The following is a 101,608-nucleotide window of genomic DNA, read 5'->3' as shown; positions in this document are numbered from 1 at the left end:
ATCTTTGGCCTTTTATATAGTTTCTGTTCGTCAGGTCAAGAGTTTGCCTACTGCTTCCTTCAGATTCCACCTCGCGATGGACACCCTTGCATTCAACTAACACTTCCCACTGTAAAGGCGTGTTCGGGACTTACACCCTAGAGTTATCGCCCATGCTGGGCACACAACAAAAAAGCCGCAATCTTCAAACTGAAAATTGCGACTGAATACTGTAAACTAATTATTCTCCGGTATAAATAATTTTATCTGCTTTTTTCAGCACATAACCTTTCCAGGGAATCAATTGATAATCGTCTTTAAGCCAGGAATCACCTTCTGATTTTCTTTCTAAAAGAATGGGCTCTTTTTGAGTATCAAGGAAAAGCTCGGCTTTATTCCCGTCAAAAATTACGTAGGCAACTGTCGAATATTTTTTTCCATCTTCAGCATGAGCTAATTTGGTACCCACTTCAAAAAGACGTACACATTCATTTTTGAGCGTTGACCATGTATAACCTGCAGAAGCTTTGCAACCATGAGCATCTGAATCTCCACCAACTACTACAGCTGGTTTTGGTTCTTGTTCTTTTGGCGTTTTACTTTCTTCTGAAACTTTCTTAGCGCAAGAAAATGAAAGACCAATAATAATCGAAAATAAAAATATCTTTTTCATAAACTCTATTTTTTAAAAGTGGTGATAAAAAATAGCCTTCTAAATACTATTTCTGATACAACCAGGTTTGATTTACTTCAAAAGTAATCTTATCATCGTTATCAACAAAATACTTTAATAAGACTTCTCCCCATAATTCACCATTGCTATAATCAGCTATAATCCATCTGTGGTTTAAAATCTTTACTTTATTAATGATAAACTTGTTTGGGCCTATTTTATCCTGACCTGTATAAGGGTTTCCGTTTGGGTTCGCATTCAAATCCAATAACTTTTCTGTTACCACGGGAATCAATTTTTCGTATAAAATTACTTTTCCTCCTGAAGCGGTATTATCAAAATAATTTTGTGCATTTTCATTGTGTTCCAGAGAAAAATAATTAGCATCAGCCAACTGCGTTGTTACTAAATTAATACTGTCTCTTAGTTTCTTAGTCGTTTTATCATATCTTTCCTGCCCAAATTTTACTTCTCTGCTGTAAAACATATAAGTAAAGACATTCATAAGTATCGCAAGGATAAAAAGATAAAGCATTAAGGATTTTTTCATTTTTATGGTATAATTAAATTGTAATTTCTAAGTTATCGTAAGCCAGGAATACGTTTTTAGGTAATTGTTTTTGTACTTCTTCATGAAAGCCTAAAACGTGGCTAATGTGGGTTAAATAAGCTTTTTCAGGTTTTACTAAATTGATAAAATCCAGTGCTTCCTGCAAATTAAAGTGTGTATCGTGTGGCTCTACACGCAAAGCATTTACCACTAAAACTTTAAGATTTTTTAGTTTTTCGACTTCCGTTTCGTGAATGGTTTTAACATCGGTGAGATAAGCGAAATCATCAATACGATAACCAAAAACCTGTAAATCGCCGTGCATTACATTGACCGGAATAGCTATTTTATCGCCAACGGCAAAAGGTTGGTTATTTGTTACCTCTATCGTTTTAACGCTTGGAGCGCCCGGATATTTGTTTACGGTTTCGAAAACATAATCAAAACGTCGTTTTAGATTATCGATCACTCGCTGATGTGCATAAACGGGAATTTCGCCTTGCCTGAAATTAAACGGGCGAATATCGTCTAAACCTGCCGTGTGATCTGCATGTTCGTGTGTAAACAGGATTGCATCAAGATGTCTGCAGCCACACGAAAGCATTTGCTGCCTGAAATCGGGTCCACAATCTATTACATACGAATGTTCGCCCCACGTAATCCAGATGGATACGCGAAGCCTTTTGTCCTTAGCATCAGTGCTTTTGCAAACAGGATGATCGACTCCGATGATCGGAATGCCTTGGGAAGTACCTGTACCTAAAAAATATACCTTCAATTGAACTTATTTTTTTTACAAAAATAGGATTATTTCTCTTTCATTAGAAGCCTAATTTGCTAACTTTGTAACAAATCTATTTAAAATAAAATGGGTACAGAAATAAAACTCAAAGGTGACAAGGTCATCGAACAGATTCCTTCCATAAAAGACAAAGCGTTACGCATTAATTTAAACGAGAATATTTACGGAACATTTGCTGAAATTGGCGCCGGACAAGAGACGGTCAGGCATTTTTTCAGATCCGGAGGTTCATCGGGAACAATTGCAAAAGCAATGTCTGCCTATGACAAAGATTTCAGTGATGCCGTTTATGGAGTTGAAAGTGATGGCCGCTATGTAACGGAAGAGCGATTAAAAAAAATGCTGACTCTTGAAGGTCAAATAATCGAAGAACGATTAAGCAGAGAAAAACATCCTACCAAACTCTTCTTTAGTTATGCCAATACTGTTGCAACTATAGATTTTGCCAAACAATTTAAAGGCCACGGTTGGGTTGGAATCAGATACCAAATTGAACCTGATGAAGCTTACAACGAAATTATTCTACACATTCGTTTTAAAGAAACTGACGCCAGACTACAACAAGAAACACTGGGGATCTTAGGAGTAAACCTTATTTACGGTGCTTTTTACAAATACAACGATCCTAAACGATTACTTCGCTACCTATACGATCACTTAGACAAAGACCAACTCGAAATTGACACTATTAACTTCTCAGGACCTCGTTTTGCAGATGTTGACAATCGTTTGGTTAGTTTGCAATTGGTCAAAAACGGAATGACTGATGCGGTAATGTTCAATCCTGAAGGAAAAAACATTCTGCCGGCTTCTATCTTATACAAAAAGAACCTTCTTGCTCTTAGAGGAAGTTTTCGTCCGGTTACAAAAGTAAACATGGACATGTACGAGAAATCGCTTAAAATGTTTCTTGAGGAAAATAAGGTTGAGAAAGATAATACACTGGTTATTTTTGAAATTACACTTTCGAATTTACGTTCTGATGGTGAAATTGATGAACGTGATTTTATGGACAGGGCCGAATTGCTTTGTTCACTAGGCCAGACTGTAATGATCTCAAACTTTCAGGAATATTATAAAGTGGTTGAATACTTTGCTAATTATACTAAGGCCAGAATGGGATTGGCAATGGGTGTAAACAATTTAGTTGATATTTTTGATGAGAAGTACTACCGTCATTTAAGCGGTGGAATCCTGGAAGCCTTTGGAAAACTTTTCTATAGAGATATGAAAGTTTTCTTATATCCGATGTTAGATGACAATGGCGTTTTGATGGACTCTAACAACTTAAAGGTACATCCTAGAATGAAAGAATTGTATAAATTCTTTAAATTCAACGGAAAAGTGGTTGATATTGCTGATTATGATCCGCACAATTTAGAAGTTTTCTCCCGCGAGGTTTTAAAAATGATCAATCAGGGAAAACCAGGTTGGGAACCGATGCTTCCGTCTGGTATTGCCGAAATTATAAAAGAACATCATCTTTTTGGATATCATCCGCAGAAAGAATTAGAACAAAATACTTAAAGAAAAAAGTCCCTTATTTAGGGACTTTTTTTGTTTAAGGCTCTGAATGAATAAAAATTTTACCGCAAAGCACGCTAAATTTTGTATGCGTAAGTTTAAAAAAAAAGTAAAGTTCGCAAAGCTTTTTCAACACAAAGCTTTGCGAACTTTACTTTTCATAAAACTAGGAACAAAAAAACTTAGAGTACTTTGCGGTAAAACCATACCAAAATTACACGTCAAAATTGCAACCTGAAACCTGAAACAAAAATTTCTACTTCAAAATCTGGGCTGCGTGTTCTTTTGTTTTTACTTTTTCGATAACCTCATCAATAATTCCGTTTTCGTCTATTACGAAGGTTGTTCTGTGGATTCCGTCATATTCTTTTCCCATGAATTTTTTAGGTCCCCAAACTCCGAATGCGTTGATTACAGTTTTATCTTCATCTGCTAATAGAGGAAAAGGAAATTCATATTTGTCTTTGAATTTTAGCTGTGCTTTCTGACTGTCAGCACTTACTCCCAGAAGTTCGTAATTATTGGCTTTAAAACGTTCGAAATTATCTCTTAAGTCACATGCTTCTGCTGTACATCCTGGCGTACTTGCTTTTGGATAAAAGAAAACTACCACTTTTTTTCCGGCGTAATCTGCCAGTTTATGTGTTTTTCCGTCCTGATCTACTCCTGAAAAATCGGGAGCTTTATCACCTGCTTTTAATGTTGTCATTTATTTAGATTATTAGATTGTTAGATTTTTTAGATTTTAGAAAAAAGAATGTAGAACATAGATTTTAAATAAGTAGACTAGAGATTTAATTTAGTCAATACCTTTCAACCTTTAACTTTTTACTTATAACTTTTTTTCATGCCCCAGATTGCAGTGAAAACCCCGGAGTTGCGGTAATTTACATTTTTTGTATTGGCAAAGCGACCAACGGAAGCTCTTGCGAATGCTTAAAAATGTTATTGCCACAACGAGGAGTTGCAACGAAAAACTGGATTAGGCACATCATTAAAATTATACTATTTTTACGAGATTAAAAATACGGAAATGAATAAAGAAGCTCGCGTACAATTTGTTATAAATACGTTAAAAGAACTCTACCCCACTATACCCATTCCATTAGATCATAAAGATCCTTATACACTGTTGATTGCGGTTCTACTTTCGGCTCAATGTACGGATGTACGTGTGAACCAGATTACGCCTATACTTTTTGCAAAGGCTGATAATCCGTATGATATGATTAAAATGTCTGTCGAAGAAATAAAGGAAATTATTCGTCCTTGTGGTTTGTCGCCTATGAAATCGAAAGGAATTCACGGTTTATCGCATATTTTGATTGACAAACATGATGGAAAGGTTCCGCAGAGTTTTGAAGCTCTTGAAGAATTACCTGCTGTAGGACACAAAACTGCCAGTGTGGTGATGTCTCAGGCTTTTGGTGTTCCTGCTTTTCCGGTTGATACGCATATTCACAGGCTGATGTTAAGATGGAATCTATCGAATGGCAAAAACGTGGTGCAGACTGAGAAAGATGCTAAAAGATTATTTCCTAGAGAATTATGGAATGATTTACATTTACAAATTATCTGGTACGGACGTGAGTATTCGCCTGCAAGAGGATGGAGTTTAGAGAAAGATATTATTACGAGAACTGTTGGGAAAAAATCGTTGATCGAAGAAGCAACTAAAAAGGAAGAAGCTACTAAAAAGATTGTTAAGTAGCTTCTATTTCGTTTTTACATACTGCTTTTAAGTGTATTGTATTCGCTGGTCATATTGAGCGATCTATAGATACCGAGTAGTGATTTTGTAGCATTTTCGTTTTTTGGCTCGATGGTTAGTGCCTTTTTAAGATACGGAATGGCGCTCTTTACAATATCATCTTTTTGGGCATCTAACTTATCATATTGCTGCATTTCTTTAGGGCTGTTTCCTAAGGTGCCCATCAAATCAAGTAATTCTTTTTTGAACTCTATTTTTATATAAGCCAGATTAATATAACAGGTTATGCAATTTTGATTGACTTGTAAGCCATCTTCAAAATATTTTTCAGCACTGCAATAATCATTAGTTTCCATATATGAGAAGGCTAAAGAAGTCATAATTTCCTCCTTTTTTGAGGGTGGATTTACATTTCTTGGTTTTTCATATAATCCTTCCTGAATACCAGCTTCCCGGGCGCTCATTGAAACAAAAGCTTCTTCTGTTTTTGTTTTTTTATTGGTTGCGTAAAAAAGAACTCCTTCACCGGTATAATTTAGCTTTCTAAGTTCCTCGAAATATTTAATGGCTGATTTATAATCTTTAGCTGATAAAGAAGCTGAGGCTGCATTAAATAAATTTCTGACATCTTTTTTGTCGAACAGGTAAACTTCATAACTTTTGTCTGCACTTTCTTTGAATTTCTCCGCTTTAAAATCGTTGTAAGCGCCATCTACCAATTTAGATTTCATCTCTTTTAGTGCCACACTTGCCTTGAAGGCATATTTATAAATCTGAGAATCGTTCTCGTATAATAATACATCCTGATAAGCTCCTACTGCTAAAGCAAAATTAGTTGCAGCATCTATATTTTTAGTTGCTAAGTCTTTGTAAACATTTCCTTTTGTAAAGTAGAAGTCTGACTTTACCTCAACGGGCGCATTGATGACGAGATATTCTATTTTTTTTAAAATAGCTACTGCTTCCTGAGTTTTTCCTTTGGCTAAATAGGATTGTGCTTCTTTAATTTCTTCTTTTTGAGCATGTGCTCCGGTATTTAGCAATAGTAGCACTAATAAGGTTTTAAGGCTCTTTTTCATTTTCTGATAGGTTTGGTTGTTAAATAGATTAAGGGTACTACTTATGGAGTGCTTATTATAAACATGGATTTAAAAGGTTGAAAATTTTCACCTTTACTACTTGTCAATATTTAATAAACACTCTCTTTTCTAATATTCTTTACGAAATATTAAAATAGACAACAAACAAAACAGGGTTAGGGTAGTTTTTGGTCATAGATGATTTGGTTTTGGTTAAACTATTATTTTTATTAGAACAATTTAGTTTTATACATATTGAAAGTTTTTTAATACATAAACTGTACTTATACATCAATTTAATTGAATAAAAAATCGTTTTTTAACTAAAATAAAGCTAAATATAAAATAAATATTTGATATTAGATAAAAATATTAAACTTTAACAAAACACTCTTCACAAACCTATATACCAATTCATTGTTAAATTGATGTAATGGTTTTATAAACTATTAAAAAGTAAAGGGATGCCTTAAGCGCATAAAAAAACTCACTATCTGTATTTGCATACAAATAGTGAGCTTTTTAACCAAAACGACCATTTGGTTTTTCTTTCGAAATAAACATCCGACAAATATAGTGGGCTGTTTAATTAGCTATAATTTCAAAACTCTTATTCTCAATTTTCACAACTGTTAATGCTTGTGAATAATTAAGTAAAAAAGAAACAACTTCTTTTTTAGGTTTTAAATCTTTAGAAGCTAATGCCTTTTTAGAGTAAATTTTTGCCATACTATCAAAATGTTTTTATTATAGTATAACGGGCTATTACTTAAAATAGTATTAGTTGGTTAAAATAATTTGATGTTTATCAATTATTTTTCTTAAATTCATTAGTGCATAACGCATTCTTCCTAATGCTGTATTAATGCTAACACCCGTAATTTCAGATATTTCCTTAAAACTCATATCCTGATACATACGCATTACCAAAACTTCTTTTTGATCTGACGGGAGCTCTTCAATTATCTTTTTCAGGTCTACTTCGACCTGATCGAATATCATTTTGTTCTCGATAGTCAAAGAATCGTCAGACATTACAGAAAAAATCGAAAATTCTTCGGTTTCTCTGTACATTGGCATTTTTTTGGTTTTACGAAAATGATCTACGATTAAGTTGTGGGAAATACGCATTACCCAAGGCAGGAATTTACCTTCTTCGTTATAGGAATTACTTTTTAAGGTTTTAATGACCTTAATAAAAGTATCTTGAAAAATATCATTTGAAATATCTCTATCAGCAATCTTCGAATATATAAATCCATATATCTTAGACTCGTGTCTTTTAATTAATGTCGAAAGGGCGTTTTCGTTGCCATCGACATAATTTTTCACTAATAGAGCGTCTGGAATATGCAGATCAGCCATAGTACTACTTTTTTAGTTTTCTGTTTAAAATTTGGAGTAATTTTCTAAAAAGTAGTTTTATAAAATAGGCGTCTCTTTTGGGTTTATGTGGTTATGTTAATATTCTGACCAAATTTAACAAATTATTATTTTAAAAAGCAAACAAGTGGAACAATAATTAACAATAAAACGTTAATTTTTGTTGTACAAACATGATTTCAGACCTCATATTGCTAAAAAAGCTTCATTCACCTTCTTTTTTTAATACAAAAAAAACAGATATAAACACCTAATAATAAAACAATTAAGACGTTCATATCTGATTTAATTACAGTTTTTCAGTCGAACATTCTTTTATTGATAAACACGAACATAATCGACATAGTATTTTTGAGGCAGTACAGTATCATCTACTTCCGGACCTCCAAAATTTCCTCCTATCGCTAAATTGACTATAATATAAAATGGTTTATCAAATGGCCAGGTGTCTTCGTTTTTTACTTCGGGATTAAAGGTGTAAACGAGTGTAGTATCTACAAAAAAATCAATTTTATCTTTTGTCCATTCAATTGCGTATACATGATATCCTTCTTCTATATTAGGAAAAGGAGTTCTTTTTGTATTAATGGTATTACCATGGCTGTCTTGGGTATGCAAAGTGGTGTACACCATATGCGGATCTCTGCCTATATATTCTAAAATGTCTATTTCTCCGGTTTTTGGCCATTTTACCTGATCAATATTAGCGCCTAACATCCAGAATGCAGGCCATAGACCATGACCAACAGGCAGTTTTGCCTTGGCTTCGATTCGGCCATATCTAAATTCTTTTTTGCCTTTAGTTGTTATTTTAGTCGATGTATATTTGCTGCCTTCTTTTCTGGCTTCGATAATTAAATTTCCATCTTTGATTTCGTGATTTGTTTTGGTATAAATCTGTCTTTCATTATTGCCATAACCACATAGGTCCGGACAACCATCACCAACTTCGAAATTCCAAAAAGCTTCGTTAACTTCTTTTTTATTAAAATTCTCTTCCCAAACTAATTTCCTTTTTACTTCTTGTGCAAAACAAAAACTGGAAATCATTAATAGTGTAATTACTTTTTTCATTGTCTTCTTTTAAAATTTCGAAAAAAAAATAAGAAGGCCAGCCTTAACTGACCTTCTCACTTCATTCTTACTAATTAATCTAAATTATTGATATACTCTCACATAATCAACCTCCATAGAAGATTGTGTAAAGGCAGGATCAATAATACCACCCAGATTGCCTCCCATAGCAACATTCAGGATTAAGAAAAAGTCGCTGTTAAAAGGCAAAGTGCCGTCATTAGGAACGGAATGAATTAGAACATCATCTGCAAACGTTTGTACGGATGCAGGACTCCAAACTGTTTTATAAACATGAAATTCTGTCGAAACATTTGGTATTGTTTTAGAACCTGTATTACCGTCTCCTCCTGAATGTCCAGGATAATGAAGTGTACTTAGAATAACATTCTGATTTTTTCCAACATGTTCCATTATATCGATCTCACCACAGGCTGGCCAGGGTTTTGTCGCATAGTTTGATCCCAACATCCAAATTGCCGGCCATGTTCCTACACCAATTGGAAGTTTAGCTTTTATCTCGACTTTACCGTAAGTAAATTTAAATTTACCATCAGTTTTTAATCTTGCCGACGAATAATCAGCTCCGCCAGAAGCTTCTTTTTTAGCTGTAATTTTTAAACTTCCGCCCTGAACAATCACATTTGTTGCTGAGTTGGTATAATTTTGTTTCTCATTATTTCCCCAACCGCTGTCACCTTTACCCAAATCATAAGTCCATTTAGCAGGATCCGGAGCACCGTCTGTGTTAAACTCATCAAACCATACTAATTTTGTATATTCTGCAGGAGGTGCCTGACTAGGTTTTACAGTAGTAAAGATATGATACCAGGCTAATGAAGGATCACCGCCCATAACTGCTCTTACGACCATTCTATTGGCTGTAATAGACAGGATCTCATAGGAATTCTGACCAATATAGTAACCCATAAATCCGCCATCAGAGAAACTCATTGTTGTACCTCTGGTTTGTGTTGCGTGATTTGGATTTGCCATTACAACTGACTCTGAAGGGCTTAATGAAACTGTTTTTTTACCAGTCGCATTATATGCCAGACAAATATCACTTGGCGAGCTTCCTCCTGCTACACTCGCAAAAGCAGCATTAAAGAATGTTGAACCACCATTATCTAACTCAAATTTTAATGCGTCACCATCCTTAGAGAATGTCAATACATTATCGTACAAACAGCTGCTTGCCGGCGATGCTGCTTTTTCCCAAACTCCTGCTGAATAATAATTTGGAAAATAATTTTTGGTAGCATCTCCATTATTTTGACCTACTCCCAAATGTCCCGGCTCAGAAGCTGACCAATACCATTTTTTAGAAGTTCCGTCAGTTAAAAGCTGAACGGCTTCATCATCTCTAAAGTTACTCAATACTTCGACTTCTGTCGTTATATTGGTGGCTACACCACCTCTTCCTGAAGCGATTACGGTAACTGTATATTTATTTAATCCTGTTTTTGTAAAACGTTTTGTAAATATACCGCTTGGAGAATTCTCTGATGTACCATCGCTAAAGGCATATTTATACGAAACGGTATTGTCTCCTTTTGCAGTAAACTTTACCATTCCTGATCCGTCTCCGTTGGGAGCAGCGGCAGTTTTCCCTATGATTTCAGCCGTAATCTTCAGATTCGCTGGTGCTGACAAATCTCCAAAAGAATGATCGTCATTTTGACAACTTATTGCTAACACCAGTGCAAAAAGTAATACGATATTTATAATTATTTTTTTGCTCATGATTTTTTATTTTAATTGGATTGTTTTATATCATCAAAGTAATAAGTATCTCCTGTTCCTGCTTTTCCAAAGTCCGGAAATAAAATTACTCTGTCGTATTTATTATTAGCACTAAAATCAGCCGCACTCGTAAGATCAAATGTCAAAACATTCCAGGCATTGGCAACTGTTGTTGTTGCATGTACTTCTATAAATACTGTTGGATTACCATTCCCGTCTTTTGGCGAGGTCGAAACTTCCATTTTGTACAATATATCAACTCCTGCTTTTGGCGACCAAACGTTTACTTTTATTTTTGTTCCTTTACTAAAATCAGGCGTACTTTCAAGATTTAAACTTGCTCCTCCCCAGGTTTCTGCTTGTGATTTTTTATCTATCTTAACTACTTTATCAGATACATTCGTTCCGGTTTTATTAGGATTTGTTACTACAGAAGCATCTACATTACCAAATCCGCCCCAGCCAAAAGTTAAATCAGCAGATTCAAAATCAAGAGGTAATGATACAGATTGAGCTGGCAGTTTATAAAAATAAATATTGTCTATAAATACATTTTTACCTGCAGGAGTTCCAACTAGTTTTAGTTGAAAAATATCAGCCACCGTTAATCCCTGACTTGTAAAAGCCGAAATCGGAATATCAACACTTGTCCATTGATTCGCTGTTAGATTTTTACTAACCGCTTTTTCTCCATTCGTTTTACTAATTAAAAATATATCCAGTTTCTCTAAATCTGCTGTCCAAATATCCATATGAATATAATCCATTGCTGAAACATCAACTGTCACACCTTTTAGTTCAATTCCCTGATAATTTAGGTTGGTATAATTCAGCATTTTATCACCCGCCAATTCAAATTCTGACAAAGTCCCTGATTGTCCCCAATTTGGATTAAAATCAGTTCCTTCTACATCTTTATATTTCGAACTGTAGATAGAAATTACATTGGCATCCAGTCTATTTGGAGGAGTTGGAGCTGAAGCAGTTGGATTAACTATTAATATTGCTGTAATCTGCTCTGTATGTTCAACGGTTTTAATGGCAGCACTTTTTGAAACTATACGAACTGTGTATGTTCCGGCTTCTTTATACGTAAATGAAACTGACTCGCCATTGTTGACTGAAACTGGAGTTGTTGTGCCCGGTTCTCCAAAATAAACATCATAAAACAAAGCGAAATCGGCCGTTGCTTTAACAGTTATTTTTTTAGAAACTGATACATCATTTGTAATTACTACAACAAGATTTTCAGGAGATTTAAACGAAACAATAACATCTTTATTGATTTCGGTTGTTTTTCCTGTAACTCCCATTGCTATAATCTTAGATTTATAAACGCCTTCTTTATAGGTATGGGTTGTAGTTGCTCCTGTCGAAAAATAATCTGAATCAGGAGATCCGTCTCCGTAGTTTATTTTGTATTGGGTAACTCCTTCTCCGGTTGGCGTAAAAGTTACCTTACCTGAATTATCCTGAGTTACAGTAGTCAAAACAGCTATGTTTGTTGGTGCACTTAACCCCTCTAAATCAAGATTGCTGTCGTCGCTTGAACAACTCAGAAGAATTGTAAAAACGAAAATGCTTATAATAAAATGTAATTTTTTCATAATAGTGTTTTTTTAGTATCCAGGATTTTGCTGCCAGTTTCCGCTTGCAAATTGAATTTCTTCGATTGGCAATGGGAATAATTCGTTTTTGTTCGCTTTAAAACCCGGTATTTTCCCAACTGCTTTTCCGGTTCTTACTAAATCAAAGAAACGATGTCCTTCGCCAAAAAGCTCTACTCTTCTTTCGGCTAAAATAAAATCTGTAAGTGCTGCTCCTGAAGCTGAGATATCGTGATTAAGATCTCCAAAAGCACGGCGTCTTACCTGATTTAGGTAATTTTTTGCTTTTGTATCATCAATTCCACCGCGGTTATAGGCTTCTGCTGCCATTAATAACACATCGGCATAACGGATTGCTCTGTAGTTGTTTGGATTTGTCAGATTTAAATCTCCTTGTGCTTCTGCACTTCTTTTTCTAGGCAAATACTTTCTGTTAAAATAACCGGTGTCTTCATTTCCTTTTCCAAATGTTACTCCTTTTCCATTATCATAAGCTGTATTTGCTGCTGCCCATGCTGCGATATCCAATATCGTAACATCTTTACGTTTGTCGCCCGCTTCAAAAGCATCAGCGCCTTCCTGGGTTGGAATATTAAAACTAAATCCGGAAGAAAATAATGGGCCGGAATAATTTCTGATTCCGCTAAAACCTACTGCAACATTCCCTTCGCTACATTGCAAACAAGTAAAAGCTGCTCCTTCTACATCTGTATACTGTACTTCAAAAACAGACTCCGGTCCGTTTTCTCCGGCTAATTCAAACATGGCATCAAAATCTGTTTGTAATGCATACTTTCCTGAACCTATAACGGCATCAAGAGATGCTGCGGCTTGTACATATTTATTTTGATACAAATATGCTTTTCCTAGTAATGCCTGAGCAGCACCTTTTGTAACTCTCCCTTTTTGAGATGCTGTTGGAGATAAATTAGCCGACGCAAAAATTAAATCAGCTTCGATTGAGGCATAAACTTCAGCAATTGATGAGCGCGGTGTTGTTTTTTCATCTCCAACTTTAAATCTGGCATCTGCTTTCATCGGGATTCCACCAAACCATTTCACTAACTCAAACTGGTAATATGCTCTTAGAAAACGAGTTTCTGCAAGCAGTTGGTTTTTTCCCTCAAAATCTGTTTTATCTTTAAATTCAAGAATATAATTCGCTCTTTGAACTCCTGCAAACATCCAATTCCAGATGTCTCTTACATTGCTGTTTATCGGTGTATGAATCATATCGTCTACTTGCTGCCAGCCAATTACGTCTGTTGGGCTTTCTCCTCCGGCCAATGTATTGTCTGAAGCAATTTCTCCTAAAATAACATTTGCATAAGTAGATTGCAACAAGTCATAAGCTGCAATTAGTGCCTGCTCATAATCTTCTTTAGAATTGAAATAGTTTTCAGAATCTATAGAATATTTCGGTTTTGGATCAACAAACTCATCTGAACAAGAAATACTTATTGTCGAGAACAGAGTTAGCGTTATAATGGTTGTAAATAAATATTTTTTCATTTTAATTGAAATTAAAAATTAATGTTTAGACCTAATAAATAGGTTCTTGGAACAGGATAAAACCCGTAATCGATTCCGGCACCTATTGGCGACTGAGAAACTCCATCCTGGTTTGTAGGTCCAAATGAAGCACCCGGATCGAAACCTTTATATTTGGTAAAAGTGTACAGGTTGTTTACTCCCGTATAAAGTCTTAGTTTCGTAATCCCTGCTTTTTGAGTCACCTTTGGGTTAATTGTATATCCCACTTGTATGTTTTGAATTCTAAAATAAGAAGCGTCTTCAACATAATAATCTGAAAGAACATTATTTGCTGTTGCTCCTGTGGTTACTCTTGGCACAGAATTACTTGTTCCCTCACCTGTCCATCTGTCTAAAACATAATCGAGTCGATTGGCATCAGAAAGGACTCTTTCGTAATTACGTACCATATCGTTTCCTATTGAGGCAAAACTATAAAGTGCAAAATCAAGGTTTTTATAATTCAGCTGTATATTGAATCCCATTGTGGCATTAGGAATCGGATCTCCAATATTGGTCCTGTCCTTAGTGTCGATTACGCCATCGCCATTTACATCTACATAACGAATATCGCCGGGTGAGCCATTTGCTCCCAAAGCTAATTGCGATGGATGAGCGTCAACTTCTGCCTGATTCTGAAAAATACCATCTGTTTTATATCCGTAAAAATATCCTATTGGTTTTCCGGCTTCCATTCTTGAAGCTGCCGGTTGTCCTACTCCAAAACCACCTTGCTCAATAAATCCAGTTCCGTTATTTACTTCCAGCACTTCGTTTTTAAGAAAGGTTACATTATAACCAACGCTCATAGAAAAAGAATCTGAAAATTTCTCTTTGTAATCTATTGCAAATTCTAATCCTGAGTTTCTAACTGTTCCCGCATTCATTGTTGGGGCACTTGCTCCAGGAGCACCAATTCCTACAATTCCTGAAACCGGTATACCTGGTATTAATAAATCTTTTCGTGTATCAATAAAATAATCTGCTACAATCGAAACTTTATCGTTGATTAATCTTAAATCTAAACCAACATCAAACTTTCTGGCTTCTTCCCATTTCAAATCCGGGTTAGGAATTTGTCCTGTCGCCATTCCATTTACTAAAACCCCGTCAAAAACATAAGTAGCTTCTCCGTCCAGAATACTTAAAAAACCATTATTTTTAATCTGATCATTTCCTAATGTACCATAACTGGCTCTTAATTTTAAGAAATTAAATGTTTTTGATTCTCCAAAGAAGCCTTCATCAGAAACTACCCAACCTCCGGTAAAAGAAGGGAAATATCCCACTTTATTGCCTGGGCCAAATTTTGTCGAAGAATCACGTCTGATCATTGCTGAAAAAAGATACTTTCCTTTATAATCATATTGTGCTCTTCCAAAATAAGAAAGTCTTCTTTGATCGTAAACATAACCTCCGGTATTAAGAGCTGTCGAGATTCCTTTTGTTAAAGAAAGATCTGCATAATCCCAGGAATTATTAGGAACATCAAAACCTGTTGCAACTGCTGAATTTCCCCATTGTTTATAAATGGTATTTCCTACTGTCGCCGTAATATTATGATTTTCTGCTATTTTTGCAGTATAAGTTCCGTAAAGGTCAAAAGAATAATCATTGTCATTTACTGTTCTTTGAGTTACAAAACTTCTCTGTACATCAAACACTTTTCCGCCATAACTTATTTGTGGGCTAAAGTTTTTACCTTCGCTATTGGCAGTATTAAAACCAATTGAACTTGTTAATACAAATCCTTTGAAAATTTTATAATCAAGTCCAAAATTTCCATTTAGTTTTTTATAATTGTAATCGTTGTACGTATTCGCAACTTGTGCTAACGGATTGATTATTTCTGTTCCTAATCCTGTTGTGCTTGGCACTAATGTAAAATTGCCATTTGCATCATAAGGTGTAAGAGTTGCAGGTATATTTAAAGCATTAAATAAAACAGATCCTAATCCATTTTCGTTAATTGTTTTTCTATTGAAATAAGTATAGATAACATTTGTTTTTACTTTAAACTTATCGCTCAAGTCAGCTCCTAATGCTAGTCTGGCAGTATTTCTTAAATAACCCGATTTACCTTCGCCTACAATACCTTCCTGATCTAAATGGGAACCACTGATTGAATAGGTAATTTTATCAGAACCTCCTGAAATAGTCAGATCACTATTTAATATTGGAACACCTTTGCCTAAAACTTCTTTCTGCCAGTCCGTTCCCTTGCCCAAACCGCTTACGTTTGGATAAGGAAGTGCTTTCCCGCCATTGGCATAACTTTCATTTAGTAACAAAGCATATTCAGTAGCATCTAGCATTGGTAACTTTCTTGAAGCTTCCTGAAATCCGGTATAACTATTAAAAGATATTTTTGTTTTCGAATTTTTTTTACCCATTTTAGTGGTAATCAAAATGATTCCGTTTGCACCAATAGTACCATAAATAGCCGCTTGCGCATCTTTTAATACAGTAATCGTTTCGATATCATTTGGATTCAGTATACTTAAATCTCCCACATAACCATCGATAATAGCAGTGGGTCCGTTTTGACCATTTGTAGCTATACCACGAATACGAACATCCAGAGCTGCGCCCGGCGATCCTGATTGTGTCGTAACATTTACACCTGAAATTGTTCCTTGCAGTGCTTGCTCGATTCTTGCTGGTTTCAGGATATCAAGCGTTTTGCTGTCTACTACAGAAACAGCTCCGGTTACTTCTCTTTTCTTTTGAGTTCCGTAACCTATAACTACGACTTCATCAAGAGATCTTGCATCGTCGCTCATTTTTACTGTTATCTTGGTTCCTGAAACCACAACTTCTTGTGTTCTGAAACCTATATAACTGAAAACAATTGTTGTTCCTTTTGGAACATCTAATAATTTAAAAGATCCGTCGAAGTCTGTGGTTGTACTTTGCGAAGAACTCTTAACTTTTACATTTACGCCAGGAAGTGATAATCCTGAGCCATCTAGTACTGTTCCGCTTACATCAAGGGACTGCGAAAACGCATAAGATGTAAACAGAATTAGTACGGTTAGTAATAATTTGGATTTCATAATTAGTTAGTTTTTATTGAAAGATAAATTTATCATAACTCTTTAGGAAAACAACAAAATTAACCACAACAAAAAACATACATCATAAAAAAAGCCTGTGTACATTTAACATTTCTTAAAAAATACCCTTATTTAACTATAAATCATGAATGTTAATTTATTTAACATATTTGTAGTGAATTCACAACAAATAGTTAATGTTGAGGTAATGTATAGTTTTTTTGAGTCGTTTGTTGATGTACTATACAGCCAGAATGTATTCGACTAAACCGATTTCGTGCTGTAAATCCATTTTTTTACGCAAACGATACCTTTTTATCTCTACGCTTCGAACTGAAATATTAAACAATGGAGCAATTTCTTTAGATGAAAGGTTCAATCTCAGGTACGCACAAAGTCGCAGGTCATTTGGGGTTAATACGGGATGAAGTTGTTTGATTCTTTTAAGGAAATCTTTATCGGCGTTATCAAATGCTTCCTTAAAAACATTCCACGAATCTTCCTCGGTAATATTTTTGTTAATGGTGCTTATTACAGATTTTATGTTATTACTGTCGTTTTGATTTGTTTTCTTTAAATCCTCTTTTATAAACGCAAGCAATTCATTTTTGCTGTTTAAACTCATTGTCGAAACTGCCAGTTCCCTATTTTTATTATCAACATCCTGAGACAGCTGCTCATTGCGAAGTTTCATTAATTGCTGCTCGTTTTCTAGTTCTTTAATTTCCAATAAAAGGTTATTTTCTTCAATTAACTTCTTTTCTTGTTTCTGATAATAACTTCTGTATGATTTATTGATAAAATAAGCCAGTACACACATTAAAAGAAAATAAATAAACCAGGCCAGATTTGTCAGATACCAGGGTTTTAAAATAACAAAGGTATAAGTGGCTGTATTTTGCAAGATAGTATTGGCATATTTTGCCCTTACTTTAAATGTATATTTTCCCGGAGAAAGATTTTTAAAATTCACAGTCGCCTTTGTACTCCATTCGCTCCATTCGTTCTGGAAACCCTCGAGACAATATTGATATTCTGAGTTGATGTACTTATTATATTCCGGAACTGTATAGTTTAATGTGATATTATTTTCATTGGCATGAAAACTTCCTTCACTGCTGATTGCTACATTTTTTAAAATTTCATTTTGTTTATTAATGCTGATATCCGTTATAAAAACAGTATAATTTTTAAAACTCAGATCTTCAATATTCAATGTATAATAGCCATCAGTAGTACCTATTAAGTAAGTCGTTTTTGAGATTTGAGTAATGTTCTCAAAACCCAGCATCGAATTGGTTAACGATGACGGAATTGGGATTATATTCTGTTTTAATTGATTGCTCAATTTACTGGCAGAAAAATAATGAATGTAATTTTTAGAGAATAACCAGATTTTATTAGAATTATCAACAATTAATTTACCGGATGTATATTCGTCTTTCTCAAAAATAGAACTGAGCAGATTGTCTTTCTCAAACTGTTTTGTTTTTGGATTTAATTTAAAAATACCGCCTTTATAAGCATAATAAATTTGATTATTAAATTTGGTCAAACTTGCATTTTTTCCTTTATTGGGAGATTTATAAGCATAGAAACCTTGAGTTTTCAACAACGACTGATCTAATTTTAATCTAAAAACTCCTTTGTACTCGTGACTTAGATAAACATCATAATTATCCGTGATTTCAAAATAACGGGAAGAATAATCAAACCCCTGAATTTTGTTTCTGAATCTCCATTGATTGTTTACCTTTTCTAAAACCGAAATTCCGTAATAATTTCCCTGAAGCAATTGGGTCTTCGAATTTGGAACCTGTTCAAATTTCCAGGTTCCCGATCCTGAAAATATACTTCTGGCGGAATCATTTGTCACAATAAAAGTTCCCGAATCATGCCCGCAAAAAAGCGTGTTGTCAAATATAAAAAGAGACCAAACCTGACCTTTTGTTCCATTGATGAATTTAAACTCAGAGTTACTTTGAATGTTTTTACAAAATAATCCCTGATTTGTTCCCACATACAACAAACCATTAAAAGTGGCCGAAGCATAAACTGTTCCTAAAACCCCGGTATCATCTGTAAAACTATGTACCGGCGAATTGATATTGATACAATTGATGCCATTATCAAGTCCAGCCCACAAATTCTGATCCTTATCTTCAAAAAGTGATAAAGCAGTATTGTTGCTCAACCCTTTACTTTGCGAAATATGATATTTCAATTTTCCGTTATCAGATAAAATAAAGATTCCGTTAGAAACCGTTCCCAATGCAAAACTTCCGTCCTGCAAAAGCTGGCTGCTGTAAACAAAACTCGATTTTAATTCCGCATCAACATCCGTAGTAAAACGTGTCAAAGTTTTTCCTGCCAATTTATAAATCCCGTCTAATTGTGTTTGAATCTGCAAACCATCTTCTGTCGTAAACATATTAACGATCGTAAACCTTTTAAGAATCGGATCATCAGAAACCAATTTAGCTATTCCGCTTTCGATCTCAAAAAGCCCTTCATTAAGCGTTTGAAAATAAATGGCATTTTTAGATGCAAACGACTTTACCACACCATTTTTAGGTGCAATTATTTTAAATTTTCCGTTTTTTGTATCATAGATATAAATTCGGTTTAAGGATTGAAACAAAATCCAATGATCATACTTAAGAATGTTCCAGAATTGCTCGTCATCTAAAATTTTATTTTTGATAGTATCACTAAGCGAAGTATATTTTAATTTGCCATTTGCTTGTCTTGTCCAATACCCAAAATTCATGTAACAGCCTGTATAAATTTTGTTCCCAATTACTTTTACAGATCGCATAATAGTTTCGTTGGCTGTAGGATATAACTGCCAATTTGTACCATTGTATTCTAAAAGCCCGTCATTATTAGCAAAATACATATAGTTTTGATCGTCCTGAGCAATCATCCAACTCTGATTTCCGGCGCCATAAACAGCTGATGAATACTTGACAATGGGCGGAAATTCCTGAGAAAACAAGAGAAAACTCATTAAAAAAAGCAGCATAGTAAATTTAGTCTTCAATTTTAGCCGTGGTATTAATTTATTACAAAAACAGTTCTAAAATAGCTTATTTTATAATGAACCAACAAGTTTTTAGTAAAAAAAATATCAATCCTAAAACCATTTTCCTTCAATGTAAATCTGTTAAAATTTGTAACAATCTCATTAACAAAACTCAATTCAAAATTGATTACTTTTGTAAAAATTGACTTTTTTTATGCAAATTGATCTTTCTACACTCGACCCAAAACATAATATTATAATTAAAGGAGCGCAGGTACATAATTTAAAAAATGTAGATGTTGCGATTCCAAGAAATAAACTTGTCGTTATTACAGGTCTTTCAGGATCAGGTAAATCAAGTTTGGCTTTTGACACTTTGTATGCCGAAGGACAACGCCGCTATGTTGAAAGTTTATCATCATACGCGCGTCAGTTTTTAGGGCGTTTAGACAAACCAAAAGTAGAATACATAAAAGGTATTGCACCTGCAATTGCCATTGAGCAAAAAGTAAATACAACGAATGCACGTTCGACTGTTGGAACTTCGACTGAAATATACGATTACGTTAAACTTTTATTCGCAAGAATTGGACGTACTTATTCGCCAATTTCAGGATTGGAAGTTAAAAAAAACACGGTTACTGATGTTGTTGCCGATGTAAAAACATTGGAATTAGACAGCAAATGGATGTTGCTTGCTCCTATTCATTTAGAAGAAGGAAGACAATTAGAAGATAAACTAAAAGTTTTGCTGCAACAAGGTTTTGCCCGTATTTTGGTCAATAACGAAATGGTGCGTCTGGATGATTTTACGCCTACAGATTTACACAAATTAGACAATAAAGATATTTTACTAATCATTGACAGGATTGTTGTCAAAGACGAAGAAGAGTTTTATAATCGATTGGCAGATGCTGTACAAACTGCTTTTTTTGAAGGAAAAGGAATTTGCTACCTACAGGAGTTAAACTCAGATAAAAGATTTACGTATTCGAATAATTTTGAATTGGATGGAATCACATTCCTGGAGCCAAATGTTCATTTGTTCAGTTTTAATAATCCTTACGGAGCTTGCCCAGTTTGCGAAGGTTACGGAAATATTATTGGTATTGATGCTGATTTGGTTGTTCCTAATACTTCTTTATCTGTTTTCGAAAATGCAATATACCCGTGGAGAGGTGACAGCATGAGTTGGTACAAGGATGAATTGGTCAAACATGCTTACAAATTTGATTTCCCTATTCATAAACCTTACTTTGAACTTTCTGAAGAGCAAAAGGATTTAATATGGAAAGGGAATGGCTATTTTCAGGGTCTGAACGGTTTCTTTAAAGAACTGGAAGAAAAAAATTATAAGATTCAAAATCGTGTGATGCTGTCCCGTTATCGCGGAAAAACAAAATGCCACGCTTGTCGCGGAAAACGTTTACGTGAAGAGGCTTCGTACGTAAAAATAAATGGTAAAACGGTTTCTGATTTAGTTGATTTACCGATTAAACATTTGGTTACTTTTTTCAAAAACATCGATCTTAATGTTTACGAACAGCAAATTGCCAAACGTTTAATGGTCGAAATCAATAATCGTTTGTCTTTCCTGACAGAAGTTGGTCTGGATTACCTTACTTTAAATCGAAATTCGGCAACCCTTTCCGGAGGAGAATCGCAACGTATTAACCTTGCTACATCATTAGGAAGCAGTTTGGTGGGTTCTATGTATATTCTCGATGAGCCAAGTATTGGTTTGCACCCAAAAGATTCAGAGCGATTAATTAAGGTTTTGCTTTCGCTTCGTGATTTAGGAAATACAGTGATTGTTGTTGAGCATGATGAAGATATCATGAAAGCTGCCGATATGATTATAGATATTGGTCCTGAAGCAGGAACTTTTGGTGGTCATTTAGTCGCTCAGGGAACTTATGAAGAAATATTAAAATCAGATTCATTAACAGCAAAATACCTCAATGGCGATTTAGAAATTTCAGTTCCTAAAAAGAGACGAAAATTCAAAAATCATATTGATATTGTTGGTGCCAGAGAAAATAACTTAAAAAATATTAATGTTACGTTTCCTTTAGACGTTTTAACTGTAATTACGGGAGTTTCGGGAAGTGGGAAAAGTACATTGATTAAGAAAATCCTATTTCCGGCGATGCAGAAAAAGCTGGAAAATGCATCTGAAAAAGCAGGTCAGTTTAGCGAAATAAAAGGTTCTTTTTCGCAGATCAAACATATCGAATATGTTGATCAAAACCCAATTGGAAGAAGTTCAAGATCAAATCCGGTAACTTATATCAAGGCTTACGATGAAATTCGTGATCTGTATGCCAAAGAAAAATTATCAAAAATAAGAGGATATCAGGCGAAACACTTCTCTTTTAATGTTGATGGAGGCCGTTGTGAAACTTGTAAAGGAGAAGGCTCTATAAATGTCGAAATGGTCTTTATGGCCGATGTATCATTGCCTTGTGAAACTTGTGGAGGAAAACGATTCAAAAAAGAAGTTTTAGAGATTACTTTTGACAATAAAAATATCAACGATATTCTAACTATGACTATCGATGATGCAATTGCTTTTTTTAATAAAAACAAACAAACAAAAATTACTCAAAAATTACAGCCGCTTCAGGATGTAGGTTTGGGTTATGTACAATTAGGACAATCTTCATCGACACTTTCCGGTGGTGAAGCACAACGTATCAAATTAGCCTCGTTTTTAGTAAAAGGCGCCACGAAAGACAAAGCTTTATTTGTATTTGATGAACCTACAACAGGTTTACACTTTCATGACATCAAAAAACTATTAGCTTCTTTTGATGCTTTGATAGAAAAGGGACATTCGATAATTGTAATCGAACACAATCTTGACCTGATAAAATGTGCAGATTGGATTATTGATTTAGGTCCTGAAGGTGGAGAAAACGGTGGGCATTTATTAGCCGTGGGAACGCCGGAAGATATTGTAAAAGAGAAAAAATCAATTACAGGGATTTATTTGAAAGATAAATTGTAAAAAAAGCTACTAAGTCTCTAAGGTTGTTCTAAGTTTTTCAGACTGAACTTACTGTGATACTATTACCCTGAGGTATAATTTTATTCTAAAAAAAATAATATAAAATAACATTTACCGCAAAGTGGTCGAAGGGCATCACGTAAAGCTTCGACTTCGCTTAGCCGGACAGACAAATAAAAATAATTAAGCCATAAATTACAATAATTATTTACTGTAATTTATGGCTTTTCTGTTTAAAAATTTAAATCGTTAAGCTACTAAACATCTTTCCTCAAAGGGAAATCCATCTTCATCAATGGCAACTAATACTTTTTTTTGCTTTGAGGCCTCAATGGTTAGATAAAGCCATGCAAATGACCACAATCCTAAAGTCAGGCAAAAAATAATGAAATTCAAACCATGATTTACCACTTTTCCGCCTTTGGAAAGAACTGCAAAAAGAAATTCGTCATTTCTCTCTTCTAATGTAAATCCATTATGAACTTTGTTTGATATCATATTAGAAAATACTTGTAAGCTTTGCTCCTGACTGAGTTCATTCTTTTTCATAATCATTCATTAATAAATTAATCCAAATACTACTACAATTACTTTGTATATTTTAATTTTGTAACAATTGTTACAATCCTAAAAACAGCACAACCTTCACTTTTATTGCCTTAAGTCAGATATTTTTTATCTCAAAAAGCGAAGTGTTGCCAAATTCTCACATAAAATTATATTTTATAAAATTAACTGCAAAACAAACCACTGTTAATTTTTTTAAGTTTTATCAGATTATCGATATTTTAGTCTTTCTTTTTAATATTAAAAGAAGGCGCTTCATAATCCTTTTTCAAATAATTTTCAGGAATAGTAGTATTGTTTCCGTCACGTACTGCATTATAGTGCGGCGACATAATCTCGATTCCTGCAGCATTAAACGAATCCTGAATATTTTGATGAAGCGACGAATAAATTAATGGCTGTTTTGTGGGTTGTTTGGTATAAACATTAATCTGGTACGAAACGTAAAAATCATCTAAACTGGTTTGCAAAACAAAAGGCTGTGGGGTTTTCTCTATCATTTCTGTTTTTAATGCAGCTTCTATCAAAGCTTTATGAATTGCTGCCCAGGGTACATCATAACCTATTGAGACTGTGGTATGAATTAGCAAACCATTGTTGACCTGCTTTGTATTCGAAGAATAATTTGTAGATGTACTTGACAAAACCGTAGCATTTGGTATAGTAATATCTTCAAATTTTGGCGTTCTGATACGGGTAACCAAAGCTGTTTTTTCGATAACTTCACCACTTACATCTCCTATTTTTATAAAATCTCCTATCTTAAACGGACGCATATAAGTAATCACCAATCCTGCAACCATATTTGCAATCGCATTAGAAGAACCTAGTGAGAATAAAATACCTACGAACACTGAAACTCCTTTGAAAATTGGAGAATCTGATCCTGGCAAATAGGGAAAAATAATAACGACCATAAAAGCCAGCAATAGAAATCGTATAATATTAAATGTTGGCATTGCCCAGTCACTATAAAAGCCATCAATTTTTATATTTTCTTTTTTAATTTCATCAAAAAAGAATCGGATTACTCTTATGGTGTATTTAAAAATAAAGACGATTACTACGATTGTAACCAAACTTGGCAGGAAATCGACAAATCCCATCACAGCTAATTTTGCAGGAGTAAGGATCCATCGCAATAAAGTTGTTGTATAAGCTTCTGTAGCCGGAAAAATACTAAACAGTATAGGCAATGACAAATAAACAATTAAAATGAGCGTAATACCTTTTACAAAACTGTACAAACGCATTAAAAGAAATTGCTGCTTTTGCGGTGACAGGATTTTTATATTATTATAGGTAAATCCTTTAAAATATTTATCGCTGTTTTTTAGGATATGTAGCTTTATGCGATTAAAAGCTTTGCCTACAAAATACAAAACTATACCTATAATTAAAATTAACAAAGCTGTATATCCTAACCTTTTAGGAAGCATTGAATAGTTTTCATTTTGATAAATGATTGCTTTTTTAATCAAACCTAAATTTCGTTTGGCGATATAAGCGGCTGTTTGATTTTCGGCCATTGCATCGATATCTAAAATAGACATGATCACAAAATCGTTCTTATACATAATATCCTGAGATATGTCTGAAGGCACGACTGAAATAGAATCTTCCTGAAAAAAAGAATCTTCGTAAAGTTTTCTGATTTTTTCGGTAATAGCATTTGCCCTGCTTTCGGCAGAGAAAGAACCTACTTTATTGTAGACATAAAAAAGTGTGTCTTTAAAAGGAGCAACAGGATATTTTTTTTGCTTTAATTCAGGAATCGCCGTTTTTGATGTTTGTATACTATCTTTTTGGGCAAAAACCAATGTAGAAAACAAAGTAATGAAGAACACTAAAAAACAAAGTATTTTCTTTTTCATATCTGCCGGCAATTAATTGATTATCCCTGCAACAAATATAAAAACAAAATAGGTCCAAATCTAAATTACTTTGCTTTTCCCAATAAAATCGTACTAAATTTTAATTCCTATTTTTCGAAAAAGCATATCGATCACTTTATTAATATCAGGAGAGATATTAAACTTGTAATTCAGGTAAACATATAAAATCGTTACTAAAACTGATTTTAAGGCAATTCCAATTAATGGATAAACAGGAAACTCCCAAAAATAAAACATCAAAAACAAAGCGCCTGTAACGGCCAGTGAATGGAGATTTTGCTTTGTAAACGGATATAAGTCAAGCTTCTTAACCACAAACAGCAGCTTGGCTAAACTGTATAGGGTTATGGACAATAATGTCGCAAATGCAGATCCTATAATACCCATAATTGGTATGAAAATTATATTTAAAACAAAGGTCGCAACAACTAAAGCCAATCCCAAAAACAATACCGTACGATAGTATTTTGTATTGAAGATGATCGCATTATTATTACCTAAGATAAGATCAAAATACTTTGATAAACCAATCATAAAAACTACAGGAATACCGCCTCTGTAATCTTCGGGAACAATTTCGTACAGCTGATCGATATTAACAAAAATACACAACATTACAAATCCTCCCACAATCTGAAGATTTATTGAGGTTTTTTTATACAAACTATTTAGTTCATCATGTTTGTTTTCGTGCATTAATCTGGCGGTAATTGGATATACAATCTGATGCATCGCACGACTTGGAACCGAAATAACTAAAGCAATATACGTAGCTACTGAATAATAAGCAATATTCTCAATCTTCATATATTGATTCAGGATCAGCTTATCACCATCTAAAAGTAAATTGGCTACACTTCCTGAGAGAATTATAAAAAAAGTATATTCCATTACACTTTTTACATTCACAGGAATACTGATTTGAAACTTAGGCTTTTTGATATAAAAGGCATAAAACATCGTAATCAAAAATGCTACAAAATAAATAGCTGCCGTAAAATACACAAACTGAACTAGGCTCATCCAATTAAAATATAATCCTACCAAAGCGATAGTAGAAACCAAACGCAAACCTACTTCCTTTATAAAATTTCCAAAAACAGAATGCATATGAACTCTTGCCCAGGCATAGAAAATCTCAAAATAGGCCATACAGATTCCAATAAATGGAATTAAGAACATAAACTCTTTTACAACAGGATTTTTCTTGGTTACAAAGGCTGTAATATCATCAAAAAAGAAAATCCCGATAATCCCTAACGGAATACACATCAGGATAGGAAACAAGGCTGTAAAAGACAAAAACTGCTCTCTTTCTTCTTCGGTTTTATACTGGGAATAAAATTTGACTAATGTATTTTGCATTCCAATAGCAAACAATGGCATAATAACATTTGCAGCAGACAAAATATAGTTTGTCAATGCATAATATGTTGCTCCCAGATAAATTGGGTACAGGTAAAGTGTATTAACAGCCCCAATAGCGAAACCTATATATGTAATAATTGTATTTTTGAAAGACTGATTTAAAACAATACCCATTTTTGGATTTTAGATTTTAGTACCGATAGCTATCGGGTTTGATTTCAGATTATTGCAATCTTAAGATTCGTTAATCAATTGTGCCAATTGTTTGGTCAGGTTTTTTCTTGAATATTGTTGTAAACCAACACCATTGGCTTGTAATTTCCCCTCCAAAAATTGATTATAAAAGTCCAAAATTACACTTTTTAATTTCGCTTTTTCAGAATAATCAAAAAATACTCCCGTATTTGTATCTGTAATAATGTCGGCAAAATCAGAACCCTTTGGCCCAATGGCAATTATTGGACGGTTTGACACCATATATTCAAACAATTTACCGGGAATTATACTTTTAGTATCTTCAGAATTAATCTCTATTAAAAGTAAAACCTGAGATTTTTTTTGATGTGCAATTGCTTCGTGATGCGAAACATATCCCAGAAGATTCAAATAGTCATTTAACTGAAATTCTGCAATCGAATCAAGAACTTCCTGACTTACCGCCCCAATCAATTTAATTTCTAAATGTGATTTAAAGCTTTCTATTTCCCGAAGTAATTCTACCAGACATTCCCATAAAAATTCAGGGTTTCTATCTGATAAAAATGATCCAATATGTGCTAAAGTAAATTTTGTATCGAGAGTTTGTTTCTCTACATTTTCGATATCATAACCATTTGTAATAACCGAAATAGGTTTATTGGTAATCGCCTGAAACTCGGTTTTTGTAGTTTTACTGGTTACAATAATGGTATCTGCAGTATTTAGTACTTTACTCTCAAGAGTTTTGTGCTTTTTTGCAGCATAAGCTGATAATCGCAATGCTTTATGGTATCCAATCGTTGTCCATGGATCGCGAAAATCTGCAAACCATTTTACATTTAATTTTTCTTTGAGTTCTAAACCTATTAAATGCAAACTATGTGGTGGCCCGGAAGTTACAATCGTATCGATATTATTCTCCTTAATGTACTTTTCAAGATAAGTCACAGAAGGCTTTACCCAAAAAACACGGGCATCCGGAATAAAAAGATTTCCCCTGATCCAGAGAAATATTTTATCTAAAAAGGTTTGCTTTTTCTTGTGAGGAAAAATTCCGGAACTAATTTTCTTGGTTTTGTTTTTAGAAAAAACAGAAGCCAATTGATAAGGTTCCCAAATTTTGTTCTTTAAAACAATCACTTTATCAGAGATCTGGCTCACCAAACCTTCATCGACTATTGGGTAAGTTGGATTCTCAGGAACATAAACAATAGGCTGAACACCAAATTCAGGCAAATACTTTACAAATTTCAACCAACGCTGTACACCAGGTCCTCCTGCCGGTGGGAAATAATAGGTAATAATTAAGAGTTTTTTTTGTTCCAAGTTTATTCAATTTCTGAAAATATCAGTTTAAGTATATTATTCTGCTCTATTATTGGCCTTGCCAAGTTAGTATCTTCCAAGTAAATATCAATATGACCTGTATTTCTATTATAACCATATATATTTACTGCAAATCTTCCAATAGTTATATATTTCTTTGTTTTCAAAAAACTATTCCAAATAGCTACTATTTGTTCATTCATCGTTTTTTAGATTGAATTACTTTTGCCGTTTTCAGCATATAAGAAACTTCGATAATTGCCATTAATTTTTCTAAATACGAAAGCGATTGTATTTCAGCTATTCTATTAGCTTCCAATTCTTTTGGAGTACCAAAACTTAATACATTTTTTTTCATTGTCTAGCCCTTAACATGTATTAGCAAAGATACTAAATGATCCTAATTCCTAATTAGAATACCCCTTGAGTCTCCTTTTTAATTTTCACCTTCTTTCGTTCATGAAAATTCGCGAAGTTTTGCAAAGATTTTTAACTATTTTTTGGAGTCTCTTTGTAACTTTTTTGTGAATCTTTACGAAAGAATCTTTCGAAATAAATTCCTCCAATCAAAAGCAATAACATCCCTATTGAGCTTACCAAATTAATTATACCTCCTGTTTTTATAACCTGAGGTTCAAATTTAAACTCTATAGTGTGTTGTCCTCCCGGAATTTCCATTGCTCTTAAAACATAATTAACCGGGAAATGATTTGTCAGTTGACCATCGATATAGGCATTCCAACCATTTTTGTAATAAATCTCAGAAAAAACAGCCAGGCCATCTTTTGCATTATCAGATTTATACTTGATATAGTTTGGCTTGTACTCTACTACTTTAATCGTTCCTGTAGTATCCCATTGTTTCTTTAAACGGGCACTTTTAAACTTAGCTTCATTCTCACGAACATTAAAAACAGCTACGCTTTTAGTATCAATATGATCCAAAGTTTTCATTACATCGTCCGGCTTATTTACCAATTTTACGGCACTAACGAACCAAGCATTTCCATTTGCATTTGGATTTACTGTCGGAAATTCTTTTCCTTGTTTATCAGTTTGGATAATGTACTTAACATTCAACATATCCAAAACTTCCATATTATTTTTTGCAATCTGGTAATCGAATAACTGTTGAATTCTTCTAGGTTTTGCAGCATGATATCCTCCAAGCGAATGGTGAAAATAAGATGCACGCGCACTTGACATATTTCCGTTTACTTCGAAAACCCTGTAATGTGTTGTATCTTTTAAAATCTGAGCATCAGAAGGCGTTTCCTGAAAAGGAGCCGCAATCTGTGCAGGGCTCACAAAATCTTTAGCAGAAACGTATTTTTTATCTACAAAAAACAAATCGAAAATCATTAAAAGACCTACGATAATCAAAGTCGTTTGTTGAGCTAGTTTATTTTTGATATACAACCATAAAATTCCAAAAGTCAGTACAATAAAAAAGCCTGAACGCAATAAATCTGCAGAATATAAACTCTTTCTGTCTTCTTTTAAAGCGTCAACGAAAGCCGGTCCGTAAGTTTCTAAAAAATAATTATCACTGCTTCCTGTAAAATGAAACATTCCTTTGGCAAATACTAAAATTATAATAATTCCTATACCAAAAGTACCTGTTTGAATTAATGCCTTTTGCTGTAATTTAGGTTCGTCTTTAGCTTTAAAAAACGATTGTAACCCCATAACAGCCAAAACAGGAAAACATAACTCAAGAATAACCTGAATAGAGGATACTGCTCTGAACTTATCATACATTGGAATGTAATCAATAAAAAAGTCTGTTAACAATGGGAAATTTTTACCCCATGAAAGCACTAAAGAAACTAATGCTCCTGAAAGGAATACGTATTTTATTTTTCGATCATCGATAAACAATGCTAAAACTCCCAAAAAGAAAACAACAACACCAATGTAAGCCGGCGCAGCCACAATAGGCTGATCTCCCCAATACGTTGGCATTCCGGATACAAAATCCTGAGCTTGTTCTGATGGAACTCCCTGTTCAAGCATAAAAGCATACATACGGCTATCCGTACCTACATTTTCATGATTTGAACCTCCAAAAAGCCTTGGTGCAATTAAATTAAAACTTTCAGGAATTCCGTAACTGTATTCTGTTATATATTCACGGCTTAAAGCATTTTCATTAACCTTTTTAGATCCGTCAGGATTAAACGTTAATTCGCTATTGCTGCGTGTACTAAATTTAGCATACTCGCTGGTCGCCATTAAGTTGGCTGCATTTGCACCAATGGCAAAAATTCCCGCAACAGCCAAAACCCCAATAGCTCTCAAAAGAGGCTTATAATCTTTTTCTTTGATGAAATTGAAAGCAAAATAACCCGATAGTATCAATAAGAATATCAATAAATAATAGGTCATTTGAAAGTGGTTCGCGTTAATTTCTAACGCAACCGCAAACATGGTGAGCAAACCTCCCCAAATATATTTTTTCTGGAAAACCAATATAAATCCGGCGATAACAAGCGGCATATAGGCAATTGCATGTGCTTTTGCATTATGACCAACGCCCAGAATAATAATTAAATAGGTAGAAAAACCAAATGCTAGTGCCCCTATAAATGCCTTTAAAGGATCTGTTTTTAATACTAACAATAATCCGTAAAAGCCTAAGAAATATAAAAATAAATAATCAGCAGGACGAGGCAAGAAACGTAAAACATCATCTAAATGTCCCACAAAATCATTTGGATAATTAGCTCCCAACTGATAAGTTGGCATACCGCCAAACGCAGAATTTGTCCAATATGGCTCTGAATGTTCTGTCGCTCTAAAATCATTTTGCTCTTTTGCCATTCCGGTATATTGAGCAATATCCGACTGGAAAATCTGTTTTCCTTGTAAAACCGGGTAAAAATAAATTAACGAAACGAGAATAAACCCCATTATAACAAGGGCATGCGGATAGAACTTACTTACTATTTTCAATTTAGGCTGGTTTGGGTTAAATGATGAATCCTGTTAACTCTAGGACACAAACTTAATCTATTTCTTCGTAATCAACGTAATCGCCCACCTTTTTGGTTTCGCGAGGTTTTTTTGCATTTGTAGTGTCAATGATTATCTCATCGTTTTTTGTACGCGTTTGCTGCCACGAATCACTCTGGCTATATTGTTGTTGTCTCTGAAAATTCTGTCCTGCTTTCTGAACTGCTTTTTTAACCAATACCGGCAAAAAGATTCTAGCCAAAAATTTAAAAATATAATAAAATGCTATCATATAAAATATAGCTTTTATTAAACCTGAAAAAGATGCTTCTTGCATAATTGTATAATTTTTCCCCAAAATTAATAAATCAATTCTTTAAAATTAAAATATCAATCTTAAATAAATAATAAAATATAGTACATTTGAAATGCGTTATTACTTTTTAATCTAAAAAAACATTCATGTTAAAAAATAAAAACTTACTTATTGCAGCCTTTTGTTTGGTTCCACAATTTTTCTTTGCACAATATACAGATATTATTAATTCAAATCGTCCGGGTGAAACGATGTCTGCTTATGCAGTAGGAAAATCAGTTATCCAGGCTGAACTTGGCGTTTATGGTATCAAAGAAAAACATGATTTATTAGATTATGACGCAAGTGGCTTTGGTACAGATCTGACTTTGCGTTATGGTGCTTTTTTAGAGCAATTAGAGTTTATTGTGGATTTGCAATATCAAACAGAAAATTTTGATACTCCATATACCAGTTATAAAAAGAATAATTTTAAACAAACTGTTTTAGGAGCTAAATATTTGATTTATGATCCTTATAGAAATTACAAAAAAGAAGCGAATATCTACAGTTACAAAGCCAATCGTAGCTTTAACTGGCACGAATTGATTCCTGCTGTTTCTGTTTTTGCAGGAGCAAATTTTGTTGGCGCTGATAATCCCTACGCATTTGGTTCTCATTCGCAGTATTCATCATCTCAATTTAGCATTTCGCCAAAAGTAATGTTGATTACTCAAAATTTATTTGGTGGCGGAAAATGGGTTTTTGTTACCAATATTATTGCAGATTATGTTACAACTGACTACCCTAGTTATGGCTATGTTCTAACCCTAACTCATGGATTTAATGACAAATGGTCTGGTTTTGTTGAAAATCAAGGTTACAAAAGTGATTTATATAGCGATGCAATTGCTCGTGGAGGAGCCGCTTATCTGATCAATTCAAATTTACAAGTGGATGCTTCTGTAAGTACCAATTTTAAAAATACGCCTTCTGTTTTATATGGCGGAGTTGGTGTTTCATGGCGTTATGACGGAAGTTATAAAGAGAAACAAATGGAATTTAAAGCGAAGGATAAAGCCAAAAAGAATAAAGATAATCAGATGGAACAAAGAGAAATTGATTATCAGGCAAAAGAAAGAAAACGTAAAGCTAAGTACGAATAAAAGGAATCAGGAAAATTCAGATATAAAAGAACACATTTAGTGTTAGTTCCTGAATAAACTCTAACAATTTTTATCTGGCTAAAACAATCAATGGGCTAATTTTGGCAGCCTACAAAAAATAAAAAAGACATTAATAAAAGATCGATATAAAGTATCATGATAAAAAATTAAGCCCATTTATTTGGGCTTTTTTTATATCATTCTTTTTTCTTTTACTAAAGATAACTATATTCGTTGCCATCAATTCTATGAGTAATTTTACCTGGAATATTCTTAAAACAAATACGATCTTAATGATTACAATTAAAGAAGCCAAATCAAAAAAGGAATTAACAGACTATATCAAATTTCCATTTTCACTCTACAAAGACAATCCATATTGGGTTCCTCCTATTATTGCGGATGAATTAGAGTCTTTTGACAAAACAAAAAATCCTGCTTTTGATAATGCCGAAGCTTATTTTTATCTGGCTTATAAAGACAATGAAATCGTAGGCCGCATTACGGCTATCATTAATTGGTCTGAGGTAAATAATCAGCACAAAAGAAAAGTTCGTTTTGGCTGGTTTGATGTTATTGATGATGTTGAAGTTACCAAAGCTTTATTAGAAAAAGTATACGAACTTGGAAAACAAAACAATCTGGAGCATGTTGAAGGCCCAATGGGTTTTTCTAATTTAGATAAAGTTGGCGTTCTTACTGAAGGTTACGACCAAATGGGAACGATGATTACCTGGTACAATCACCCTTACTATGTAACTCATTTTGAGCAATTGGGTTTTAAAGTTGAGAAAGAATATATCGAAAGTATTTTTCCGTTTTCAAATGTTAAACCTGAGTTTTTTCTGAAAGCACAGGAATTAATCAAAAAAAGATACGGCCTAAGATCGCTTACTTTTACTAAAACAAAAGACATTATGCCTCATGTAGACAAAATGTTTGATTTGTTTAACGATTCGTATGCAAAATTATCTTCATTTGTTGCCATTTCAGACGTTCAGAAAGAATATTTCAAGAAAAAATACATCAGTTTTATCAATCCGGAATACATCAAGTTTGTGGTCGATAAAGATGATAATTTAGTTGCTTTTAGTATCGTAATGCCAAGTTTTTCTGAAGCTTTGCAAAAAGCAAAAGGAAAGCTTTTTCCGTTTGGGTTTATTCATTTATTAAGAGCCCGAAAAAAGAGTAAAGATGTTGTTTTCTACCTCATCGGAGTTCATCCTGATTATCAGAATAAAGGTGTTACAGCAATTATTTTTGATGAGTATTTTAAAACTTTTTCTGAAAAAGGAATTAAAAATTGTATCAGAACACCAGAATTAGCAGAGAATACAGCTATTCATTTATTATGGAAAAATTTTGATCCAAAAATTCACTGTCAAAGAAAAACGTATTCAAAAGACCTTTAAAGAAGTATTCCGTTTTCATTTTCAGCTAACAGAATAATACAAGTACAGAAATGTCAGATATAAAAATTTGTGACGAATGCAAAAGTGAATTTTACAAAGATAAATCAGTAATGGAAAATTTATGTCCTGAATCTTCCAGTATTTTATACGGATATGAAAATTGTAAACACGAATTCGATAATCTGCGTTGTCTAAAATGTTACTGGAATGGAAATTCTACCGACTATTTAAATAAAATTAAAAATAAAAAATAAAAAATCCATTCGCCCCCAAACGAATGGATTTTTTCATTCTTCATTATTTATATTCAGCTTCAATTATTCTGCAGTACAATCAACTTTTGTCAGAACATTTTTCTGATCAAATTTTAATAGTTTTTTATTTTTAAAAGAAACTTTTCCGTTTGCTTCTGCAACATCTCCATAACCTTCAACAAAAGTTCCTTCTTGTTTTAGAAAAGCAACTTCTCTAACTGATGAAACTCCTTCAGACATAAAAGTATAATCTGCGATTAGAGTATCTCCTTTCATGTTGCCAATCAACGTTCCTTCATTTTTATCTTTTCCAGCTATATTATAGCTCAATTTACCATTTACTTCCTGATGTGAATTGACATTAAAGCTCATCTTTACAGCAGATGACGCGTAACACTGATCACCGGCAGGTTCAACTATTTCGGCTTCTTTTGGTGCGCCTGCAGGAATTTCTACAGGTTCAGCTACCTGATCCTTTTTACAGGAAGCAAAGATGCTTAAAACAACAATCGTAATTGCTAGTACTTTTTTCATATTATTTATTTTTACTGGGTTAGTACAATAAAGTTACTTTAAATAAAAAAAAATCCATTCGCATAACGAATGGATTTTTTACATAATTCCCATATTAGGAATTTATTTTTCAAGAAATTAAGCGTCTAAATCAACTTTAGTTCTGCTTGCTATTTCTTTGTAAGTTCCATTTTCTAATTTTTCACGAATTGCTTCAAATGCAACTAACGTTTCATCAATATCAGATAATGTATGAGAAGTTGTCGGGATCATTCTTAACAAAATAATTCCTTTTGGAATTACCGGATAAATTACAATCGACAAGAAAATACCGTAGTTTTCTCTTAAATCATTTACCATTACCATTGCTTCCGGCACACTTCCTTCTAAATAAACTGGCGTTACACAAGTATTTGTATCTCCAATATTAAAGTTTCTTGAACGTAAACCGTTTTGTAATGCATTTACATTTTCCCACAGTTTATCTTTCAATTCAGGATGATTACGCAATAACTCTAAACGTTTCAAAGAACCAATTGTTTGAATCATTGGCAATGCTTTTGCAAACATTTGAGAACGTAAATTGTATTTTAAGTAATCGATAATGTCTTTATCAGCTGCTAAAAAGGCACCAATATTAGCCATTGATTTTGCAAAAGTCGAGAAGTAAACGTCAATACCGTCCTGAACTCCCTGCTCCTCACCTGCTCCGGCTCCTGTTTTACCAAGAGTACCAAAACCGTGTGCATCATCTACCAATAAACGGAAATTATATTTTTCTTTTAAGGCTACAATTTCTTTAAGCTTACCTTGTTGTCCACGCATTCCAAAAACACCTTCGGTAATAAATAAAATTCCACCACCTGTTTCAGTTGCCATTTTAGTAGCACGTTGCAGGTTTTTTTCCATACTTTCAAGATCATTGTGTTTGTATGTAAAACGTTTACCCATGTGCAAACGAACACCATCAATAATACAGGCATGAGAATCTACATCATAAACAATGATATCGTTTTTAGTTACTAAAGCGTCAATAGTCGAAACCATTCCCTGATAACCAAAATTCAATAAATAAGCAGCCGGTTTCATTACAAACTCAGCCAATTCATTTTCTAATTGCTCATGATATTTAGTATGTCCTGACATCATACGGGCTCCCATTGGGTAAGCTGCACCAAACTGAGTTGCTGCATCAATATCTGCCTGACGAACTTCCGGGTGATTTGCAAGACCTAAATAGTCATTCAAACTCCAATTTAAAATATCTTTTCCACCAAATTTCATTCTAGGACCAAGTTCACCTTCTAATTTAGGGAACACAAAATATCCCTCAGCTTGTGAAGCCCATTTTCCTAATGGTCCTTTATTGTTCTGAATTCTTTCGAATAAATCTTTTACCATAAATATATTTTGAAGTAATAATTTTAATTTATACAGGGTGCAAAAATAATGATTATTATTCTAAAATTGAGTTTGCCAATTATTTTTATCGAAAAATAATCTGAATATCAATATTTAAAAAATAAAGCACATTTTAAAGCTCTCACTTTAACAAGATTAACCCCTATTTTTAGTATCAGAATTAAATTACATTTTATTTGCTTACATGACTTTTATCATAATAAAAGACTTCTTTGTCTTTTAGATTTGCTTATAGATTTAAAACTAAAATTAACCAAACTTGTTATGAGAAAAAGATTTAAAATGCCCCTGAAATTAAAAGCTGTTTTTTGTGTAGCTTTTACAATGCTATTGTTTACATCATGTAAAAAAGGAGAAGAATCAACTGACTATACAGCTATTGCTACTGATGGAGAAATGGAGGCTGAACTTACAGCTCCGCCAATGGTACCTAAACCTATTGGAAACCGACCTGCAATGAAGCTAAAGGTTAATATGGAAATAAAAGAGCAGGAAGGCACCATGACTGACGGCGTAAAATACACATACTGGACATTTGGCGGTTCTGTTCCGGGAAGTTTTATCAGAACACGTGTTGGTGATGAAGTCGAATTTCATTTAAGAAACCATCCGGATAATAAATTACCGCATAATATTGATTTACATGCCGTAACCGGACCAGGAGGCGGAGCGACATCATCATTGGTAGCTCCGGGACATGAAAAAGTATTTAGTTTCAAGGTAATAAATCCGGGACTGTATGTTTACCATTGTGCCACGGCTCCGGTTGGAATGCACATTGCAAACGGAATGTACGGTTTGATTTTGGTAGAACCTGCGGGCGGACTTCCTCCGGTAGATAAGGAATACTATGTTATGCAGGGTGATTTTTATACTCAGGGTGAATATGGAGCTAAAGGACTTCAGCCTTTTGACATGAATAAAGCAGTAAAAGAAACTCCTGACTATGTTGTGTTTAACGGAAGAGTGGGTTCGCTGACAAATGGAGGTGAACTTACGGCAAAGGTAGGAGAAACTGTTCGTTTATTCGTTGGAAATGGAGGACCAAACCTGGTATCTTCTTTTCACGTTATTGGCGAAATATTTGACAATGTGCATATAGAAGGTGGAACTCTGATTAATAAAAATGTACAGACTACGCTAATTCCTGCCGGTGGAGCATCTATAGTTGATTTTAAAGTAGAAACTCCCGGTAATTTTATCATCGTTGACCACTCTATTTTTAGAGCTTTTAACAAAGGTGCATTGGGAATCTTAAAAGTTGAAGGGCCTGAGAATAAAAAAGTGTATTCAGGAACTATTCAGGAAGGGATTTATTTACCCGAGGGAGGAACTATTCAAAAAATGCCTACTACTGAAGCTGCTAAAACCGTAACTCCTAAGAGAACTGTAGCTGAGAAAATAAAAATTGGAAAAGAGATTTTTGGTACAACTTGTTTTGCCTGCCATCAATCTGAAGGACAAGGAATTGCCAGCGCATTCCCTCCTCTTGCAAAATCTGATTATCTTAATGCTGATCCTAAACGAGCAATTAAAACAATCTTGCATGGTTTAAGCGGCGAAGTAACTGTAAATGGCAAAAAATACAATAATATTATGCCAAGCCAGAATTTATCTGATGATGAGATAGCAAATGTTATGACTTATATATATAATAGTTGGGGAAATAACAAAACAGATATTACTCCTGAAATGGTAAAAACACTAAGATAACAACATTAAATATGATGCAAAAAAGCATTTTCATTATTATTCTTTTCTTGGCTCACATGGGAATGATTAGAGCACAAGAATCGAAAATGGTTCCGATAAAAGAGGGTTCATTTGTCCCTCTTTACGGGGCTACAGTAAAAAAACCTGTAGTTGTAAAACCTTTTTTTATAGATGTTTATCCGGTTACAAATAATGCGTTTCTGAGCTTTATTAAAAAAAATCCAACTTACAGCAAATCTAAAATTAAAGGAATTTTTGCTGACAAAAGTTATCTGTTATATTGGAAAACTGATTTTGATTTTGGAAATTCAAATCCTAAAGCTCCCGTAACGAATGTTTCGTGGTTTGCAGCCAAAAAATATTGTGAATGCCAGGGAAAACGTTTACCTACAATGGATGAATGGGAATATGTGGCGATGGCAGATGAAAAAAGGATTGATGCCAGAACTAAAGCTGAATTTAACAAATACATTTTGTCATGGTATGAAAAATCTAAAACATTCGAAAACCCTATTGGCAAAACATTCAAAAATTATTGGGGTGTTTATGATATGCATGGATTGGTTTGGGAATGGACAGCAGATTTTAACAGCATCTTTTTATTCGGAGAATCAAGAAAGGACAAAAGTGATGATAAAAACCTTTTTTGCGGAGGCGCATCAGTTAATGCAACTGACCTGATGGATTATGCCGCTTTTATGCGATATGCTTTTAGAGGCAGTCTTAAAGCGCAATACTCGACCAGAAATCTGGGTTTTAGATGTGCCAGCACAACTAAACTATAATTTTAAATGATTTAAAATGAGAAAAACAATAATAGCAATTTTCATTCTTCTTTTTGTTCTGCAAAGTTGCAAAGAATCTAAAAAAGAAGACAGTTCATTAGCCGGAAAAGAAAAACCAATCAGCGATTTATCTCTTTATAATTTGCCGTCTCAATGGACGAATCAAGATGGAAAAAATATTGAACTGAAAAGCCTGAAAGGAAATGTGCTGGTCATGGTAATGATTTACACAACCTGCAAAGCTGCCTGCCCGCGATTGGTCGCCGATATGAGAAATATAGAATCACGGCTAAATGAAAAAACCAAGAAAAATGTAAAACTGATTCTGGTAAGCATTGACCCGGAAACAGATACTCCTGAAAAATTAAAAGCATTTGCTATTGCTAATAAAATGGAAAATGATCCATGGATTTTCTTGCGCTCGACTGAAGATAATACCCGGGAATTTGCAGCAGTACTTGCCGTCAATTATAAAAAAATATCTCCTATAGATTTCTCACACTCTAATATTATAAGTGTTTTTAATCCAGATGGAGAATTGATTTACCAACAAGAAGGTTTGGGGGTGAACAATGATAAAACGGTAGACAGAATAAATCTGGAAGCCGACAAAATTTAAATTAGGTTAATTAATTCGTAAAAGAACAAGGGAAGATTTCAATTAATCGACTCTTGTTTTTTGTTTTATAGTAAGCAGGAGAATTAACCGCAAGTGGTGCAAAGTATAAAATACTTTTATCCCAATAGCTATATTGGTGGTGCAAAAAAAGAACGCGGATTAAACTGATTTACAAAAGTAAAGACACGGATAAAAACGGATTATAAAACAATAAAAAGAAAATCCGTTTCTACCCGCGTTTTCGCCTTAGCGAATCAGTTTAATCCGCGTCACTTTACAGACAAAGCTTTAAAATCTTTTTAAATATTGATGCCACAATCAAGATTAACCCAATAACAATAAGAAAGCTCATTACAAAAACTCCCTCACGATACCCAAAAAGTGCCTCGTTTCTGAAATAAATAAATCCACCCTGGAGAAACAAGAATAATTCTGTCCCTATATAGCCAAAAATAAAACTTTTTAGTCCTGTCCGAAGTAAATAAGATTGAGGTGAAAGCAATTTATTCTGAATTAATATTCCAATCAAAAAACCTGTAATTATTCCTAAAGTTGTTAAATGGATAAATCCAATAACAAAGTTTCGTACCTGATGCGACACTTCGGCCAGATTAGGTATCAGAACTAATAATTGTATGCTGATTTTCAAAAACAAAGAACCGAAGGCCAAACCGTAAACTCTTTTGGCGCTTGGATCTAAAGTAGCTTTAAACGTCCTTATTTGTGGCCTTAGCATTTTATAAAAAAAGACAAAAGCAATCAATTGCACAATAACTCCAAAAGTGTTAATACCGCTTAAAAAACTACTCTTGATAAACCAACTTACAGGAAAAGCAAATGTCAAAAAAGTGGCTGTGATCAATAAAATGAAGAATGTTTTAAAGGATTTTGTGTCGATTTTATCTTCAAATTGTTTTAGGAATAAAGCTAAAACGGCAAATAAAAACCAGCCATTGAACTGGAAATGCAAGAAAAATTGAATTGCAATTTGGTAAAAAACACTTTCCTTTCCCAACATACCTACTGCCGGACCTAAACACCAAACTCCAAAAGTCGAGAAAACCACAAATAAAACAGAAGCCCTTAAAAGTATTTCTGCCGGAGTTTTTTCCTTAGGAATATCCTTCCATAACAATCTGCAAAAAACATAACTTAATATAATATGCATGGTCGAAAAAATGATAGAAAACAATGCATATCCCTGAATAGGAAAACTAATCATCATACCGATAACCGAAAATTCTGTCAGCCAAAATAACCGATTGTAAACTGGTTTTTCTTTTTTTTCTTCTGGTATAAAAAAACGAACAATTAAAACATAAATCATCAAATAAGCCCAACCCAAAATCGCTACATGTGAATGCGCATGAAGCAAAAAAGCATAGTTTATGTTTAGCGGAAACAGATAGACATAACGCATTAGTAACCCCATAACTGAAGCAATCAAAAAATTAAGGAAACAACATATCATCCAACTTTTTTGCGAACTCATTTTAGATAACAATTTCATTTTTATTTAAATTCAAGTAGTTCAAAACAATCCTATATTATTATTAAAAAAATATCTCGGGTTAATTACATCATCTGTTCGCTTGGGTCGTAAAGCTTGAGTTTAAACACATCCAAACATAAATTTTATGTTTCGAAAAAGAATACAAAAAGAAACTCATTTTTCTCACATAGCTAGTCCGGATCTCAAAACATCTATACCGAAGCCTTGGGAATATGTATTAGAATGCAATCAACGCTAAATATTGTGAGGAAACATAAAAAAATATACTAAGTCACTATTTTTTACCACAGAGAGCGCGAAGATTTTTCGCAGAGTTCACTAGAACTTAAGTTGTGTTTACACAATTCAAGCACACAACACTTTGTGAACTTTGTGTTTTTACTAAACTTATCCTATTTAAAAACTTTGCGTTCTCCGTGGTAATTTTTTTCTATCTCGACAGGTTTTAGAATTGATACTAAAACAATTTTAACCAAGAAGTTTATGAGAAATAAAAAAGCACCGATGTAAATTAATCTATCGGTGCACTCTTTTAATTAATTAATTCAAGTTGCAACTTAATCATTTGTATTCCCTAAGGGACAATCTTGTTCTTCCAATTATTTGTTACCAATATATAATCTCTAAGAGATATAATTTTCGGTATTTATCTATTATGAAAAAGGAATCTTGTAAACAGGACTGATCATAGATAATCCGTTAGGATTTAAATATTGGTAACAAGACAGCTACCAAATAAAAATATCCCGTAGGGAGTATACTTTCATATATTAACCAGTTCATTTACTGAATTGTTAAAAACTAGCAACTTGAATTAATTATACATTCTTATTTTATTTAAGCGAATTCTTTTTCCAGTACCATTGCTTTAGGAAACAAAATATTATTCTCTAAATGAATATGTGTATGTAAATTTTCTTCAAATTCCTTCAACATGGCGAATGTTACTTTGTAAGTCGTACATCCATCACTTGGAGCCTTATAATCATTGGTTAAACTGGCAATTTCGCGAAAGCGGTCTCCTTCGGCATCATGCTCGTGCATCATCATTGCAATTGGATTAGAAACAGTTCCGAAAGGTGGCTGTGCCAAAGCCTCGCCTGCTTCTTTGCCATTTACCATTTTTTTTACGAAAGGAAACAACATCAACTCTTCTTTTTTCATGTGCTGCGCCAGCTCACCTGCACATTCCGTAAACAACACATTTATTTTGAACAATTCAGGATGATTTGCGCCATGAACACTACAAAGTTTATTTAAAAACTGCATGATAATAACTGATTTTTCTTCGACATAACGGTGGTGTGTTTTTTCGATATAATCTGCTAATAAATCTAATGGCAACGAATTAAAATCAATTGTATTACCATTGTCCCCTGATAAAGCTTCCTGAATTTTTTTTAGCAGCACTTTAGGATCAATTTCTTGTTTTTCACAAACTTCATCGATCGTTCTGTTTCCTTTACAGCAAAAATCGATCTTATATTTCGAGAATACTGCCGCAGTTCTAAAATCCTCAGCCACAAATGTTCCTATTGTTTTATTTTGAAAATTTTCCATAATCCCTTAATTATTATTGTTATTGTTTTTTCTGTTTTTTAATGTCAAATCAAATACAAACCACGCCGTAGTTATTATTCCTGTCCCAAAAACAGAATCTCCTATAGCACGCATCCATTTTAAAATGATCATTGCCGGTTGCTGCATTAGCTCTGACGAACGCGCATACCACATTCCGTGATCAATACTTTCGATCGCCTGCCAAATTCCTATTGGCAGCAAACTCAATACGGCCATTAAAAACAAACCTATATTTAATGACCAAAAAGTGATTTTAAGCAATTTCTCATTCCAGGTAATATTTCGGTACAAACTTCTTAGAACAAAAAGCATTAAGCCAATTCCTAACATTCCGTAAACACCAAACAATGCAGTGTGGGCATGAAGCGGCGTTGTATTTAAGCCTTGTACATAATACAATGCAATTGGCGGATTGATTATGAATCCGAAAACTCCCGCTCCAAGGAAATTCCAAAACGCTACCGCTATCATAAAGTAAATTGGCCATTTATAATCGATAATCCATTGTGTTGATTTTGACAATTTATAATTTTGGTAGGCTTCAAAACCAATTAGTGTAAGAGGCACAACTTCGAGCGCACTAAACGAAGCACCTAATGCCATAATAGCTGTTGGAGTTCCTGAGAAATACAAGTGATGAAAAGTTCCCAGAATACCCCCCGACATGAAGATAATAGTCGCAAACAATACATTTAAAGTAGCCGTTTTGGTTTTTAATAATCCCAATCGAACGAATAAAAATGCAATAACAACTGTTGCAAATACTTCAAAGAATCCTTCTACCCATAGGTGAACAACCCACCATCTCCAATATTCAGCTATAGCCAGATTCGTTTGTCTTCCCCACATTAATCCTGCACCATAAAACATCGCGATTGCTGTACAGGAAATCAGGAATAAAATGATTAGATTTTTCTCTTCCGTTTTTTTCTTTAAAATCGGAATTAAAGGTCGGATCATTAATGCCAGCCATAAGAACAATCCAACTAAAAGAAATATTTGCCAGAAACGTCCAAGATCAACATATTCGTAACCCTGATGTCCAAACCAAAAGTTTTGCACCAAATTTAGCTTTTGCATTACCCCAAACCATTGACCTGCCATTGACCCTAAAACAATAATCAATAAAGCAATAAACAAGAAGTTTACTCCAAAACACTGAAATTTAGGATCTTTACCGGAAACTGCCGGAGCAATATATAATCCTGTTGCCAACCAGGCAGTTGCAATCCAGAAAATCGCCAATTGTGTGTGCCAGGTTCTTGTAACTGCGTATGGCAAAATCTGATCTATAGGAATACCATATAATCCATTTCCTTCAACACCATAATGGGCTGTAATTATTCCCAGGGCCATTTGTAAAATCATCAGTAAACTCACAACCCAAAAATATTTTTTGATCAAATGCATCGATGGCGTCATTCCCTGATTAATTATTGGATCTTTTGCCGGAAGTAAAAACTCTTCATCTTCACCTGATTTTGCGTGATAAAATACTAAAATCCCAATACTAAAAATCAATAAAATAATACTAACACCTGACCAGGCAAGCAATTCTTTTGTAGCCTTATTGCCTACTAGATCATCTGATGGCCAGTTGTGCGTATAAGATATATCCGAATCCGGGCGTTGGGTAACTGTGGCCCAGGTAGCCCAAAAGAAAAATGCATTCATTTTATGCATTCTTGCTTCTTCTTTTATTGAGTTTTTAGGAATTGCATAGTCGTTTCTTAACTTATCAAATTTAGGGTCATTGGTAAAAAGACCTTCATAATATTTACTTAGATATTGAATTGCTTCAACCCTGTTTTCAGAAATAGTAAGTGTTTGTGATTTTTCGTCATAGCGGTTTGTTCTTACGTCTTTTTGCAAACGAATTTTTAATGCTGCTTGTTTTTCCTCATCTAAATCATTAAATTCTTTACCAAAATCCTCTTTCGAATATTTGTTCAGGATAAACACAGCTTCCCTATGCAACCAATCGGCAGTCCAGTCCGGTGCGACATAAGCCCCGTGTCCCCAAATAGAACCTACTTCCTGCCCGCCTATACTTTGCCAGATGTTTTGCCCGTCTTTGATTTCATCTTCAGAAAAAATTACTTTACCGCTATCTGAAATTATTTGTTTAGGAACTGGCGGCGCCTGCTGGTAAATTTCATAACCATAATAACCAAGCACCGCAAATGATACCGTCATTACCAAAGTAAAGGCGATCCATAATTTTTTTTCTCTTTTCATTTTAGTTTTCTTTAATAAAGGACATTTTTATCCTTTATTAGTTCTTAAAAAAACTCCAAACCTTTATAAGATTAAGAGTTCTTGTATTTATTCTACAATTAAAACACCTTTCATCATAGCCACATGACCGGGAAAAGTACACAAGAAGTTATAAGTTCCTTTTTTATCAATTGTAAATTCGATAGTATCTTCTTCACCTCCACCCAGTAATTTAGTATGAGCAATAATCGAAGCTTTTTCTGAAGCCGGAATATAGTCAGTGTCTTTTGCTGCAATCGCTTTTACTGCAAAAGCTGCTTCATCAGTACCTTCCTGAAGAATAACTAAATTATGCCCCATTGCTTCTTTAGGAATTTTACCTACATGTTTTAAAGTTAATTTGATTGGTTTTCCTGCAACAGCTCTTAGCTCATTTTTATTAAACTGCATTTGGTCATTTCCTTCAATAACTAATACATTTTCTGCCGCCGCCGGAGCTGCTTCACCTTCTGTCGAAGTTTCATTTACTTCTGTTGCTTCAACTGGAGTAGTTTCTTTTTTTCCGCAAGAAGTTATTGTTAAGAATCCCATTAGGACTAATACCGAAATTTTGGTTTTTGCATTCATTTTAAAATAATTATTTAATTGTTAATCGTTTGTATTTATACCTTTCAGGAAAAAATCACCTGATTTTACTCCTAAAGCAAGCTGTTCTAAAGTTGTTGTTGTAAGCATTTCTAAAAGAAGTCCTCTGATTTTTTTAAACTCAAAATGTACAGGACAAGGATGTTCTTCTGAGCACTCTTTAAGTCCAATGCCACAACCTCTATAAATTTTATCCCCATCAATTGCGTCTACAATCTGAATTAATTTTATTGCTTTTAATGCTTCATTCGAAACTTCAAAACCTCCTCCTACTCCTTTAGCCGAATGAATAATTCCGTTTTTAGTCAAAATCTGCATAATCTTGGCAGTAAATGGCTCCGGCGAATCAATTTCTTTAGCGACATCCTTTATTCCAACCCTAATTCCTTTGGAAGATTTTGTTGCAATAAAAATAGAAGCCCTAATTCCGTACTCACACGCTTTTGAAAACATATATTGATTAATTAATTCCATACAAATATAATGAAGCGTATTATAAAAGACAAATTTATCTTTAATTAATTTTATAAGTAAATCCCTTATTTATAACCAAAATAATTAGTAAAGGACAAAACACTTATTCAGGATCAAATTCAAATAAAAACCAATTTTAATTTTACCTTTGGAAGTACTAATTTTTCTAACACCTAAATAATGGCTTTAAGCAACTCAAAAGACCTCAAATTAGCCGTTCTTATTGATGCCGATAATGTACCGTACAGTAATGTAAAAGGCATGATGGAAGAAATAACAAAATTTGGCACACCCACTACAAAACGTATATATGCTGACTGGACTAAACCTAATTCTAATGGCTGGAAAGCTGTTTTACTAGAACATGCAATTACTCCAATCCAGCAATACAGTTATACGGTAGGAAAAAATTCATCAGATTCTGCTTTGATTATCGATGCTATGGATTTGCTTTATTCAGGAAAACTGGACGGATTTTGTATTGTTTCGAGCGATAGTGATTTTACTCGTTTAGCTATAAGACTAAGAGAATCCGGCATGAAAGTAATTGGTATTGGCGAGAAGAAAACACCAAATTCTTTTATTGTTGCCTGTGACCGATTTATTTATATTGAAGTTTTAGACGGGGCAATCCAAAAGAAAAAACCTAAAACAACTGCGGCAACTTCTGCAACTGATGCTAAAAAGGTTATCGAAAAACCTGCTGAAAAGGCGTTACATAAAATAGACAAACAAACCATTGAGCTTATCGAAGCTACCATAGAAGACATTGAAGATGACGATGGCTGGGCATTTCTTGGTGATGTTGGAAATCTTATTGTAAAGAAAAAACCTGAATTTGACCCAAGAAACTATGGTTTTTCCAAGCTTACACCTATGCTAAAATCGCTAACGGATATTCTTGAAATTGATGAAAGAGAATCTGACAAAAAAGGAATCAAACACGTATATGTGCGCCTGCGATTCAATTAATTATTAAACATTACTTTTTAAATTTTAAAAACATGAGAAAAAAATTCTTTATATATGGAATCTTATTGTTTCTAGTTGTTCTTGCAATCTATCTTAAAACTGAGCGTGGTTTTTTACTCGTTATTATTATACCGGTATTATTGGTTGTTGGCTTTTATAATACACTTCAAAAAAAGCATGCTATTTTAAGGAACTTTCCTGTGCTGGGCTATTTCAGGTATTTATTTGAAATGATTGCACCTGAAATTCAGCAATATTTTATCGAAAGATCTACTGACGGACGACCTTTCTCACGAAATCAAAGATCTTTGGTGTACCAAAGAGCAAAAAATATTGATTCAAGTACGCCTTTTGGAACACAGCAAAACTTAAATCATGATAGCTATGAAGGAATAAAACATTCTATTTTCCCGGCAAAAGTTAACGAGGAATTACCTCGTGTGCTTGTTGGCGGAAAAGATTGTAAACAACCTTATTTAGCTTCTTTATTTAATGTTTCCGCTATGAGCTTTGGTTCATTAAGCGAAAATGCTGTTCGTGCCATCAATATTGGTGCAAAAAAAGGAAACTTCTACCAAAATACAGGAGAAGGTGGTTTAACCGAATTTCATCTGGCCGGAGGTGGTGATATTACCTGGCAAATAGGTACAGGATATTTTGGCTGTCGTGATAATGAAGGAAATTTTAATCCTGAAAAATTCTCAGAAAAAGCGAATCTTCCTAACGTTAAAATGATCGAAATTAAACTTTCGCAAGGTGCTAAACCAGGTCATGGAGGTGTACTTCCTGCTGCTAAAAACACAGAACAAATTGCTAAAATAAGAGGTGTTGAACCACATACTATGATTCTTTCTCCTCCTGGACATCATGCTTTTTCAGACAGTAAGGGACTTATACATTTTATTGCTCAATTACGTCAATTATCAAACGGAAAACCTGTAGGATTTAAATTATGTATTGGAAATACAGCCGAATTTGAAGCTATTTGCCACGAAATGATTGCTGAGGATATTTATCCTGATTTTATAACTATCGATGGTGCTGAAGGGGGAACCGGAGCTGCTCCGTTAGAATTTGCTGATGGAGTTGGGATGCCTTTTGAACCTGCTTTGATATTTGTAAACAAAACTTTAATTGGATTAAATATTCGTGATAAAATACGAGTTATCGGTAGTGGAAAAATCATATCTGGTTATTCTATTTTACATGCAATAGCTTTAGGCGCAGATATGTGCAATAGCGCTCGTGGTTTCATGTTCTCATTGGGCTGCATACAAGCATTGCGTTGTCATAATAATGAATGCCCTACTGGTGTTGCCACCCAAAATAAAATGCTGATGAAAGGTTTGGTTGTTACAGATAAATCAGATCGTGTCTACCATTTTCATAAAAACACATTACATGCCGCTAATGAACTTTTAGCAGCGGCAGGCAAAAAAAGCTATGCCGACGTTGATAGTAATATTTTTATGCGCGGTGATGAATTTGGTCATCTGTCAGATTCTTATTTCCCGGACATCTTAACTAATGTAACGAAATGATAAAAACAGAAGCCTCTTTGAAATTTTACAAAGAGGCTTTTTTTATTTACTTTATTTCTTAAACTAGAGTTTCGCAGCAGTTACTTTCTCTTCTTTACCGCCATCAGTATTTTCTAAAACTGCCAGTTCTTCTTTATCAACTACGCGCTGAGCAAGAATAGCATTATTATAAGCTAAGAAATAAACATCAAATTTTACTCCTTCTTCGATTAACGCTCTGGAAATTTGATCGTTCTTAATCATTTCTTTCAACAAGTCCGGAAACGAATCTTTGTAGGTTAATTTGTTTGATTCATTCTCTTCCAGATTGGTTTCAATTCTGATTTCAATCTTATTGTCATTCAAAAATGCTTTGGCACTCGTACTTGTAATCCCGCTTCCCTTGATTGATGACGAAGTGTTGTAGGTACTCACATGTTCCTGGATTCGTTGCTTGGTATTTTTACAACTTACCAATAACAATGCAATAATAAGACAAAATGCGATTTGGGTAATTTTTTTCATAATTTTTTAGGTTTATGGTTATTTTTTAACTCAAACATAATGATCTTTTTAAACAAAAGCAACTTCGAAACACAAAAAGAAATACTGTAATTATTTGACTACAACTTGATTATCCAAAATAAAACAACAAAAACGGATAAAGAACAAGGAAAGTTTCTCATGGAATCTACCAATAAAACAACATAAAAAGCCGCTTTAAAAACAATTAAAGCGGCTTTTTGACAGTAGTAAAATTTAGTTATTTCAATAACTCACCTACAGATTCTTTGTTTATTATTTCTTTTACAAGAACAGTATTATCATTAGCTAAAAAATAAGTATCAAATTGAACACCTTCTTCTATAAGTTCTTTAGGAATTTGATTTGTATTGATCATTTCTTTCAAGAGCTTCGGAAACGATGTGTCTGCTTTTACTTTATTAGATTCATTGAGCTCTAAACTAGTCTCAAATCGCAATTCGATTTTGTTGTCATTTATATAACCTCTGGCAGTCGTAAGAGTAACATCATCTGCTTTAAAATTTACGGCAGTACTATTATACGTTTTTACATATTCCTGAAGTTTTTGTTTCGTGTTTTTACAACTTACTATCAGCAATACTAAAGCAACTGTAAATGAAATTTGAATAATTCTTTTGATCATAACTTTTAGTTTTTTAGTTTTTGCAATCTTAAAAGAGCTTCAAGATAATAATAATCTGCATAATTTATCGAACAATCTATTTCGCTTCCGGCAGGTTTATGACCGGTTGAATGAAGCAAAAAAGCTGAATTTACATTGTGACTTTGATCATGGTCTGAAAGTGAGACAATCATTTTTTTAGACTTTGTCAGGTATTCATTTTTTAGTTTTGTGTCTTTGGTATAAGAACTCAATTCGATAAGCGCCGAAGATACAATTGCCGCTGCCGAAGCATCTCTAGGTTCATTTGGAATCCCGGGTGCATTAAAATCCCAATACGGTATCAAGTCTTCTGTTGTTAATCGGTCCAAATATACACGCGCTACTTTATGTGCAAAATCTAAAAATTTAGAATCTTTTGTTTCTCTGTACACCATTGTAAATCCATAAATTGACCACGCCTGACCTCTCGCCCACATACTGTCATCACTATAACCTTGCGCAGTCATTCCTTTTATTTTCTTACCCGTTTCATAATCATAAATTACAACATGATACGAACTGTAATCAGGTCTAAAATGATTATTCATTGTAGTTTCGGCATGTTTTACAGCAATGTCATAGAGCTTTTTATTCCCTCCGCTTTTAGAAGCCCAAAAAAGCAGTTCTAAATTCATCATATTATCGATAATCGTATTGTGGCCTTCATATTTATGATGCGGCCAGGATAAGATCGTTCCTACTTTTGGATTAAAAAGCGTTGCCAAAGTATCGGCAGATTTAAGAATAATATCTTTGTAGGCAGGATTTTTTGTCAAACGATATCCATTTCCAAAACTATTAAAAATCTGAAAACCCAAATCATGATCATTCGCTTTACTCACCGATAAAGGCTTTAGAAACTGACTGAATTTATCTGCTTCTTTTTCCCATTTTTTATCCCCTGTTGCTTCATATAAATACCATAATTCTCCAGGCCAGAAACCGCTTGTCCAATCTTTATAATCAACAAACTTCCATTCTTTGCTTCCATTTGGGACAGTTCTTGGCGATGTTCCGTCATCCGGGATTACAGCTAAAGTTTTCGAAGCTTGTGCTGCACAATATTCAAATTGCTTTTTTATATTAAATGAATTCTTTTTTTGAGAATAGCTAATATTCCCTAATAGGAATAAAGCAAAAATAAGAGTCGTAAATCTTGTATTCATGTGGTTATTTTAATTTTAGACAGAAAGTTATTTTACATTTTTTTGCAATCGATAAATTTATAAAATAAAGCAGACGTAACCGAATCTTTGTATTTTTGTTTACCCAAAAAAGTACAAATGATACCGCCAAAAATCAAAATTTGAAAAAACACAGACCTTATTATTTTATTTTACTTCTTGTAATTATTTTTCTGGGAATCATGTCACGAAAAACGGATCTTATCCCATTATCTACAGGAGATTTTCTTTATGCTGTCATGATGTATGTTTTTATTCGCATACTAATGATCGATAAAAAAGGCATTCAAATCATGATTACCTCTTTATTAATTTGCTACGGAATTGAATTTTCGCAACTCTACCATGCAAATTGGATTGACGAACTTAAGAATACTCTTTTAGGAAGATATACTCTGGGTCAAGGTTTTCTATGGACAGATATTCTGGCATATACTATGGGAATCTTATTGGCTTTTGGGATCGAAAGGATTGTTTTGAAACGTAAATTTTAAAGATTTAGCCCCTCTTTTATCATTGTTATCCCGAGGCACGAGGAATCTCACCAAGAAACTAACACAAAGTATTTTCCCTAAATTGTCGAGCTACTTGATGAGATTCCTCGTGCCTCGGAATGACAAAAATACGCAGATAAACTTTTAAACTAATCCAGTGTTTGAGTAATCTTATCCAAATTCAGACTATTTGCCATTGCGGTAAATATTTGATAATAGGTTGATTTATTATCATATAATTTGTCATGAGTTCCTTTTTCGATACATCTTCCTTGTTCCAGCACTATGATATTTGCTGCATCAATAATTTGAGAAATACTGTGCGAAATGATAATTACTGTTCGGTCTTTTTTTATGGCATCTAGAGACTTTTTAATTTGTTCTGTCGCTATGGCATCCAGACTTGCCGTAGGTTCATCTAGGAAAATAATTGGAGGATTTTTCAAAAACAATCTTGCAATTGCAATTCGCTGCTGTTGTCCGCCTGAAAGTAAATGTGCATCAGAATCATAACCTTTAGGCAATTGCATTACTTGTTCGTGAATATAAGCTTGTTGAGCTGCCTCTATAATTTCAGATTGTGAAGCATCCGGTTTTCCGTATAAAATATTTTCGGCTATTGTCCCTTTAAAAATATGATTCTTCTGCAATACCAATCCAATGTTTTTTCTTAGAAAATCAGTATTATAATCATTTAAATCTACTCCATCCAAATAGATTTTACCTGATGTAGGTAAATAAAACTTATCCAGTAAATTAATGATCGTACTTTTTCCGGCACCACTTAACCCTACTAAAGCTGTGGTTTCGTTAGGTTTTATTGTAAAATCAATTCCAAAAAGAGCCTTTGTTCCGTTTGGATAAACAAAATCTACGTTTTTAACCTCGATAAGTCCAACAATTTTTTCAGGAATATAATCGCCACTTACTTCTTTTTCATTATCTGATTCTAGAATATCAAAAAATCCTTCAGAATAAATCAAGGCATCATTTACTTCATCATAAATTCGGTGCAATTGCCTGATTGGTGCAGAGACATTATTAAACAACATAATATGAAACATGATTGCTCCAATTGTCATCGTATTATTCAAAACAAAATACGCGGTCAGAATAATGATAATTACTACTCCTATCTGTTCTACAAAACCTTTAATACTTTCAAAAATAAAACTGGTCTTTCTGGTTGCTAACTGATTTTCGGTCATTTCAAACTGAATATCCTTATGTCGGTCTGCTTCCATTGGCTCGCGCACAAATGATTTAATCACAGTTATGGATTCAATCAAACTAATGATTCCGTTATTTTTTGTCTCGCGATAATTACGCATTCTTCGCCTAAACCCACTTAATTTAGTTGCCTGTAATTGACTGATATAAAAATAAATGGGAATAATGCATAAACTCACCAAACCTACATATACATTAGCATAGAACATAATTGCCAATGCAACAAAAGCATTTGCAAACAAAGGCAGGATATCAATAAAAAAATTCTGGACCAATCGTGTTAAACTGCTTATTCCTAAATCTATTCTGGTTTGAAGTTTTCCGCTTTCATTTTCGCCAGACGTATAAAATTCCATTCGATAGCTTAAGATTTTTTCGACTATTGCCTGCGAAATATCACGGGTTATGAAGATGCGCAATTTTTCGCCGTAAAACTTTTGACCAAATTGCACTACTGAATAAACCAATTCTTTAGAAAGTAAAACAATACTAATAATCTCTAATAAATGAAAACCTTTTGATAATGGTTCGTGAGCAACCATTAAATTACTAATTGAATCTACTGTATACTTTAATATTAATGCATTGACCTGAGCGGCAAACGATCCCAGAAAAGTTAGCAATAAAGTCGCAATAACCATTTTCCTGTAAGGCTTAACAAAAGGGGTTATTTTTTTATATAGTAAAGAAATCTTCATTTATTTTAATTTTTCGTCACATATCAAATATAAGAATTCTAAATTTGTGTTTATATATTCAACAACAGATAAAAACAAATTCTTATGCAACTGGTTTTCGCCTCAAACAACCTTAATAAAATCAAAGAAATCCAAAGTATCTTAAAAGGATCTATCCAATTATTAAGTCTCGAAGACATTGGCTGTAACGAAGACATTCCTGAAACTGCTGACACAATTGAAGGAAATGCAATTTTGAAGGCGAATTATGTAACTGAAAAATTTGGTTATGATTGTTTTGCAGATGATACCGGTTTAGAGGTTAAAGCTTTAAATGGAGAACCGGGCGTATATTCAGCAAGATATGCAGGAGAACAACGCGATTCTGATGATAATATGGATAAACTTCTAAACTCTTTATCAAATAAGGAAGATCGCAGTGCTCAGTTTAAGACCGTTATCGCATTAAATATAAAAGGAGAACAGCATTTATTTACCGGAATCGCAAAAGGACATATAGTTCTGGAGAAAAAAGGAGATAAGGGTTTTGGTTATGATCCTATTTTTAAGCCAGAAAATTACGACGAAACATTTGCCGAAATATCTTCAGAGATAAAGAATAAAATCAGCCATCGTGCAAAAGCTACTAATCAACTAATTGATTTTCTGAACACAATCAAATAATTGTTTTAAATACAACATTTTAAAGTCTAAATTTTATATTTCACGACGTAATTTTGCAGAAAATTCTTCAATTTCTCAACAAAATGATTTTACATTAAACATAACTTTTTGATAATCAAATCATAACAAATACATAATTCTTAAAATAGCATTAGTTTATCTGAATAATTAACAGTAATTTTGCACCCTATTTTAAAAATACATATGAACAAATTTGAACAATTAGGATTGAGTGAATCGTTACTGAAGGCGATTTTAGATCTAGGATTTGAAAATCCGACCGAAGTACAGGAGAAAGCGATTCCCCTATTATTGGAAAAAGACACAGATATGGTTGCGTTGGCTCAGACAGGGACAGGGAAAACGGCAGCTTTTGGTTTTCCGCTAATTCAAAAAATTGATGCCAACAACAGAAATACACAAGCATTAATTTTATCTCCAACACGCGAACTATGTTTGCAGATTACCAACGAAATTAAAAACTACTCTAAATACGAAAAAGGTATTAATGTGGTAGCAGTTTACGGTGGAGCTAGCATTACAGAGCAAGCAAGAGACATTAAAAGAGGAGCACAAATTATTGTGGCTACTCCAGGTAGAATGCAAGATATGATTAACAGAGGATTGGTAAACATTTCTCAAATCAACTATTGTGTTCTTGATGAGGCTGACGAAATGTTGAACATGGGATTCTACGAAGATATCGTAAACATTCTTTCAACTTCTCCAGACGAAAAAAGCACATGGTTGTTCTCTGCAACTATGCCACAAGAGGTTGCAAGAATTGCAAAACAATTCATGCACGAGCCTTTAGAAATTACAGTAGGTGCTAAAAACTCAGGTTCAGCTACCGTTTCTCACGAATTTTACTTAGTAAATGCACGTGACCGTTACGAAGCTTTGAAACGTTTAGCCGATGCAAATCCAGACATTTTCTCTGTGGTTTTCTGTCGTACTAAAAGAGATACACAGGCTGTTGCCGAAAAATTAATTGAAGATGGATACAGCGCTGCTGCATTGCACGGAGATTTATCTCAGGCGCAACGTGATGGTGTAATGAAGTCTTTCCGTGGAAGACAAATTCAGATGCTTGTTGCTACTGACGTTGCTGCACGTGGTATTGACGTAGATAACATTACTCACGTAGTGAACTACCAATTACCTGACGAAATCGAAACTTACAATCACCGTTCCGGACGTACCGGTAGAGCTGGAAAATTAGGAACTTCTATTGTAATTGTTACAAAAAGTGAGTTGCGTAAAATTTCTTCTATCGAAAGAATCATCAAACAAAAGTTTGAAGAAAAAACTATCCCATCTGGAATCGAAATCTGTGAGATTCAACTATTGCACTTAGCAAACAAAATTAAAGATACTGAGGTTGATCACGAAATTGACAACTATTTACCAGCTATCAACAATGTTCTTGAAGGCTTATCTAAAGAAGAGTTGATCAAGAAAATGGTATCAGTAGAATTTAACCGTTTTATTGCTTACTACAAGAAAAACAGAGACATTTCTAATCAGTCTTCAGGTTCTGAAAGACGCGAAAGAAGTGATTCTGAGCCAAGAGAATTCAATAACAACGGAGCAGTTCGTTATTTTGTAAACATTGGTTCAAGAGATAATTTTGACTGGATGACACTTAAGGACTACCTGAAAGAAACATTAGACTTAGGTCGTGATGACGTTTTCAAAGTAGACGTAAAAGAAGGTTTCTCTTTCTTTAACACTGATCCTGAGCATACTGACAAAGTAATGGAAGTATTAAACAACGTACAATTAGAAGGACGTCGTATTAATGTTGAAATTTCTAAAAATGATGGTGGCGGAAGACGTGACCATAACGGACGTTCTGGCGGTGGAAGAAGTTCTGGCGGACCAAGAAGAGAAGGTTCTGCCGGAGGAAGTTTCGGACCAAGACGTGAAGGTTCTGGTGGTGGAGGTTTTAGAAGCGACAGAAACTCTGCTCCTAGAGAAGGTGGTTTCAGAAGCGACAGAAATTCTGCTCCAAGAGAAGGTGGCTTTAGAAATTCAGCTCCAAGAACTGAAGGTGGTTCAGACAGAGCTCCAAGACGTTCTGAAAGCTTTGGTGATTCACCAAGACCAAGAAGACCAAGAAGAGATTAATATTTTAATATCTTGAAATACAAAATCCCAAATTCCAAATACAACTGGAATTTGGGATTTTTTTTTACTTTAATAATGTTATTCCCGATAAAAAAAATTTAGAATCCAAAACTATGTAACCTAAATCTTCTTTATCTCATTTTATTTAAATACTAAAAGCTCCACTACGACCTTTGTTAATTTTCTGATAATTATATTCGAAGACTGCGAAATATTTAATCCTGATTTAGTACTTTTAGTGCTTTAAATAAGGATATGAAATATTTCGCAGTTTTCTTTTTTACACTACTATCTACTACTATTAGTTTTGCACAAGATGTTGAATCTACAGTACCGCAAAGAGTATCTGGTTACATTATCAACGATAATACTAAACAACCGCTTGCTAATGTAAATATCATCAACACCAACAAAGTTCGTGGTGCAAAGTCTGATGCTAAAGGATATTTTGAGATCGATGTACAATTAAATGACACTATTCACTTTTCGATTTTAGGATTTCAATCTTTAAGAATTAGGGTAACAAATGACTGGATAAAAAATAAAGTGACCAGAATACAGCTTACTGAAAAAGCAATTGCTCTTGAAGAAGTGATCATTGCTCCTTTTAGTTTAACCGGATATCTTGAAGTCGATTCAAAATTGATTCCAACAAAAGAAAATTACCGTTACAGTATTTCAGGTCTTACCCAGGGTTATGAAGCTGGTGAATATTCTCCAAATGCCTTTGGAAAAGTATTAGGATCTATTTTTAATCCTGCGGATGTACTTTATGGTTTCTTTGGAAAAAATGCAAAGGAACTCAAGAAATTAAAAGAAATGAGAAAGGATGATACAGTTCGAAATCTTCTGGAATCTAAATATGACCGTGAAACTGTTTCTGTACTTTTAGGTGTTAGTAAAGACGAAATTCCTGAAATTTTGCAACGTTGTAATTACTCTGAATCCTTTATACAATCTGCAAATGATTTACAGATTATGGATGCAATTAACGGTTGCTATGAACAATATAAAGTACTAAAACGAAATTAAGTTACATCTTATAACTACAACTCAAATCCTCAATTTCTAAAATTGAGGATTTTTTTGTTTTCTAAAAAAGCAATAGAATTAATTTACCCTACCTTTTGCAGTACTTTATCTTACAAAGGTAGGTTTTAGTGCTTTTTTTGATTAAATTAGACTTCTATACTCCTATCCAATTAATCTACAATCTCAACTCAATTATAAGCTCATGAAGGATATAACTCAAAAAGTTTTAAATTTTATTGATCTTCACAAAGGCGAAGAGAATAAAAAATCAGTTATCGAAAATATAACAGGCGCTATATCGTTCAGAGGCTCAAATATATGGATTTTGGCTTGTGCTATTATTATAGCATCCGTAGGTTTAAATGTTAATTCGACAGCTGTAATTATTGGTGCAATGCTAATTTCTCCTTTAATGGGACCAATTGTTGGCGCCGGTTTTGGACTAGGAATGTATGATTTTGAGCTTTTAAAAAAATCAATAAAAAATCTGTTGATCGCAACACTAGTAAGTCTGGCTACTTCTACTTTATATTTCTATATTAGCCCTTTTAAGGAAGCACAATCTGAATTATTAGCCAGAACTTCTCCAAATATTTACGATATTTTAATTGCGTTTTTTGGAGGCTTAGTTGGTGTAATAGCCGTAACACGTGTAGAAAAAGGAAATCCAATTCCCGGCGTAGCTATCGCAACTGCATTGATGCCGCCACTTTGTACGGCTGGTTATGGTTTGGCTCTTGGCAATTATCTCTATTTTTTTGGCGCGCTATATCTTTATACTATCAATTGTGTGTTTATTTGTATTGCTACTTTTGTGATTGTAAAATATTTGAATTATCCAATTGCACAACAACTGGATTTAAGACATCAGAAAAGGGTGAAATATGGTATTACAATTCTTATTTTACTTTTAATTGTTCCCAGTATATATTTTGCTTACCAGTTATATGTTCAAAAAAATTATAATTCAAGAACAGAAATTTTCATCCAGAAAGAATTCCTGGACAATGATTATCCCATTATTTATAAAAAAATAAGATACAATACTGATCCCAAAAGAATTGAATTGGCCTTTTTAGCGAAAAAATTTAGTGATACTGAGATCATCAATCTTAATAAAAAACTGGTAAACTACAATCTTCCAAACACAAAATTAATTATCAGGCAGGATACTGTTAATTTAAGAAAAGACATTATGGATCAAATCAACAATAACCAAAGTGTTGTCGATCAAAAGGATATTTTAATAAATAATTTACGGAATCAATTGGCCCAATATCAATTCAATAACAACCAGATTAGCAATGAAGCTAAAATACTTTTTCCTGCCGTTACCTCTCTTACCATTGGAAATTATACTGTAGAAAGCGAAACAAATAAATCAAAAATTATTCCCGTTATTCTTTTTCAGAGCAAGAAAAAAGTTGATTTAGAGATGAAACAAAAAATGAAAATGTGGCTAAAAACAAGACTTGAAAAAGATTCTATTGAGGTATATCAACAAAATAATTAATATAAACTCAAAAATAGAACCTATATTTACTTTAAAAATAAGTTAACTATCTAAATTGAAATATTATGGCAAAGAGTCAGGATGCTAAGAAAACAGCAAAAAAAGAACCGTTAAAAACGGCTAAAGAAAAAAAAGAAGAAAAGAGAGAAAAGAAAAATGCTCCTAAAAGAGATTAGTTTTCAGTCTCAGTTTACAGTCTCAGTTTACAGTTCTTTGAAACTGAATACTGAGACTGCGACTGAATACTGTGACTATTTAACCGGAATATTAGAAAGAATTTCTAATATAAATTTCCAATATTTTTGAGCCGAAGAAATACTTGCTCTTTCATCCGGAGAATGTGCACCGTGAATTGTTGGTCCAAAAGAAATCATATCCATTTCAGGATAATTTGTTCCCAGAATTCCACATTCTAAACCAGCGTGACAAGCCACTACTTTAGGTTTTTCGTTGTTTTGTTTCTCGTAGATTCCTACCAAAGTATCTAATATTTCAGAGTTTACATTTGGCGTCCATCCCGGATAAGAACCAGAAAGTTCTACTTCGCAACCTACCAATTCAAAAGCTGAACGCAACGCATTAGCCAAATCAAATTTAGAAGTTTCAACAGAAGAACGTGTTAAACATCCAATAGATATTTCACCATCTTTTACGATAACTCTTGCAATATTATTTGAAGTTTCTACCAGGTCAGCCATATCAGCACTCATTCTGTAAACACCATTGTGAGCAGCATAAACAGCACGAATAATTCCTTCCTGAACACCTAAATCCATTACTTTTGAAGGCGTATCGCATTTTACGATATCAATAGATAAGTTTGGCTCAGTCGTTTTATATTCAGTTTTTATATCATTGATGATTTCCTGCATATCAAAAATATACGCTTCATCAAACATTTCAGAAATAATTACTTTTGCAACACTTTCTCTCGGAATTGCATTTCTTAAACTTCCTCCATTGATCTCTGCTACCTGCAAACCAAAGTTTTCAAAAGCATCAAACAACAAACGGTTCATGATTTTATTCGCGTTTCCTAAACCTTTGTGAATATCCATTCCTGAATGACCACCTTTTAGACCTTTTACGGTAATAATATGCCCAACTGAACCTTCCGGAACTTCTTCTTCATTATATGCTCTTGTAGCCGTTACATCAATTCCACCAGCACAACCAATATCAATTTCATCATCTTCTTCAGTATCTAAATTCAAAAGAATCTGACCTTGAAGAATTCCTCTTTTTAGATTTAAAGCTCCGGTCATTCCCGTTTCCTCATCAATTGTAAACAAGGCTTCGATTGCAGGATGCGGAATGTCTTTACTTTCTAAAACAGCCATAATTGTAGCTACTCCTAATCCATTATCAGCACCAAGCGTTGTACCACGGGCACGAACCCAGTCTCCATCAACATACATGTCGATTCCCTGACTATCAAAATCAAAAACAGTATCAGCATTTTTTTGGTGCACCATATCCAGATGCCCCTGCATAACAATTGCTTTACGGTTTTCCATTCCCGGAGTTGCCGGTTTTCTGATAATTACATTTCGAATATCGTCTTCAAAAGTTTCTAAACCTAAGCTGTTTCCAAAGTTTTTCATAAACTCGATCACGCGTTCTTCTTTCTTTGACGGACGTGGAACTGCATTTAAATCTGCAAACTTATTCCATAGCGCTTTAGGCTCCAGATTTCTTATTTCCTGACTCATTATATTTTGTTTGAAGTTTAACAATTAAGAGCTCCAAAGTTACAAAGTTTAAACTCGTTTTATGGGTAAAGTGCTTAAATTTTTCTGCCGCGAATTTCACTAATTAGCACAAGTTATAATGTCAGTAAAACTGGATAACACGAATCATTACTATTTTGTAACCTAAGAAAAAAATCATCAATTCGTGAAAATTCGTGGAATTCGTGGCTAACTCTTTTTAATTGTATTTATATTTACCTATCCAAAATTAAAATTGTGAAATCAAAATATATTTTACCATTATTACTTCTCTTACAAATCATCCTTTTAAAGATTCTTCCGTATTTTCCGGAATTCACAGAACGCTTTTACAGTAACGGATTGTATATTAAAACCTCACATTTTTCAAGAATCGTTTTGGGCAAAATTCCATTTTCAGTGGGAGACTACATCTATTCTATTTTGATTTTGTTCTTGATTCGATGGATTTGGAAAATAAGAAAAACATGGAAATCACAATGGAAAGACAATCTTTTAAAAGCCCTTAGTGTCCTTTCTATATTTTATTTTTTCTTCCATTTACTTTGGGCATTCAATTATTACAGGGAACCACTTTTTGAAAAAATGGAAATCCAAAGAGAATATACTGACGCTGAATTGCTAACTTTTACCAAAAAACTAATTGCAAAAACAAACGAAATTCAGTTTCAGATTACAAAAAAAGACAGTTCTAAAATAGTTTTTCCCTATTCTCAAAATCAGGCTTTCCAGATGAATTTAAGTGGTTATGAAAATCTGGCAAACGAATATCCTTACTTTAAATACGAAATAATAAGCATCAAAAAATCACTTTTTAGCCTGCCTCTGACCTATATGGGTTTTGGTGGTTATCTCAATCCTTTTACAAACGAAGCTCAGGTTAATGATTTATTACCCATGTACAATTTTCCTGTTACGAGCTGCCACGAAATGGCACATCAAATGGGTTATGCCAGCGAAAGCGAATGCAATTTTATTGGTGTTCTGGCTACTGTAAAAAATCAAAATTTATACTATCAGTATTCCGGATACAGTTTTGCCCTTCGCTATTGCTTAGGGATTTGGCAAGCAAAAGACGAAAAGACATTCACCCAATTAAAGAAAACCGTTCATATTGGTATCCTAAAAAACTATCAGGAAAGTCAGGATTTCTGGAAACAATATGATACTTTTATTGATAAAGGCTTTCATATTTTCTATGATAATTTCTTAAAAACAAACAATCAAAAAGATGGTATGGAAGGCTATAGCAAATTTGTTGACTTGATGGTGAATTATTATAAAGACAAAGATTTATAATATTCTTTCAACCTAAGTTCACCAAACTAAATACCTAACAGGTTTTTGAAACCTGTCAGGATAAATAAAAGAAAATTACGGCAACACTTCAACTTCCAAACCTTGGTTCCAGTTTTTGTATTCATTTTCATAATACAAATAAGCTGACGATGCTACTGCTTTATAATTCCCGGGAACAATTGCTTTTAAGTCAATGTTGACTTTTCTGTTTTCTTTGGCGTTTAATTTTCTAAAATAAAGTACCAGTTCATTTCCGAAAATCTCATAATAATCAACCACATTTTTTTCAATAAGTTCTTTTAGTTGCCAAGGTTCCGGAGTTGATCCGCCGGGAATCCCAATTCTGGCAATGGGATTTGAAACCTGCCCTGGGCTCTTATTTTCAATTTCAATCTCCAGTCTTACGGTTTCGCTTGTCTTTACCTTATTACTCAATATTTTTGTTTTGAGCACTAACTTGCATTCTTTTGAATTGTTAGGTTTATAGGTCTGATACTGTACATAAAACAAATACGGAATTTTACTCTTTTCCGGAATCTGAATCGAAAAGTTATTATTTCCTTTATTGATTTTTAAATCTTTTAGAATTACATTTCCTTCATTGTCTTTTTGGACTAATCTAAACGACTCATTGTTCAAGTTCATAACCGCGTCCTCTATAATTTCATCATTAGCTTTAGCAGTAATCTTGGCATATTCTGTAATGCATTTTAAAGCCAAAGCAGTTGCTTGCGTTGAACCAAAACCGTATGTACTTTTTAACGAGTGAATATACTCTAAAGCATCTGAGACTTCTTTTGTAATTTGTTTTTCTTTCAATAGAGCAAGTGCATAAAGTGAAACAATTTCTGTATTCATAGATTTCCCGGAACTATGTATCACTGATTGTTCTGCTTTTACATCTTTAAATGCTGTTTTTTTAATTACTGCATTTATCAGCAGCATTAACTGTTTGTATTCTTGTATTTTTTTAAGGTTAAAAGAAGCTAAAGCCATCAGGTTCATTCGATATAAATCATTGCTTTTTAAGGCTTCCCGCAAGGCTGTTTGATACTGTATTTCGATATCAGTATCTCCTATTTCTGATAATACATAAACAATGTAAGCATTATTTACTTCGTATTTGATTCCGGAAAAACCATATTTCGCTGGATTTTGTTTAAAACCTCCTTTACTGTCTTTTCTGGAATTCATCCAGGCCATCGATCTCTGAATTAATTTTTGATCAATATTTATAAATTCCTTCATTTCATAAAATTGCAGTAAACCATATGCTGTCAGCGCCTCATTACCCGGATTTCCACCGTACCACTCAAAGCCGCCTTCTTTTGATTCATAATTTTTAAGCTTTTGATAACCATTCTCTAAGAATCTGAGGGCTTTCTCTTTAAATTGGGGCGAAGAATTTTTAAACTTCAACAGCTGCATTGCCATAATATTTGGATAATTGGTAGAAGAAACCTGCTCAAAACATCCTGAAGGTTCTCGCAACATACCCTCTAAACCATCAAAAATAGAAGAAAACGGATTGTAGAATAACTTGAATCCCGCTTGAATTGAGCCCGGAATCGGTTCAGTAATTACAAAATCTTTTCCCTGAGATCCGGATCCTGAAATATCAACATTCATAGGAAATCCTTTTGCGTATATATCGACCGTTTTTTTGATTTTGGTTTTATAATTTTCCGCTGTTAAAACGATTTCCAACGGAAGTTTTTCTCCAACTGTATTCGCCAATAATGAAACATAAATTATTTTTGATTCATTTGGCTGTAAGTCAGCAACAGCATCCTGCAACTTAACATTTTGCTTATTAAACTCTACCTTATATTCTAATTTTAAATTGTTTACCGAATTATTTTTTAACCAAATTGGAATCGAAATTACATCATCCTGCGAAGCATAAACCGGAATTTTCACATCGGTCTGAATTAATTCTTTTACAGAAAAAACAGCTTCTGCTTTCCCCAAATCTCCTTTATAAGAAGTTCCTTCTGCCAAAACTTTGAATGAGGTATTATCATCAGAAGTATGAAATTCAAAATTTGCTTCGCCCTTATTATTGGTTTGCACAACAGAATTCCAGTAAATACAGCTTCTAAAATCTGTTTTCTCTTCTACAATTGTGGTTTTATATTTTGGCGAATAAAATCTCTCCGCTTCGTTGAGCATTTTAGACCCTGATCTGTTAATATTCTGAAAAGTATAATTGTATTTTTTTCCTAAAATCTTATTGCTTTGGAATAATTTATTTTTTGTAGTTACAAGAATAACGCCGGAAGCTCCGCTGGAACCATATATAGCCGTTGCTGATGCATCTTTTAAAATAGTTACAGATTGTATCGAACTGGCGGGAAGACTGCCCAGTATAGAAGAATTTTCATTGTTTACATACGGAATCCCATCAATTACAATTAAAGGCTGACCACCGGCTCTGCTACCATAAATGGAGCTTAAACCTCTGATCACTATTTTGTCTGCGGCACCCGCCTGTCCTGTCGCTGACGTAATTTGAATTCCGGAAGCGCGGCCACTTAATGAATTCAAAATTTCCTGAGCATAAATTGTAGTGACTGAACTCGTAATCATTTTTTTAGCCGACATACCGTATCCCATAACCACAACATCCTGCAAAGAATTACTTTCAGAATCTAAAGAAACTGAATTTCCTGCGATTTGTTCTTCTCCTTTTATTGCTTCTTTTTTTTCTTTATAGTCATAATCCACATTATAACTTACACTATTTGAAAGGGTATCTTTCATTCTGGCAAACTCTTTTTGATCTGAAAATGAGTTTTTTATAGTGTATTTGTGCTTGGTTCTGCTTTCGGCGATTAAACACGCTAAATCAGAAAACTGAACTCTATTGAATTGAAAATAACCACTTGAATTGCTTTTTGTTTCGTACACTTTTCCTTTATCCGTAAAATACAATACTCTTACAGCAACAGGTTTATTTTTTTGATTTAAAACAAATCCTTCTATTACGTCACTTTTTTCAGGTGCTATGTTTTTTGTTTCTGACAGCATTTTTTGAAGATTACTTTGATCGTATTTTCTCCAGCCGTGCGTATTCAAAAGCAAATCTATTGCCTCTTCTCTTTCTTCACGTTTTTTAGTATCATCAAAATAAAACCTCGGTTCATGAATTTTTCCCTTCAACTCAAAACCAAGATACAGCCATGATAAGATATTATCCTGTTTGTCATCTATATAAGTCAGCAGTTTTGTATCGACTACCGCCACAGAAATATTTGAAGCTATTGGAGCATTATTTTTATCTTTTGTCAAAATTGAAACTTTTACTTTTTCTCTTGGCAAATAGCTTTCTTTATCTGTTTTAATTTCGATTTTTAATCCGTCATCATAATTCAAAAAAACTAATCTTTCTGCCACAATTTTATTGGCAACCAATAACGAGAAAGATTGAATCCCAACAGGAAAATCGTTTGTTTTGATATCTACTGAATTCCATCCTTGTTTGAGACTCAGCTTAATAGTTTTATGAATTTTGTTTGTATTTCTAACTAAAATTTTTGCATCTATTGTAGTGGGTGCATAAATATTCAATGCAACATTTTCCGGTTTCTTTTGGGCGTTTATTACAAAGAGGTTTTTTTCTGCCACAGGCAAAGCTATTTTTTCCTCAGACTTAAATGGCGAAGTTATTACGGCAAAATATCTTTTGTTTTCTTCTGTTTTCAGAACAACATTTCCCATTCCGTCATGAATGCTCTTAAAATCTTTAATTTTATTCCCCTTTTCATCTTCAATAAAACCCGCGAGATCCATTGGAAGTCCAAATTCATTTTTTGCAATAAAAAACAAGGAAGATGCTTCGTTCAAAATAAAATTTCCACTTTCAGGTAAAAACTGCAAATCAACAAAATTCAAATTGATAGGAATTGACCTTGTTACCGATTCCTTAAAATTATCGTAATCCAACATCACATTTAAGATTCCGTCATTTAATTTTAAATCCGCCGGAAGCTTAAAAGTAATAAGCGCTTTTCCTTCAGAGTCTGTTTTTCCCTGAAGTGAATCTATTTTTTTACCCGCGATAAAAATGTCATATTTAAAAGCATAATTTCTTATTGGCAGGTTTTCTAAATTTTTCAGCACAAAATCAGCTTTACAAGATTCCCCTTTTCCATATGCTTTTTTTCTAAAATCCAGCGTCATTAAAATTCTGGGAGAAACTACTTTTTGGATGAAAAATGTTTTCTCGAAAATATTCTCTCCAATCTGATTCTGAATATTGGTATACGCTTTTATTTTATACATTCCTGAAGCTCCATTTTCAGGAATTTTATACGAGCCGGAAGCGCTTCCGTTTTCTACGCTGTACGTTTGGCTCGCTATTTTTTTATTAGCACTATCAAATAAATCAACATAAAGATAATCGCTCAAAGAAGTGGGTTTATTATCACTTTCTGCAATGTATCCTTTAAAATAAATAATTTCTCCAGGCGTATACAGCACATTATTTAACTGCAGATATACTTTTTCTGTAATTGACTTTTTATAAACTGTATTCCAGTCACTTTCGATATTTTGTGCCACTAAAGCTTGGGATATCAGCAAAAACAATATATATTTTATATTTTTCATCGTTTTAAAATTTAATTGTTAAAGAGGAACCAAAACTTCTCATCATTGGCGTGTTAAAATAATCGAAACCAGTTGTATCGATAGAATTAAACATCGAATTACTACTGAAAGCCGACTTACTTTTTGCCATTATAAAAGCATTATTCACAAAAACTGAAATCTTGAAACTGAATTTATTCACATTGTCTTCGCGGAAATCTTTTGAATACGACAAATTAATATTGCTCAGCCTAAAATACGTTGCGTCTTCAATTGCATCTTCGGCCACGCCATCGACGCCATACCTTGTCCAGCGATTTTGTTCGACCGGAAGATTGGTATCATAAAAAGAAACTGCTTTTGTATTTGCAGCGCCTGATTCTGTAACTCCGTTAAAAACGTAATTAGTAACATTGCGCTGACTTTCTGTCAATTCAGATTTTCCGTAATAGTTTAAAGTTTGCTGAGTTCCGTTCCAGAGTTGGCCGCCCTGACTCCAGTCAAAAGAAACCTGCAATAAAAAATTTTTATATTGGAAAGAATTAAAAAAACCTACGACAAAATCAGGATTCGGATCTCCTAAAATCTTTGAATTCGAATCCTTAACCGGAAAACCTAATTCGTCAATAATTATATTCTGATTATTGTCTCTTAAATAACTACTCCCAACAATAACTCCCAGAGACTGTCCCACGATATAATTTTTATTGACGTCTGCAAAACCCGCAAAAGGAATTCTGGCTTGACTGTTATTTAAACCTGTTACTTCATTTTTGTAATAAGTAAAATTCAGATTGAAACCATATTTAAAATCCCTTCCCAAATAGCTCATTCTCTCGATTGCAAATTCAATTCCGTTCTGTTTGTAATTAACATCCGGAGACCAGCTTATTGAGTTCTGATTAAAAACAGGTGTATATAAATTATTCACTTTTTTATGGTAATAATTCATAGTAAGATTCCAAAAATAACTTAGTCTGTAGTTTAAATCCAGACTGGTCATATTTTCATTTGTAGCAATCCCATCTTTTCGGGTAATTAATTCTAAATTATTCTGAAGTTGTTTGAATTGATTCACGTGGTATTGCAAAGAATTAAAATTCAAATTATTATTTTGTAATGAAGGTTCTGTCTCATTATAACCGTGACTGATTGTAAGCCAAAGTTCTTCATTGAAAAATCTTCTCAACTCAACTGTAGCCAAATAATTTGACATGAAACGGCTTTTTACTGTTGATGAATAATTTAGACCCGAACTGCCTTTTACCACAAGCTGGCTATAAGTAGAAAATACATTAGTAAAAGTATAAGAACCATTTACATTCGATAAAACTTCAAATCTTTCCTGAGGTACATTCAGTTTAATTTGATTTGCTGCATGGTCAGGAAAATCTTCCTGCGATGCAAATCCGCTAAAATAATTTCTTTCTAATTTTCTATCCTGAAACCTAAAATCGATTTTTGATTCTATAAATGCCCAATTATTAAAAATACGTTTGAATGCATCTGAAACTGAAGCGTTCTTAAATTTTTCAATTCTTTTATCGAAGTTTGGAGCTGTTATTTCTGCAAAATAAAAATTCTGTCCGTTTGTGTTTTTAATTTCCGAAGACTGAAAACTTGCATTTACTGCATTCTGATTTCTGTCTTTAGAATAAACCTGATTAAAATTGAACGAAAGTACTTTGCTTTTATTTGTATCTAAATTATTAGCTATCACATAATATGGATTGTTTTCAAGCGCCGTATAACTGCGCTGTAAACCACTTTCTAACGTTGAGCCCCATTTATTATCGAAATGAATTGGGGTAACAGCATTTGCAAAAACAACTTTATTTATTCCAAAATTTGCATTAGAGAAATTATTTTCGAAATCATTGTACGACAAAAGCGCTTCGATTTTACTGTACTTAGTAATATTTCTGAAATATTTTAAAGATGTCGTAATTTCATTATTCCGCGTTGCTGGAATTATGATGTTGCCTGTTTTATAACCAAAATTTATTTTTAAGAAATTACCCTTTGGACTTTCAATCTGAGCAAGAAATGAAAATTTATTATCCTCTGTATTTTGGTAAAAATTATTGGGATCAAAAAGCTGTAATTGATTTGCTCCCGCAGAAGTTCTGTTTACAATATCTCCCTGAGGGTAGCATTGAGAACTATTTTGTGAGTATTGCAACGAATTGACATTGGGTCCCCAACTGAAAATTTCATTTGTTAGTGGTGACTGATAGGCTAATTCTCCATTTAAACTTCTTCCCTGCGCATAAGTTTTCTGATATTTAGGCAGACGGATTGGTGTTGACAAAATAAATTCATTACTTACTTCAAAAGCTAATTTATGATATTGATCCCTATTTTTTAGTTCGTAGAAACCATCATTATTTCTGCTAATCTTCATTATATCATAATGTTCGATCCCACTGGCAAGATTGAATTCAAAATTTCCTGAGGATTTTGATATTTTTAAAGAATCATTCCCTTTCTTCAATTTTTCAATATAATCTCCGCTTACAATCTGATTTACATACTCATCATTTTCTAACAAGTTGGTATTGTTTATCCTAATCACTTTTGTTTTCATACCTATAAATGAAAGCTGCAGCTGATCGCCAACTTTTGCTTCAATAGCATAATTTCCATCAAAATCAGATGTTGTGCATCTCTTACTGTTAAATACACAAATAGTAACACCGGGAATTGGCATTCCTTTTTCGCTCACATTTCCTCTGTAAATAGATTGTGAGTAACCAATTGCAGATACAAAAAGAAAGAGTAATAGTTTTTTCATATATAGGCCGTTTTATATATAGAGTGTTATCTATTATAAAAGGTTGGAAAGAAATGAAACTTTTTTAAGATTTTACCTAAAAATTTATTTTAATACTATTTTTTTTTAATTTCACCGTGTAACAAAATAGCTTTGATTACTACTAATACATTATGAGCGAAAATCTAGAACAGTCATTTGTTGTGCAATTGCAGGCAAATCAGAATATAATCCACAAGATTTGTAGATTATATACTGCTGGCGAAGATGCTCACAAAGACTTGTTTCAGGAAATCACCATTCAGTTATGGAAAGCTTATCCTAAATTTAGGGGCGATAGTAAATTTTCGACCTGGACGTATCGTGTCGCATTAAATACTGCGATTACCTTATATCGAAAAACCAAACGAACCATATCAACCGTTGAGTATGAAAGTCATCAGCATTTTGTAAAAGATGTTGATTACAATTATGAAGAAGAAGAACAGATAAAATTGATGTACAAAGCCGTTTATCAGCTTAATGACATCGAAAAAGCATTAGTTTTTATGTATTTAGAAGACAAAGATTATCAGGAAATAGCTGAAACCTTAGGGATCAGCGAAGTGAATGCACGTGTGAAAATGAACAGAATTAAAGGGAAACTTAAAAAAATACTAAATCCTTAAAAATTATTATGAAAGAACTGGATTTACTAAAAAAAGACTGGAAAAAGAATGAAAATTCTTTCGAACAAATTTCTGAAAAGGACATCTATAAAATGATACATAAAAAATCATCTTCTATTGTAAGATGGATTTTGATTATTAGCATTTTAGAGGTTTTACTTTGGACATTTTCAAATTTATTCATTAATACGGATGATGTTTTGAAAAAAATGAATCATCCTGAAATTGTATTAATCCTGGAGTATTTAACCTATATCAATTATATCGTTGTACTGATTTTTATTTTTGTTTTTTATAAAAATTACAGAACTATTTCGACTACTGTAGCTACAAAATCGTTGATGGGCGCTATTTTAAAAACCCGAAAAACGGTACAATATTATGTATGGTACAATTTAGGAATGATTATAGTATCTACCATCTTAAGTTTCTTTGTTGGTTTTGTCTACAATCCTGATATGGCATTTTTAAGAGAAAAATTAGCTGCCAACGGAAAAACAATGCTTGTATCAGCGGGAATTTTAATTCTGATAATACTAGGTTTCTTTGGGATCTTCTGGTGCTTTTACAGATTACTGTACGGAACTTTATTACGCAGATTGTATGCTAATTATAAAGAATTAAAGAAAATTGATTTTTAAAAAGAAGGCAAGGCTCAAGTAGCGAAGGTTCAGAGATTTTCTTATCAAGTCATAAAACCATGAGAATATTGGGAATGCATTTGTTTTTTCAAATACGAATTAGAAAAACCTGAAACATAAAACTTAAAACTTAAGCTTTTTTAATTTTTAAATCTAATACTCCCATCTTCTTAATTTATTAAGTTCTTCCTCTACTTTGATTTCTTCGGCTGGAATAACTTTCAGGAATGATGGATGCTGTTCTATAGCATATTCTACTTTTTCGACGATTTCTTCGATGGTATCGTTTTCATAATCAATATCAAGAGGTTCTTTGATAATAAAAGATTGCAGAATTCCTTTTTTCTTCATTCGTAATCCTTTTTTATCAAATGAACGGCGGAAACCGTCAATAACAATAGGAATTACAATTGGTTTATGTTGTTTAATAATATGTGCTGTCCCCTTACGAACTGGTTTGAAAGACTTTGTAGTTCCCTGCGGAAACGTAATTACCCAACCGTCTTCAAGCGCAATTCTAATATTTTCTGTATCATTTGGGTTCACGTCCCTTTTTTCTGTAACATCAACACCTTTTGCACGCCATGTTCTTTCAACGGTAATGGCACCAACATAAGCTAAAATTCTTGGCAACAAACCTGCCTGCATGGTTTCTTTTGCCGCTACATAATAAATATTCATTTTTGGCTGCCACAAGTATCCAATATTCTTAATAGTATCCTGACGTCCGCTTAAACTTGCGTTAAACACATGAAACATAGCAACAACATCAGCAAAATAAGTCTGATGATTTGATATAAACAAAACATTAGTATCCGGAAGTGTTTTAATAATTTCAGATCCTTCAATCTGTAATTCATTAAAACCTCTGTATCTTCTATGAGTCATGGCGCCTAAAATACGGATTAACCATTTCTTAATGAATAATATATGTCCAAAAGGATTTCGTTTAAACAATCCCATAGCTGTGTATTGTATTTTTTGTTATGACGCAAACATACAAAAATTATTCTTTTAGCCGTACTATAAAGCAATTTGGGAAAGAAATTGTTATTATAATGAATATCAAATTGTTATTTTTTTGCTTTTATGATTTTCCTTCAAAAGTTGTTTTCAAAACATCTCTCAATTCGCTTAAAATCATGGCAGTCGCGCCCCAAACAATGTGATTTTTAATATTAAATGCCGGAACCAGAATATTATTAGCGTAAGAAGTTGATAATGTGGCTTCGACAATAATTTCATCATCTAAAAAAACAGAAAGCGGCAGCTCTATAATATCAGCCACCTCTCTAATATCAGGATAAAATGAAAGTTCTTCTTTTGAAATTCCTAAATACGGATGTACCAAAAAATTACTCGGCGGAATATACATTGGAGTAAAATGTTTGATGACTTTTATTTTTTCAGGAGGAACTCCAACTTCTTCATGTGTTTCTCTAAGAGCTGTTTCTTCATAATCAGCATCTGTAGTTTCATACTTTCCTCCCGGGAAAGCAATTTGCGACGAATGGACACCGTTGTAAGCATTACGGACTATTAAAACCAAATGGGCTTTCCCGTCTTTTGGATAAAACAACATCATGACAGCAGCAATTCTGGGATTTTCTATTTTTAAATCCAGATTTTTCAAAGCTTCAATGCGTTCTTTTGGAGCCATTTTTATATGTGCCGCAACTGCCGGGAGTTCAACCGGAATTAAATTAGGAACATATTGCAAAAAATCTTGAAAATCCATAATCAAAGTTTATTTTTGTACTTTCAAATAAATACAATATAAATATAGTTTAGAAAACGCGTATCTACAAGCTTTCTAAAGCCAAAGCCATAAAAATGTACAGTAAAGAAGAATCACAAAAAATAAAAAGAGAATTTTGGGTGGCTTTCGCCGAAAAATATCCACGCAAATGGGTTCTTTATGACACGAAGATCAAGGACTTCTCTTTTAAATTCTACGTAGACAATAAAAAAGCACAGGTTTTAATTGATATCGAACAACGAAGCGATGAAAAACGAAATGCTTATTTTGAAAAATTAGAAGCTTTAAAAAATATTCTGGAAGAGGAGTTTATTAAAGATTTGGTTTTCGAAAAAAACTATACGCTCGAAAGTGGTAAAACCATTAGCCGCATCTGGACAGAAATACAAGGTGTAGGTTTTAGCAACCGCAATAACTGGGATACTATTTTTGATTTCTTTTTCGAAAAAATGAATGCGCTGGAAATGTTTTACCTGGAGTATGATGATTTTATTAAGGATATTGATTCTTAAAAGTTTCTGAGATTCTGAGTTACTAAGCCGCTAAGTTTTTATATAACTAACCCGACAATTTCCAATCTCTCGGGTTAGTTATTATTCCTTAATCGCTATTTTAGGTAATTCTTTTGACGTCATAACATTTAATAAATCTGTTCTTTCGTTTTTCAAGTTCTCAAGAAATGATGTTATTTTATCGTCATAACTTCTTTTTGAATAAGCATAAATGAGCAATGCTTTTTTATTATTTTTTAAATCTATTTGTTTGTAGCGATAAATTATAAATTCGACAATATCAATTTTATCGTTATTTCCCGAACTTAATAAGCAATCTAAAATACTTTCTTTTCCGTCAGGACTTTTCATAACACTAAAATTAGAAACTTTATCTGTTTCTTTTCTCTTAGTCAACTCGCTTTTTGATTTATGGCATCATCAACAGAAAGATCCGTGACAAAAACGTGAATGGTAAGCAATTGATTAAAATGCTCTATAGTTTCATTTTTCGGAAGATATTCCTGAGCATAATAATTATCCTTTGGATGCGCAGTCCATGCTAACGAAAATTTTGTTTTATTGAATTAATTGGTCCTTTCACTCCTATTCTTTCAACAGGTTCTTCATTTATAGTTGAAAATGACATTAATAAAACAGTTAACAGACAAAGTATTTTTTTCATTTATTTTGAGTTTATTAAAAGTTTATACTTCTTGTTTATCTAAACACTAAAAATATTATATAAAATAATATGATCGTCATAATTAATATAAAGTTGTTTGCGATAGTCTTGCTTTTTACGAGTAATTATAGATAGTTTACATTCTTTGCCATCATTGTCCTTGCACATAAAAGAGTACACGATATCTGTATCATTTTCTTCGCGTTCGATATAATCCTGAATATTAAAAAGCTGTATTTCCTGCGAGTACACTACAATTCTGTGTTTATTGGTATCCAGAATTACCGATAGCTTGACTAAATCAAGGTTCGACCATTCGCCCCATTTTCCTCTTTCATTTTTTTCTAAAACACTAAAACCTGATGTTTTAAATTGATAAGTCTGGCTATAACTTTGGTGCAAACCAAGTCCTAAAAAAAATACTAGTAAGTAGGTACGTAGAGAATTCATATACTATTGATGCAGATAATTAAAACTCAAATTTAGACTTTTCCTGACAAGCAATTTCAAAATCGGTCATCATTTCTTGAACAATTTGCTTTACTGGCAAAATTTCATGGATTAATCCTGCAATTTGCCCAATTTCGAGTTCACCTTCTTCAAGATCTCCTTCAAACATTCCTTTTTTAGCTCTTGCCCTGCCTAAAAGTTGTACTAAATCTTCTTTTGAAGGACATTTTTCATATAAATCCTGAACGTCATTGTAGAACTTATTTTTAATCAGGCGCACGGGAGCCAATTCTTTCAATGTCAATTGCGTATCACCTTCTTTTACATCAACAATTTTTTGTTTAAAATTATCATGCGAAGAGGATTCCAGAGATGCTGCAAAACGGCTTCCAACCTGAACACCATCTGCGCCAAGAATCATTGCAGCAAGCATTCCGCGTCCTGTTGCAATTCCGCCAGCGGCAATAATCGGGATCTGAATCTTTTCTTTCACCATTGGGATCAAAGTCAGTGTTGTCGTTTCATCACGTCCGTTATGTCCTCCCGCTTCAAAACCTTCGGCCACAATTGCATCGACTCCGGCTTCTTGCGCTTTTAAAGCAAAAACACTGCTGCTTACCACATGTACAACCGTAATTCCTTTTTCTTTTAAAAAAGAAGTCCATGTTTTAGGATTTCCCGCTGATGTAAAAACGATTTTCACCCCTTCATCAATCACAATATTCATGATCTCTTCGATATTAGGATACAACATCGGGATGTTAACCCCAAAAGGTTTATCAGTCGCTTTTTTACATTTCTGGATATGTTCCCGCAATACTTCCGGGTACATTGATCCTGCACCAATAAGTCCCAGTCCTCCGGCATTACTTACCGCAGAAGCCAATTTGTAACCACTGTTCCAAATCATTCCGCCTTGAATAATTGGATATTTTATATTAAAAAGTTTTGTGATTTTATTCATCAAAAATGCTATTATTGTTGATTATCTTTCCTGTTTTGTGCACGCGATCAGCATCAAAAGTATAAAAATAGAATTTACTTTTTAAACATGACTATCCATAACCTTATTAGAAGTTTTATTTAGCGTTTTATCTGCAAAAACTACTTTATCTACAAATGATATTGATTTCAAATCTAAAGGTATGTTTTGATTGGTTGTGCGCTCTAACACACATACGAAAAGCATCTTTAACGAAACATCAAAATAAGTTTGTGCATTCGGTTTGTCTTTAAAATAAACCCATACATATTTTTGCGAAAACATCACAGAAGAAAATACCAATAAAAGAAACGAAAAATAAGACTTCATAGTTTACTTTTTCAAAAGGCAAAACCTTTGTAAAAAGTATAAAGCTAAGAAATTACTCCAGAACCAACTAATTCATTATCTAAATACCAGGCTGCAAACTGACCTTCGGTAATTGCCGATTGCGGTTCATCAAACTGAATGTACATTCCGTCTTCAAACTGGTGTAAAGTTGCTTTTTGCAAAGGCTGGCGGTAACGAATTCTCGCCATTACTACCATAGTTTCACCCACTTTTAAAGTCATATCAGTACGAATCCAGTGTACTTCGGATTTTTCGATAAATAAAGCTTTTTTAAACAAACCAGGATGCAGACTTGTTAAACCGGTATAAATGGTATTGGTTTCAACGTCTGTAGCAATAATAAATAACGGATCTGTTGTTCCGCCTACATTCAATCCTTTTCGTTGTCCTGTAGTAAAATAATGCGCCCCTTGATGTTTACCAACTACTTTACCCATCGTTGGAAGGTAATCACGCTTTTTAGCTTCTAATTTCAATTCTTCTACTAACGAAGCTCCAACTGGTTTTTCGACAGCATAAATTGGATCATTTTTATCAATCTGAACAATTATACCTTCTTTAGGCTGCAATTTTTGTTGCAAAAACTCCGGTAAACGTACTTTTCCGATAAAACATAATCCTTGAGAATCTTTCTTTTCAGCGGTTACCAAATCCATTTCAGCAGCGATTTCGCGTACTTCCGGTTTAGTTAAAGCTCCAATTGGAAATAAAGATTTTGCCAATTGCTCTTGTGACAATTGACATAAAAAATACGATTGGTCTTTGTTGTTATCTTCACCCGCAATCAATTGATACACTGGCTTTCCATCAACTTCAATTTCATTTTTTTGACAATAATGACCTGTTGCCACATAATCAGCACCAAGACTTAAAGCAATTTTCATGAAAACATCAAATTTGATTTCGCGATTACAAAGCACATCAGGATTTGGAGTTCTCCCTTTTTCGTATTCGTTGAACATATAATCAACGATTTTTTCTTTGTATTCCTCGCTTAAATCAACAGTTTGAAACGGTATTCCGAGTTTTTCAGCTACCAATAAAGCATCATTACTATCCTCTAACCAAGGACATTCATTAGAAATAGTAACGGAGTCATCGTGCCAATTTTTCATAAAAAGGCCTATAACTTCGTATCCTTGTTGTTGCAATAAATAAGCAGCAACACTCGAATCTACTCCACCGGAAAGTCCAACAACTACACGTTTCATTCTAAATCGTTTATATTTTTACAAGGGTGCAAAGATAAGCCCTATTTTTGATAATTGTATTAGTTTTGATTAGTTTATATAATGCCGTGGTAGATAAAACTTATTGCTTTTTTTAATTACTTTTAATCCTCAATAAAAATACCATGCAAAAATACATCTGTAGTTTTATTTTCTTTTTTATCTTAACTTCTTTGAGTGCACAAAGATACAGTGCGACTTTGTCTAATTACAGCGCCTATAAAGCTTTTAGAGGAAAACCTTTATCAGATAAATTTTCGAATATCGAATCAGTAAAAATTGTTTACGATCTCAGAAAACAAAAAATGTATTACTTCGATAGTACTTTGATTCCGCTGCATTATGATTTTGCCACAGGATATCTAGGCTACAATCAGGATGTCGAAGTTTTTAATAATGATAATTATAGTGATACTGAAAAAAACAGAAATTATCTACTAGGAAACCTGAACCACATTAAAGGAACTGATAAATGGATTTTCGAGTTGGCTGCATCTGACCATATGCCTGTTGCTTTAATTGAACGCTTTTATAATTTAATCGTACAATCGTCTTTTATTGGTTCTAATTTGAAATTCTATTTGAATAATCCGGAGCAAATGGAATGGTTTCAACAAAATCTATTTAAAATTCCGTGCGTCAAATCAAATTACATTTTCAATGAACTTACCTATCAGGAAGTTGTTTCCGGAAGTACTATTGGTATTTTGAAGCAATATAAAGTAAAGGATCTTGCTATTACAAAACCAAATCCTGACGAAATTATAGTTTTAGACGGAACGCCTGATATTTTGCCTAACGTAAGAGGAATTATAGTCAATGAACTTCAGACTCCATTAAGCCATTTGGTTCTTTTGGGCAAAAACAGAAAGATTCCTATCATGGCTTATACAAATGCTTTTAAGGATGATAATATCAAAAAATTACTTTCGAAAAAAGTAGAGCTAAAAATTCAAACGGACACTTTTTATATCAGGGAAAGCACAAAAAAAATAGTTGCTAAGGTCATTTCCAAAAAGAAAAAATTAATCATAAATAATAGCATTACTGATCTGGTTGATTTAAGTAAAATACCTAAAAACGGAATTAGCTATATTGGTTCTAAAGCGCAAAATATGTCTTACCTGATTGCCATCTCAAAAGATATTTCGTTTAAAACTCCCGAAAATGCACATGCTATTCCGTTTTACTATTATACACAACACATTCAAAAAGCATCAATCTCGCCGTTAATCACAGAACTTTTAAATTATCAGCATAAAGACTCAACAGTATGGATAAATCATCAATTAAAAAAAATACGGGATGCGATTAAAAAAGAACCTATTGATCCTCAATTAATAGCAAAATTAAATGAAACCTTTAAAAATGCTTCTTTTAAAAACTTCAGATTTCGATCTTCTACCAATGCCGAAGATTTAGATGATTTTAATGGCGCAGGTTTGTATGACTCTAAAACAGGAATTAGAGGAGATAGTATAAAAACTTTCGAAAAAGCGATTAAACAAGTGTGGGCGAGCGTTTGGAACGAAGCTTCTTATGGTGAACGGGAACTTTTTGGTATTGATCAGCAAAGTATCGCTATGGGAGTTTTAGTTCATCGTTCTTTTCCGGATGAACTCGCAAATGGCGTTATCATCACTAAAAATATTTTCAGAAAAAACTTTCCGGGTATTACAGTGAATATTCAAAAAGGAGAAAACTCTGTTGTGAAACCTGAAAAAGGAGAAATTTGCGAACAATTTATCGCCTATCATTTTAACATGGGAACTGATGATGCTGATTTTGATGTTGATTATACTTCGAACTCCAATTTAAACAACAACGAACCTTTATTAAGCAGAAAAGAAATGAGCAGGCTTTTTCTTGTCAGTCAAAAAATTGAACAAAAAATGTACCGCTATTGGCGAAAAAACAGCTACCATCCAGTCGATATTGAATTTAAAATTGTTGGAGAAAACAGAGATCTATATATCAAACAAGTCAGGCCGTTTAACGAATAATCAATAGAATATTAAAACGTCGATTTCGTTTGAAACGGTATTAATATTGATAATTTTAAAATCGAAATCATCAATATTCATTTTATGCTGAATGGATTCCCTGATACTTTTATTATCCAAAGAAAAATTGGCTTCAATAGCTATTTTAGCATCGACCGCATTCAAGTATTTAGATGCTTTTTTATTTACTATAACAGAGGCCAATATATAGGAACCAATAATAATCAATTGAAAAAATAATAAAACCTCAATCTTTTCATACGGATACATAATATCCAAAATCGAAAGCGTAATTGTTGCAAAGAGAAAAATAATTGCGTTTACGGTAAATGATTGTGTCCTGAATCTTAATATCGAGAAAATAGCAAACAACCCAAATCCAATCCCTACTCCAATTTCGATTTTTGTAAACAAATAACAAAGCGAAAAAGTACAAAGACCAACAATTACCATCAACGGATTAATGGTTTCATTATCTTTTCTGTTAGAGAAAAAATATAAAATCAGAATCGAAAAAAACAATAAAAAAAATCTACCGGAAAGCTCGTTTAAATCCATTGAATCAAATTATTAGCAAATCAAATGTAAACAATTAGAAAAAATAAGCCACGAATTCACGAATTTATTTTAAAACAAAAATTCGTGAATTCGTGGCTAAAAAACTTAAAAAAGAATATCTTCAATTATTGCGTTTTAGGTTTTGAGTCTGCCTGATAACTACTTTTTGGATCACTCATATTTACTTCTTTGGTTAGTTTTCCTTTTAAGTAAAACTGCCACATATTTGCTTTCTTTCCGTTTACAAATTTTCCTTTGGAAGCTACAACTCCATCAGCGTCATAAAAAACGGCATCTCCATTGTATTCATTATTTTTATAAGTAGTTTGCTCCAAAAGAGTTCCATTTTGTCCGTACTTTTTATAAATACCATCTTTCAGACCGTTTACATAATTCATTTCCTCGGCAATTTTAGCGTTAGGATAATAAACCGTCTTTACACCTTGTAAGGTACCATTTTTGTAGTTTTCTAGCGTCATAAGCACTTTCGAAGCTTTATGATAATATTTCCATTCGCCTTCGCGTGCTTTACCTATTTCTTTTCCTTCGCTTACTTTATTTTTACTCTGATCATAAAAAATAGTATACGAGCTTCCGTCATTTGCAGTAAAATCCCGAGTAGCAATAACATCTCCTTTTTTGGTATCATCAAAAAAATTAAATATACCAGTCTCTTTTCCGTGATTAAAAGTCCCTTCGTAACGAGGACGTTTAGAAACTTCATAAGTTCCTTTCCAAACTCCATCTTTTTTTCCGTTGGCGTCTGATTTATTAAAATCCTGCGCCGATACTAAAACCGCGTTTAAGAAAAGTAACCCTACTATTATTTTTTTATAAATCATTGTAATTCAATTTTAAACTTTAACGAAAACGAAACTTATAAAGTATGTTTTATCCTTTTTAAATTTTTAGAATTTAGTTTAATAAACTTCAAATTTAAGAAGTTCCCGGATATAAAAAAATCCCGAGTAATCGGGATTTTTTTAATATTCTAATTATTTTTTATTCTGTTTCTTTGTAGCCTCTTGTTGTTCCATCACTTCCTGAAGACGTTGTTGAAACTTACTTTGTTTTTTAGGCTCTTTTAATTTATTCTCCTGAATCTGAGCATGAATTTTATCTGTATCTACAATGTAATTTTTAATTACAAACATAATTCCGATTGTAATTAAGTTAGAGATAAAGTTATACAAACTCAAACCAGCACCATAACTATTGAAGAAAATTAACATCATTAATGGCGAAACATAAATCATGATTTTCATCATTTTTGCCATATCCGGCATACCTTCTTGCTGAGGCGCTGCCATTTGTTGATCTCCTGAAGTCATTTTCATATAGAAGAAAATTGCAACTGCTGCCAAAATTGGAAACAAACTGATATGATCTCCGTATAACGGAATGTGGAATGGTAATTTTACTACTGCATCAAATGACGATAAATCGTCTGCCCAAAGGAAACTTTTTTGTCTTAACTCAAAAGCTGACGGGAAGAACTGGAATGACGCATACATAAAAGGAAGCTGAATCAATGCCGGAATACATCCTGCCATTGGGTTTACTCCTGCTTTGTTGTACAGTTTCATCGTTTCCTGTTGTTTCTTCATTGGGTCTTTTTTGAATTTTTCTCCCAACTCTGTAATCTCCGGACGCAAAACTTTCATTTTTGCCTGAGACAGGAATGACTTGTATGTAATTGGCGACATCGCAATTTTGATGATAATCGTAAAGATGATAATCGCAATTCCTAATGATAATCCCATTGTCGAACTTAAGAATCCGAACAACGGAATAAAAATCCATTTATTGATCCATCCAAAAATCCCCCAACCTAATGGAATAATTTTCTCGAAATTCTTATCGTATGATTTTAAAATTTTATAATCTGACGGTCCAAAATACCAGCTCATTTTATAATCAACTTCTCCATTTGTAAAAGCCAATGGAACAGTTGCTTTAAATTGCTTAACAAAAGTAGTATCTATCGTTTCATCTTTTACTAAATCATCAGATTGTAATTTTGATTTATCAAATGGTTTATCAGTTGCTAAAATCGCACTAAAAAAGTGTTGCTTAAAGGCAATATAACTTACTTTTTCAGGTGTTTCTTCTTTTCCTACACCACCACCTACATAATTGTATTTTTGATCTCCGTACTCATACTCCAGTTGCGCATAACGCTTCTCAATAGAAACACCTTTCTCGTTTCTATATGATTTTAAATCCCATTGTAAATCTAATGGTTTAGCAGAATTTAAAACTTTATTCAAACCTTGAGAACGAATATCAAAACCAACTAAGTATTCGTTTGGTTTTAATACATATTTATATTCTAAAAATTCGTTAGCTCCAGCTTTCAAACGCATCGTCAATATTTGATCTGCACCGTTTTTTGTTAGCGTTGGTTCAAAATAAAGATCTTTAGAATTTAAAGTTCTGTTATCCGTAGTTTGTAACTGAATGTTTAAATTAGAATTATTGTCTTTGATTAATTCTACTAATTGTCCGGAATTTTTTTCAAATCTTTTAAATTCTTTCAACGTAGCTTCAACTATATAACCACCTTTATTGGCGATTTTTAGTATCATCTTTTCGTTTTCGATAGTTGTAAAACCTTCTTTAGCAGAAGGAAGTGTAGCTGAATAAGCAAAACCACCTAATGTTTTTTGTAATTGCGCTAATTGAACCGTATCTCCAGGAGTTGCAGCAGTAACTGGCAAAACAGCTGTTTTAGTTTTATCAGCCTGAGCTTGCGCTTCTTGCTTAGCAACTAATTCTTTCTTGGCTTTTTCAGCAGCAATCTCTTTGTCAGAAGGTTGATTTTGGTACATAATCCAAATCAAAATTCCAAATATCAATACAAAACCAATGATTGAATTAAGATCAAATTTTTTTTCTTCCATTATAAATTTAAAAAAGGTTATTCATTAAGGCTATTAGTAATGAGTTAGACTCAAAAGTTACATCCTTAGAATATTAATTATTATTTTTTATGCGTATTCACATGCTTATTTACTGCTGCAGCCACAAAGTTTACAAAAATTGGATGTGGGTTTGCAACGGTACTTTTATATTCAGGATGGTATTGTACTCCAATAAAAAACGGGTGATTTTCAAGTTCTACAATTTCAACCAAACCTGTATCCGGATTTACACCTGAAGCAATTAATCCTGCTTTCTGCAATTCATCGGCATATTTATTATTGTACTCATAACGGTGACGGTGACGCTCTGAAATCGTCTTTTGTCCGTAAATTTTATGTGCTAAAGTGTTTGGTTTAATATCACATTTCCAAGCTCCAAGACGCATTGTACCACCTTTATCTGTAACTGTTTTTTGCTCTTCCATTAAATTTACAACCGGATGAGGAGTTTTCTCATTCATCTCTGTAGAATTGGCATCAGCATAACCTAAAATATTTCTTGAATACTCAATAACTGACATTTGCATTCCTAAACAGATTCCGAAAAACGGAATATTATTTTCACGTGCAAAACGAACTGCTTCGATTTTTCCTTCAATACCTCTTTCTCCAAAACCAGGAGCAACCAAAACTCCGTCAAGAGTTCCTAATTTCTCTTCTATATTATCACTATTAATGTGTTCTGAGTGTATAGAAATTACATTTACTTTAGTTTCATTTGAAGCTCCTGCATGAATAAACGCCTCTAAAATAGATTTGTAACAATCCTGCATTTCTACATATTTTCCTATCAAACCGATATTTACGGTATGTTTTGGATTTTTTAATCTGCGTAAAAAAGTATTCCAGTTTTTTAAGTCCGGAGCTGCTTTTTTAGGTAAATCTAATTTCTTTAAAGCCACAACATCTAATCCTTCTTCAAGCATTAAATTAGGAACTTCATATATTGTCGAAGCATCAATAGACTGAATAACTGCTTCTCTTTTTACATTACAAAACAATGCTAATTTATTACGCAACTCATCTGAAAGTTCGTGCTCTGTTCTACAAACCAGAATATCAGCTTTAATACCGCTTTCCATCAATGTTTTTACAGAGTGTTGTGTAGGTTTTGTTTTTAACTCTCCTGCAGCAGCTAAATAAGGAACTAAGGTTAAATGAATAACAATTCCGTTATTTTCTCCCAATTCCCAAACCAACTGACGAACAGACTCTATATAAGGTAGTGATTCGATATCACCAACAGTTCCACCAATTTCAGTAATTACAATATCATAATCGCCGGATTTACCCAACAATTGCATTCTGTCTTTGATTTCGTTTGTAATATGAGGAACAACCTGAACTGTTTTTCCTAAAAACTCCCCTCTTCTTTCTTTTTCGATAACCGAAAGATAAACTCTTCCTGTAGTAACGTTATTCGCCTGAGAAGTAGGAACGTTTAGAAAACGCTCGTAATGACCTAAATCTAAATCTGTCTCTGCACCATCATCTGTTACATAACATTCTCCATGCTCGTATGGATTCAACGTACCCGGATCCACATTGATATATGGATCAAATTTTTGAATTGTTGTACGATACCCTCTTCCTTGTAACAATTTTGCTAAAGATGCCGCGATAATCCCTTTTCCTAATGAAGAAGTCACACCGCCTGTAACAAAAATATATTTCGTTTGATTCATTCTGTTGTTGTTTGTATTGTAGTTGTGTAAAAAACTTGGCAAAAGTACAAATTTAATTAGATAATTTATCAATTAGAGAATGAGATAATTTGCAAATTTTTAAATAGAACGATTACATGTTTCCGTAATCGATAATTTTAACTTTTAATTAGATATTTTTTTGAATAATACTCGGTTCTTTTCCCTTTTTCACATTACTACAAGATTGTAAAATGAAAAAATAAAGAATACTACACTAAAAAAAATATCACAAGTCAATATTCTTTTTAAATTCGATAACCGAATTATCTTATTGATAACAAACCGTGTAGCCAATTGAATTAGAAAAAACAAAAAAATCTTTATACTATAGGGATTATAAGCAATTGCTTCGCTAAAGTTAAATCTTAGTATTTGAGAAAAAGCTCTGGTCAAACCGCGGCTTTTACAATAACTTAAAGGCATTCCTTCGCAAGAAGAAGGAAACCCAAAACCTAAAAAAGGAACTATAAAGCAATAAAAAAAGATAAACATGATTATTACAATAAAAATCATGTTTATCTTTTTATAAGAATCAATTTCGTAAGAAGATTTTATTTCCACAAAAGGGATTTATTATTTTGTTACTTCCACCTTTACAGTATCAGTTGTTATTTCGATCGCATTTAGAGAATCCTGTACTTTTATTGATTCAGCAGTTGCAGAATCTATTGCTTGGTTTATTTCATCTTTCGAAGACATTATAGCTGATCCAACAGCACCTACAAAAAATAATGTTCTTAAAATAACAAATGCACTTGCAACAATTCCTAATATCAAACCTGATAACGGCAATGCAGTAGGCGCATTTTCTTTTTTTGCCTGGGACAAACCAATTGCTCCAAAAATAATTGCTAGTACTCCAAAAAGAACTGCAAAGAAACCAAAGCAAGGTATAAAAGAAGCTATAACAGCTAATATTCCTAATACTAAAGCTGTAATACCCATTCCTAAACCTGCATTTGATCGTTGTTTATAATCTTCCATATAGTGTTTTTATGTTAATTATTACAAAAATAGAAAAACACTTACGTGAACACTATAGAATGCATCAAAGTTATCAACAAATAAATTAAAAGGGAATTTCTTGTTATTTTTAGTATTCATAATTATTTTTCACACCTTGTTCACCAATCACATCCTTATTACTAATCCCAAAATGATAAAGCACCAATAATAAAGCCATAAACTAATACGAGAATTATTGAGAACACCAATGCAACGATTCCCAAAACCAAACTTATTTTAGCCAACAAAGCTGAAGAATTTGCATTTTTTGCTCTGTACAAACCAACTACAGCAAAAATTATAGTGAGGAGTGAAGTAACCAGCGCCACCACATTTATACAAGGAATGAAAGCTACTATATTAGAAATTATTCCTAAAACTAAAGCTGCAATGCTAAAATTTTCACCTGAACTCGAGGTTTTAATATTGTTTCCCATTTAGTTTTTTTCATCTTAATTATTACAAAAATAGAAAAACACTTAGGAGAACAATAGAGAACATTTCAAAGTTACTAACAAATAAATTTAATGGGGATTTGGAATATCCAAACATAAATGACGTAAGAAAGGCGCGAGTATAAAGCCTTATGAAATACTGGCTCTTGAAGTAATTTTTAACATAAAAAAAATATTATAATTTTAAAAAATATTGACTTGTACACATCTAAAAATTCAGGCTTGAATTCTGTGGTATCAATTTGTTTTAAAAAATTATAATATTTTTATGTATTAAATATTATAATTTTAAAATATTGACTTGTACACATTTACACATTCAGGCTTGAATTTGTGGTATCAATTAGTTTTAAAAATTGTAATATTTTTATAGATCAAACTTAAATAAAAAAAACGATACAGCAAAAGATTTTTCTTACTATTTAATTGGTTTGGGATATTGTTTCTTAATATTCCTGATTAATTCTTCGAGTCCATTAAGTTTCAATTCATAGACAAGTGCCAGTTGTTGCCCCAATTCGCCATTAGGAAAACCTTTATTATGGTACCAAACCACATAATATTCCGGTAATTCAATTAAAAATCGTCCTTCGTATTTTCCGAAAGGCATTTTGGTATGGGCTAATTTTATGAGAATTTTTTTGTCTGGTTCCATATTTTTTTAAAGAAGAAAGAAGCAAGAAAATAGAATATGGACTTATTCTCTTTCTTGCTTCTTGTTGATGCAAAGCTATTGCTATTTTTTATTTTTTTAGCCACAGATTTTAAAATAGTTTGCGGTCGCAGATTTCAGTTTTCAGTCGCGGTTAACAGTTTAACAGCTGAAAACTGAGACTTAAAAACTCGTAATACCCTATTCAAAAAATCATAGATTAAAAAGAAATCGCCACGAATTCACAAATTAGTTTTAAATTAATTCGTGAATTTATGGCGAATATTTTAAAGGATAAAAAACTCAGGAACTTAGTTTCTCAGAACCTTAGCAACTTTTTAATAGTGCCATCTCACGAAAGCTTCCATCGCTGCGTACGTTGCCAGACCTAACTCCTGGTACAAAGCAGCTGTTTCTGCGTTTCTGTCTTCGGCTCTTTGCCAAAATTCCCTTGCGTCAGTTCCCTGAAAAACAACCCCATCTTTTTGCGATTGGTGCTTGAAGATTCCGTGACGTTTTGCTAAAACCTGATCCGGGCTCATTGGTACCGCCATTTCGACTTCGTCAATTCCCCATTCCTGCCAAGCTCCACGATACAACCATAACCAACAATCATCCATGAAAGATTTTGGTTTTAAAGCTTTTACTGCTTCAAAAATAGCATCCAGACAAACCTTGTGTGTTCCGTGTGGATCTGCTAAATCTCCTGCTGCATATATTTGATGTGGTTTAATGTTCTCGATTAAATCCATCGTCAATTGAATGTCTTCTTTGCCGATTGGTTTTTTCTCAATTGTTCCGGTTTCATAAAATGGCAATTCCATAAAATGAATCTGATCATCGGTTAATCCAACAAAATGACTTGTTGCTCTCGCCTCTCCTTTTCTGATTAATCCTTTTATGTAACGAACTTCCGGAATATCAATTTCACTGTTCTTTTTATTCTCTAAAAAAGTTTGTGCTTTTTTGTAAATATCATCTGCTTCCGGACTTTTGATTCCAAATTTTTCGTTGTAATCAATTACAAATCTTGCAAAACGCAACGCTTCATCATCTGCAACTGCAATATTTCCAGACGTTTGGTAAGCCACATGCACGTCATGTCCCTGCTCTTGCAAACGCATAAAAGTTCCTCCCATACTAATGATATCATCATCAGGATGCGGGCTAAAAATCAATACACGTTTTCTGGCTGGTTCTGCTCTTTCCGGACGGTTTGAATCGTCTGCATTTGGTTTTCCACCTGGCCAGCCTGTGATTGTATTCTGTAATTTATTAAATATCTTAATATTTATGTCGTATGCCGGACCAGAATCAGCTAATAAATCACTCATTCCGTGTTCGATATAATCAGCATCAGTCAACATTAAAATTGGTTTTTTAAGCTGAAGCGCCAATCCTAAAACTGCTTTACGCGTTAATTTATCTGTCCAGATTACTTTTTCTACCAACCAAGGCTTGTTGATTCTCGTTAATTTTGAAGAAGCTTCCTTATCTAAAACAAAAACAGCATTATTGTGTTCTTGCAAAAATGAAGCAGGTACTCTATTCGTAACTTCATCTTCTACAGATCTTTTTACAACATTTGCTTTTCCTTCTCCCCAAGCTAATAAGATTACTCTTTTAGCTTCCATGATTTTTTTTACTCCAAGCGTGATTGCAGTTCTCGGCGTATTACTTAATCCGAAGAAATCCTTGCTTGCCGCTACTCTCGTAATATGATCTAAAGCTACTAAACGAGTTTTAGAGTTTTGTAATGAACCGGATTCATTAAAACCAATATGTCCGTTACCCCCAATTCCCAAAACCTGAAGATCGATTCCTCCCAAAGCCTCAATTTTTGCTTCATAATCTGTACAATAATCTGCAATTTGTTCTTTAGTCAAAAGTCCGTTAGGAACATGAGCATTTTCAGGTAAAATATCAACATGATCAAACAGTAATTCTTTCATAAAGCGAACGTAACTGTTGATTGAGTTTGGTTCCATCGGATAATATTCATCCAAATTAAAACTGATTACGTTTTTAAAACTCAAACCTTCCTCTTTATGCAAACGCACTAACTCAGCATATAATCCTTTTGGAGAAGATCCTGTTGCAAGACCTAATATACAAGGTTTGTTTTCTTTTTGCTTGGATTGAATTAAAGCCGCAATTTCCTGCGCTACTGCTTTTGATGCTTCACCAGAATTTTCGAAAACCACCGTATTGATGTTTTCAAATCTCTTTTCGAAACCTGTTGCCTTGTCTATTTTACTTTTTAACATGATATAGTTTTTTTTAATTCCTCTCGTTACATTTTCCAACTTCGATATTTATGACCTTTTATAGCATAAAAAAGTATCATTATATAAGATGGTAACAACATTAAATAAGCAATTTGATTTCCGCTTTTTGATATCTCTGCGGTTCCGTTTGCAATATTTGACGCATTTATATTTTCTGTGATCAATCCGTATAACAAAGGAAAAATTGCTCCTCCAATGATACCCATGATCAAAATTGCACTTCCTATTTTAGTATATCCTCCTAAATCTTCTAACGCCATTGGCCAAATCGCCGGCCAACACAATGCATTTGCTAAACCCAATAATGCTACTAGCAGAATTACTACTGGTAAATTTGGAATTCCAGGCAACTGAACCATAATTTTAGGCGAAATCAAAACGATGGCCATTACCAAAATTATACCCAAAACTCCTGATGCTTTTAAAGCTGTAACCTGCGAAAGGTATTTAGGTATTAATGTTATCCCTAATATATATCCCACCACCATTGCAGACATGGTAAAGGAAGTTAATTTTAAATAAAAATTTCCTTCGGTTCCATATACTCCTAATTCTTTTCCGAAAGCTCCAATAGAATCTCCGGCTAAAACTTCAGCAGCCAAATACAGCATTAAAGTAATTACGCCTAAAACCAATTGTGGTCGTCTGAATGCATTTCTGATTTGCTTAAAAATACTCAAATGCGTTACATTTCCGTCTTCATCCAAATCAATTTCCGGCAATGGCGACAACTTTACAAAAAGTGCCAGAACCATTATAATTAATCCCATATAAAGGTAAGGTCTTTGCAATTGCAATGCAAGAGAATTTAAAGCGTTTGATTTTGAAACTGAATCTAACAACGCAATTTTATCTGCTGTAAACTCCTGCATATTAGACAAAACCAAAGCTGTCAATATCAATGGCGCCACAAATCCGGCCAGTTTATTTGCAATTCCCAACACGCTGATTCTTGCCGCAGCACTTTCCCTTGGGCCAATTACGACTACATAAGGATTTGATGCTGTCTGCAAAATTGCCAAACCTGTTCCCATGACAAATAATGCAATTAAAAACAGTAAAAAAGTTCGGCTTTCAGCAGCAGGATAAAACATAAATGCACCCGCAGCAATGATCAATAATCCTAGTGAAATTCCGTTTTTATAGCCTACTTTTTCAATCACCCACGATGACGGAATTGCCATTACAAAATAAGCAATGTAAAAAGCAAAAGTTACAAAATAAGCCTGTGAAGAGGTCAACTCACACGCCAACTGAAAAAATGGAATCAAAGGTCCGTTAAGCCAGGTAACAAAACCCAAAATAAAAAATAATGCGGTTAAAATGACCATCGGAATAATAGTACTCCTTTTTTCTATTTGTAATGCACTTTCAATGTTTGACATAATACTTTTGGTTGATTGTTAATAGATTAGTTTTTTTCTATCTAAAATAACATCAACTTTTTTTTGCAAATATATTGCAATTGAAATGCAATTAAATGCATTTTTTTTGCAATTTTAAAACAAAAGTAGTCTAATAAGTTGTACTTATTTGTAAATTAGATATCAATTTTTTGTTAATTTTTCTTAAGCATCCCAGTCTAAAACCGGATAAAACTGCTGTAAATATTCTTTTACATCAGCGATATCTTCTTTGGCTGTTAGATCGGGAACATGTTCTGAAAACGGAATTCCTAAGGTGGTATTTGGATGTTCTTTTACAGCATTTAAAAGTACTGTTGGTAATTCTTTCTCATCTCTTTCCGGATGAACCGAACAATTTTTAAGATGGGTATACAAAGTGCTTCCGTTAAACTTAAAAGCATTCATACTAACTCTTATTTTACCTTGGACATCTTTATAATCCTGCAAAACAGCAGCAGATGGTTTTTCTAAAATATCAAGTAATTGGTTGTTTTTATCCAATTTGGCAATAGCAAAACGCGAAATCCTTTCAGAAGGAAATTCCAGAGCATCACGATCGTAAGCAATAAATGCATTTGGACTATCGGTTTCTCTCAATGCTAGTAAGGCTGCTGCCGAATATAAATTATCACTATTACAAACGGAGTATTGTTGTGTATTTAACTCCGGAAACTGTTCGACTGCCTGAAACAAAGCATCTGCTGTACCAAAGGGTTTTATTCGTCCTTCGGGAATATATTGTACCGCAAAAGAAATATTGAGTCCGTGAAAATTATTATTTGTATTTTGAGTTCCGTAAAACTCCTTGAATAAATTTCCTTGTTCGCCAATAATAATGTAGATGTTTTTATATCCCGCTTTTTTAGCATTCAATAAAAGATAATCTAACAAAGGTCTTCCGCTTGCTCCTACACCAATTAAACCTTTGCTTCTTTCGTTTGCCTGTGTAATTTCTTCGGGAGATAAATTATCAAGAACGGCTTCTTTTTTCATGCGGGATGATGCTCCACCCGCAAGAATAACTAAATTGTTGTGCATATTTATTTTTTAAATTTCAATATTTTCAATAATTCTAACGCCCGGATCTACCGTAACGGCATATGCTTCCTGAGCTCCAGCTTTAAGAATGGCTTCGATTATCACATCCTCTTTTTCAGGATTCGCAATAACTACAATACTGCCGCCACCTCCGGAACCCACAATTTTAGCTCCGTAAGCTCCTGCTCGTAAAGCGGCATCGATCATATCATCAATTCGCGGAACTGTAATTTTTAATAAATCACGCAAAACTTCGTGATGCAGATTCATTAATGCGCCTATTTTTTGAAGATCTAAAACTGGTTTTTCAAACTCTTTTAAAGCTTCTTTTGTATAATGGAAATTTTTTAGTGCGGCATCAAAATAAGGCATTAATCGGTCTGGCAAACAATTTCTATAGCGGTCTAAATCCTCAATTTTAGAAAGATTTAGATCAAAATCCGGAAAATTCTGCTTCACAATATCAATTGCGATCAAGGCATTTCCTTTTACTTCGCCAAGCAATCCTATTGTTTCTTTTGGAACACCGGAAACTCCGGTAATTAAACCTTTTAATTCTGTTCCGATAATTTTATAAGAGAAAGGATCTTTTGTATTTATATAAACAATATTTCCTGCTCCAATACTAAAATGATCCATCATTCCTCCAGGTTCTCCGTGTTCCAATACTTCGGATTCATATCCTACTTTCGAAATAAATTCAGGCGTAACTTCCTGATCAACGCCAAAAGCCGAAATTAAAAAACGAATCCACGCCATTAATAAAGCGGATGAACTTGATGTTCCTGAATTAATTGGAATATCTCCTGTAATGGTTATCGTATACCCCACATTGGGCACACAGCCATATCTGCGCAGTACGCGCAATGAAGAGGCAAAATAATCACGAGGCTCTAATTTGTCGAAAGTTGCATCAATATTAATGCTACGGATTTCGCCAATATCAATCATATTAAGAATAAATGTATTGGTCTGATTCTCTGTTGCGGTTAATTTTATATTTCGATCGATTGCACAGGCTATAACCGGCAATCCTAAATAATCCTGATGATCTCCAAAGAGACATGTCCGACCCGGGGCTAAGGAAGTAATTTTTTTCACTTAAAAGATATTGTAATAAATCACTACAAAACAGAAGTTTACAATGATTTTTGGTTAAGGATTTATTTTAAATTTTTGGTTTTGATTCTACGAAACTATATATTATATTTTTATAAAACAAGAAAAAAACTAAAAATGTGCTCGAACACACTAATAAAATGTTCTCGAGCACACTAAATAATTCTTACAACATTTTTTAAATTATTAAATCAAAGTTTCTATATTTGCTCATATGGATAAAAAGTACACAATTAAGGATATAGCAAAAATGGCTGGAGTTTCGAAAGGAACTGTAGACAGGGTATTGCATAATAGAGGAAAAGTATCTCCAACGGCTCTGGATAAAATAAATGAGGTTTTAAATGTCATTGATTATGAGCCGAACTTAATTGCCCGAAATTTAAAAAACACCAAAGTTTACCGTATTTGCGTTTTACTTCCGGATCCGGAAATTGATCCTTACTGGCTTCCTTGTGTTAACGGGATTCAGGAAGCTATAACAGAATTTAAAGCCTATAGTGTGATTATCGAGACTCATTACTTTAATCCTGAAAGCACGAAATCGTTTATGAATACTAATGAAACCATAATCAAACAATCTCCTGATGCTGTTTTGATCGCTCCGTTATTTCATAAGGAAACACTGGAAATTGTAAAACAATACGACGAGTTGGAAATTATAGTGAATACTTTTAATAATCAAATCGAAGGAGAATCTATTAAGGGTTTTGTTGGACAGGATTTGTATAAAAGCGGACGTGTCGCAGCAAGTTTAATGAACCTGATTCTAAGCGAAGGTCAAATTGCAATTATCCATATTGATGAAAGCCTGAAAAATGCAGTCCATATGCAGGAAAAGGAAAAAGGCTTTAGAAATTATTTTGACGAAAAAAAGATCGCAGGATTTTCTTTAACTACTCTAAAATTAAAACATCCAAATGTCGAAAGTAAGTTTTCTGCCTTTTTAGAAGAAAACCCACACTTAAAAGGAATCTTCATCACGACTTCAAAAGCCTATCAGATTGCCTCTATTCTATCTCCATTAAAAAATAAAAAAATTGCACTTATTGGTTATGACTTAGTCGAAAAAAATGTGAACTTCCTGAATCAGGGATTGGTTCATTTTCTAATTCATCAAAATCAAAAAAGACAAGCTTATTTAGGTGTTAGTACTTTGATAGAGCATTTTTTATTCAGGAAAGATATCCCGGAAACTATTTTATTGCCTATTGATATTATCAATGCGGAGAATGCTTCATTTTACATATCGTAAGATTGCCCACGGGTTGTAAATTCCGCACAATAAATCAGCGAAAATCCGTTTAAATCCGCTAAATCTGTGGGTAATTTTTTTAGCTCACAGATTGAACAGATCGAGCAGATTCTTTTAAAAATTCCACAAATTGAAGTCAGCGAAGACCAGCTTAAATCCGCTAAATCAGTGGGCTCAAAATAAATCTTCCAAACGAAGAAGCTATATGAAAATTAGGTGTTTCAGTATTTGGGTTTACCCATGAAATCCAGGTTGGTTTGTATTGCAGATTTTCGACCAGAGAAAATTTTGCACTGAAAACTCCTGTTTCAATTGTATTATTATGAATTAAGTTCAAATCTTTTAAGGATTGAATACTAATTCGTCCTGAAACAATAAAGGAAGTTTCATCTTTAGACGTTTTTACTTCTATATCATTCTTAGGCCATTTCCAATTAAAATCAAAATCCTTGTTTGGGCGCGCTTTAAAATCCATTATTCTTCCAGATGTATCAATTTCTAAGCAATAGTAAGGATTGAGAGATTCATTTGTTCTAAAGAACAACTCTACACGATCTGAGTTTCCTATACTTTCAAAACTATCATCTTTTTTATCAATGTAGATATCAGTATCAAAAACCCTGAACTTAAAGTAGAAATTTTCAAGATCGTGAAGCGCCCTAAATTCAATTTTTGAAAACGAATCATTTTCCCAGGGAGAAGAAAAATCAGTCAAACAATTAGCATCTTTCCAAAAAGACAAATTAGAAAAGTCAGCATTTTTATTTCCATTTTTATTAATGAAATACAGTTGATAATCTTTAGAAATTAAGCTCATAATTTTAAGAAAATTTAATTGATATAAAAATAGGTAAAAGATAATTTTTAAAATTAAAAAACAACAAAAAACCACTTCCATTTTTGTTCTTTTTTTAAGTACTAATATAAGAGATCCTTTTATTTGAAAAATTGCTTGTTTTTTTCTGTTCTTTTATTTTGCAACAACAACTAAAACAAAGAAAAAACCTACTATTTATAAAATAATAAACTTTGATGTATTATCAATTAAATCGAATACTAATTACGATATTCATACAAATATAAACCAGTATTTTTCAATATTTAAAAATAAATCAAAATACCCGTAACTAAGCATAAAATACAGGAATGTGCTTTTTGTGTCTTGTTTTAGAAAAAAAATCAATAATTTATGTTTAAAAATATAGGATGTATAATTTTATGTGCTCGAGAACATAAAATATATGTGTTCGAGCACATTTTTTTGTTTTTTTCTTGTTTAGTAAAAATATAATCAATAGTTTCGTCGTATTATAAAAATATTCTACGCTTTTATTTCTTCTTTTTAACCCTATTAATCTCATTTTTAGTCTTTATAACAGAAGAAAATTATATACAAAAAGTAAAGTGGTATTTTTTTAAGAAACTGAACTGAAACACATTCATTAACCAAAACCAAACGAAGAGTATGAAAAAAGCATTCTCAAAAAAAACCGGAAATTTAAGGTTACATGCTGTACTTGAAAAAAGTTTTAAAGTAACATTACTTTCAGTAATGTCTTTAAGTTTTCAAATTTCTACAGCTGCACCATCTGATAAGATTCCGGTAAACGAAACCAATTTATCTGTATTTCAAAAAATAGTAAAGGGTAAGGTTGTCGATCAAAAAGGCATTCCGATTCCCGGAGTAAATGTTATCATAAAGGGCACAACAAAAGGAGTACAAACTGATATGGACGGGAGTTTTGCTATTGAAGTTCTAAGTGAAGGTGCTGTGCTGATCTTTTCGTTTCTTGGGATGGAAAATCAGGAAATAGCAGCGGGAAAAGGGAATCTTAATATCGTTATGAAAGAGGCCGGCGAACAAATGAATGAGGTTGTTATTGTAGGTTACAGCAAAATCAAAAAAGAAAGCTTAACAGGATCATTACAAACCTTAGACAGTAAAAAAATTGTTGATGTAACTACTCCTTCTGTCGAAAACATGCTGGCTGGTAAAGCGTCCGGAGTATACGTAAACACGGGTGGAGGTCAGCCGGGAGCAGTAGCCAAAATAGTCATTAGAGGAAAAACCACCGTTAACGGAAGTACAGATCCTTTATGGGTAATTGATGGTGTTATTGTGGGGAATAGCTCTGCTAACATGAATCCATCTGATATTGAAACGTTGACGGTTCTTAAAGATGCGGCTTCTACAGCGGTTTATGGTTCGCAGGGTGCAAACGGTGTAATTCTCGTGACGACTAAAAGCGGAAAATCCGGAAAAGCTGTTATTAGTTTTTCTGCCAAAACAGCCATGACGACTTTAAACAACGGAAATTTTAAAATCATGAATGGGGCTGAATTATATGATTTATATGATTCATTTGAAAACAAAGAAGTTTTTCAAAATGTTTGGTGGTGGAATCCTGAATTAAGAAATAAAAACTTTGACTGGTGGGACAATGCTACTCAAACTGGTATTGCAGAAGATTATAACTTATCGATAAGTGGCGGAAGTGAAAACTTTAAAAGTTACGTATCTGTTGGTGTATATAAAGAAACCGGAGCTATTAAAGGTTATGATTACAAAAAGTACAATGGCCTTATGAAATTTGAGTATAAACCAATCAGTTGGTTTGCCTTAAGACCACAAATTAATCTAACCAGAGAATCAACTAATGATAAACAACATAGCGTTGGAGCTTTGTACGGAAATATGCCTTGGGATAGTCCTTATCTGGAAGATGGTTCTTTGGTGGGAAATGCTCCAAACCCAACTTGGGTAAACACCACCGGATCAAATTATTTGTATGATTTGCAATGGAATTATGCTGAATCTGAAACCTATTTAGTGAGAGCGAATCTTGATTTCGACCTTAAATTCACAAGCTGGCTGACTTTCTCTTCTGTAAACAATTACATTTTTAGCAATTCAAACTCAACTGCTTATACAGATCCCAGATCTTCTAACGGTTTAGCTGTGAAAGGCAGGATCGAAGATAACGTGGATAATTACAATAGAATCTATACCAATCAATTATTAAAATTCAATAAATCATTTGGCAAACATACTTTTAACGCTGTTGCCGGTTATGAGTGGAATGAATATAACCGAAAATTTACTCAAGGAGTAGCTACTGGAATTCCTCCCGGAATTATAGCTCCTGATGCTGCCGCTGTTCCTGAAAAAGTAGGCGGCGGAAGACAACAATGGGCGGTGCAATCTTTATTATCGAATGTAAATTATTCGTATGATAATCGTTATTTGGCGCAGGTGTCTTTTCGTCGTGACGGAGCATCTAACTTTGGTAAAAATGCACAATATGGTAACTTTTACTCTATAAGTGGCGGATGGAACATTCATAACGAAGCTTTCTTTCACGCGGGCTATATCAATAACTTAAAACTTAGAGCCAGTTATGGCTCTGTAGGAAATCGACCAGAAAGTTTGTATCCTCATCTACCTTTGTACTCTTTTTCGAAAAATAGTTATAATGAAACCCCGGGAGCTTTAATCTCGCAATTGGCTAATCCTGATTTGAGCTGGGAAAAAACTTTTACAAGCGGAGTTGGTTTAGATGTAAGCTTCTTTAAACGAGTAAACATTACTTTGGACTATTACAATAAAAATACTTCTGATCTATTATACTATGTACCGCTTCCGGGAGTTATTGGGGTTACGGGTATCTGGAGAAATGTAGGTGCGGTAAACAATCGAGGTTTTGAAGCTTCGGTTAATGTTGATATCATTAAAGGCGATAATTTTAACTGGTCTGTAGATGCTAATATCGGTACCAATAAAAACAAGGTAACAAATCTGTACGGAGACAAACAACAAATTATTGTAGGAGATGGCAGCGGTGTTGCCGGTTCAGCAAGCAAATTATTAACTCCCGGAAAAGATGTTGACAGTTGGTACTTAACAGAATGGGCTGGTGTTGATCCCACAAACGGAAAACCACAATGGTACACTACAGATGCTGCCGGAGAGCGTATAAAAACGAGCAATTACGGTGAGGCTTCTAAAAATCAAAAAGCAATAGGAACGTATACTCCGGACTTTTTTGGAGGGTTCTCTACCAGCTTAAATTATAAGAATTTCGATTTTTCGGCGATTTTTAGCTATTCTGTTGGGGGCGAAATTTATAATTATGCCAGAGCCGAATTTGATTCAGATGGTGCTTATAATGACAGAAACCAAATGAAACTGCATAGCGGATGGAGCCGTTGGGAAAAACCGGGTGATATCGCAACACATCCACAGGCACTTTATGACAACAATAGTCAGTCTAACAAAGCTTCTTCACGTTTCTTAGAAACCGGAACGTACTTAAAAATGCGAAGTATTACTTTTGGATATAATGTACCTATTCAACGCCTTCATATCTCAAACCTGAGATTGTACATCGCCGGAGAGAATCTTTTTACCATTAGTCATTATTCCGGTGTAGATCCTGAGCTTCCTCCTACTTACAATAGTACAACACAGCAATATATTATTTCTGGTGTTGCAACGCATGTGTATCCTTCAACTCGCAAAATTGTATTGGGACTTAACTTAACTCTTTAAAACAAAATCATGAAAAAGATATTTATATTATGTATGGCAATTAGTTTCCTGTCCTCATGTGATTTAGACAGAGAACCTTTTAATGCATACACAAAAGACAAAATAGAACAAGATAAAGTAGCGGCTGTAGAGGTTTTATTAAATGGCTGTTACGCGCAATTAAAAGGATGGTCTGATGTTATGCACAGACTTGGAGAATATCCTGGCGATAATATCATGATTAGAGGAACTTCTACAGATTCATTTTACTCATTTATCTCCTATCAACATATTCCTAACAATGACAGATTATCTGTTTTCTGGAATAACAGCTATAAAATTGTTTCGCAATCAAGTGATTTGATCAAAATGATGTCAGAGGGAGAAAGTCCTGCTGTTAACCAACAGCTTGGTGAAGCCTATTATTTAAGAGGTATGATTTATTTTTACCTCTGCCGTACTTACGGGAGACCTTACTCACAATCTCCTGAAACTAATTTAGGAGTGCCAATTGTAAATGGTTTACCGGCAGACTTAATCAATCTAACGCTACCGGACAGATCAACAGTAAAAGATACTTACGCACAAGCCATCAGCGATTTAAAAAAAGCTGAATCTCTAATGACCGTTGACAAATCAGCATCGTATGCCGGTAAGGAAGCTGCTCAGGCAATGCTCTCCAGGGTATACTTATATATGAGTGGTACCTATGAAAATCCGAATCAGGAATATGCAACACAATCTATTGAATATGCTAATAAAGTAATTACAAGCGGAAAGTATAAATTACTAAACCGCGACAGTTTTATGAAATTCAATACTTATGCACCGGATTCTAATGAACAAACCGAAACTATTTTTGCCGTTAAAAGAGTAGCGTCAGAATTTTCAGGCTACGATCATTATTACGGAATTGGTGGTATGTATGCTAATATTCAAGGCCAGGGCTGGGGCGAAATGTATGCGAGTGCAAAATACCTGGATTTATTAAGAAAATCAGGTTTAAAAAAAGATGCTCGTTGGGCTTTTATCGATCCTCAGTACACAACAGACGATGCAGGAAACAAAACTCAGGCATTCCGTTTTATTTATGACATCAAGAATACCGGCGGCACACAAACTGGTTATAACTATATGCAACAGCCTTTGAAAACAAATTCTAATGGTACATTTTATATCACAATAGGAACTGTTGATTATAACTTAACCCCAGTAAACGCAGCCGAAAATCAATATTCGATTCTATATGAAGGCAAAACCTATACAGGAGAAAAAGATTATATGATGTTATTAAATCGTGTATATCCTATGTATTACATTACTAAGTGTTCTTTGCAAAATAATGACTCTCACCTTTACTCTCCTTCTATTTCAAGATTGGCCGAGATGTATTTGAATATGGCGGAAGCCTATGTAAAAAAAGGAGATTATAATAGCGCTTTAGCCAACTTAAACATTATTCGAGAAAGATCGATTGTTGGTGGAGGTTATACATCATTAGACAATACAAATGCTGTACAGCGAGTAGATGAAGAACGTCAGTTAGAACTCGCATTTGAAGCACATAGAGGTTATGATGTGTACAGAAATGGTCAGACTATGACACGTCATTATCCTGGTCCACATTTACCAATGATCGACTGGCCAGCTTCAAGCTTAAGAGTCGTACAATATATTCCGCAGTCAGAAATTAATGCCTATCCGGGAACTCTGACTCAAAACCCATAATTGTTTAGAAGTAGTTTTGTTTTTTGAAGCCTCTCTAATTTGGTTTGATTAGAGAGGAATTTCAAAAAAAACTTAATTCCCTGTAAAATGAAAAAAATATTCTATCTCTATCTTGCGTCTTTTTTAATGTTCTTTTCTGTTGCTTCAGGCAAAGAAAAGGTGATAAAAACAATGAACATAGAAAATCCAAAAGTCAAAATTTCGCTGCCACTTGCCGGCAATGCTTACAGCTCTAAACACGAGGACGAAAACAATACTGTTACTGATAATGGCATTGAAAACTGGAAAAATCCTGAAGAGTTTTTTACCGTTTATTTCAGAGTTTCTAAAGCGGGAACATTTCAAATTACTGTAGAAGAATCTGTACAGGTTTTTGGAAAATCAGAATTGGAATTTTCGATCAATAATGAATCGAAAAAAGTAAAATTTACCGCCTCAAAAAAAGCGATTGCAATAGGATCCTGGAAGATAAATAAGGAAGGTTACGTTGCGCTAAAAATAAAAGGAATTAATAAAACCGGAGAACAATTTCCGTCTATTGACCGCTTAACAATTTCAAGTGATGATAACGTAAAAATATCTTATGTACCCAACAACGAAGGCAACTTTTATCATTGGGGACGCCGCGGACCATCAGTTCATTTAAACTATCAGGTTCCTGAAAATATAAAAGCAAAGTGGTATTATAACGAACTTACCGTTCCCGAAAACGAAGACAAAATAGGTTCCTATTTTATGGCGAATGGTTTTGGCGAAGGGTATTTTGGCATTCAGGTAAATTCAGCCTCAGAAAGAAGAGTTTTATTCTCTGTCTGGAGTCCATTTACAACAGATGATCCCGCAAGTATTCCGGAAACCCACAAGATTAAAATGCTAAAAAAAGGCGATAATGTACACACCGGAGAATTTGGTAATGAAGGCTCAGGAGGTCAAAGCTACCTCAAGTACAATTGGAAAGCAGGAACGACTTATAAGTTTTTATTACAAGGGTTTCCTCAAAACAATAATACAACTACTTACACTGCCTATTTTTATGCACCAGAACTGCAGAAATGGCTGTTAATAGCGAGTTTTAATCGTCCTGAAACCAGTACTTATCTTAAAAGGTTTCATTCGTTTTTAGAAAATTTTATTCCGGAACAAGGCGATTTATCGCGTAAAGTACTATTCAACAATCAATGGGTTTGCGATGATAAAGATATTTGGGTCGAAATAAATTCAGTACGTTTTACAACAGATAATACTGGTACAAAAGGATATCGAATGGATTTTGCCGGCGGACTTGATAAGGATTACTTTTATTTAAAAAACGGAGGCTTTTTCAATAATTACACCACACCAAAAACTACTTTCACAAGACCTTTAAACCATAAAAAACCAGAAATAAATTTTTCGAATTTACCTTAAAAAGAGAGATTCTAAAAACGAAACAATAACAATAACAAAAAACAATTTTGCCTGATAATTTGTATTCAGATTATCATTATTTCAAATCAAATTAATTAAATTATGAGAACTACTATTTTAAAATTCATGTTAGTCGTTTGCATTTTGTTTGCAGGAACAATTGCATCGGCACAAATGATTAAGACCAAAACACCAACCCGCCCTAAAGGTCAGCAAGATGTTTTGCGTTTGGCTACAGCACCAATTCCAACAGTTCGTGTGGCTTTTATTGGTTTAGGAATGCGTGGCCCGGGAGCAGTAGAACGCATGACACATATTCCTGGTGTAGAAATAGTTGCACTTTGTGATATGTCAGAAAAAAATACACAATCAGCCAATGAGATTTTAACCAAACAAGGACTTCCTAAAGCACAGGAATTTTTTGGAGATGAAAATGCCTGGAAAAAAGTAACGGCATTACCAAACGTAGATTTAGTCTATATCGCTACAGATTGGAAACACCATGCATTAATTGGAGTTCAGGCAATGAAAGACGGTAAACACGTTGCCATTGAAGTTCCGGGAGCAATGACCATGAAAGAAATCTGGGATCTTATTGATACTTCTGAGAAAACACGTAAACACTGTATGCAGCTTGAAAATTGCGTTTACGATTTCTTCGAATTGACGACATTAAATATGGCACAGCAAGGATTATTTGGAGAAATTCTTCATGCCGAAGGATCATACATTCACGGACTTCAGCCTTTTTGGGGCGAATACTGGAACAACTGGAGAATGGATTACAACATTAAACACCGCGGTGATGTTTATGCGACTCATGGGATGGGGCCAGCGTGTCAGGCATTGAATATTCATCGTGGTGACAAAATGAATTTCCTGGTTTCTATGGATACAAAAGCAGTTGGAAATCCTGCCTATATCAAAGAAAAATCGGGACAGGAAATTAAAGATTTTAGAAACGGAGATCACACTATGACAATGATTCGTACCGAAAACGGAAAAACAATCCAAATTCAGCATGACGTTACTTCTCCCCGACCATACAGCAGAATGTATCAGTTAAGCGGAACGAAAGGTTTTGCAAACAAATATCCGTTAGAAGGTTATGCCTTAGATGGTGCAGCATTAGGCGATGATGTAAAACCAAATCACGAAAAACTAAGCGCACACTCTTTTGTTCCTGAAGAGGTTAAAAAAGCACTAATGGCAAAATACAAACATCCGATCGTTAAAGACATTGAAGAGCAGGCTAAAAAAGTAGGCGGTCACGGCGGAATGGATTTCGTAATGGATTACAGATTAATTCACTGCCTGCAAAAAGGACTTCCGCTTGATATGGATGTTTACGATCTTGCAGAATGGTCTTGTTTAGGTCCGTTAACAGAAATTTCTCTGGATAAAGGTTCTGTTCCTGTAGAAATTCCTGATTTCACTCGTGGAGGCTGGAATAAATTACAAAAATTAGAGTTTTCAGAGTAAATATTTTGGTGGTTAGCAATCGGATAGGAACCTAGGGATTAGTTCCCTAGGTGACCTTCCACACCACCTGGCATACGGATCCGTACCAAGGCGGTTCTTAATTTACGATAC

The 101,608-nt window shown here is 33.6% G+C and carries 80 protein-coding genes; 25 read left to right on the top strand and 55 right to left on the bottom strand.

All coding sequences use genetic code 11. The annotated features are described in order from the left end of the window. Positions 1–220: 220 nt before the first annotated feature. The 3 genes from ACQKCJ_RS17350 to ACQKCJ_RS17340 are packed head-to-tail and all read right to left on the bottom strand — an operon-like array spanning position 221 to position 1,980. A complete protein-coding gene (locus tag ACQKCJ_RS17350) occupies positions 221–652 on the bottom strand; it encodes a hypothetical protein (RefSeq protein WP_427402541.1) in 432 nt (143 codons plus the stop codon). Positions 653–698: 46 nt separating this feature from the next. After that, positions 699–1,202 (bottom strand): hypothetical protein, encoded by a 504-nt coding sequence (locus ACQKCJ_RS17345; protein ID WP_271336435.1) that lies wholly within the window; start codon positions 1,200–1,202, stop codon positions 699–701. Between the two features lie 13 nt (positions 1,203–1,215). Then, positions 1,216–1,980 (bottom strand): MBL fold metallo-hydrolase, encoded by a 765-nt coding sequence (locus ACQKCJ_RS17340; RefSeq protein WP_271336434.1) that lies wholly within the window; start codon positions 1,978–1,980, stop codon positions 1,216–1,218. 90 nt (positions 1,981–2,070) lie between these two features. Here ACQKCJ_RS17340 and ACQKCJ_RS17335 point away from each other — a divergent pair, with 90 nt between their 5' ends. Continuing rightward, positions 2,071–3,531 (top strand): TonB-dependent receptor, encoded by a 1,461-nt coding sequence (locus tag ACQKCJ_RS17335; RefSeq protein ID WP_271336433.1) that lies wholly within the window; start codon positions 2,071–2,073, stop codon positions 3,529–3,531. A gap of 253 nt (positions 3,532–3,784) precedes the next feature. Here the strand turns inward: ACQKCJ_RS17335 and bcp are convergent, their stop codons facing one another. Continuing rightward, positions 3,785–4,237 carry a thioredoxin-dependent thiol peroxidase gene (bcp, locus tag ACQKCJ_RS17330; protein WP_427402540.1) on the bottom strand — a complete coding sequence of 151 codons (453 nt, stop codon included), beginning with the start codon at positions 4,235–4,237 and terminating at the stop codon, positions 3,785–3,787. Positions 4,238–4,561: 324 nt separating this feature from the next. On the opposite strand from bcp, the gene ACQKCJ_RS17325 reads away from it, so the two are divergent. Then, positions 4,562–5,239 (top strand): endonuclease III domain-containing protein, encoded by a 678-nt coding sequence (locus ACQKCJ_RS17325; protein WP_427402539.1) that lies wholly within the window; start codon positions 4,562–4,564, stop codon positions 5,237–5,239. Between the two features lie 14 nt (positions 5,240–5,253). On the opposite strand, the gene ACQKCJ_RS17320 is transcribed toward ACQKCJ_RS17325, so the two are convergent. The 9 genes from ACQKCJ_RS17320 to ACQKCJ_RS17280 form a co-directional block, all read right to left on the bottom strand. Then, positions 5,254–6,318, bottom strand: coding sequence for a hypothetical protein (locus ACQKCJ_RS17320; RefSeq protein WP_271336429.1), 1,065 nt, complete (start codon positions 6,316–6,318; stop codon positions 5,254–5,256). A gap of 585 nt (positions 6,319–6,903) precedes the next feature. Then, positions 6,904–7,047, bottom strand: a complete 144-nt coding sequence (locus ACQKCJ_RS17315) for a hypothetical protein (RefSeq protein ID WP_167443809.1) — start codon at positions 7,045–7,047, stop codon at positions 6,904–6,906. A gap of 51 nt (positions 7,048–7,098) precedes the next feature. Continuing rightward, a complete protein-coding gene (locus ACQKCJ_RS17310) occupies positions 7,099–7,683 on the bottom strand; it encodes an RNA polymerase sigma factor (RefSeq protein WP_271336428.1) in 585 nt (194 codons plus the stop codon). 333 nt (positions 7,684–8,016) lie between these two features. Then, entirely contained in the window at positions 8,017–8,775 is a 759-nt protein-coding gene (locus ACQKCJ_RS17305) for a glycoside hydrolase family 16 protein (protein WP_271336427.1), read from the bottom strand. A gap of 84 nt (positions 8,776–8,859) precedes the next feature. Next, positions 8,860–10,521 (bottom strand): family 16 glycosylhydrolase, encoded by a 1,662-nt coding sequence (locus tag ACQKCJ_RS17300; protein WP_427402538.1) that lies wholly within the window; start codon positions 10,519–10,521, stop codon positions 8,860–8,862. Between the two features lie 11 nt (positions 10,522–10,532). Then, positions 10,533–12,128 carry a hypothetical protein gene (locus ACQKCJ_RS17295; RefSeq protein ID WP_427402537.1) on the bottom strand — a complete coding sequence of 532 codons (1,596 nt, stop codon included), beginning with the start codon at positions 12,126–12,128 and terminating at the stop codon, positions 10,533–10,535. A 12-nt stretch (positions 12,129–12,140) separates the two neighbouring features. After that, complete coding sequence (locus tag ACQKCJ_RS17290) at positions 12,141–13,640, bottom strand: RagB/SusD family nutrient uptake outer membrane protein (RefSeq protein WP_271336424.1); 1,500 nt, start codon at positions 13,638–13,640, stop codon at positions 12,141–12,143. Between the two features lie 11 nt (positions 13,641–13,651). Further along, positions 13,652–16,717 (bottom strand): SusC/RagA family TonB-linked outer membrane protein, encoded by a 3,066-nt coding sequence (locus ACQKCJ_RS17285; protein WP_427402536.1) that lies wholly within the window; start codon positions 16,715–16,717, stop codon positions 13,652–13,654. A gap of 241 nt (positions 16,718–16,958) precedes the next feature. Continuing rightward, positions 16,959–19,760, bottom strand: a complete 2,802-nt coding sequence (locus tag ACQKCJ_RS17280; RefSeq protein ID WP_338083386.1) for a triple tyrosine motif-containing protein — start codon at positions 19,758–19,760, stop codon at positions 16,959–16,961. Between the two features lie 196 nt (positions 19,761–19,956). On the opposite strand from ACQKCJ_RS17280, the gene uvrA reads away from it, so the two are divergent. Then, positions 19,957–22,752: an excinuclease ABC subunit UvrA gene (uvrA, locus tag ACQKCJ_RS17275; RefSeq protein ID WP_271336422.1), complete on the top strand. Its 2,796-nt coding sequence runs from the start codon at positions 19,957–19,959 to the stop codon at positions 22,750–22,752. Positions 22,753–23,001: 249 nt separating this feature from the next. Here uvrA and ACQKCJ_RS17270 read toward each other — a convergent pair whose 3' ends face one another. From ACQKCJ_RS17270 to ACQKCJ_RS17235, 8 genes are all read right to left on the bottom strand, one after another. Beyond that, entirely contained in the window at positions 23,002–23,301 is a 300-nt protein-coding gene (locus ACQKCJ_RS17270; protein ID WP_072956831.1) for a hypothetical protein, read from the bottom strand. A 239-nt stretch (positions 23,302–23,540) separates the two neighbouring features. Then, positions 23,541–25,193, bottom strand: coding sequence for a mechanosensitive ion channel family protein (locus ACQKCJ_RS17265; RefSeq protein ID WP_271336421.1), 1,653 nt, complete (start codon positions 25,191–25,193; stop codon positions 23,541–23,543). A 93-nt stretch (positions 25,194–25,286) separates the two neighbouring features. Continuing rightward, on the bottom strand, positions 25,287–26,756 hold the full coding sequence (locus ACQKCJ_RS17260) for a lipopolysaccharide biosynthesis protein (protein ID WP_271336420.1): 1,470 nt from the start codon (positions 26,754–26,756) through the stop codon (positions 25,287–25,289). Positions 26,757–26,816: 60 nt separating this feature from the next. Next, entirely contained in the window at positions 26,817–28,106 is a 1,290-nt protein-coding gene (locus ACQKCJ_RS17255) for a glycosyltransferase family 4 protein (RefSeq protein ID WP_427402535.1), read from the bottom strand. A gap of 2 nt (positions 28,107–28,108) precedes the next feature. After that, a complete protein-coding gene (locus ACQKCJ_RS17250; protein WP_271336418.1) occupies positions 28,109–28,309 on the bottom strand; it encodes a hypothetical protein in 201 nt (66 codons plus the stop codon). Beyond that, positions 28,306–28,464 (bottom strand): hypothetical protein, encoded by a 159-nt coding sequence (locus ACQKCJ_RS17245; protein ID WP_271336416.1) that lies wholly within the window; start codon positions 28,462–28,464, stop codon positions 28,306–28,308. The genes ACQKCJ_RS17250 and ACQKCJ_RS17245 overlap by 4 nt, the downstream gene beginning before the upstream one ends. 131 nt (positions 28,465–28,595) lie before the next feature. Next, positions 28,596–31,061 (bottom strand): YfhO family protein, encoded by a 2,466-nt coding sequence (locus ACQKCJ_RS17240; RefSeq protein ID WP_427402534.1) that lies wholly within the window; start codon positions 31,059–31,061, stop codon positions 28,596–28,598. Positions 31,062–31,113: 52 nt separating this feature from the next. Continuing rightward, entirely contained in the window at positions 31,114–31,398 is a 285-nt protein-coding gene (locus tag ACQKCJ_RS17235; RefSeq protein ID WP_271336414.1) for a DUF4834 family protein, read from the bottom strand. A 125-nt stretch (positions 31,399–31,523) separates the two neighbouring features. Here ACQKCJ_RS17235 and ACQKCJ_RS17230 point away from each other — a divergent pair, with 125 nt between their 5' ends. Together ACQKCJ_RS17230 and ACQKCJ_RS17225 are read left to right on the top strand one after the other, a co-directional pair. After that, positions 31,524–32,522 carry a transporter gene (locus ACQKCJ_RS17230; protein WP_427402533.1) on the top strand — a complete coding sequence of 333 codons (999 nt, stop codon included), beginning with the start codon at positions 31,524–31,526 and terminating at the stop codon, positions 32,520–32,522. A 293-nt stretch (positions 32,523–32,815) separates the two neighbouring features. Further along, on the top strand, positions 32,816–33,934 hold the full coding sequence (locus tag ACQKCJ_RS17225; protein WP_271336412.1) for a GNAT family N-acetyltransferase: 1,119 nt from the start codon (positions 32,816–32,818) through the stop codon (positions 33,932–33,934). Between the two features lie 317 nt (positions 33,935–34,251). On the opposite strand, the gene ACQKCJ_RS17220 is transcribed toward ACQKCJ_RS17225, so the two are convergent. Then, entirely contained in the window at positions 34,252–34,722 is a 471-nt protein-coding gene (locus ACQKCJ_RS17220; protein ID WP_271336411.1) for a hypothetical protein, read from the bottom strand. A 117-nt stretch (positions 34,723–34,839) separates the two neighbouring features. Continuing rightward, a complete protein-coding gene (locus ACQKCJ_RS17215; RefSeq protein WP_271336410.1) occupies positions 34,840–36,102 on the bottom strand; it encodes an aminotransferase class I/II-fold pyridoxal phosphate-dependent enzyme in 1,263 nt (420 codons plus the stop codon). Between the two features lie 345 nt (positions 36,103–36,447). On the opposite strand from ACQKCJ_RS17215, the gene nirK reads away from it, so the two are divergent. Genes nirK through ACQKCJ_RS17200 form a run of 3 tightly spaced genes read left to right on the top strand, consistent with a single transcriptional unit; the run spans position 36,448 to position 39,240 of the window. Further along, entirely contained in the window at positions 36,448–37,836 is a 1,389-nt protein-coding gene (gene nirK, locus ACQKCJ_RS17210; RefSeq protein WP_427402544.1) for a copper-containing nitrite reductase, read from the top strand. Positions 37,837–37,850: 14 nt separating this feature from the next. Next, positions 37,851–38,621 (top strand): formylglycine-generating enzyme family protein, encoded by a 771-nt coding sequence (locus ACQKCJ_RS17205; RefSeq protein WP_427402543.1) that lies wholly within the window; start codon positions 37,851–37,853, stop codon positions 38,619–38,621. Positions 38,622–38,637: 16 nt separating this feature from the next. After that, positions 38,638–39,240 (top strand): SCO family protein, encoded by a 603-nt coding sequence (locus tag ACQKCJ_RS17200; RefSeq protein WP_427402532.1) that lies wholly within the window; start codon positions 38,638–38,640, stop codon positions 39,238–39,240. A 274-nt stretch (positions 39,241–39,514) separates the two neighbouring features. Here the strand turns inward: ACQKCJ_RS17200 and ACQKCJ_RS17195 are convergent, their stop codons facing one another. From ACQKCJ_RS17195 to ACQKCJ_RS17175, 5 genes are all read right to left on the bottom strand, one after another. Beyond that, positions 39,515–40,672, bottom strand: a complete 1,158-nt coding sequence (locus ACQKCJ_RS17195; RefSeq protein WP_427402531.1) for a hypothetical protein — start codon at positions 40,670–40,672, stop codon at positions 39,515–39,517. A 918-nt stretch (positions 40,673–41,590) separates the two neighbouring features. After that, complete coding sequence (gene ric, locus ACQKCJ_RS17190; protein WP_427402530.1) at positions 41,591–42,313, bottom strand: iron-sulfur cluster repair di-iron protein; 723 nt, start codon at positions 42,311–42,313, stop codon at positions 41,591–41,593. Between the two features lie 6 nt (positions 42,314–42,319). Then, positions 42,320–44,572 (bottom strand): nitric-oxide reductase large subunit, encoded by a 2,253-nt coding sequence (locus tag ACQKCJ_RS17185; protein ID WP_427402529.1) that lies wholly within the window; start codon positions 44,570–44,572, stop codon positions 42,320–42,322. Between the two features lie 87 nt (positions 44,573–44,659). After that, complete coding sequence (azu, locus tag ACQKCJ_RS17180) at positions 44,660–45,178, bottom strand: azurin (protein ID WP_427402528.1); 519 nt, start codon at positions 45,176–45,178, stop codon at positions 44,660–44,662. A 21-nt stretch (positions 45,179–45,199) separates the two neighbouring features. Then, positions 45,200–45,649: an RrF2 family transcriptional regulator gene (locus ACQKCJ_RS17175; protein ID WP_427402542.1), complete on the bottom strand. Its 450-nt coding sequence runs from the start codon at positions 45,647–45,649 to the stop codon at positions 45,200–45,202. 201 nt (positions 45,650–45,850) lie between these two features. On the opposite strand from ACQKCJ_RS17175, the gene ACQKCJ_RS17170 reads away from it, so the two are divergent. Both ACQKCJ_RS17170 and ACQKCJ_RS17165 read left to right on the top strand, forming a co-directional pair. Further along, a complete protein-coding gene (locus tag ACQKCJ_RS17170) occupies positions 45,851–46,642 on the top strand; it encodes an NYN domain-containing protein (RefSeq protein WP_271336405.1) in 792 nt (263 codons plus the stop codon). 32 nt (positions 46,643–46,674) lie between these two features. Continuing rightward, a complete protein-coding gene (locus ACQKCJ_RS17165) occupies positions 46,675–48,183 on the top strand; it encodes an FMN-binding glutamate synthase family protein (protein WP_271336404.1) in 1,509 nt (502 codons plus the stop codon). A gap of 63 nt (positions 48,184–48,246) precedes the next feature. Here the strand turns inward: ACQKCJ_RS17165 and ACQKCJ_RS17160 are convergent, their stop codons facing one another. The 3 genes from ACQKCJ_RS17160 to ACQKCJ_RS17150 all read right to left on the bottom strand — a co-directional run bounded on the left by ACQKCJ_RS17160 (position 48,247) and on the right by ACQKCJ_RS17150 (position 50,517). After that, positions 48,247–48,687 (bottom strand): hypothetical protein, encoded by a 441-nt coding sequence (locus ACQKCJ_RS17160; protein WP_271336403.1) that lies wholly within the window; start codon positions 48,685–48,687, stop codon positions 48,247–48,249. Between the two features lie 238 nt (positions 48,688–48,925). Beyond that, a complete protein-coding gene (locus ACQKCJ_RS17155) occupies positions 48,926–49,330 on the bottom strand; it encodes a hypothetical protein (protein ID WP_427402527.1) in 405 nt (134 codons plus the stop codon). 5 nt (positions 49,331–49,335) lie between these two features. Further along, the gene (locus ACQKCJ_RS17150) at positions 49,336–50,517 is read right to left on the bottom strand and encodes a glycoside hydrolase family 88 protein (RefSeq protein ID WP_427402526.1); all 1,182 of its coding nucleotides are present in this window, start codon (positions 50,515–50,517) and stop codon (positions 49,336–49,338) included. Positions 50,518–50,657: 140 nt separating this feature from the next. On the opposite strand from ACQKCJ_RS17150, the gene ACQKCJ_RS17145 reads away from it, so the two are divergent. After that, complete coding sequence (locus tag ACQKCJ_RS17145; RefSeq protein WP_427402525.1) at positions 50,658–51,029, top strand: DUF2809 domain-containing protein; 372 nt, start codon at positions 50,658–50,660, stop codon at positions 51,027–51,029. 149 nt (positions 51,030–51,178) lie between these two features. Here ACQKCJ_RS17145 and ACQKCJ_RS17140 read toward each other — a convergent pair whose 3' ends face one another. Next, positions 51,179–52,957 (bottom strand): ABC transporter ATP-binding protein, encoded by a 1,779-nt coding sequence (locus tag ACQKCJ_RS17140; protein ID WP_427402524.1) that lies wholly within the window; start codon positions 52,955–52,957, stop codon positions 51,179–51,181. A gap of 84 nt (positions 52,958–53,041) precedes the next feature. Here ACQKCJ_RS17140 and ACQKCJ_RS17135 point away from each other — a divergent pair, with 84 nt between their 5' ends. The 4 genes from ACQKCJ_RS17135 to ACQKCJ_RS17120 all read left to right on the top strand — a co-directional run bounded on the left by ACQKCJ_RS17135 (position 53,042) and on the right by ACQKCJ_RS17120 (position 58,295). Then, entirely contained in the window at positions 53,042–53,620 is a 579-nt protein-coding gene (locus ACQKCJ_RS17135) for a non-canonical purine NTP diphosphatase (RefSeq protein ID WP_271336397.1), read from the top strand. A 204-nt stretch (positions 53,621–53,824) separates the two neighbouring features. Then, positions 53,825–55,750 (top strand): DEAD/DEAH box helicase, encoded by a 1,926-nt coding sequence (locus ACQKCJ_RS17130; protein ID WP_427402523.1) that lies wholly within the window; start codon positions 53,825–53,827, stop codon positions 55,748–55,750. Positions 55,751–56,005: 255 nt separating this feature from the next. Then, the gene (locus ACQKCJ_RS17125) at positions 56,006–56,782 is read left to right on the top strand and encodes a carboxypeptidase-like regulatory domain-containing protein (protein WP_271336395.1); all 777 of its coding nucleotides are present in this window, start codon (positions 56,006–56,008) and stop codon (positions 56,780–56,782) included. 202 nt (positions 56,783–56,984) lie between these two features. Further along, complete coding sequence (locus tag ACQKCJ_RS17120; protein ID WP_271336394.1) at positions 56,985–58,295, top strand: DUF389 domain-containing protein; 1,311 nt, start codon at positions 56,985–56,987, stop codon at positions 58,293–58,295. Between the two features lie 251 nt (positions 58,296–58,546). Here the strand turns inward: ACQKCJ_RS17120 and ACQKCJ_RS17115 are convergent, their stop codons facing one another. Further along, positions 58,547–60,007: an aminoacyl-histidine dipeptidase gene (locus ACQKCJ_RS17115; protein WP_271336393.1), complete on the bottom strand. Its 1,461-nt coding sequence runs from the start codon at positions 60,005–60,007 to the stop codon at positions 58,547–58,549. Positions 60,008–60,262: 255 nt separating this feature from the next. Between ACQKCJ_RS17115 and ACQKCJ_RS17110 the strand changes: the two genes are divergently transcribed. Beyond that, positions 60,263–61,324, top strand: coding sequence for a DUF3810 domain-containing protein (locus ACQKCJ_RS17110; RefSeq protein WP_271336392.1), 1,062 nt, complete (start codon positions 60,263–60,265; stop codon positions 61,322–61,324). Positions 61,325–61,399: 75 nt separating this feature from the next. Here the strand turns inward: ACQKCJ_RS17110 and ACQKCJ_RS17105 are convergent, their stop codons facing one another. Beyond that, the gene (locus tag ACQKCJ_RS17105; protein ID WP_427402522.1) at positions 61,400–65,935 is read right to left on the bottom strand and encodes an MG2 domain-containing protein; all 4,536 of its coding nucleotides are present in this window, start codon (positions 65,933–65,935) and stop codon (positions 61,400–61,402) included. Between the two features lie 4 nt (positions 65,936–65,939). Continuing rightward, on the bottom strand, positions 65,940–68,708 hold the full coding sequence (locus tag ACQKCJ_RS17100; RefSeq protein WP_427402521.1) for a carboxypeptidase-like regulatory domain-containing protein: 2,769 nt from the start codon (positions 68,706–68,708) through the stop codon (positions 65,940–65,942). A 152-nt stretch (positions 68,709–68,860) separates the two neighbouring features. On the opposite strand from ACQKCJ_RS17100, the gene ACQKCJ_RS17095 reads away from it, so the two are divergent. Both ACQKCJ_RS17095 and ACQKCJ_RS17090 read left to right on the top strand, forming a co-directional pair. Then, a complete protein-coding gene (locus tag ACQKCJ_RS17095; protein WP_072956102.1) occupies positions 68,861–69,355 on the top strand; it encodes an RNA polymerase sigma factor in 495 nt (164 codons plus the stop codon). Between the two features lie 8 nt (positions 69,356–69,363). After that, entirely contained in the window at positions 69,364–69,996 is a 633-nt protein-coding gene (locus ACQKCJ_RS17090; RefSeq protein WP_271336389.1) for a hypothetical protein, read from the top strand. Positions 69,997–70,149: 153 nt separating this feature from the next. On the opposite strand, the gene ACQKCJ_RS17085 is transcribed toward ACQKCJ_RS17090, so the two are convergent. Further along, complete coding sequence (locus ACQKCJ_RS17085) at positions 70,150–70,959, bottom strand: lysophospholipid acyltransferase family protein (protein ID WP_271336388.1); 810 nt, start codon at positions 70,957–70,959, stop codon at positions 70,150–70,152. Positions 70,960–71,083: 124 nt separating this feature from the next. Continuing rightward, positions 71,084–71,734 carry an NUDIX hydrolase gene (locus ACQKCJ_RS17080; protein ID WP_427402520.1) on the bottom strand — a complete coding sequence of 217 codons (651 nt, stop codon included), beginning with the start codon at positions 71,732–71,734 and terminating at the stop codon, positions 71,084–71,086. Between the two features lie 95 nt (positions 71,735–71,829). Between ACQKCJ_RS17080 and ACQKCJ_RS17075 the strand changes: the two genes are divergently transcribed. Then, positions 71,830–72,267, top strand: a complete 438-nt coding sequence (locus ACQKCJ_RS17075; protein ID WP_271336386.1) for a DUF4268 domain-containing protein — start codon at positions 71,830–71,832, stop codon at positions 72,265–72,267. Positions 72,268–72,348: 81 nt separating this feature from the next. Here the strand turns inward: ACQKCJ_RS17075 and ACQKCJ_RS17070 are convergent, their stop codons facing one another. From ACQKCJ_RS17070 to mnmA, 5 genes are all read right to left on the bottom strand, one after another. Next, the gene (locus tag ACQKCJ_RS17070; RefSeq protein WP_271336385.1) at positions 72,349–72,663 is read right to left on the bottom strand and encodes a hypothetical protein; all 315 of its coding nucleotides are present in this window, start codon (positions 72,661–72,663) and stop codon (positions 72,349–72,351) included. Positions 72,664–72,970: 307 nt separating this feature from the next. Beyond that, positions 72,971–73,381: a hypothetical protein gene (locus ACQKCJ_RS17065; RefSeq protein WP_271336384.1), complete on the bottom strand. Its 411-nt coding sequence runs from the start codon at positions 73,379–73,381 to the stop codon at positions 72,971–72,973. Between the two features lie 19 nt (positions 73,382–73,400). Further along, positions 73,401–74,345 (bottom strand): NAD(P)H-dependent flavin oxidoreductase, encoded by a 945-nt coding sequence (locus ACQKCJ_RS17060; RefSeq protein ID WP_427402519.1) that lies wholly within the window; start codon positions 74,343–74,345, stop codon positions 73,401–73,403. A gap of 81 nt (positions 74,346–74,426) precedes the next feature. Then, positions 74,427–74,693, bottom strand: a complete 267-nt coding sequence (locus ACQKCJ_RS17055; protein ID WP_271336382.1) for a hypothetical protein — start codon at positions 74,691–74,693, stop codon at positions 74,427–74,429. A 44-nt stretch (positions 74,694–74,737) separates the two neighbouring features. Next, positions 74,738–75,925 carry a tRNA 2-thiouridine(34) synthase MnmA gene (gene mnmA, locus ACQKCJ_RS17050; RefSeq protein WP_271336381.1) on the bottom strand — a complete coding sequence of 396 codons (1,188 nt, stop codon included), beginning with the start codon at positions 75,923–75,925 and terminating at the stop codon, positions 74,738–74,740. Positions 75,926–76,068: 143 nt separating this feature from the next. Here mnmA and ACQKCJ_RS17045 point away from each other — a divergent pair, with 143 nt between their 5' ends. Beyond that, the gene (locus ACQKCJ_RS17045) at positions 76,069–77,946 is read left to right on the top strand and encodes a PEP/pyruvate-binding domain-containing protein (RefSeq protein WP_271336380.1); all 1,878 of its coding nucleotides are present in this window, start codon (positions 76,069–76,071) and stop codon (positions 77,944–77,946) included. On the opposite strand, the gene ACQKCJ_RS17040 is transcribed toward ACQKCJ_RS17045, so the two are convergent. From ACQKCJ_RS17040 to ACQKCJ_RS16985, 12 genes are all read right to left on the bottom strand, one after another. Beyond that, positions 77,947–78,504 carry a DUF4956 domain-containing protein gene (locus ACQKCJ_RS17040; RefSeq protein WP_271336379.1) on the bottom strand — a complete coding sequence of 186 codons (558 nt, stop codon included), beginning with the start codon at positions 78,502–78,504 and terminating at the stop codon, positions 77,947–77,949. 125 nt (positions 78,505–78,629) lie between these two features. Beyond that, complete coding sequence (locus ACQKCJ_RS17035) at positions 78,630–79,346, bottom strand: toxin-antitoxin system YwqK family antitoxin (protein WP_271336378.1); 717 nt, start codon at positions 79,344–79,346, stop codon at positions 78,630–78,632. Positions 79,347–79,499: 153 nt separating this feature from the next. Continuing rightward, complete coding sequence (gene yidC / locus ACQKCJ_RS17030) at positions 79,500–81,407, bottom strand: membrane protein insertase YidC (RefSeq protein ID WP_271336377.1); 1,908 nt, start codon at positions 81,405–81,407, stop codon at positions 79,500–79,502. 80 nt (positions 81,408–81,487) lie between these two features. Continuing rightward, entirely contained in the window at positions 81,488–83,113 is a 1,626-nt protein-coding gene (locus ACQKCJ_RS17025; protein WP_271336376.1) for a CTP synthase, read from the bottom strand. A gap of 189 nt (positions 83,114–83,302) precedes the next feature. Further along, positions 83,303–83,557 carry a DUF2752 domain-containing protein gene (locus tag ACQKCJ_RS17020; RefSeq protein WP_414655393.1) on the bottom strand — a complete coding sequence of 85 codons (255 nt, stop codon included), beginning with the start codon at positions 83,555–83,557 and terminating at the stop codon, positions 83,303–83,305. A 150-nt stretch (positions 83,558–83,707) separates the two neighbouring features. Next, the gene (locus ACQKCJ_RS17015; RefSeq protein WP_271336375.1) at positions 83,708–84,118 is read right to left on the bottom strand and encodes a DUF4190 domain-containing protein; all 411 of its coding nucleotides are present in this window, start codon (positions 84,116–84,118) and stop codon (positions 83,708–83,710) included. Between the two features lie 161 nt (positions 84,119–84,279). Next, complete coding sequence (locus ACQKCJ_RS17010) at positions 84,280–84,576, bottom strand: hypothetical protein (protein ID WP_271336374.1); 297 nt, start codon at positions 84,574–84,576, stop codon at positions 84,280–84,282. Positions 84,577–85,012: 436 nt separating this feature from the next. Then, a complete protein-coding gene (locus tag ACQKCJ_RS17005) occupies positions 85,013–85,249 on the bottom strand; it encodes a DUF3820 family protein (protein WP_427402518.1) in 237 nt (78 codons plus the stop codon). 335 nt (positions 85,250–85,584) lie between these two features. Beyond that, complete coding sequence (gene nagB, locus ACQKCJ_RS17000; protein ID WP_271336372.1) at positions 85,585–87,513, bottom strand: glucosamine-6-phosphate deaminase; 1,929 nt, start codon at positions 87,511–87,513, stop codon at positions 85,585–85,587. 26 nt (positions 87,514–87,539) lie between these two features. Continuing rightward, a complete protein-coding gene (locus ACQKCJ_RS16995) occupies positions 87,540–88,919 on the bottom strand; it encodes a sugar MFS transporter (protein WP_271336371.1) in 1,380 nt (459 codons plus the stop codon). A gap of 183 nt (positions 88,920–89,102) precedes the next feature. Next, positions 89,103–89,978: a sugar phosphate nucleotidyltransferase gene (locus tag ACQKCJ_RS16990; protein WP_427402517.1), complete on the bottom strand. Its 876-nt coding sequence runs from the start codon at positions 89,976–89,978 to the stop codon at positions 89,103–89,105. A gap of 9 nt (positions 89,979–89,987) precedes the next feature. Continuing rightward, positions 89,988–91,079 carry a mevalonate kinase family protein gene (locus ACQKCJ_RS16985; RefSeq protein WP_271336369.1) on the bottom strand — a complete coding sequence of 364 codons (1,092 nt, stop codon included), beginning with the start codon at positions 91,077–91,079 and terminating at the stop codon, positions 89,988–89,990. 232 nt (positions 91,080–91,311) lie between these two features. Here ACQKCJ_RS16985 and ACQKCJ_RS16980 point away from each other — a divergent pair, with 232 nt between their 5' ends. Further along, on the top strand, positions 91,312–92,352 hold the full coding sequence (locus tag ACQKCJ_RS16980; RefSeq protein WP_427402516.1) for a LacI family DNA-binding transcriptional regulator: 1,041 nt from the start codon (positions 91,312–91,314) through the stop codon (positions 92,350–92,352). A gap of 160 nt (positions 92,353–92,512) precedes the next feature. Here ACQKCJ_RS16980 and ACQKCJ_RS16975 read toward each other — a convergent pair whose 3' ends face one another. Next, complete coding sequence (locus ACQKCJ_RS16975; RefSeq protein ID WP_271336367.1) at positions 92,513–93,169, bottom strand: sugar-binding protein; 657 nt, start codon at positions 93,167–93,169, stop codon at positions 92,513–92,515. 648 nt (positions 93,170–93,817) lie between these two features. Here ACQKCJ_RS16975 and ACQKCJ_RS16970 point away from each other — a divergent pair. The 4 genes from ACQKCJ_RS16970 (at position 93,818) to ACQKCJ_RS16955 (ending at position 101,497) form a co-directional block, all read left to right on the top strand. Beyond that, positions 93,818–96,901, top strand: a complete 3,084-nt coding sequence (locus ACQKCJ_RS16970; protein ID WP_271336366.1) for a SusC/RagA family TonB-linked outer membrane protein — start codon at positions 93,818–93,820, stop codon at positions 96,899–96,901. A gap of 9 nt (positions 96,902–96,910) precedes the next feature. Beyond that, positions 96,911–98,608: a RagB/SusD family nutrient uptake outer membrane protein gene (locus ACQKCJ_RS16965; RefSeq protein WP_271336365.1), complete on the top strand. Its 1,698-nt coding sequence runs from the start codon at positions 96,911–96,913 to the stop codon at positions 98,606–98,608. Between the two features lie 87 nt (positions 98,609–98,695). Beyond that, a complete protein-coding gene (locus ACQKCJ_RS16960) occupies positions 98,696–100,015 on the top strand; it encodes a DUF3472 domain-containing protein (RefSeq protein ID WP_271336364.1) in 1,320 nt (439 codons plus the stop codon). 126 nt (positions 100,016–100,141) lie between these two features. After that, positions 100,142–101,497 (top strand): Gfo/Idh/MocA family protein, encoded by a 1,356-nt coding sequence (locus tag ACQKCJ_RS16955; RefSeq protein WP_271336437.1) that lies wholly within the window; start codon positions 100,142–100,144, stop codon positions 101,495–101,497. Positions 101,498–101,608: the final 111 nt, after the last annotated feature.

Origin of the sequence: Flavobacterium sp. NPDC079362, assembly GCF_050267765.1 — a bacterium.
Lineage (GTDB): Bacteria > Bacteroidota > Bacteroidia > Flavobacteriales > Flavobacteriaceae > Flavobacterium > Flavobacterium azizsancarii.
Note: the sequence above shows the minus strand (reverse complement) of the source record. Positions and strands in the feature narration are given on the sequence as shown.

Coding starts and splice junctions, on each gene's coding strand:
- ACQKCJ_RS17350 (WP_427402541.1), bottom strand. CDS start 652: ATGAAAAAGATATTTTTATTTTCGATTATTATTGGTCTTTCATTTTCT.
- ACQKCJ_RS17345 (WP_271336435.1), bottom strand. CDS start 1,202: ATGAAAAAATCCTTAATGCTTTATCTTTTTATCCTTGCGATACTTATG.
- ACQKCJ_RS17335 (WP_271336433.1), top strand. CDS start 2,071: ATGGGTACAGAAATAAAACTCAAAGGTGACAAGGTCATCGAACAGATT.
- bcp (WP_427402540.1), bottom strand. CDS start 4,237: ATGACAACATTAAAAGCAGGTGATAAAGCTCCCGATTTTTCAGGAGTA.
- ACQKCJ_RS17325 (WP_427402539.1), top strand. CDS start 4,562: ATGAATAAAGAAGCTCGCGTACAATTTGTTATAAATACGTTAAAAGAA.
- ACQKCJ_RS17320 (WP_271336429.1), bottom strand. CDS start 6,318: ATGAAAAAGAGCCTTAAAACCTTATTAGTGCTACTATTGCTAAATACC.
- ACQKCJ_RS17315 (WP_167443809.1), bottom strand. CDS start 7,047: ATGGCAAAAATTTACTCTAAAAAGGCATTAGCTTCTAAAGATTTAAAA.
- ACQKCJ_RS17310 (WP_271336428.1), bottom strand. CDS start 7,683: ATGGCTGATCTGCATATTCCAGACGCTCTATTAGTGAAAAATTATGTC.
- ACQKCJ_RS17305 (WP_271336427.1), bottom strand. CDS start 8,775: ATGAAAAAAGTAATTACACTATTAATGATTTCCAGTTTTTGTTTTGCA.
- ACQKCJ_RS17300 (WP_427402538.1), bottom strand. CDS start 10,521: ATGAGCAAAAAAATAATTATAAATATCGTATTACTTTTTGCACTGGTG.
- ACQKCJ_RS17295 (WP_427402537.1), bottom strand. CDS start 12,128: ATGAAAAAATTACATTTTATTATAAGCATTTTCGTTTTTACAATTCTT.
- ACQKCJ_RS17290 (WP_271336424.1), bottom strand. CDS start 13,640: ATGAAAAAATATTTATTTACAACCATTATAACGCTAACTCTGTTCTCG.
- ACQKCJ_RS17285 (WP_427402536.1), bottom strand. CDS start 16,717: ATGAAATCCAAATTATTACTAACCGTACTAATTCTGTTTACATCTTAT.
- uvrA (WP_271336422.1), top strand. CDS start 19,957: ATGCAAATTGATCTTTCTACACTCGACCCAAAACATAATATTATAATT.
- ACQKCJ_RS17270 (WP_072956831.1), bottom strand. CDS start 23,301: ATGAAAAAGAATGAACTCAGTCAGGAGCAAAGCTTACAAGTATTTTCT.
- ACQKCJ_RS17265 (WP_271336421.1), bottom strand. CDS start 25,193: ATGAAAAAGAAAATACTTTGTTTTTTAGTGTTCTTCATTACTTTGTTT.
- ACQKCJ_RS17260 (WP_271336420.1), bottom strand. CDS start 26,756: ATGGGTATTGTTTTAAATCAGTCTTTCAAAAATACAATTATTACATAT.
- ACQKCJ_RS17250 (WP_271336418.1), bottom strand. CDS start 28,309: ATGAATGAACAAATAGTAGCTATTTGGAATAGTTTTTTGAAAACAAAG.
- ACQKCJ_RS17245 (WP_271336416.1), bottom strand. CDS start 28,464: ATGAAAAAAAATGTATTAAGTTTTGGTACTCCAAAAGAATTGGAAGCT.
- ACQKCJ_RS17235 (WP_271336414.1), bottom strand. CDS start 31,398: ATGCAAGAAGCATCTTTTTCAGGTTTAATAAAAGCTATATTTTATATG.
- ACQKCJ_RS17230 (WP_427402533.1), top strand. CDS start 31,524: ATGTTAAAAAATAAAAACTTACTTATTGCAGCCTTTTGTTTGGTTCCA.
- ACQKCJ_RS17225 (WP_271336412.1), top strand. CDS start 32,816: ATGATTACAATTAAAGAAGCCAAATCAAAAAAGGAATTAACAGACTAT.
- ACQKCJ_RS17220 (WP_271336411.1), bottom strand. CDS start 34,722: ATGAAAAAAGTACTAGCAATTACGATTGTTGTTTTAAGCATCTTTGCT.
- ACQKCJ_RS17215 (WP_271336410.1), bottom strand. CDS start 36,102: ATGGTAAAAGATTTATTCGAAAGAATTCAGAACAATAAAGGACCATTA.
- nirK (WP_427402544.1), top strand. CDS start 36,448: ATGCTATTGTTTACATCATGTAAAAAAGGAGAAGAATCAACTGACTAT.
- ACQKCJ_RS17205 (WP_427402543.1), top strand. CDS start 37,851: ATGCAAAAAAGCATTTTCATTATTATTCTTTTCTTGGCTCACATGGGA.
- ACQKCJ_RS17200 (WP_427402532.1), top strand. CDS start 38,638: ATGAGAAAAACAATAATAGCAATTTTCATTCTTCTTTTTGTTCTGCAA.
- ACQKCJ_RS17195 (WP_427402531.1), bottom strand. CDS start 40,672: ATGGGGTTACTAATGCGTTATGTCTATCTGTTTCCGCTAAACATAAAC.
- ric (WP_427402530.1), bottom strand. CDS start 42,313: ATGGAAAATTTTCAAAATAAAACAATAGGAACATTTGTGGCTGAGGAT.
- ACQKCJ_RS17185 (WP_427402529.1), bottom strand. CDS start 44,572: ATGAAAAGAGAAAAAAAATTATGGATCGCCTTTACTTTGGTAATGACG.
- azu (WP_427402528.1), bottom strand. CDS start 45,178: ATGAATGCAAAAACCAAAATTTCGGTATTAGTCCTAATGGGATTCTTA.
- ACQKCJ_RS17175 (WP_427402542.1), bottom strand. CDS start 45,649: ATGTTTTCAAAAGCGTGTGAGTACGGAATTAGGGCTTCTATTTTTATT.
- ACQKCJ_RS17170 (WP_271336405.1), top strand. CDS start 45,851: ATGGCTTTAAGCAACTCAAAAGACCTCAAATTAGCCGTTCTTATTGAT.
- ACQKCJ_RS17165 (WP_271336404.1), top strand. CDS start 46,675: ATGAGAAAAAAATTCTTTATATATGGAATCTTATTGTTTCTAGTTGTT.
- ACQKCJ_RS17160 (WP_271336403.1), bottom strand. CDS start 48,687: ATGAAAAAAATTACCCAAATCGCATTTTGTCTTATTATTGCATTGTTA.
- ACQKCJ_RS17155 (WP_427402527.1), bottom strand. CDS start 49,330: ATGATCAAAAGAATTATTCAAATTTCATTTACAGTTGCTTTAGTATTG.
- ACQKCJ_RS17150 (WP_427402526.1), bottom strand. CDS start 50,517: ATGAATACAAGATTTACGACTCTTATTTTTGCTTTATTCCTATTAGGG.
- ACQKCJ_RS17140 (WP_427402524.1), bottom strand. CDS start 52,957: ATGAAGATTTCTTTACTATATAAAAAAATAACCCCTTTTGTTAAGCCT.
- ACQKCJ_RS17135 (WP_271336397.1), top strand. CDS start 53,042: ATGCAACTGGTTTTCGCCTCAAACAACCTTAATAAAATCAAAGAAATC.
- ACQKCJ_RS17130 (WP_427402523.1), top strand. CDS start 53,825: ATGAACAAATTTGAACAATTAGGATTGAGTGAATCGTTACTGAAGGCG.
- ACQKCJ_RS17125 (WP_271336395.1), top strand. CDS start 56,006: ATGAAATATTTCGCAGTTTTCTTTTTTACACTACTATCTACTACTATT.
- ACQKCJ_RS17120 (WP_271336394.1), top strand. CDS start 56,985: ATGAAGGATATAACTCAAAAAGTTTTAAATTTTATTGATCTTCACAAA.
- ACQKCJ_RS17115 (WP_271336393.1), bottom strand. CDS start 60,007: ATGAGTCAGGAAATAAGAAATCTGGAGCCTAAAGCGCTATGGAATAAG.
- ACQKCJ_RS17105 (WP_427402522.1), bottom strand. CDS start 65,935: ATGAAAAATATAAAATATATATTGTTTTTGCTGATATCCCAAGCTTTA.
- ACQKCJ_RS17100 (WP_427402521.1), bottom strand. CDS start 68,708: ATGAAAAAACTATTACTCTTTCTTTTTGTATCTGCAATTGGTTACTCA.
- ACQKCJ_RS17095 (WP_072956102.1), top strand. CDS start 68,861: ATGAGCGAAAATCTAGAACAGTCATTTGTTGTGCAATTGCAGGCAAAT.
- ACQKCJ_RS17090 (WP_271336389.1), top strand. CDS start 69,364: ATGAAAGAACTGGATTTACTAAAAAAAGACTGGAAAAAGAATGAAAAT.
- ACQKCJ_RS17085 (WP_271336388.1), bottom strand. CDS start 70,959: ATGGGATTGTTTAAACGAAATCCTTTTGGACATATATTATTCATTAAG.
- ACQKCJ_RS17080 (WP_427402520.1), bottom strand. CDS start 71,734: ATGGATTTTCAAGATTTTTTGCAATATGTTCCTAATTTAATTCCGGTT.
- ACQKCJ_RS17075 (WP_271336386.1), top strand. CDS start 71,830: ATGTACAGTAAAGAAGAATCACAAAAAATAAAAAGAGAATTTTGGGTG.
- ACQKCJ_RS17065 (WP_271336384.1), bottom strand. CDS start 73,381: ATGAATTCTCTACGTACCTACTTACTAGTATTTTTTTTAGGACTTGGT.
- ACQKCJ_RS17060 (WP_427402519.1), bottom strand. CDS start 74,345: ATGAATAAAATCACAAAACTTTTTAATATAAAATATCCAATTATTCAA.
- ACQKCJ_RS17055 (WP_271336382.1), bottom strand. CDS start 74,693: ATGAAGTCTTATTTTTCGTTTCTTTTATTGGTATTTTCTTCTGTGATG.
- mnmA (WP_271336381.1), bottom strand. CDS start 75,925: ATGAAACGTGTAGTTGTTGGACTTTCCGGTGGAGTAGATTCGAGTGTT.
- ACQKCJ_RS17045 (WP_271336380.1), top strand. CDS start 76,069: ATGCAAAAATACATCTGTAGTTTTATTTTCTTTTTTATCTTAACTTCT.
- ACQKCJ_RS17040 (WP_271336379.1), bottom strand. CDS start 78,504: ATGGATTTAAACGAGCTTTCCGGTAGATTTTTTTTATTGTTTTTTTCG.
- ACQKCJ_RS17035 (WP_271336378.1), bottom strand. CDS start 79,346: ATGATTTATAAAAAAATAATAGTAGGGTTACTTTTCTTAAACGCGGTT.
- yidC (WP_271336377.1), bottom strand. CDS start 81,407: ATGGAAGAAAAAAAATTTGATCTTAATTCAATCATTGGTTTTGTATTG.
- ACQKCJ_RS17025 (WP_271336376.1), bottom strand. CDS start 83,113: ATGAATCAAACGAAATATATTTTTGTTACAGGCGGTGTGACTTCTTCA.
- ACQKCJ_RS17020 (WP_414655393.1), bottom strand. CDS start 83,557: ATGCCTTTAAGTTATTGTAAAAGCCGCGGTTTGACCAGAGCTTTTTCT.
- ACQKCJ_RS17015 (WP_271336375.1), bottom strand. CDS start 84,118: ATGGAAGATTATAAACAACGATCAAATGCAGGTTTAGGAATGGGTATT.
- ACQKCJ_RS17010 (WP_271336374.1), bottom strand. CDS start 84,576: ATGGGAAACAATATTAAAACCTCGAGTTCAGGTGAAAATTTTAGCATT.
- ACQKCJ_RS17005 (WP_427402518.1), bottom strand. CDS start 85,249: ATGGAACCAGACAAAAAAATTCTCATAAAATTAGCCCATACCAAAATG.
- nagB (WP_271336372.1), bottom strand. CDS start 87,513: ATGTTAAAAAGTAAAATAGACAAGGCAACAGGTTTCGAAAAGAGATTT.
- ACQKCJ_RS16995 (WP_271336371.1), bottom strand. CDS start 88,919: ATGTCAAACATTGAAAGTGCATTACAAATAGAAAAAAGGAGTACTATT.
- ACQKCJ_RS16990 (WP_427402517.1), bottom strand. CDS start 89,978: ATGCACAACAATTTAGTTATTCTTGCGGGTGGAGCATCATCCCGCATG.
- ACQKCJ_RS16980 (WP_427402516.1), top strand. CDS start 91,312: ATGGATAAAAAGTACACAATTAAGGATATAGCAAAAATGGCTGGAGTT.
- ACQKCJ_RS16975 (WP_271336367.1), bottom strand. CDS start 93,169: ATGAGCTTAATTTCTAAAGATTATCAACTGTATTTCATTAATAAAAAT.
- ACQKCJ_RS16970 (WP_271336366.1), top strand. CDS start 93,818: ATGAAAAAAGCATTCTCAAAAAAAACCGGAAATTTAAGGTTACATGCT.
- ACQKCJ_RS16965 (WP_271336365.1), top strand. CDS start 96,911: ATGAAAAAGATATTTATATTATGTATGGCAATTAGTTTCCTGTCCTCA.
- ACQKCJ_RS16960 (WP_271336364.1), top strand. CDS start 98,696: ATGAAAAAAATATTCTATCTCTATCTTGCGTCTTTTTTAATGTTCTTT.
- ACQKCJ_RS16955 (WP_271336437.1), top strand. CDS start 100,142: ATGTTAGTCGTTTGCATTTTGTTTGCAGGAACAATTGCATCGGCACAA.